Genomic DNA, 115,343 nt, shown 5'->3' with positions numbered 1-115,343 from the left:
GTAAACCCCCGCAAATACGCCGCATGCCAGTGGAATTTAATTTTTAGCGGGGACTTCGCCGGGTGCTCGGGAAATTACCGGCTAGGCTGCTACCGCGATGAAACGAGGGCGGCTGCGATGCACGTCGCCCTCCACGTGTTGCAGGCATGAGGCCCGTGCAGCACGGCACCGCCCATGGAGTTTTCTGGCAAAAGGAATTTGCGATGGCGAGACACATTGATGCCTTCTCGTAAGGGCGTATCCCCCCGGCGGACCTACATGAATCCGCGATCTCCCGATGAGTAATGGTCGGCCATGACGGCCGGCATCTGTCATTGACTCTGGTTATTGCATTGCACGCTACGCGCGTGGGCGAAGCCGTCACCTCAATTGGCGAAAACAAGGAATAGTTATGATCATTTTGGGTATTACAAACAATGATTTGGCGGGTGCTTGCCTGGTACGTGATGGTCAGATTCTTTCAGCGGTCAGTGAAGAGCGCTTCACCCGCATCAAGGACCATAAAATCTGGCCGGCCAAGTCCATCGAGTTTGTGTTGAGCCAGGCCGGCGTGTCGCTGGAAGACGTCGATCATGTCGCCTATGGATGGAACGCCGGTTTCAGTGCCGACAAACATCTGGCGTTGTACTTCGATCGCATCGTCGAGGAAGTCAGGAGCAACCCCCAGGGCCTTGCGCAGTTCCGTCAGCGTGTGACCGATGAAATCAACAACGACAAGGCAAAGCGCGGCGAATTCGACCAGTTCATCGTCGACAACAGTCTGCAAGGCAAGGCGTACTACATTGATCACCACGAGTGCCATGCGCTCGGTGCCTATGTCTGCTCGCCATTCGAGGACGCGTTGACCCTGACGTGCGACGGACGCGGCGACTTTCAGTCGCTGACCGTCACCTGGTACAGCCCGTCAGAAACCACGGTGCTGCAACGCGAAACCAGTGTCGACAGCCTCGGTTATTTCTACGGCCGGATCACCCACCTGCTCGGTTACAAACCCAACCGCCACGAAGGCAAGGTCACCGGTCTGGCCGCATTCGGCGATCCGCAGAAACTGCTGGGCGTAATGCAGCAGATGATCCGTTTCGAAGACGGCCGCATCAAGGCGCGCTGCGGCGATATGTTCCTGCCGTCCTACAACACCTACAGCGAGCCGCTGGAAACCCTGTTTGCCCGGGAAACCCCCGAGGACATCGCCGCCGCTGTACAGCGTCACAGCGAAGACCTGCTGGTGGCCACCGTCAGCCATCATCTGGCCCTGCGCGGCAGTGCCAACCTGTGCCTGGCCGGCGGCGTGTTTGGCAACGTCAAACTCAACCAGCGTCTGCGTGAGATCCCGGGCGTCAAAGACGTCTACGTGCTGCCGTGCATGGGCGATGGCGGCCTGGCACTGGCTGCTGCGGTCGGTACCGCGTACCTGGAAAACGGCACCCGTTTCAAGAATCCGTCGATGATGCTTGGCCCGGAATCGCGTAGCGTTTCGCAGAACATCAACCTGATCAATCGCGACTACCCTGAACTCGGTTATCACACGCCGTCGAACATCATCGAGGTGTTGACCGAGGCCCTGACGGAAAATCAGGTGCTGGGCATGTTCAAGGGCAAGATGGAGTTCGGCCCGCGTTCGCTGTGCAACCGCAGCATCGTCTATCACGCGCAGGATGCCGAGGTGAACGACTGGCTCAACAAGCGCATGCACCGCACCGAGTTCATGCCGTTCGGCCCGGTCACCGCCATTGAGCAAGCACCGGCCTGCTACGTCGGTTGGGACGAGGAGCAAGTGGCCGCCGATACCATGACCATGACCTACGACTGCCATCCGCAATTTCGCGAGGCAAGTCCGGCCGTGGTGCACATCGACGGCACCGCGCGCCCGCAGATCATTCGCCCGCAGAGCGACCCGTTCATGCATCGCCTGCTGACGGCCTGGCACCAGAAAACCGGTCAGGCAGCCTTGATCAACACCTCGTTCAATCGACACGAAGAACCGATCGTGTGCTCTTCCCAGGACGCACTGGATGCGTTGAAAGAAGGCATGGTCGATCTGGTGGTCATGAGTGAATCGCTGATCGTCTGGCGCAAGGGCAAAAACAGCTTCACCCAGCAACGCTTCGAATAATGGATGGTATTCAGGGCTCCCCGGGGAGCCCTGCTTCAGGAGTACCGGGCTATGGTTGACGAATGTATTTAATCTTCTTCGGTTTTTTTGCGGCGGAAGGGATCATCTATCCGTTCTGGCCGACCTGGCTGGATTCCCTGGGCTTCAGTGCCAGTGAAATCGGCTTGCTGATCGCCGCGGCGTATTGGCCGCAGGTGGTGACCGGGGTGCTGATCACCTATGTGGCCGACTGGCGCGTGGATCAGTTGCGGCTCGCCGCTGTTCTGAGCGTTACCGCCGCGTTATGTACGTTGCTGTTCTACTTCATCCCGGCGCACTTATGGATGTTCGTGTGCTTGAGTGTTCTGTTTGGCGGGCTGTGGATGGTGGTGTTGCCGCTGTCCGAGTCCTATCTGCTCAAGCGCGACAAACTGGCCCTGCAGAATTACGGTTGGGTGCGGGCGGTAGGCTCATCGGCCTTTATCCTGACCTCGACCCTCGGTGGTTTTCTGTTTGCGCAGTACAGCCAGTCGTGGGTGCCGCTGGTGATCGCAGCGAGCATGTTGATCACCGCCGTGGCCTGTCTGCGCCTGAAGCGCCAGGTGGCGCGGGCGCATCTGGCGCCGCCCGGCCCGGCGCGCAAACGGCCGGACTGGAAAGCGCTGTTGGCACACAAAAGCCTGCTGATCGCGATTGCCGCCGCCAGCTTCATTCAGTTGAGCCACACCCTGTACTTTTCCACGGCTTCGATCGGTTGGGGAGTGAAGGGCTTCTCTTCCTCAGCGATTGGCATGTTCTGGGCGGTGGCGGTGATTGCGGAAATCACCTGGTTCGCGCTCTCTAACAAGGTCCTGGCGTTTTGCGCGCCGTTGCCCCTGGTGATGTTTTCCAGTGTCTGTGCGGCACTGCGCTGGGCGCTGTTTTCCAACAGCGACGCGGTGTCGCTGATCCTGCTGGGGCAGTGTCTGCACGCGCTGAGCTTTGCCGCCTACCACGCGGCGATCATGCGCTTTATTCGCGACCAGGCACCGCAGGATATTCAGGTCTTTACTCAAGGGGTTTATTACTCCCTGGCGGTGGCGTTGCCCATGGGCCTGGCCACACCTTTCGCCGGCTACCTGTACCAGACCCGGCCGCAGTGGTCCTACTACGTGATGGCGCTGTTCGCGTTGGTCGGAACGGTGCTGGCGTTCATTGCTCATCAGAAAATGCGAAGTTCAACTCATGGCTCAACAAACGTTTACAGCCGTCTGCTTTGATATGGACGGCGTGCTCATTCAGTCGCGCGAGGTGATTGAACACGCCTGGACCACCGTGGCGCGCGAGTACGGGCTCAGCGTCGATCAGGCGTTCATTGACGAGCACATCCACGGCCGCCCCGGTGGTTACACCCTCAAGACCTTGTTTGCCGAGTTCGACGAAGCACAGCGGGTGGCGATCAAGCGTGAAGTCGACGCCATCGAGCAGGTGACGAACTGTGCGCTGGTGCCGGGCGTCGCGGCGTTGATCGCCCGACTCCGCGAGCACGCCGTGCCCTTGGCGCTGGTCACCAGCAGTTGGCGGGCGCGGGTCGGGCACGTTCTGCAGCAACACGACCTGACGTCGGCGTTCGACAGCATCATCTGCCGCGACGACGTACGCAGCGGCAAACCGGCCCCCGATCCCTATCGCCTGGCGGCGGCACAACTGGGTCGGCAAAGTGATGAATGCCTGGTGTTCGAAGACTCTGTCAGCGGCGTGCAGTCGGCGGTCAGCAGCGGTGCGCTGTGTATCGGCATTGGCGACGACCCGACGCTGACCGCGCATGGCGCCGCAGGTGTGTATGCCGATTTCACTCGGCTTGCGCTTAGGCTCGACGGCAGGGGCGCGCACGGTTATGCCGATGGAGCGCTGTTCATCAACGCGCACCCGACCCAGAGGTTTGCCCGGTCATGACATTGACGTTGCAGCACGCCAGCGTGCTCTGGAAATTCCTCGGTGCGGGGCGCCAACACAGCGCTTGTGAATTGATTGTGGTCTGCGGCTCCTACGACCTGCGGGTCTGCGATTACGCTTGCCAACTGTTGAAAGACGGCGTGGCACCCCACCTGTTGTTCACCGGCAATACCGGCAACTGGACCAGGCATTTGTGGGAACGCTCCGAAGCCGATATTTTTGCCCAACGCGCCTTGGCGCAAGGGGTGACGGCGCAGCAGTTCACCCTGGAAACCCGCGCGACCAACTTCGCCGAAAACATCGCGTTTGCCCGAGCGATGTTTCCCGACGTGCGTCGTGCGACGTTTCTAACCAAACCCAATTCGATCCGGCGCGTGGCGTTGACCCTGCCCGTGCAGTGGCCCGGACTGGAAGCCTTTGTGGATGCGCCGTCGTTCGATTTTCCTGATGACGTCAGCAACCTGATCGGGGTGCTGGGCCTGATCGACGAAATGGTCGGCGATGTGCACCGCATCATGGTTTACCCTGCGTTGGGTTTTCAGGTCGAACAGGCGATCCCCGAAGAGGTTCAGGTAGCCTGGCGGTATCTGGTGGAGCAAGGCTTCGATCACCATTTGATCAAGGGCAGGAGTTGACGCTGACTCCCGCCGGGAGACAGACATGCAGTACGACACGCTGATCCGCAACGCCACCGTCATCGATGGCAGCAACACCCCCGGCTACCGCGCTGATGTGGCGATTCTCAACGGGCGCATCGAACGTATCGGCGACCTGCATGATGCCCGCGCCACGGAGGAAATCGACGCCGCCGGCCGCGTGCTCGCCCCGGGTTTCATCGACGTGCACACCCACGACGACACCGTGGTCATCCGCCAGCCGCAGATGCTGCCCAAGCTCAGCCAGGGCGTGACCACGGTGATCGTCGGCAACTGTGGGATCAGCGCCTCGCCGGTCAGTCTCAAAGGCAATCCGCCGGACCCGATGAACCTGCTCGGCAGCTCTGCCGCATTCGTTTACCCACGCTTCAGCGATTACCGCGCCGCCGTCGAAGCGGCGAACACCACGCTGAACGTCGCCGCACTCGTCGGTCACACCGCGCTGCGCAGCAATCACCTCGACGACCTGTTTCGCACTGCAACGCCAGACGAAATCGCCGCGATGCGCGAGCAATTGCGTGAAAGCCTTGAGTCTGGCGCGCTCGGTTTATCCACAGGCCTTGCGTACGCCAGCGCCTTTAGCGCCTCCACCGATGAGGTCAAACAGCTGACCGAAGAACTGACCGCGTTCGGCGCGGTGTACACCACCCACCTGCGCAGTGAATTCGAACCGGTGCTGGAGGCGATGGACGAAGCGTTCAGCATTGGCCGTCACTCGCGGTCACCGGTGATCATCTCCCACCTCAAATGCGCCGGTGTCGGTAACTGGGGGCGCAGTCCGCAGTTGCTCGCATCGCTGGAAGCAGCAGCGAAAACCCAGCACGTAGGATGCGATTGCTATCCCTACGCGGCGAGTTCTTCGACGCTGGATCTGAAGCAAGTCACCGATGCCCATCGCATCACCATCACCTGGTCGACGCCGCACCCCGAACTCAGCGGTCGCGACCTGATCGACATCGCCGCCGAATGGAACGTGCCACTGCTCGAAGCCGCCAAGTGCCTGCAACCGGCGGGCGCGGTGTACTACGGCATGGACGAGGCCGATGTACGAAAAATCCTCGCGCATCCGCTGTCGATGGTCGGCTCTGACGGACTGCCGGAAGACCCATTCCCGCATCCACGCCTGTGGGGCGCTTTCCCACGAGTGCTCGGCCATTTCAGTCGCGATCTCGGGTTGTTTCCGCTGCACACGGCGGTACACAAGATGACCGGCCTGTCGGCGGCGCGGTTTGGCTTGAAAGAGCGCGGCGAGATTCGTGAAGGCTATTGGGCGGATCTGGTGCTGTTCGATCCTTTGACGGTGCGAGATGTGGCGGATTTCCATGATCCGCAGCGGGCGGCGCAGGGGATTGACGGGGTGTGGGTCAATGGCGTGTTGAGTTATCGCGATGGGCAGGCGAATGGTCGCTGGGAAGGGCGGTTTCTGGCGCGGGACGGGGATTTGCGTGACAACTTTCGCTGACGTTTCGCGGAGTGTGTCACAGTAGTGGCACATTGCAATTAAAGAAAGCCACCGCCAAGCCGAATTGCTGACATCCAGCCCAGCTAAACTCTTGGGCCAACCAGTCAGGGAGCACCCCATGAGCTTCGGCAAAACCACCCCGATCCTGCGGATCTTCGATGAAGCCAAGGCGTTGGAGTTTTACGTCGACTTCCTCGGTTTCAAGATCGACTGGCAGCACCGTTTCGAAGCGAACTTCCCGCTGTATCTGCAGGTGTCGCGTGGCGAGTGCGTGCTGCACCTGTCCGAGCATCATGGCGATGCGACCCCGGGCTCGGCGTTGCGCATCGAGACCGATGAGCTGGAGGCGTTCCAGCAGCAACTGGTGGCCAAGGACTACAAGTTCTCGCACCCACAGATTCAGGCGATGCCGTGGGGCAGTCAGGACATGACGATTGCTGATCCGTTTGGTAATCGGTTGGTGTTTACCAACGCGATCAGTGTTTGAGTCGAGACATACAAAAAAGCCCGCAGCCAGACCACTAATGTCTGGCTGCGGGCTTTTTCGCTATTCGGTCGGCACTAATTGATCCAGCACCCGATTGACGGCGATTTCCGCCACCATCACCACCTGCGCGATGCCTTGCAGGGTCTTGCGGTGCGAGCCTTCCAGCAGACCGGCGAAGTCGTTGAGCATCACGGTGGCCGAGCCGAGGGATTCGCAGGCATCGGCCAGCAACGGTTCGGTGCCGCTGGCCGGATTGGCCATGTAGAGACGATTGGGCTGGTATGGGGTGCCCATGATCGCGGGCCTCGGTGGGCCGAGGTAGTGGTCGAGGGCGCGCTCGGCGGCTTCGTGGAATTTCCTTGATTCGGGGGATTCGTAGGGGGAGGCCGCGTCGGTGGACGGCGGGTTGGGTGTAACTTTGAACATTTGCCAGATCCTCATTGAGGGCTGGCCGCCGTTTCCCTACTAAAAGAAATGGAGGCAGCCGTGCGCAGGTTAGTAGACCGGGGATCTGGGAAACCGGCGCGCCCGAGGGCGCCCTGCGCACAGCCACCATAACGTTCAGGCAAGACCTGACTGTCTGATGAGCGATACGCCCCAAAAACCTCGGGCTACTAAACCCGATCACTGGAAATCAGTGACGGACTCAAGTTACCGACGGCCTCCAGGGCGCACAAGCCGGCGGATTCTGGCGTAGCCGTAGGCAGTGGCGCAAGGATTTGTAGGCAGTAGGGCGTAACACTGAGTGTCTTTAAACATTTGTACTAAAAGTGTTTACTGCGTTATGGCGGCTGGCCTCATCGCGAGCAGGCTCACTCCTACAAATGATCTTCAGTGAACGCAGATTTTGTGTTCCGCACGACTCACTGTAGGAGTGAGCCTGCTCGCGATGAGGCCAGAACAATCACCCACGATGCATCTGCCGAAACTCCCCCGGCGGCATCCCGCGCCGGCTCTTGAACGTACGATGAAACGACCGCGGCTCGGTAAACCCCAGATACTGCGCAATGTCTTGAATCGGCAACGTGCTGTTGAGCAAATAATGCTCCGCCAGCTCCTGACGCAAATCATCAAGAATCTGCTGATACGACGTCCCCGCCTGATGCAACTGGCGCTGCAACGTGCGCACCGACACCGCGAGTTGCTCGGCCACCTGTTCCTTGCGCGGCAAGCCTTCCTTGAGCAACTGGCGCAGGATGCTTTTGACCCGTTGTTCCAGCGATGCATCCTCCAGCGTCGCCATCAAGCCCATCGCGTGTTCTTCCAGGGTACGCAGCAACTGCGCATCGGCCTGACGCAGGGGTAATTGCAGATACGCCAACGGCACGATCAGCGCCGAATACGCTTGCTCGAACAGCACCGGGCAATCGAAAAACGCTTCGTACTGCGCCTGCGTAGCGTCTGGCGGGCACGGGTGTTCGAGCCACACGGCGGCGGGCGACATCTGTGTGTCGGCAATCCAGCGTGCATATTGCAGCCATGAACCAAGAACGTTTTCCACCAGATGCCGGCGGATGCGCGGGCGCTCATAGCGGCAAGTCCAGATCAGGTGTACATGACCGTCCTGCACTTCGGCGCGGCTGACGCCCATGTCGCCCACCAGTTTTTCGAACGGCATGATCCGGCTCATGGCATCGCCCAGGGTCGCGCAGTTCATGGTGATGTAACCGAGCACGCTCCAGGAATTGGGCAGGACGAAGTTGGCCGCGTTGAGACCAAACAGCGGATCGCCCGAGTGCTCGCAGAAATAATCAAGCAGGCGCTCATGAGTTTCGCCCGGCAGGCGCAGGCTGTTGTCGCTCAGTTGCTGCGCCTGCAATCCGGCTGCCGACAATGCCGGCTCGATGGCCATGCCCAGCTGCTCGGCATGGCGCACGTATTTGAGCAGCGGCGGAACCGAGGTGAAGCCGAGCGATTGCATGATCCGAATCCCTTGATCAAGGCCTGCGTGAGCGAATGAATGCCTGAAAGGTAATTTGAAACCCCGACTAAAGTAAATGGCTGGCACTTGCGCGACGTTTGACTCAATTGGCTACTCGAACTGGCCGGATGCGACCGTGACACTTTGCGGCCGCTGAATAGTATGGAGGCCTGCCACATCACTGATCAGACTGCATAAGAAGGACACACGCATGCGACGCTGGAACGGCTGGGGAGATGCAACCACGGTGGTCGAACTGCCGGCGCAGGGCGCGAGTTTTCTCCATGAACGACTGGGGGCCGGGCACGTGTTGCCCGATGCCACGCTGGACGCGGCATTGGCGCGGGTGCCGGTCTCGCGGCTGGCGACGCACACCTTGTACAGCGTCGACGCCCATGACCGCCTGCTGCACGCCCGGGGCCAGAGCCTGCCGGATTGGCTGGCGCTGCGCGAAGGTGCGCTGGGCAATTATCCGGACGCGGTGGCGTTTCCCGAGACCGCCGCGCAGATCCGTCAATTGCTGGCGCTCGCCCATGAGCAGGACCTGTGCCTGATTCCCTACGGCGGCGGCACCTCGGTGGCCGGGCATATCAATCCGCCGGATTCGGCGCGGCCGGTGGTGACTGTGTCGCTGGCGCGGATGAATCGCCTGATCGACCTCGACGAGCAGAGCCAACTGGCGACGTTCGGCCCCGGCGCCAGTGGCCCGCAGGTGGAAAGTCAGCTGCGCGCTCGCGGCTACACGCTGGGGCATTTCCCGCAGTCGTGGGAGCTGTCGACGCTGGGCGGATGGGTCGCCAGTCGCTCCAGTGGTCAGCAGTCGTTGCGCTACGGGCGCATCGAGCAATTGTTCGCCGGCGGCACTCTGGAAACCTTTGCCGGGCCCTTGGAAATCCCGACCTTTCCAGCCTCGGCGGCGGGGCCCGATTTGCGCGAAGTGGTGCTCGGTTGCGAGGGTCGTTTCGGGATCATTTCCGAGGTCAAAGTGCGGGTCAGTCCGCTGCCTGCTGATGAACGTTTTTACGGAGTTTTCCTGCCCAGTTGGAGCAAGGCGCTGCAAGCAATCCGCCAATTGGCCCAGGCGCGAGTGCCGCTGTCGATGCTGCGCCTGTCGAACGCGGTGGAGACCGAAACCCAACTGGCGCTTGCCGGGCATCCGCAGCAAATCGCCTGGCTGGAAAAGTACCTGAGCCTGCGCGGTGCCAGTGAAGGCAAGTGCCTGTTGACCTTCGGCGTGACCGGCAACCGTCGGCAAAACGCGCTGTCGCTGAGCCAGGCGCGCCAGCATCTGAAAGCCTTCGGCGGTGTGTTCACCGGTACGTTGCTTGGCAAGAAGTGGGCGCAGAATCGCTTCCGTTTTCCCTACCTGCGCGAGAACCTGTGGAACGCCGGTTACGTGGTCGACACCCTGGAAACCGCCACCGACTGGAGCAACGTCGACAATCTGCTCAACCTGATCGAAAACAGCCTGCGCGATGCCTTGGCAGCGCAGGGCGAGCGGGTGCATGTGTTCACCCATCTGTCCCACGTTTACGGCGAAGGCTCGAGCATCTACACCACTTACGTGTTTCGCCCGGCGGCGGATTATCCGGCGACGCTGGCGCGCTGGCAGGCGCTCAAGCACGCGGCCAGCCAGACCATCGTCGACAACCACGGCACCATCAGCCACCAGCATGGGGTCGGCAAGGATCACGCGCCGTACCTGCCGCGCGAAAAAGGCGCGCTGGCGATGGATACCTTGCAGGCGCTGAGCAGGCACTTCGATCCGGCCGGGCGCCTCAACCCCGGCACGCTGTTGCAGGAGTGACGATCATGCCCCCGGACTGGAACGCCGCGTGGCGCCAGCAAACCTTGCCGACATTGACCGACGAAACCTGGGACCTGATCGTGATTGGCGGCGGCATCAGCGGTGCTGGAATTCTGCGCGAAGCGGCACGGCGTGGCTGGCGTTGTCTGCTGCTGGAGCAACGGGATTTCGCCTGGGGCACCTCCAGCCGATCGTCGAAAATGGTTCACGGCGGTTTGCGTTACATCGCCAAGGGCCAGTGGCGCCTGACCCGCGATTCGGTGCGTGAGCGTCAGCGCCTGCTCGACGAAGCGCCGGGACTGGTGGAACCGATGAGTTTCATGATGCCGCACTATCGCGGCGGCTTTCCCGGGCCGCGTGTGCTCGGTGGCTTGTTGTCGGTTTACGACGCGTTGGCCGGACGCCGCAGCCATCGTTTTCATGACGCGCAGCAACTGCGTTTTCTCGCGCCGGGGGTGAAGGAAAATTACCTGCTCGGCGGCACCTGTTTTGTCGATGCGCTGACCGATGACGCACGGCTGGTGATGCGCGTGTTAAGCGAAGCGCGAGCCGATGGCGCGGTAGTGCTCAACGGGGTGCGCGTCGAACATTTGCTGCGCGAAAACGGTCGGGTGTGTGGGGTGCAGATCGAGGACTGCGAAGCGGGTGGATCGCTGCAATTGCGTTGCGGCGTGTTGGCGGTGGCGACCGGAGCGTGGGCTGAGCGCCTGCGTTTGCCCGAGGCTCCGCGGCAATTGCGCCCGCTGCGTGGCAGCCATCTGCTGCTGCCGGGCTGGCGTTTGCCGGTGGCGCAGGCCTTCACTTTTTTGCATGAGCGCGACCGTCGGCCAGTGTTCGTTTTTCCCTGGGAAGGGGCGACGGTGGTTGGCACCACCGACCTCGATCATCGCGAGAATCTGGATCAGAGCGCGAGCATCAGCGCCGAAGAACTCGACTATCTGCTGGCGGCCTGCACGCAACAATTTCCAGGTGCCGAAGTGACGGCGAGCGATGTGCTGTCGACCTGGTCCGGCGTACGTCCGGTGGTGGGCAGCGCGGCGGGTGAGCAGCAAGGCAAACCGTCGAATGAAACCCGTGAACATGTGCTGTGGCAGGAGCCGGGGTGCGTCACGTTAGCTGGCGGCAAACTGACGACGTTTCGCCCGCAAGCCATCGAAGTGCTCAAGGCTTGTGCCGATATGCTCGGTCGCTCTTTCGAAGATGATGCCGCGCCAGTGTTCGCACCGGTGCCGCCGCTGCCGATCCCCGGACTCAGCCCGCAACAGTGGCGACGTCTGGCCGGACGCCACGGTCGCGACCTGCCGCGACTGGCGCAGCTGATCGCCGAGTTGGGTCACGAAACGGTCGGCAACACCGACACCTTGTGGGCAGAGCTGGCCTTTGCCTGCGAAGCGGAAATGGTGCTGCACCTCGATGATCTGTTGCTGCGCCGCACCCGTCTGGGCCTGTTGCTGGCGCGCGGTGGTGAAGAATATTTCGCTGCCATCCGCCAACTCTGCCAGCCAAGACTGGGCTGGGACGATGCACACTGGCAGCAAGAGCTGCAGCGTTACCGGGCGTTGTGGCAACGCCATCACGGTCTGCCGGATGCCACGCCTTGATGCCCCTTGAAGAGAGCGCCATGGATAACCACTCGAACAAGCGCTACCTGCTGGCGATCGACAACGGCACCCAGAGCGTGCGCGCATTGCTCTTCGATTTGCAGGGCAATCTGCTCGGCAAAGGCAAGGTCGAGTTGCAGGCGTATTACTCGACGCAACCGGGCTGGGCCGAGCAGGATCCGGACTATTACTGGGCGAAACTCGGCGAGGCTTGCCAGCAGGTATGGGCGCAAACCGGGATTGATCGCTCGCAGATTGCCGGGGTGTCGCTGACCACCCAGCGCGGCACGGTGATCAACGTCGATGCTCAGGGCAAGCCTCTGCGCCCGGCCATTCTGTGGCTCGATCAGCGCCAGAGCGAAGTCGAGGGCGGGATCAAGGGGCCGTGGGGCTGGCTGTTCAAACTGGTCGGCGCGCAGGCGACGGTGGATTATTTTCGCGCGCAGGCCGAGGCCAACTGGATCGCTAGACATCAACCGGAAATCTGGGCGGCGACCGACAAGTTTCTGCTGCTCTCGGGCTTTCTCACCCATCGCCTGTGTGGGCGCTTTGTCGACTCGGTGGGTTGCTGCGTCGGCTATCTGCCGTTCGACTTCAAGCGCCTGAAATGGGCCGCGCCCAGCGACTGGAAATGGCAGGCGCTGGCGGTGCGTCCGGAGCAATTGCCGACCTTGCACAAACCCGGCGAAACCCTTGGCTATATCAGCGCTGAAGCTAGCCGTCACACCGGAATTCCCGAGGGCTTGCCGCTGATTGCCGCGGGCGCTGACAAGGCCTGCGAAGTGGTCGGTGCCGGCGTGGTCGATGCGAGCACCGTGTGCCTGTCTTACGGCACCACCGCGACGATCACCAGCACCCGTTCGCGCTATCTGGAAATCGTCCCGCTGATCCCGCCGTACCCCTCGGCGGTGCCCGATCAGTACAACTGCGAGGTGATGATTTATCGCGGTTACTGGATGGTCAGCTGGTTCAAGAACGAGTTCGGCCTGCGCGAGATGCAGCAGGCGAAAGAGCAGGGCATTGAACCCGAGCAACTGTTCGATGCGCTGGTCAACGCGGTGCCGCCGGGGTCGATGGGGCTGATGCTGCAACCGTATTGGTCGCCGGGGATTCGTGAGCCGGGCGTCGAGGCTAAAGGCGCGATGATCGGCTTCGGCGACGTGCACACCCGCGCGCACATTTACCGGGCGATTCTGGAAGGGCTGGCGTATGCGTTGCGCCAGGGCCTGGAGAACATCGAGAGGCGTTCGAAGGTGTCGGTCAAGCGTCTGCGGGTGGCCGGTGGCGGTTCGCAGAGCGATGCGGCGATGCAGCTGACGGCGAATATTTTTGGCCTGCCGGCGGAGCGTCCGCATGTGTACGAAGCGTCCGGGCTGGGCGCGGCGATCTGTTGTGCGGTGGGGTTGGGCTTGTATGCGGATTTCCCCACGGCGATCGCTGCGATGACGCGAGTGGGCACGGTGTTCACGCCGCAGCCCGAGGCGCAGCAGGTCTATGAGCGTTTGTACAACGAGGTGTACCTGCGCATGTATCGCCAGCTCAAGCCGCTGTACCAGAGCATCCGCAAAATCACCGGTTACCCCGCTTAAAAGTACGGTGGTGATCTCCTGTGGGAGCGGGCTTGCTCGCGAAGGCGGCCTGCCCGTCACCTCATGTGCAAACTGACATACCGCCTTCGCGAGCAAGCCCGCTCCCACAGGGGAACAGTGGTGTTCTCGCTATTGTGCACATGGCGCTATCGGAGACTTTTTCTGGTGAGATCGGACAGTGTCAGCGCCGGGGGCGGTTGTTAGGCTCAACCCCCACAGCACCTCCAATAAGAATTAAAAGCAATGAAGCTGACCTTTCTCCTGTTGCTGCTTTGTGCAATGGCCCCAACGGCGTGGGGCTGGTCGAACCACACGGTGGGCAGCTATCTGGCGTTGCAGGAACTGCCGGCGCTGCGCGATGCGCCGCCGGTCGAGGTCGAGCCGCTGGAGCGTTTTCTCGCAGAGCAGTATCCAGCGGTGGTCGCGCTGCTGGAGCAACAGGAAAGCTTCGCCCGTGAACACTTCACCCAGTACCCGCCGCGCCCCGACAACCTGAAGCTGCCCGCCGTACCGGGTGACAATCTGCGCCACGATTTTCTCACCGCGTTGCGGCTCAATCCGCGCATTCATCTGGCGATGGTCATTCAGCCGCTGCCGGGTCAAGACATCCCCGAGCGCGAACATCTCAGTGCCGATCAGGTGATGGTCGAGCAGACGCTTTCGCCATGGAATCGTCAGCGTTTCATTCGCGTGGCGGACGGCGAAAAAGTTGCACCGCTGGCGGTGCTGGCAAGCGCCGCCGACGAGCCGGATTACGGTCACGACATCAACCTGTTCAGCGACAACCCCGGCGAGGTCGGCGCGCTGTATGGCTTCGGCCCGCAGCCGTTCGGCGATGCGCGTTTTCAGTACAGCTCGCAGGCGCCGTTCCACATGGGCTTCTTCCATGAAAGCCCGGTGGTGTATGCCGCTGCCGGATTTCTTCAGCGCAGTTGGCCGGACTGGCGCGCCTATCAGTACCTGGGGCTTGCGCGTTTGGCATTCGCCTCTGGCCATCCTTACTGGGGGTACCGGTTCCTTGGTTGGGGCGTGCACCACGTGCAGGACCTGACCCAGCCGTATCACGCCAAGCCGCTGCCCGGGGTCGAACTGCCGAGTCTGTTGCTGCTGGAGGGCAAGGCGCTGGCCGGTTTTGCCGATGATAAAAAAGCCTCGATCGAACGCGTTGCCACCCGCCATATGGAAATCGAGAAGTACCAGTCGACCTGGCTGCGCCGCGTGCTGCGTGCCGGTCAGGCGCACCCGATGCTCGCGGCCTACGCCGATGTCGCTCAAGACCAACACTATCCGCCGTACTCGGTGGACTACTTGCGCGACGTGGTCAGCGCCGAGTCGGTCGAGGACTCGGCAGCGTTCGATGAAGCCATCGGCCAGTGGCTGGAGACGGCTCCGGTGACCAGCGATTTCAGCAGCGGCAATCAGTTGCAGCGCGAAACGTTCGAGCATCCGGCACTCAATCAGCAGCTGTTCAAACTGCTCGGGCATTTCGGCGCGCACAGCCGGATTTATGTCCGCGCGGGGCTGGCACCGTAGTCATCGCGGCCACGCAAAAAACAATAAGAACAAGGAAGGAGGAACCCATGATCAACACTCGATTGCACCTCGCCGGCGTGGCACTTCCCGGTGTCGGCCTGGCAGGGCTGCTGCAACTCTGCGCGGTGGGCGCGGTGCAGGCTGCCGAGTTCAGCGTGCTGGACAATCAGGTCACCGGCTCGATCGACACGACGCTGTCCTATGGCCGTTTGTGGCGGGTGCAGGGCCGCGACAAGAACAACGACGACGTCAACACCAACGACGGCAATCGCAACTTCGACACCGGACTGGTTTCCGAGGTGTACAAGATTACTTCCGAGCTGGAAGCCAACTACCAGAACTACGGGATGTTCCTGCGCGGCACGGCGTTCTACGACACCCAGTTGATGGACAAACGCAACGATTACTACCGCAACAACAACCCGTCGCAGCCGAGTCAGAGCTACCCGCAGGACGACCGCTTCACCAGCCAGACCCGCGACATCGCCGGCAGCCGGATCGAGATGCTCGATGCCTATGTCTACGGCAACTGGGACGTGGCGCAGATGCCGCTCACCGCGCGGGTCGGTCGTCAGGTGTTCAACTGGGGCGAGGGGATTTTCTATCGCGGCGGGATCAACACCACCAACCCGGTGGACGCCGCCAAGTACCGCTTGCCGGGCGCCGAAGTCAAGGAAGTGCTGATGCCGGTGGAGGCGGTGAGCTTCAACGTCGGCCTGACCGATTCGCTGACCCTGGAGAGCTTCTACCAGACCAACTGGAAGGAAACCCGCATCGACCCGGTCGGGACTTTCTACTCGCAGACCGACCTGTTCGCCGATGGCGGCAACACCGGTTACAACAACTTCAGCGGCACCGCGCTGGATACCCCGGTGCCGGGCTTCGGCAACGTCATCGGTCTGTACAGCGCACTGGGCAACAACCCGTTGCTCGGCCCGGCGCTGAAAAGCACCGGCCTGTACGCCAACGGTGTGACCCCGGCCTACGGCAATACGCTGAAAGTGGCGTCGATCGGCAAGGACTACAACGCGCGCAACGATGGCCAGTTCGGCTTCGCCTTCCGCTACATCGCCGAGGAGCTCAACAGCACCGAGTTCGGCCTGTACCTGGTCAATTATCACGCCAAGGAACCGACCATCGCCGCTGACCTCGGAGGCTACAAAGGCATCGACATGAATGCCCTGACCAACATGCTCGCCGGTGTGGCCGGCAGTCAGGCCGGGGCGCTGGCCAACGGTCTGGCGACGGCCGATGTGATGGGCAACATTCAGGCGCATCGGCGTTATGCCGAAGACATCCGCATGTACGGTTTCAGCTTCAACACCACTTTGGGTCAGGCTTCAGTATTCGGCGAGATCGCTTATCGGCCGAACCTGCCGATCGGTGTGGCGGCTACCAACGATCTGATCGGCGACCTGGCCAACGGCGCCGCTGTGGCGGTGACCGGCAAGCCCGTCAACGTTGGCGGGCAGATGGTCACGCTAGACAGCGAGATCAACAACGCCGAGCGCGTCGAGGCGTTCAACACCTCGCTGGGCAGCATCTACAACTTCGGCCCGACGCTGTCGTTCGACTCGATGTTCGGCATCTTCGAACTGGCCTCCGAACACCTGCGCGGCAGCAGTCTGCAATACACCGCCTACGACGGCAGCACGCGTTATTACGCCGGTACCGGCAACACCTCTTATGTCTCCGGCGGTGATCGTGACGATCAGGTCAACCGCAACTCCTACAGCTACACGGTGATGTTCAACGGTACCTGGAACGACGTGTACGCCGGGGTCAACGTCTCGCCTTACGTCGTCTACAAGGACGACTTCAAGGGCAACAGCTATCAGGCCGGCAACACCATCGAAGGTCGCAAGGCCTACACCCTGGGGATCAAGGCCAACTACCAGAACAAGCTCGAAGCCGAGGTGCAATACACCAACTTCTGGGGCGGCGGGCAGAACAACGGGATTCGCGACCGCGACAACGTCGGGTTCAACCTCAAGTATTTCCTTTGATATCCAGAACACAGGCGCACGCCTTGTAGGAGTGAGCCTGCTCGCGATAGCGGATTTTCAGTCGCAGTAAATGTTGTCTGACACACCGCTATCGCGAGCAGGCTCACTCCTACAAGGGACTTGCGGTGATTTTCAGACCTCACTCCCATCTCGGAGATCGATCATGTTTTACGCATCACGATTCAGCAAAACCATGCTGGCGCTGGCGCTGGTTCTGGGCCTCACCGCCGGCAGCGCCCTCGCCGCCATCACCCCACAACAAGCCGAACAACTGAAAACCACCCTCACGCCTATGGGCGCCGAGCGCGCCGGCAACGCCGCCGGCACCATTCCGGCCTGGACCGGCGGCATCACCCAGGCGCCCGCCGGCTACAAACCGGGCCAACATCACCCGGATCCATATGCGGCGGACAAGCCGTTGTTCACCATTACCAAGGCCAATCTCGACCAGTACAAGGCCCACCTCAGCCCCGGTCAGATTGCGCTGTTCAACAGCTACCCCGACACGTTCCAGATGCCGGTCTATCCATCGCGTCGTTCCGGTTCGGCGCCGCAGTGGCTGTATGACAACACCCTGAAGAACGCGATCTCGGCCAAGCTGCTGGAGGGCGGCAGCGGATTCGCCGATGCCTACGGCGGCGTACCGTTCCCGGTGCCCAAGGACGGCATCGAGGTGCTGTGGAACCACATCACCCGTTATCGCGGGATCTACGTGGTGCGTCGCGCATCCGAAGCCCCGGTGCAGCGCAATGGCAGCTTTGCGCTGGTGACTTCGCAGCAGGAAGCGCTGTTCAATTTCTATCGTCCGGGCGGGCAGTATGCCGACCTGAAAAACATCCTGTTCTACTACCTCGCCTTCGTGAAAAGTCCGGCGCGGCTGGCCGGCGGTGCGGCGCTGGTGCACGAGATGCTCGATCAGCTCAAGGACCCGCGCCAGGCCTGGGTCTACGACGCCGGCCAACGCCGTGTGCGCCGCGCGCCGAACCTGGCATATGACACGCCGATCGCCTCATCCGATGGCCTGCGCACGGCGGACGATACCGACCTGTTCAACGGCTCGCCGGACCGCTACGACTGGAAGCTCAAGGGCAAGCAGGAAATCTACATTCCCTACAACAACTACAAGGTCGGCAGCCCCGACGTGAAGTACGCGCAACTGCTGACCCTCGGCCACCTCAACCCGCAATTCACGCGCTATGAGCTGCACCGCGTGTGGGTGGTCGAAGGCAACCTGAAACCGGGTGCGCGGCATGTCTATTCCAAGCGCGTGCTGTTTCTCGACGAGGACAGTTGGGGCGCGGCGCTGGTCGATCAATACGATGGGCGAGGGGAGCTGTGGCGTGTGTCGATGGCCTACCTGAAAAACTTCTACGACCTGCCGACCACCTGGAGCGCACTGGACGTGTTCCACGACCTGCAGGCCCGCCGTTACTACGTGCAGAACCTCGACAACGAAGAAGCCTCCACCGTCGACTTCTCGCAACCGGTGCCGGAAGACGCGTATTTCATGCCATCGGCGTTGCGCCAGCGCGGGACACGGTGAGGGGCTGAGGCATTGATAGCGGCTCTTTAATCGCGATCAAATCTTATGACCTGTCATCTATGACAGGTCAAAATTTTCTGCTTTTGAAGCATGCTGATTTCGCGCCAATTCCCATATGGGTATAGGGCATAGAGAGGCGAGCGATATGGAAACCGATCAGGGAATTAACAAGTCGCAGGGCGAGATGAAGGGAACGGTTCTGGTTAAATCGGGTATTGGAGACTTAGAAAAAAAAATCACTTTTAAAACGACAATTGTTCATCGATTTGACGATCAAGGCTTAGGTTTGGAGGTCGCAGGTCTAAATGAGGCCCCCTTGGCATTAATCTCCTTGAGGTTTAAAAAAGACCGTCAACACAGTGACAATTTTACTTTTCCATCTAGTGACATTCAGAGTCTGGCGTTTGTTGATGGTGAGTTTTACCCCCGCTATCCTGCGCAACAGGGTGAAGTGATGTTTGAAAACCATGATGGGGCGGGCGAATTACGTGTCAATGGCCGTTTGAATTTCGTGACCCAAAAAGGAGCCGGCGGCCGTTACTGCGAGGTCGACGTAGTATTTTCTGTTACGGGTATTACCAAGCCACTGACAACCTTGGATGGTACGGAGAAACGGTTAATAGAGAGTTTGCGCGCGGAGGCTTCACAGCCAAACAAGCTTGGCTGACCATCAGATGCACGACCTGCCCAGGCGCAGCAATCGCCACGCGAACGTGAAGGACTTTCAGTTCTCGTGAGTGGAAGTGATGAATCCGTGGGAGGTGTGAGCGTTGCGGCAGTGAGTATGGGGTGGTCGGGCTGACACCATCGCGAGCAGGCTCGCTCCTACAAGGGAATGGCGTTGTTCACATGAGTTGTGTTCAACGCCTTACCTGTGGGAGCGGGCTTGCTCGCGAATCGATCTTTCGTTCAGCGCAAAGGTGAAGATCAGACGCGGAAGTGGCTGACCATCTGTTGCAGTTGACCACCCAGGCGTGCCAGTTCAACGCTGGACGCTGCGGTTTCATCGCTGGCCGCGGCGGTCTGTTCCGACACGTCGCGCACGTTGATGATGCTGCGGCTGATTTCTTCGGCCACGGCGCTTTGCTGTTCGGCCGCGGCGGCGATCTGCTGGTTCATCGACTGGATATTCGACACCGTGCGGGTGATGTTCTCCAGGGAGTCGCCAGCCTTGCGGGTCAGGGCCACGCTGCTGTCGGTCAGGGCGCGGCTGTTGTTCATCACCGCCGCCACTTGCTGGGTGCCGTTCTGCAGACCGGCGACCAGACCTTCGATTTCTTCGGTGGATTTCTGCGTGCGCTGGGCGAGGCCACGGACTTCGTCGGCGACCACGGCAAAACCACGCCCGGCTTCACCGGCACGCGCCGCTTCGATCGCGGCGTTGAGCGCGAGCAGGTTGGTCTGTTCGGCCACGGCTTTGATCACGTCCATGACGCTGCCGATCTTGTCGCTTTCCTGTTGCAGCACGCTCATGGCTTCGGTGGAGCGCACCACTTCGCTGGCCAGACGCTCGATCTGCGCGATGGCTTCATTCACCACCTTGTCGCCTTCACGGGCTTCGCCGTCAGCGGCGGCAGCGGCTTGCGAGGCTTCTTCGGCGTTGCGCGCGACTTCCTGCACAGTGGCGGTCATCTCATGCATGGCGGTGGCAACCTGATCGGTCTCGACCTTCTGGCTGTTCACGCCGGCGCTGGTCTGCTCGGTCACGGCCGACAGTTCTTCGGCGGCGCTGGCGATCTGGGTGACGCCGTCGCGGATGCCGCTGATCAGGTCGCGCAGGGTCACGCCCATGCGCGCAATGCCTTGTTGCAGCACGCCGAGTTCGTCGCGACGGGTGACCGTGACGTTCTGGGTCAGGTCGCCGCTGGCAATGCGTTCGACCACGGCCAGGGTTTCCTGCAACGGACGGGTGATCTGACGGGTGATGATCACTGCGGCAATCACACCGACCAACAGCGCCAGCAGGGTGCTGATCAGTTGGAAGGTACGAGCCTGGGCGCTTTCGATATCACGGCGGTCGAGCTGGATCTGGTACAGCTGCTCGCTGGTGTTGACGATCGCGGTGCCCTGATCGGTCATCTCTTTACGCGCCTGCACCGCTTCGCTGTTGGCGTTCTTGTACGCCTGCAACGCGCTGCGGTAGTTGGTCAGAGCGGTTTCCAGCTGACGCAGGGCGTCTTGCTGGGTGGCGGCGAAATGCACGTTCAATTGCTTGAGGCTGGCGATCGCTGCGTCCAGTTGGCCAACGGCTTTCTGCTCGGTTTCGGCGTTGGTGGTGGCGGTGTAGCCGCGCACTTCATAGCGCGCCAGGATGAACGCTTCCTTGGCCTGGCTGATGGCCTGGAACTGCTCGAAGCGCTGCTCGCTCATGTCCATTTGCTGCACGCGCTTGCTGATCGTTTCGATCAGGTTGTAAGCGGTGTCGGCGTTGGTGCCCATCACGTCGCGGGCGCTGTTGCCGGTACGGTAGGCGTTGCGCATCTTGTTCAGCGAGGTCTGGTATTCGGCGATAGTCGCGGCCTGCTCTTTCAGCAGTTTGACGTTTTCCGGGCTCTTGAACTTGTTGATCAGCGCTTGTTGTTGCGCGGCGAAGCTTTCGAGGGTGGTTTGTACATTCTGCGCGGCGGTTTCGTCGCCGTTGGTCAGCATGTATTGCAGGCGCACCACGCGCAGCTTGGTCAGACCGGCATTGAGCTGGGTGATGTCGCTCATCCAGTTGCTGCGGTCAATCAGGCCGCCGAGGCTGGTCCAGCCCGTCAGGGCCAGCACGCAGGTCAGGGCCAGGACCAGGCCGAAGCCCAGGCCCAATTTCATGTTCACGCTGATGTTGCCGAACCAGCTATTCATCACAATTCCTCCAGGAACGTAGAGCTACTTGATCGTCGGTCAGGCTGGAAGATTGTTGTTTTTTTGAGCCAGCAAGGGTGTTAGCAGGTCTGTATCGGCCGCAAACACGAGAGCTGAAAGGTTTTTGTCCTACGGAATTTGTAACAAGGGCGCTTCAAGACTTTTTTCACATGCGTTTCACTCGTCACTTACGCCCGTCTCTCTACCCTCGCCGCATCGAATTGACTGTGATGGATGCCGACGAGGCGGCCCGATGTGGAATTGAGACTGAGTCTGTTCGGCGTCAAACGCTCGATTTCTCTGAGCGGACTGGCCCGCTATCGCAATACCTGGGTGGTGCTCGCCGCGTTGCTGCTGGTGATCCCGCTGACCCTGTGGCTGCTCGCCCCGGCGGCGGTGCCGGACCTGGCCCATGGCAATGTGTCCGGTGACCGGGCGCTGGCGGCCGGGTGGGCCAAGGGCGACATGATCGTGCTGGTGCGTCACGTCGAGCGCTGCGATCACTCGCCGGCGCCGTGCCTGAGTGGCGACGACGGCATCACCGACCGCTCGCGCAGTGTTGCGGTCGGTGTCGGTGCACAGTTTGAGCATCTGGGCCTGAATAACGCCGACATCTACAACAGCCCGATGCTGCGCACCGTGCAGACCGCCGGTTACATGTTCAACCGCGCGGCCAGCGGCGAAGATTGGCTAATCAGCTGCAAGGGCCACATCCTGCAGGAAGCGCTGGCGCACAAGCTTGCGGGGCGCAACCTGATCCTGGTGACCCACAGCGAATGCATGGCGGAGCTGGAGAAGGACTTGAATACACCGGTTTCTGACCCTGGCTACGGTTCCTCACTGTTTGTGTCTGCCGCAAACAAAGCGGACCCGCGGGTGCTTGGCTTCATCGAAGCCTCCGACTGGCACTCGGTGAGCACCCGATGAACTGACGTTTGCCAAGCGTCAGCGCAAACAAAACCCGCCAGTGACGGCGGGTTTTTTATTGTCTGGTGCGAAGGACGTCAGTAGCCGACGAAGTAATACGCCTGACGCCCGACCATCATGGTCTTGAGCACTTTGAGTGGTGCGGCGGGTTCGCTGTCTGCCGAGATCACCGCGACGTTCGAGGGGGAAGCGCTGAGGAAGTCGTGCAGTTGCGCGTCAGTATCCAGCCCCTTGAGCACGCTTTGGGTGTAGAACACGCTGGCGCCGCCGACCCGTTCATTGGCCTGGAACAGTGCGACCTGCTGACCGTTGGCCTGCAAGCTCTGAATGTGTTCGGTCAACGGCAGGAACGACAACTCCTTGTCGGCGTTGGGCAGTGCCCACTGCGCGGCGCCGAGGTAGCTGGCGATCACCACCGTGAGCAATCCTGCGGCAATCGCCTGACGATGGCGGGCGACTTTTCCGATGAAGCGGTCTGCGTTTTCACGCGCCTGCAAGCGCTCGAACAACACCCGTGCGTACTCAGCGGCGATCACCGCCGCCGCCGGGGTCATCGACATCAGGTACACCGTGCGCTTGCTCGAGGCCAGGGTCAGCATGATGAACTGCGCGACGATCCACAGGCTGAAAAACAACAGGTAACGGTTGGCCTTCAGTTCTTTGCGGAAATGCCACAGTCCCAGATACACCAGAATGTTCCACGGCAGGAACGCTTCCGGGAGTTTGGCGAGGTAGTAATAGAACGGCTCGTAATGCCCGGCCTCAACGAACGAGCCGCTGAAGCGACCGACGCTGTTGGTCAGCAGCACTTCAGCGACAGCGTGCGAACCACCGCGCTGATAGAGCACGGCGAGCCAGATCAGCAATGGGATCAGGCCCACTACCGTGAGCAGGCCGGGACGCAGCCAGGCGCCGATCTTCAAGCGGCTGTCGATCAGGTTGTCGGCCAGCAGGTAGGCGAAAATCACCACCCCCGGCATCGCCAGTCCGAGCACGCCTTTGCTCAAGGTAGCGATGGCGATCCCGACGATAAACAGCAGCGAGTTACCCGTGTTCGATGCGCGTTGCGCCTGAAAGAACGCCAGCAGCGCCGTGGTCACGCCGAGCGCCAGCAGCGCATCTTCGCCGACCCCGCGCACGTTGCTCCAGTAGCTGGCCATGGTTGCCAGCAGAATTCCCGCTGTCCAGGCGACCGCTTTTGGCCGGCCGAAGCGGCGCAGCATGCCGTACAGCAGCATCACGCTGAGCAACCCGGCCACCGCCGACGCCAGCCGCACCGCCCATGGCGAAACACCGAACACGCGCATGGCGCCGGCGTCCAGCCACAGGCTCAGCGGTGGCTTTTCCAGAAACGGTTCGCCGAACAGGCGCGGTGTCACCCAGTCATCGTCCAGATGCATCTCCATGGCGATCCCGGCGACCCGGGCCTCGGTGGAGCCTTGCAACTGGTGGTTACCCAAAGCGAAAAAAAACAGCAGGGCGGCGAGTAGAAACAGTGAAGTGGCGGCACGCGGCATGGATTTCAGGCAACCGGAAAGGGCAGGAGCCTTGAGCATACTTCGCCAATGCTTAACAAATTGTGAAACTCACGCCAGTTGCCGCGACCAACGCTTCTCCGGCGTTTCAAACAACGGATTGACCAGCGCCGTCAGCACATGGTCCTGCCAGCGCCCGGCGATGTTCAGATAAGCCTTGGCATAGCCTTCGCGCTCGAACCCCAGGCGCTCCAGCAAGCGCGCACTGCGCTCGTTACCGGGCATGTAGTTGGCCATGATCCGATGCAGGTTCTGCGTATCGAACATGTAGCCGATGCCGGCCTCCAGACCCTCCTGCATCAAACCCTGACCCTGATGCGCGTGGTCAATGTGATAACCCAGATAACACGCCTGAAACGCGCCGCGAATGATCCCGCTGAAATTGCACGCGCCGATCATCTGTTGGCCATCCGGCGTCAGCAGGGCGAAATGCATCGCCAGCCCGGCCTCGTAGGCACTGGCCTGGATCTCAAGGCGCCGGCGAATCTGCTCGCTGGAAAAGTATTCGGTGGTGCGAATCGGTGACCATGGCGCGAGGTGGCGCTGGTTGCGTGCATAAAAGTCACTTTCCAGCTCGGCCTGTTCCGGGGCGAGGATGGCGAGCGTCAGGCGTTGGCAGGGCAGGCTCAGCAGTGACATCGGGCGCTCCGGTGGGCAGGGTTGAGGGACAGGATTGATCACGGGATGGAAAAAAACAAACCGGGTGTATCGCTTCGGCAGCAAACGCCAGACAAAAAAAAGCCCGCGGGAGAGCGCGGGCGAACCGTAGTTTCTTGAATGAGCGAGCGGACTGTACCGTGTTGATCGAGCCTGAGCAGTGAAGAAAAATTCATCTCGGCAGCGACCGCTCTGCAACGCCTCAGGGCAGATGATCCGCGGCGAAATCGGCTTCCGGGTCGGCCGTAACGAGCCAGGTCATTTCAGAATTCCGTGACCTTGTCCTCGCGCAAAATCCACCCGGCTTCACCCGCCACCAACTTGTACTGAACCTGACGCATCTTCCCAGTACGCCCGGCGCCAGCGTCGGCACTGTCATACACCGGGAAACGTTGCACCAGGGTGCTTTCCACCACCGCAAACGAGTCCTCGCCCTGATAGCCCGACGCGGTCTTCGGGTTGTCGCTGACCGGAGGCAAGTAGATTGCGCTCAGGGATTTCTTGTTGTTGGCTGAATAGGCGATCAGTTCGCCCGGCATGCCGCGCCCGGGCGAGCGGGTGAAAACGTAGAGTTCGGGGGAGCCGTCGTTATTGATGTCGGCGACTTCGGCGCGTACCACATCACCCGTTAGCGCCTGGCTGATGACCGTGTTGTCGATCTCCAGCCCCTTGGGAGCGATGCGCAGCGTCGGTTTGCCATCGACCTGCTCGGTGCTGACGTGAAAAGCGATGCCGTGCAATTCCAGCGTCTGATCGAATGGCTGCTGCCGGCTGATGGCATCGCCATCGACCAGCCTCAGCGACAACTGATAGTTGGCCACTTCATTACGCCGGGCGGCGTTGCGCATGAGGTAGACCTGAACCGTGTACTCGCCATCGCCGGGCAGTGGACCGAGAAAGTGATTGCCCATGATCGAGCCGTTGAACAGCGCGTAATCGGCACCCTTGGCGAGGATGTTGAAGTAAGCGGAGGTGTTGGACGGTTTGAAATCGACGGTCAGTATCTGGCCGGCTTTGGCGTTGAATGTGTACTGCGCGGTCTGGTCACCCTTGATCGACTGTTTGCGCTGGACGCTGTCGATACTGGTTGTGAACGCGATCGGTTCGACGCGCACAGTGGGGGCGTCGGCCGCATGGACGGACAAGGAAATCAGCGCGGCCAGCGCTACGACAATCCAGCTCTTCATCTTCAACTCCATTGCATCTCGATGTTCGCAGCATAGAGCCTGCTTCGAGTGACCGCCCAGAGATTGCGCGGATTAAATGTTGCTGGATTTGAGCACGTGCCAGAGTTGATGTTCGCTGACACGAATCAGCTGTTCACATAATTCTCACCTGAGTTTTGCGATGATGGGCGTCGGTATTCCATCGGCCCCAGCGAGTGATCCCAGCATGAATGTGAGCGTTCTCCACGCATTGATTGCGGCGGCGCTGTTTGGCGCCAGTACGCCTCTCGCCAAACTGTTGGGGGTACAGGTTTCGCCGATTCTGCTGGCCGGGTTGCTCTATCTCGGTAGCGGTCTGGGCTTGACCGCCCTGCGTTTTGTCCGCGATCGTGGCTGGAAGCCTTCCGGGCTCGGCACCGGTGAATGGCCATGGCTGCTCGGTGCCATCGGCTTTGGCGGAGTACTGGCGCCGGTGGCGCTGATGTTCGGTCTGACCCGAACGTCCGGCGCGAGCGCGTCACTGATGCTCAACCTCGAATCCGTGCTCACGGCGCTGCTGGCGTGGGTGGTGTTCAAGGAAAATGCCGACCGACGAATCGTGATCGGCATGCTCGCCATCGTCGCCGGTGGCGTCGTGCTGTCCTGGCCACAAGAGGCCGTCTCGGCGCAAGACTGGACCGGCCCGTTGGCCGTCGCTTTCGCCTGCTTCTGCTGGGCCATCGACAACAACCTGACCCGTAAAGTCTCGGCCTCGGACGCACTGTTCATCGCCGGCAGCAAAGGCCTGGTGGCGGGGCTGGTCAACTGCACACTGGCCTTGTTCATCGGCACCCAACTACCCGTCGCCACCTCGCTGGTGCCGATCATGCTGGTCGGCTTTCTCGGCTACGGCGTCAGCCTGGTAATGTTCGTCCTCGCCCTGCGCGGCCTCGGCAGCGCACGCACCGGCGCCTACTTTTCCACCGCACCGTTTCTCGGCGCAGGCATCTCGATTCTGCTGCTCGGCGAGTCGATATCGCTGATGTTTCTGCTCGCAGCGGCGTTAATGGCCGTGGGGGTATGGATTCATCTGATGGAAAACCATGTTCATGAGCATCAGCACGAACCGCTTGAGCATGATCATCGGCATACACACGATGAGCATCATCAACATACGCATGGTTTTGACTGGGATGGGGCGGAGCCGCATAGCCATCCGCATGTGCATACGCCGATGCGGCACAGTCATGCGCATTTTCCGGATGTGCATCATCGGCATGGGCATTGATTGAAACTCTGAAGTCTGTCGATTGATGTCATTGTGATATCGTCGCTGTCGATTTCTTCAGTCTTTCACTCGAGTCATTCCATGAAACCAATTTTCCTGTTGTTGCCCATTGCGGCCCTTTTTTCTGCTTTCAGCGTTGCCGCTGCACCTTCGCCGGTGGCGTCGTTTGCCGCTTGTGACGATCACTCCCTGGCAGTCGTGCAATCACCTTTGTTCAAGGATCTGGTGCCGAGCACTGTCGAAAATGGCCAGATCAAATTGTCCGGCGGCACCAAGAGCGATATGGGGCAGCGCTGGATGTTCGCCAAGCCGGTCGAAATTGACGGCATGTCGTTGACCGGCTTCTACGCCGAAGATACAGACCTGATGGGCACTCGCATCATCAGTTGGGGGTTCTACGCCAAACAGACGCCGAATGAACTCCACACCCAGTTGGAAAAAGCGGGCGGGCCGCGTATGGACATGTCGCAGGGACTCTACGCACGCGCGGAAATCTGGTCCCACGGCAAATCCAACTGGCAGCCGGAAGACCCATCCGCAACGGCGGGCAAGCTGGTTGTCGACAGTGCCGAGCGCGTGTTCCTGATCGAGCCTGCTCCGCAAGAGCTGACGACTGGCAGCAAGGGGATGTTTACCTGCTCGATTCAAGGCAAGGTCAATGAGGCAATGCTCAAATCCAGCCGCCCGGATCTGATCAGCGCGGTTCATTGATTTTGATGAATGCGGGTACGAAAAAGGACGACATCGTGTCGTCCTTTTTTGTGAGTAGGCAGAGCATTGCCGGGGTTATCGAGTTCGATCGCTTGCAGGCTGTGGGCTTGTGTGGCCGGTTTGGCTGATGTCCAGATGCGACAAAGCCCGCACAAGGCGGGCTTTGTCGTCGAGAGTTGGTGGAGCCGGGGGGATTTGAACCCCCGTCCGCCAGTGCTCCGCTGTCGGTACTACATGCGTAGCCGTGTCTATTAAGTTAACCCTCAGCGACCCGACGGGCAGGGTGCTTTGGGCGAGTTGTGTAAGTTTTAGCCGCTTCGTCCACAACGTACTGCACGGCGATTCTGTTCTATATGACAATCATTTCGGGTTTACAGACATCCCCTGATGATTGCTGGGCCCGAAGGCACCAGGAGTGCATGTCAGCTGCAATTAAGCAGCGAGAGCAGCACCGTATTGGTCGTCATTGGCAACTATAAGAAGTTGCAACAGTGGATTTACGACTTCTGTTACCAAGTCGGCATGCACCTAAAGTTTCGTCACCGGCGTCGAATCCTAATCGGCCCCGAACTCATTGCCTCGTACATCAGGTGAGGCAACAAGCCTGCGCAGTGTACGCCAAACGGCCCACGAGGCCAACCCGAAGGTTGGCCGGGGCGTGAATCAGTTGTTGGTGCCGGTGGATTTACGCAGTTCCACGATGGTTTGCGAGGTTTCCGCAATGCAGTCGTCGATTTTGCCTTGGGCCTTGAGCGCCTTGGCTTTGGCAACACTGGTTTCAGCGCGCTGAGTCAGTTCTGGATTCGAAGACAGCTGCCCTTTGGCATTGTCGATGGTCTGGATATTGGCATCGCACAGGTCGGCAGGCTTGTCGGCGGCGAACGAGGTGGAGGCCATCATCGAGGCAGTAACGAACAGACCTAACAGTACAGAACGTTTCATGTGTATCTCCTTGAACTGAGGGATCCAGACTGCGCTGGCCGTCAGGACGGGCAACCGAGTGGAAGAAAAGCCCCGATTTTCGGGGTCTGTTCTGTGGACTACGGTCGCACGCAAGGGTTCTATTTTTCTTCAGCAGGCCTTGGCCCGGGTCACCCGATCCACCAGATAGACCAGTCCGTGATAGTCGATGCCGCCGTGCTGCGTCAGGCCGATCTCACAGGTGCGGCTGGTGGAAATCCCCTCGTTGCAATGTTGCACCGCGTCCTTGAGTGTGCGCAGCGAGTGGCTGTTCAGCTCCGGCGTGGTGAAACCCTTGTCACCGGCAAACCCGCAACAATGGATGCCTTCCGGGATCACCACGGTTTTGCTGCATTTGCGCGCCAGTTCGATCAGTGCCTGGCTTTCGCCCAGATGCTGGGTACTGCAGGTCACGTGAACCGCAATCGGTGCTTCTTGCGGGGTGAACTCCAGTCGATCGAGAAGATGCGTACGGATGAAGCGCACCGGGTCATACAGATCCAGGCGAACATTTCCGACGTCCTGCACCAGGCGCAAGGTGCACGGGCTGGTGTCGCAATAGATCGGATCGAGTCCACCGCGACTGGCGTGCAGCAGCGCGCTGATCAACTCCTGACGCTTGTGCTCGGCCTGTTCGGCGTAGCCTTTGGAAGCAAACGGCTGACCGCAGCAGAGGTTGTCCTGATTGTCCGGGAATACCACTTGGTAACCGGCCTTTTCCAGCAGGCCACGGGTCTTGTCGTACAGCGACATCTGCTCCTTGTCGCCCGCTGCCGGGCCCATCACCCGTGACACACAGGCGGCCAGATACACAACGCGTGGGCGTTCGTCGGACACGCTCGGGCTGAAGCGAATGGCTTTTTCCGGTTGCGGCATCGCGCTGGTCCACAGCGGCACCTGGCCTTTGGACAAACGCGTCAGGGTTGCCGACAGCTTCGCCAGACGCGGTGCGCCAAGCAGCATCCGTGCGCCGTTGGCCACGTGCAGGGTGAAGCGTGCGCCTTGCAGGGTCTTGGCGAAATTTCCTTCGATCCAGTCAGCGGTTTTCTGATGCGTGGCGTTACGGGCGCGGAGCTTTTTCACCAGTTCGCCGGTATTGATGCCTACGGGGCAACGCTGCGCGCACAAGCCTGTCGCGGCGCAGGTTTCAATGCCTTGGTACTCGTAGGCTTGTTCCAGCTCGGTGGTGTCAACGCCGGCGCGTTTCTTCGCTTGAATGTCACGCCAGATCACGATGCGCTGGCGCGGGCTGAGGGTCAGTCCTTTCGACGGGCAGACCGGCTCGCAGAAGCCGCACTCGATGCATTTATCGACAATCTCGTCAGCCGCCGGCAGCGGCTTCAGGTGCTTGAGGTGGATCTGCGGATCTTCGCTGAGCACCACGTCGGGGTTGAGGATGCCGTTGGGGTCGAGCAGACGTTTGAGCTGCCACATCAACTGATAGGCATCCCTGCCCCATTCCAGCTCAACGAACGGTGCCATGTTGCGCCCGGTGCCGTGTTCGGCCTTGAGCGAACCGCCGAACTCCACCGCCACCAGTTGCGCCACGTCGTCCATGAACGCTTGGTAGCGTGCGACTTCTTCCGGACTGTTGAAGCCTTGGGTGAAGACGAAGTGCAGATTGCCTTCCAGTGCGTGTCCGAAAAGGATCGCTTCGTCGTAGGCGTGTTTGTCGAACAGCGCGATCAGGCGATTGACGCCGATGGCCAGTTGCTCGACCGGGAAGGTCACGTCTTCGATGATCACCGTGGTGCCGGTTTTGCGCACGGCGCCGACGGCGGGGAAGGTGTCCTTGCGGATGGCCCAGAGTTTGGCGTTCTCGGCCGGGTCTTCAGTGAAATCGACCTGTTTTTCCACCGGGAAAAGGGTCAGCGAAGCCATGATCTGCGCCAGTTGTTCCTGCAGCAAAGTGGAAGAGGCGGCGCGGGATTCGATCAGCAGCGCGCAGGCATTATTCGACAGCTGCTGTACGAAATCCGGCATGCCTGGTTTGTCCTGCACCGAACGCAGACTGCGCCGATCGAGCAATTCCACCGCCGACACCGGTTGGCTTTTCAGCACGGTGACCGCGTTGCAGCAGGTTTCCACATCCGGGAACACGATCAGCGCCGACGCCTTGTTCGGATGGTCGATCACCGTGTCATAGGTCACCGCGCTGATGAAGCCAAGGGTGCCTTCGGAACCGACCAGCAAGTGGCTCAAGATATCCACAGGCTCGTCGAAATCCACCAGGGCGTTGAGTGACAGGCCGGTGGTATTTTTCAGACGATATTTGTGGCGGATTCGCGCGGCCAGTTCGGCATTGGCGCGGGTCTCGCGGCCCAATGTTGCCAGGCGCTCCAGCAGATCGCTGTGGCTGACGCGGAAAGCGGCGACGCTGGCGGCGTCTTCGGTGTCGAGACGGGTGCCGTCGGCGAGTACCAAGCGAATTCCGGCCAGGGTGTGGTAGGTATTTTGCGCGGTGCCGCAGCACATGCCGCTGGCGTTGTTGGCGACGATGCCGCCGATTTTGCAGGCATTGATCGACGCCGGGTCCGGGCCTATCTTGCGCCCGAACGGTGCCAGCCACGCGTTGGCCTGCGCGCCGATCACGCCCGGCTGCAGGCGGATTTGCAGGCCCTGATCGCGAATCTCGCGAGCGTTCCAGTTATCCCCCAGCACAATCAGCACCGAATCGCTGATCGCCTGCCCGGACAAACTGGTGCCAGCGGCGCGGAAGGTCACCGGGACTTGATCGCGCTGGGCCAGTTTCAGCAGCGCCACCACCTCGTCTTCGGATTCGACGCGGATCACCAGTTTGGGAATCAGCCGATAAAAACTGGCGTCGGTGCCGAAGGCCAAGGTCGACAGTGGATCGTCGAAACGGCGATCCGCTGGAATCAGTTGCTGCGCATCGCGCAGGAAATTCACCGGAAGCGTCATTGGTCCTCCAGGATCAGCACCACAAGGTCTTTCGGGCCGTGGGCGCCGTAGGCCAGCACTTGTTCGATGTCGGCAGTTTTCGACGGGCCGGACACCAGCAGCGCGTTGGTCGGCATGCCTTGGGCCCACTCGAATTCCTGTTGCACCTGATAGAAGTTGTCGCGGATTTCGCTGGCCTTGAGCAGGGCGAAATGCACCGGCGGCACCAGGCTCATCAATCGCGGCTCTTCACGAGTGGGCCAGAGAATCAGGCTGCCGGTCGCGGCGATGGCACCGAGAGTGCCGGTAAGGCTGGCCGGGGTGTCGTTGAACAGCTCGGCTTTCCACTCCTCCATCAGCCGGTTGTAGGACTTCAGCGTCGGCAGATCAGGATTATTCGCCCAATGTTGTGTGATGCGCTGCCCGTGCGGCGTAGTCGGTGCGATCAGCAGGCTTGGCAACTGACGGTCACGCAGCAACTGCGCGAGCAGCGCCGGCCAGTCTGCGCCGGTAGTCAGATGGATTTGGGTGTGCACCGCTTCCATCAGTTTGCGCAGTTGCGGGATACGTTGCTCGGCGCTGTAGGTGTAAGGCTGGGTCACCAGATCGACGTCGAAGTCGTCGGCAATCGGTGTGGTGCCGGTCAGACTTTTCCGTAGCTTGGCGAGGATATTTTGCTTGGCGCTCATCAGCGATCTCCCTGTTTGCCCAGATGCTCGCGGGCCATGTCGTGCAGTGAGCGGGCGGCGGGTTTTGGTGCGCTGTGGTTTTGCGTCCACGGGCCGACATTGCTCGGGGTCAGGGCACGCAGGCGTGTGGCGAAGAAACCGAACAACCGATACAACGTCGGCGAGCTGTTGAGTTTCGCCCAGGCGTTCCAGATGAAACGTTCCTTGCGCGAATACTTGCTGCCCTGACCGCGCATCACTTGATGCGGACTGTCCGGGGCTTTGACGTTTTCTTCGCGCAATCGCCGCAGCAGGGCAGGGATCGGAATTTTCACCGGGCACACTTCACCGCAGGCACCGCACAACGACGAAGCGCTCGGGTGATCCGGGACTTTCGCCAGACCGACCATGTGCGGCGTGATGATTTTGCCGATCGGTCCCGGGTACACCTCGCCATAGGTGTGACCACCGACGCGGGTGTAGACCGGGCAATGGTTCATGCAGGCACCGCAGCGGATGCAGTTGAGGGTCTGGCGCAGTTCGCTGTCGGCGAAGGCCTGGCTGCGACCGTTATCGAGCAGCACCAGATGCACTTCCAGCGGGCCGTCGAGTTCATGTTCCTTGCGCGGGCCGGAGATCATGTTGACGTAAGTGGTGATCGGAATGCCCAGCGCCGAGCGGGTCAGCAGCGACAACAGCGGCACCACGTCGCGCAGGTTTTCCACGACCTTTTCGATGCCGGTGACGGCGATGTGCACCGGCGGCACGGTGGTGGTCATGCGCCCGTTGCCTTCGTTTTCCACCAGCAGCAGGGTGCCGGTTTCGGCCACGGCGAAGTTGACGCCGGAAACGCCGATGTCCGCTTCGAAGAATTTCTGCCGCAGGACCCTGCGACCGATCTGAATGAGTTGGTCAACGTCCTTGGTGTACTCCACGCCAAGTTTGTCGTGGAACAAGGACGCGACCTGACCGGCATTCTTGTGGATCGCCGGCATAATGATGTGTGAAGGCTTCTCGTGGTCGAGCTGGACGATGTATTCCCCCATGTCGGACTCCAGGCATTCAACACCTTGAGCCTCGAGGAAATGGTTCATCTCCATCTCTTCGCTGACCATCGATTTGCCCTTGATCACTTGCCGCGCCTCGTGAGCGCGGATGATCGAAAGGACGATGCCATTGGCCTCGTCCACCGTTTCCGCCCAGTGCACTGTCACACCGTTGCGGGTCAGGTTCTGTTCCAGTTGCTCGAGCAGGTCGGGCAACTTGGAGAGCGCACGCGCCCTGATCGAGTTGCCCAGGGCGCGCAAGTGTTCTCTTTCGTGGGCATCGCTGAAAGCCGCTGCCCGCTTGGTCATCAGTGAATCCATCGCAGTGCGGAAGTTGTTCCGTAGCTGCTGATCACCCAAGGCGTTGTGTGCTCGGGTGCGGAAATCTTCTTCTACGGCAACCGTAGGAATAATCGTCGAGGTGCTCATTGCGCACCTCCGGTTCGTTGCCACAGAAAGCTGGCGAGATGTTGCCCGCGCAGCGCTTCCTTTTGTTTCTCCAACGCGCCGTTGATGTTCATCAAACAGCCACAGTCGGCGCTCAACACTTTGTGCGCGCCGGAATCCTTCAACGCCCGGGTCTTGTCCGCCACCATCGCGCCGGAAATGTCTGGCATACGGACGCTGAATGTCCCACCGAAGCCACAGCATTCGCTTTCGTGGTCGTGGTTGACCCGTTCCACGTTGCTCAACTGCGCCAACAACTCGCGGCCGTGCAGGTGGGTGTTCATTTCGCGCCGTGCCGAACACGAGGTGTGCAGCGCGACTTTGACCGGCTCGCCGCTGTCCTTGAGCTGCACCTTGCAGACGAACAGCAGGAACTCGGCCAGCTCATAGGTGCGGGCCGCGAGGGCCTGCACCTGTTTCAACGTTTGCGGCTCGTCCTTGAACAAGTCGGCGTAATGCTCGCGCAACATGCCCGCGCAGGAACCCGACGGCACCACCACCGGATAATCCCCGGCAAACAGCGCCAGTTGCGCGCGCGCCACCGTCCGCGCCTGCTCGGTATAACCCGAGGTGTAGGCCGGTTGCCCGCAGCAGCTCTGCCCTTGCGGGTACTCGACCTTGATCCCTTCACGCTCGAGCAAGTGGATCGCGTCCATCCCGGCTTCGGGGTAGAACAGGTCGACCACGCAGGTGCCGAACAGGTAGACCCGCGACGGTTTCTCGCTGGGGTACTGCCGAGGTTCGGGCAGTGGCGGTGCGACGCGGGTGGCGTTGGGCACAGCGTTGTAAAAAAGCTCGCTCATCAGGCGTGTCTCCGGGTGGGCCCGGTTATCCGTCTGTGGCGGCTGCTGAATATAAAGCGCCTTGCTTTCAGCAGCCTTACAGACCGGGGTGTGAATTGCTGACGCCGGAATCACCAGCCGGCGTCGATTATTTCCGTTTTGTTTATAGGTTTAGTGCACCAGCATGCCGGTGAACCAGTAGGCCTGGGCCAGAGTGATCAGGCCGACAATCGTCGCAAAGAATAGGCTGTGCTTGAGGGTGAAGCGGAACAGATCCGATTCCTTGCCCACCAGCCCGGTCGCGGCGCAGGCCACGGCAATCGATTGTGGCGAGATCATCTTGCCGGTCACCCCACCGCTGGTATTGGCGGCGACCAACAAGGTGTCATTGACGCCGATCTGGTGCGCGGTGGTCGCCTGCAGCGAACTGAACAGCGCGTTGGACGAGGTATCCGAGCCGGTGAGGAACACGCCCAGCCAGCCGAGGAACGGCGAGAAGAACGGGAACGCTGCGCCGGTCGCGGCCAAGACCAGCGCCATGGTCGAAGACATGCCCGAGTAGTTGGTGACGAAAGCAAACGCCAACACCATGCCGATCGACAGAATAGGCCAGCGCAGTTCGTAAAAGGTTTCTTTCAAAGTGGTCAGACCAGTTTTGAAATTGATCTTCAGTACCAGCATCGAGATCAGCGCCGAGAAGAAAATCGCGGTACCGGTCGCGGAAATCGGGTCGAGTTTGAACACGGCCGGGATGGCGGTCGGGGTGGCGACGATCGGAGCAGTCTTGATCACCAGTTGATCAAGGTGCGGGATGGCGAAGTTGAACACCCAGGCGTACATCGAACCGCCGGCGGCAAACATGGCCTTGAACGGCTTGAGGGTCCAGATGGTTACCAGCACGGTGAGGATCAGGAATGGCGACCAGGCGATGAAAATTTCCCAGAGGCTGTAAGGCGACGCCACGGTGCTGCGCTTCTGGCCGAAACCTCCTGCGCTGGCGGTCACCACCGAGGCCGAAACGGCGCCAGCGATGTGTTGGCCGGCGGCGCGTTTTGGCTGCCAGACTTTGAGGAACAGGGTCAGGGAAATCAGGCTGGCCAGGGCCGAGGTGATATCCGGCAACTCCGGGCCGATGAAGTTCGAAGTGAAGTACTGGGTCACGGCGAAGCTCAGGCCTGCAACCAGCGCTGCCGGCCAGGTTTCACGCACGCCACGCAGGCCGTCCATCATGAACACCAGCCAGAACGGCACGAACAGCGACAGCAGTGGCAGTTGGCGGCCGGTCATGGCGCCGATCTTGAACGCGTCGATGCCCGTCACCTGACCCGCAACAATGATCGGAATGCCCAGTGCGCCAAACGCTACTGGCGCGGTGTTGGCAATCAGGCACAGGCCAGCGGCGTACAGCGGGTTGAAGCCGAGGCCGACCAGCAGCGCGGCGGTAATCGCTACCGGCGCGCCGAAGCCGGCGGCACCTTCCAGAAATGCACCGAAGCAGAAACCGATCAGCAGCACCTGCAGACGCTGGTCGTCGGTAATCGACAGCACCGAACTGCGAATGACCTCGAACTGGCCACTCTTGACTGTCAGTTTGTAGAGGAACACCGCCGCGACGATGATCCAGGCAATCGGCCACAGACCGTAGGCAAAGCCGTATCCGGCCGCGGCGAAGGCCATGTCGACCGGCATGTGGAAGGCGAAAATCGCCACGGCAATCGACAGGGCCAGCGTGATGCTGCCGGCCACGTGACCCTTGAGGCGGAACACCGCCAGCGCGAGAAAGAAGAAAACGATGGGGATGACGGCCGCAAGAGCGGAGACGCCGAGACTGCCGAGCGGGGTATAGAGCTGTTGCCAGGTTTGCATATGGGGTGGCCCCTAATTGTTGTTGGTCAGGCACTGTCAGCGTTCTTGGTTAATTGGTAATACCAATTTACAATCGCTGTTGGCTAGGGTAAAAGCCTTGATGACGGTGTGTCAATTTGTCGCCCTGAAACTTTTGTCGAATAAGCGGTGCAGAGGGCATCTGATCCGGTCGGGCGAATGTGCGCTGACAGATGTCGGCGGGGCGCCGATAGGCCAGAATAGAGAGCCCGGCGAGCGGTCGGGATCGTGGAGAAATGAGTTATGGGGTTTGATCAGATTCGTCAGCGCCGTTTGTCTGACGATATTGTCGAGCGCCTCGAGGGGATGATCCTCGAGGGCACGCTGAAGTCCGGCGAACGGCTTCCGGCCGAGCGCGCCTTGGCCGAGCAGTTCGGCGTGTCGCGTCCGTCTTTGCGCGAAGCGATTCAGAAACTGGCGGCCAAGGGCTTGCTGGTCAGTCGCCAGGGCGGCGGCAATTATGTGGTGGAAACGCTCGGCTCGACCTTCAGTGATCCTCTGCTATTGCTGCTGGAGAGCAATCCCGAGGCGCAGCGCGACTTGCTGGAGTTTCGGCACACTCTGGAGGCATCGTGTGCCTATTACGCAGCATTGCGCGCTACGGGCGTGGATCGTGAGCGTCTGACTGCTGCGTTCAATGAGTTGCAGGATTGCTATACGCGGCATGACGAAGTGAGCCGGGCGGAAGAGGGCGCGGCGGATGCGAAGTTTCATCTGGCGATCGCCGAAGCCAGCCATAACGCGGTGCTGCTGCACACCATTCGCGGTCTGTTCGATCTGCTCAAGCGCAACGTGGTGACCAACATTGGCGGCATGTACAAGCAGCGCACGGAAACCCGCGACATGCTGATCTCTCAGCACCGGGAGCTTTATCTGGCGATTATCGAGGGGCGTGCGGAGCAGGCGCGCGAGGTTTCCAGTCGGCACATTCTGTATGTGCAGGAAGTGCTGGAAGAGGTGCGGCAGGAAGTTCAGCGCATGGCTCGGGCGGAGCGGCGCAAGGGGATGTAGCTTTTAGAAGCAAAAAGATCGCAGCCTTCGGCAGCTCTTACAGGGAAATTCTCATTCCTGTGTAGGAGCTGCCGCAGGCTGCGATCTTTTAAAGCAGGAAAATTATTCTTCCTTGCCCTTGTTGCGCACGGCGCGCTGCAATTCACGACCGGCGTCGCGTTCGCGCTCGGTGTCACGCTTGTCGTATTCCTTCTTGCCCTTGCCCAGAGCGATCTCGCACTTGACCATGTGCTTGCTCCAGTAGAAGGACAGGCACACGCAGGCGTAGCCTTTCTGTTGCACGGCAGCGGCGAGTTTTTCCAGCTCGCGCTTGTTCAGCAGCAGTTTGCGGGTGCGGGTCGGATCGGCGATGACGTGGGTGCTGGCGGTCATCAACGGCGTGATGTGACTGCCGAGGAGCCAGGCTTCGCCATCCTTGAGCAGCACGTAACTGTCGACCAGTTGCAGCTTGCTTGCCCGCAGACTTTTTACTTCCCAGCCGGCCAGGACCAGACCAGCCTCGAAACGATGTTCGATGAAGTAATCGTGTCGCGCCTTTTTGTTCTGCGCGATGGTCCCTGTTGGGTGTTTCTTCTGTTTAGCCATAGGGGCGGCATTATATGGAGATAAACGGTCCTCGGCTACGGTGATGCTGCGTGCTTGAGCACGTTGAGTGAATCCCGGACAATGCGGCCTCTTTTTCTAACGCTTGGGCGTGATATTCAATGTCGACAGACAAGGTTTCTGTCCACGGCAGTTGGGCTAGCCGCTGGGTTTTCATATTCGCCGCGACCGGTTCGGCCGTGGGACTGGGCAGCATCTGGAAATTCCCCTACATGGTCGGGGTCTACGGTGGCGGCGCCTTCGTGCTGATGTTTCTGGCCTGCATCGCCCTGATCGGGATCCCGGTCATGCTGGCTGAAACCCTGATCGGCCGCCGCGCGCGGCAGAGTCCGGCGAATGCCTTGAAGGTGCTGGCGCTGGAAGCCGGGCATTCGGGCAAGTGGTCGTGGGGCGCATTTGCCGGGATGATCACGGCGCTGCTGATCCTGTCTTTCTATAGTGTGGTTGGCGGCTGGTCGCTGGATTACATCATCGACATGGGGCGCGGCGACTTCCAGGGCGCCACGGCGGAGCAGGTCGGCGCTTATTTCGGCAATGTCATCTCCGATCCCTGGCGCCTGACACTTTGGCACACAGTTTTCATGCTGTTGTCGGCCGTGGTGATCGCCAAAGGCGTGGTTGCCGGGCTTGAGCGCAGTCTGCGGATCATGATGCCGCTGCTGTTCGTGATGGTGCTGGTATTGCTGGGTTACAGCATGACCACCGGGCATTTCATGGAAGGCGTGCATTTCATGTTCGATTTCCACCCGGAAAAAGTCCTCGACGGCTTGCTGCCCGCCATGGGCCATGCGTTCTTTTCCCTGAGCGTGGGCGTCGGCTCGATCATGATCTACGGCGCTTACATGACCAAGGAAGCCTCGTTGTCCGGCACCGTGGTCGGTGTGGCACTGCTCGACACCTTCGTTTCGCTGGTGGCCGGTCTGGCATTGTTTCCGATTGTGTTTGCTGGCGGTTTGAACCCTAGCGAAGGCCCGGGCCTGATGTTCGTCAGTCTGCCATTTGCCTTCGGTAACGTGGTTTTCGGCCAATTGATGGGCGTGGTGTTCTTCGTCCTGGTGGCAATTGCCGCCTGGAGCTCGGCGATTTCCCTGCTCGAGCCGATGGTTGCCTATCTGGTTGAACGCACGAAAATCAGCCGTGGCTGGGTGACTTTCTGGCTGGCATTCATTTGCTGGTTTGTCGGTCTGGGTACGGTTTTCTCCTTCAATATCTGGAAGGAAGCCAAATTTTTCGTGAACGATGGCGGGCTGTTCCACCTCTACCAATGGGGTGCGGCGGGTGGTCTGGACTTCTTCGGCGTGATCGATTTCTTCACCTCGCGGATCATGTTGCCGCTCGGTGGCCTGTGCTTCGTGCTGTTTGCCGGTTGGGTGATGGGGCGTGATGCGGTGCGTGACGAGTTGTCGATTCGTAACCCGGCGCTGTTTGCCCTGGCCCTGTTCTTGATGCGCTACGTGGCGCCCATCGGCATTCTGGTAGTGTTTGCCGCTCAGCTCTGGAAGTAACGCTTACATGACGACACATATTCAACGTTCGGCGTTGCTGCCATACCCGGCGCAATTCCTTTACGACCTGGTCAACGACGTCGCGCGTTACCCGGAATTCCTGCCGTGGTGCTCGTCCGCCGAGGTGCTGGAGAGTTCGCCCGAGCACATGCGTGCCAGCGTTGGCGTGGCCAAGGGGGGGCTCAGTCAGCACTTCGTCACGCGCAATACGCTGGTGCCGGGGCAATCGATCGAGATGAACCTGGAAGAAGGCCCGTTCAACCAACTGCATGGCGTCTGGGTCTTCAAGGCGTTGAACGAGAAGGCCTGCAAGATCAGTCTTGACCTGTCTTTCGACTACGCCGGCCCACTGGTGCGTGCGACCCTCGGGCCGCTGTTCAATCAGGCAGCGAATACGCTTGTGGATGCGTTCTGCCAGCGTGCCAAGCAGATGCATGGTTGAGCCGGTGATCGAGATTGAGGTGGTGTATGCCGCCGTGGATCGTCAGATCTTGCGCACTTTGAGCGTTCCTGAAGGGACGACAGTGCGTGAGACGGTGCTCAAGTCAGGTATTGGCGATGAATTTCCGGAGCTGGACTTGAGCGAGTGCCCGTTGGGTATCTTCGGCAAAGTGATCGCGGATCCGCAGGTTCGCCTGATTCAGGCGGGGGATCGCATCGAGATCTACCGACCATTGCTGGCTGACCCGAAAGAGGTGCGGCGTCTGCGCGCGGCCAAGGCTGCCGAGGCGAAAGCGCGAAATCAGTAGATAGGCCAAATCGCAGGCAATAAAAAACCCGGAAATTCCGGGTTTTTTATTGCCTCGCACATTACTGCGGCGAGGTGTCCAGCGGTTCAGGCGTCGGAACCGGAACGGTTTCAACACCGTCCACGTCCTTCTGGATCGAATCCAGCAAGGAACCTGGTTTGGCTGGTTGTTCCGGCTTCGGCTTCTCGGCGTTTTCAGCAGGGGCGGTCACGCTGGTGCCACTGTCCTTGCCGAGAATGGCTTCGTCACGGCTCACGCCCGGCATGAAGTCACCGGACAGGCTGACAAGCTGGTCGTTGGAGTTGAAGTTAACACTCACGCGTTCCTGTTGGCGTTCACCGCCACCAGGTTGCAGGCTGTACAGATAATCCCAGCGATCGGCATGGAACGTGTCGGTCAGCAGAGGGTTACCCATGATAAACCGTACTTGCCGACGGGTCATTCCCGGGCGTAACTGGTCTATCATGTCCTGCGTGACGACATTGCCCTGCTGGATGTCGATTTTGTAAACCCCGGGGAATGAACAACCGGCGAGTGCGAGCAGTCCCACAAAGGTGAAACTGGTTAGCAAGAGCTTGGTGTTTTGCATCGGTGGGCGACTTCCACTATCTTGGCTGGGACAACGTAAACGCCGATCATACCCGCATTAAGAGAAGCTGCGAAGCAGCATCGCGAGAAAGCTGACCATGGTTGAAAATAGCGAACTACGCAAAGCCGGCCTCAAAGTGACCCTGCCACGGGTCAAGATCCTGCAAATGCTCGATTCTACCGAGCAGCGTCACATGAGTGCCGAAGACGTCTACAAGGCGTTGATGGAAGCGGGCGAGGACGTTGGTCTGGCCACGGTTTACCGTGTTCTGACCCAGTTCGAAGCCGCTGGCCTCGTGGTCCGTCACAACTTCGACGGTGGCCACGCGGTATTCGAACTGGCCGACGGTGGCCACCACGACCACATGGTCAACGTGGAAACCGGTGAAGTCGTCGAATTCGTCAGTCCGGAAATCGAAAAGCTCCAGAAGGCAATTGCCGAGGAGCACGGTGTTGATCTGGTAGATCACAATCTGGTGCTGTACGTACGCAAGAAAAAGTAAGCATGTCGCGCGAATTCAGGTTCGCGAAACGAACGAAGGCGACCCAAGGGTCGCCTTCGTGCTTTCTGCTGTGCTTAAACTTTTGCGGTAACCACCATTTTTTTTGCGTGAGCCAAAGACTCTTTGGTCAGGTCGATGCCGCCCAGCATCCGCGCCACTTCTTCTATACGGTCGTTCTTGCTCAGCTTGGACACGGCGGTGTGAGTCGCTTGTTCGCCCCGTACCTTGTGCACGAACAAATGCTGATGACCCTGCGCCGCCACTTGCGGCAAGTGCGTCACGGTCAGCACCTGACCGCGATCGCCAAGCCGCCGCAGCAACTGGCCGACGATTTCGGCGGTCGGCCCGCCGATACCTACGTCCACTTCGTCGAATACCAGGGTTGGTACCCGTGAGGTCTGCGCGGTGATCACCTGAATCGCCAGACTGATCCGCGACAGCTCGCCGCCGGAGGCCACTTTGGCCAGCGCCTTCAGTGGCTGGCCGGGGTTGGCGCTGACCAGCAGCTCGACTTGCTCCAAGCCGTTGGGTAGCAATTCGTCGCTGCTGTTGGCGCGCAGTTCGATGGTGAAGCGCCCGCCCGGCATGCCCAGGCGCTGGATTTCCTGCTCCACGGCGCTGGCAAGGCTGCCGGCGGCCTGATGACGCAAGTCGCTCAGCTCTCGGGCCTTCTCTTGATAATGGCGCGCGTAGGACGCCAGTTCTTCACCCAGGCGCTCGATGGATTCGTCATTGGCATTGAGGGTTTCGATTTCATCCAGCAACTTCTGCTGCATCTCGGCGACTTCAGTTGGCTGGATCCGGTGCTTGCGGGCCAGGGTGTAAATTGCGTCGAGGCGTTCTTCCAGATACTGCAGGCGCGCCGGATCGGCATCGAAGTTGTCGAGGAAGCGATTGAGTTCGCCCACGGCTTCTTCGACCTGGATCTGCGCGCTGGTCAGCAGGCTGCTGGCTTCGCCCAGTGCGCCCACCGAGTTGTTCACGCTCGACAGGCGATTGAGGCTGGCGGTCAGTGCGTTCAGTACGTTGCCGGAATCGCTTTCGCTGCACTGCTCGACCACCTGTCGGCAAATGCCGAGCAGGGTTTCGGCATTGGTCAGGTTCTTGTGTTCCTGCTCCAGCTGGTCCAGCTCGTTGTCGCCGAGGCCGAGGTTTTCCAGTTCTTCAAGCTGGTAGCTGAGCAGTTGGTGGCGCGCGCGTTGTTCGTCGCCAGAATTGGAGAGGCGCTCCAGCTCCTGGCGGGTTTGACGCCAGCGCTGCGCGGCGAGTTGAACCTGGCGGGCCAGATCGGTAGCGCCGGCGTATTCGTCGAGCAGGCGGCGATGGGTATCGGTTTTCAGCAGCGATTGATGTTCGTGCTGGCTGTGGATATCGATCAGCAGCTCGCCGAGGGCCTTGAGATCGCCGAGCGGGCAGGGCGTGCCATTGATGTAGCCGCGCGAACGGCCTTCGGCAGTGATGACTCGGCGCAGGATGCACGGACCGTCGTTTTCGAGATCGCGCTCGGCCAGCCAGGCATGGGCTTCAGGGATGTCGACCAGATCGAAGGTGGCCAGGATATCGGCCTTGTCGGCGCCCGGGCGAACTACGCCGCTGTCGGCGCGATCGCCGAGGGTCAGGCCCAGGGCGTCGAGCATGATCGACTTGCCGGCGCCGGTTTCCCCTGTGATCACGCTCATCCCGCGATCGAGTTCGAGATCGAGATGTTCAACGATGGCGTAGTTATGTACGGACAGGTGCACCAGCATAAAGGCCGCTCCCAGGCTTTAGGTCTGGTTATTTATACAGTGTTTTGTTTCGGCCTGACAATGCCCTCGCTTAGCTCGATTTGCTTGATCCGATCAAATGCTTAGTCCGAGCGGGAATGACAATGCAGCACTTTTTTGTAGGGTTAATCATTGCAGGCCCTTGAAGCCTGATTTTGCGGCCCCATATATCGGGGCAGAAGCGCGAGTACAGCTCGCGGACGTAATTGAAAGGAGAATTCTATGGCTGACGAACAGACAGTAGATACGCAAAATCCAGAAGCCAATCAGGCGCCCGAAACTTCGGGTGACGACCTGGCGACCCGTGTACAAGTGCTCGAAGAGCAGTTGGCCGCCGCGCAGGATCAGTCGCTGCGCGTAGCTGCCGATCTGCAGAACGTCCGCCGTCGTGCCGAGCAGGATGTCGAGAAGGCGCACAAGTTTGCGCTGGAAAAATTCGCCGGTGACTTGCTGCCAATCGTCGACAGCCTGGAGCGCGGTCTCGAACTGTCGAGCCCGGACGACGAAAGCATCCGTCCGATGCGCGAAGGCATCGAGCTGACCCTGAAAATGTTCCACGACACCCTCAAGCGTTACCAGCTTGAAGCGATCGATCCGCATGGCGAACCGTTCAATGCCGTTCACCATCAGGCGATGGCCATGCAGGAAAGCGCCGACGTCGAACCGAACAGCGTTCTGAAGGTGTTTCAGAAGGGTTACCAGCTTAACGGTCGCCTGTTGCGTCCGGCGATGGTTGTGGTCAGCAAGGCGCCGGCGCCAATTTCGCCTTCGATTGACGAGAAGGCTTGAAATTAGCCGCAAGGCCCCCATTTAGAAGTCAAGCGTTTAAGTATTACCGCAGTTAGCCACCACTGCTGCGGCAACAAAATCCAAAGTTTCGGGAGAGTGAACATGGGCAAAATTATCGGTATCGACCTGGGGACTACCAACTCCTGCGTCTCCGTGCTGGAAAACGGCGTAGCCAAAGTTATCGAAAACGCCGAAGGCGCGCGTACCACGCCGTCGATCATCGCTTACGCCAACGATGGTGAAATCCTCGTTGGTCAGTCGGCCAAGCGTCAGGCAGTGACCAACCCGCACAACACCCTGTACGCGGTGAAGCGTCTGATCGGTCGCAAGTTCGACGAAGAAGTCGTACAGAAAGACATCAAGATGGTCCCGTACAAAATCGCCAAGGCTGACAACGGCGACGCCTGGGTTGAAGTGAACGGCCAGAAAATGGCGCCGCCACAAATCTCGGCTGAAATTCTGAAGAAGATGAAGAAGACCGCCGAAGACTACCTCGGCGAGCCTGTGACCGAAGCGGTGATCACCGTTCCGGCCTACTTCAACGACAGCCAGCGTCAGGCGACCAAAGACGCCGGCCGCATCGCCGGTCTGGACGTTAAACGTATCATCAACGAACCAACCGCAGCTGCTCTGGCTTACGGTATGGACAAGGCCAAGGGCGATCACACCGTGATCGTTTATGACCTGGGTGGTGGTACTTTCGACGTTTCCGTGATCGAGATCGCTGAAGTTGACGGCGAGCACCAGTTCGAAGTGTTGGCCACCAACGGTGACACCTTCCTCGGCGGTGAAGACTTCGACATTCGTCTGATCGACTACCTCGTTGACGAATTCAAGAAAGAAAGCGGTATGAACCTCAAAGGTGACCCGCTGGCCATGCAGCGCCTGAAAGAAGCCGCTGAGAAAGCCAAGATCGAGCTGTCGTCCGCTCAGTCGACCGACGTCAACCTGCCGTACATCACTGCAGACGCTACCGGTCCTAAGCACCTGAACGTGAAGATTTCGCGTGCCAAGCTCGAAGCACTGGTTGAAGACCTGGTTCAGCGCACCATCGAGCCTTGCCGTATCGCTATGAAAGACGCCGGTATCGACGTTGGCGCGATCAACGACGTGATTCTGGTCGGCGGTCAGACCCGTATGCCGCTGGTACAGAAGCTGGTGACCGATTTCTTCGGTAAAGAAGCTCGTAAAGACGTGAACCCGGACGAAGCGGTTGCCATGGGTGCTGCGATTCAGGGCGCCGTTCTGGCCGGTGACGTGAAAGACGTTCTGCTGCTCGACGTCAGCCCGCTGACCCTGGGTATCGAAACCATGGGTGGCGTGATGACCGCGCTGATCGAGAAAAACACCACGATTCCTACCAAGAAATCGCAAGTGTTCTCGACTGCCGACGACAACCAGGGCGCTGTGACCATTCACGTTCTACAAGGTGAGCGTAAGCAAGCCGCACAGAACAAGTCCCTGGGCAAGTTCGACCTGGCCGACATTCCACCAGCTCCACGTGGCGTGCCACAGATCGAAGTGACCTTCGACATCGACGCTAACGGCATCCTGCACGTTGGTGCGAAAGACAAGGCGACCGGTAAAGAGCAGAAGATCACCATCAAGGCCAACTCCGGTCTGTCGGATGAAGAAATTCAGAAGATGGTTCGCGATGCCGAGCTGAACGCCGAGGAAGACCGCAAGTTCGCTGAACTGGCTGAATCCCGTAACAAGGGTGATGCACTGGTTCACTCGACTCGCAAAATGGTTACCGAAGCGGGCGACAAGGTCAGCGCTGAAGAGAAAACCGCGATCGAAGCTGCCGTGGTTGCACTGGAAGCTGCTGTGAAAGGCGACGACAAGGCTGCCATCGAAGCGAAGATCGAAGAGCTGTCGAAAGTCTCGGCTCCGGTTGCTCAGAAGATGTACGCCGAACAGGCTCAGCCTGCTGAAGGCGCGGCACCGCACGACGAGAAAGCTGAAAAGGCTGACGATGTTGTCGATGCCGAGTTCGAAGAAGTCAAAGACCACAAGTAAGTTGTTGGTCGGCCGGTTGACTGCCTTGCGGCGGTGACTGGTAGGATGTCGCCGCGCGGGAGCTTGCTCCCGCGTTGGCGTATCTGGAATACACGAATTTTTACAGCATGCGACAAGGTTCGCCTGCTGCTGGTATGGCCGGGAATGCTCCTGCTTTTCGCGCCGCAAGTACCAAAAGAAACAAAGACCAGGATCGTTGAATTGACGTGAGTTGGGTCCGGGCCTGTATTGGGGCTCAACGAGTTTGGCCATCCTCAGGAGGGGTTTGCCGAACGTCCTCAAGAGTGCAAAAGACTTATGGCAAAGCGTGACTATTACGAAGTATTGGGTGTAGAGCGTGGTTCAAGCGATGCAGACCTGAAGAAGGCCTATCGTCGTCTGGCGATGAAGCATCACCCGGACCGTAATCCCGATGACAAAGCGTCGGAAGAACTGTTCAAAGAGGCCAACGAGGCCTACGAAGTATTGTCCGATTCGAGCAAGCGCGCGGCGTACGACCAGTACGGTCATGCTGGCGTCGACCCAAGCATGGGTGGCGGTGGCGCCGGTTTCGGCGGGCAGAACTTCTCCGACATCTTTGGCGATGTCTTCAGTGACTTCTTCGGTGGCGGTCGTGGCGGTTCCCGTGGCGGCGCCCAGCGTGGCAGCGATCTGCGCTACACCTTGGAGCTGAATCTGGAAGAAGCGGTGCGCGGCACTACCGTGAATATCCGCGTTCCGACGTTGGTCAATTGCAAGCCATGCGATGGTTCCGGCGCGAAGAAAGGCTCGTCGCCATCGACCTGCCCGACCTGCGGCGGCATCGGTCAGGTGCGCATGCAGCAGGGCTTCTTCTCGGTGCAGCAGACCTGCCCGCGCTGCCATGGCCAAGGCAAGATCATTTCCGATCCGTGCGATTCCTGCCACGGCGACGGTCGCGTCGAAGAGTACAAGACCCTGTCGGTGAAGGTGCCGGCTGGCGTTGATACCGGCGACCGCATTCGTCTGTCTGGCGAGGGCGAGGCGGGCACCCAGGGCGGCCCGACCGGCGACCTGTACGTGGTGATCAACGTGCGCGAGCACGACATCTTCCAGCGCGATGGCAAACATCTGTTCTGCGAAGTGCCGATCAGCTTTGTTGATGCGGCGCTCGGCGGCGAACTGGAAATCCCGACCCTCGACGGTCGCGTCAAACTGAAAATCCCTGAAGGCACCCAGACCGGCAAGCAGTTTCGTGTACGCGGCAAAGGCGTGGCGCCAGTGCGTGGCGGTGGTGCGGGCGACTTGATGTGCCGCGTAGCGGTGGAGACCCCGGTCAATCTGAATCGTCGTCAGCGCGAATTGCTCGAAGAATTCCGCAGCTCGCTGGCGGATGACAACAGCCACTCGCCAAAAACCACCGGTTGGTTCGATGGTGTGAAGCGCTTCTTCGGCGATCTGTAAGGAGTCGGCATGCGACGTATAGCTGTGATGGGCGCCGCCGGGCGCATGGGCAAGATTCTGGTCGAGGCCGTGCAACAGCGCGCGCCGCTGACCGGCCTGACCGCGGCGATCGTTCGTCCCGGCAGTACGCTGATCGGGGTGGATGCCGGTGAGCTGGCTTCGCTGGGTCGCATCGGTGTGCCGTTGTCCGGCAATCTCGAATCGGTGGCTGAAGAGTTCGATGTACTGATCGATTTCACCCTGCCGGAAGTGATGCTGAAAAACCTCGCGTTCTGTCGCAAGGCTGGCAAGGCCATGGTCATCGGCACCACCGGGCTCGATGCTGCGCAAAAGCAGCTGCTGGCCGAGGCGGGCAAGGATATTCCGATCGTATTCGCGGCCAACTTCAGCGTCGGGGTCAACCTGTCGTTGAAGCTGCTCGAGATGACCGCCCGGGTGCTGGGCGATGATGCTGACATCGAGATCATCGAGGCGCATCACCGGCACAAGATTGACGCGCCTTCGGGTACTGCCCTGCGCATGGGTGAGGTGATTGCCGATGCGCTGGATCGTGATCTGCAGAAGGTTGCGGTCTATGGCCGTGAAGGCCACACCGGCGCGCGAGAGCGGGAAACCATCGGTTTCGCTACCGTGCGTGGTGGTGATGTGGTCGGCGATCACACCGTGCTGTTCGCCTGTGAGGGCGAGCGCCTGGAGATCACGCACAAGGCTTCCAGTCGCATGACATTCGCCAAGGGTGCTGTGCGTGCGGCGTTGTGGCTGGATGGTCGCGAGCCGGGTCTGTATGACATGCAGGACGTGCTCGAACTGCATTGATTGACTGTATTACCCAGCGTAAACGCCCGGTTTGCGCTGGTTTTTCTGCACCGCGCGACGGCCTGTCGCATTCTCCGGCCTTTTAGGCTCTTTAGCGGTGGACCAAAAAAGCCTTTTTCTGTAAGCTACAGCTTTAGTGTGTCCACTAAAAGCGCGCAGAATAATTCAGTGAAGAAGCGGGGTGACGTGTCCATACGTCACTCCGCTTTTTTACAACCTGCGATTGCCCTTTCATGCGTTATTTACGGGAGGTCTTCTTGACTAAGCCAGCCATACTCGCCCTTGCTGATGGCAGCATTTTTCGCGGCGAAGCCATTGGAGCCGACGGTCAAACCGTTGGTGAGGTGGTGTTCAACACCGCAATGACCGGCTATCAGGAAATCCTTACCGATCCTTCCTACGCCCAGCAGATCGTTACCCTGACTTACCCGCACATCGGCAACACCGGCACCACGCCGGAAGATGCCGAGTCTGACCGCGTATGGTCCGCAGGCCTGGTCATCCGTGACCTTCCGCTGGTAGCGAGCAACTGGCGTAACACGATGTCCCTGTCCGACTACCTGAAAGCCAACAATGTTGTGGCAATCGCTGGTATCGATACTCGTCGCCTGACCCGCATCCTGCGTGAAAAAGGCGCACAGAACGGCTGCATCATGGCCGGCGACAACATCTCCGAAGAAGCTGCAATTGCCGCCGCGCAAGGCTTCCCTGGCCTGAAGGGCATGGATCTGGCGAAAGTCGTCAGCACCAAGGAAAAGTACGAATGGCGCTCGACTGTCTGGGAGCTGAAGACCGACAGCCACGCGACCATCGAAGCGTCCGAGCTGCCGTACCACGTGGTTGCCTACGACTACGGCGTCAAACTGAACATCCTGCGCATGCTGGTCGAGCGCGGCTGCCGCGTGACCGTGGTGCCGGCGCAAACTCCGGCTGCCGATGTGCTGGCACTCAAGCCGGACGGCGTGTTCCTGTCCAACGGCCCTGGTGACCCGGAGCCTTGCGACTACGCGATCAAGGCGATCAAGGAAGTGCTGGAAACCGAAATTCCGGTATTCGGTATCTGCCTCGGTCACCAACTGCTGGCTCTGGCCTCCGGCGCCAAGACCCTGAAAATGGGTCACGGCCACCACGGTGCCAACCACCCGGTACAGGATCTGGACACTGGCGTCGTGATGATCACCAGCCAGAACCACGGTTTCGCGGTTGACGAAGCGACCCTGCCAGCCAACGTGCGTGCGATCCATAAATCGTTGTTCGACGGCACCCTGCAAGGTATCGAACGCACCGACAAGAGCGCGTTCAGCTTCCAGGGCCACCCTGAAGCGAGCCCGGGCCCGAACGATGTGGCACCCCTGTTCGACCGCTTCATCAACGAGATGGCCAAGCGACGCTAAGCGTTCGCCTTGAGACTGTAGCGAGAAGCCCTCGAGGGCGGCCCCGACACCGGTGGCGCCCCTCAGGGCTTCAGAAATCGATCAAGACGGCTTGCCGACTGACCTGCGGATTTGAGTGACAAACCCATGCCAAAACGTACAGACATTAAAAGCATCCTGATTCTCGGCGCTGGCCCGATCGTTATCGGCCAGGCCTGCGAATTCGACTACTCCGGCGCCCAGGCCTGCAAAGCCCTGCGCGAAGAGGGTTACCGCGTCATCCTGGTGAACTCCAACCCGGCCACCATCATGACCGACCCGGACATGGCCGACGCGACCTACATCGAGCCGATCAAATGGCAGACCGTGGCCAAGATCATCGAAAAAGAGCGTCCGGATGCCGTGCTGCCAACCATGGGCGGCCAGACTGCTCTGAACTGCGCCCTGGACCTGGAGCGCGAAGGCGTTCTGGAAAAGTTCGGCGTGGAAATGATCGGCGCCAACGCCGACACCATCGACAAGGCTGAAGACCGTTCGCGTTTCGACAAGGCCATGAAGTCGATCGGCCTGGAATGCCCGCGTTCCGGTATCGCCCACAGCATGGAAGAAGCCAACGCCGTCCTCGAGCGTCTGGGTTTCCCGTGCATCATCCGTCCGTCCTTCACCATGGGCGGCACCGGTGGCGGTATCGCGTACAACCGTGAAGAGTTCGAAGAAATCTGCGCCCGCGGTCTGGACCTGTCGCCGACCAAAGAGCTGCTGATCGACGAGTCGCTGATCGGCTGGAAAGAATATGAAATGGAAGTTGTCCGCGACAAAAAGGACAACTGCATCATCGTCTGCTCGATCGAAAACTTCGACCCGATGGGCGTGCACACCGGTGACTCGATCACTGTGGCTCCGGCACAGACCCTGACCGACAAGGAATACCAGATCCTGCGTAACGCCTCGCTGGCGGTACTGCGCGAGATCGGCGTCGAGACCGGCGGTTCCAACGTGCAGTTCGGCATCTGCCCGGACACCGGCCGCATGGTCGTGATCGAGATGAACCCGCGTGTATCGCGTTCCTCGGCACTGGCTTCGAAAGCCACCGGTTTCCCGATCGCCAAAGTCGCGGCCAAGCTGGCTGTGGGCTACACCCTCGACGAACTGTCGAACGACATCACCGGCGGCAAGACCCCGGCGTCCTTCGAACCGTCGATCGACTACGTCGTCACCAAGCTGCCACGTTTCGCTTTCGAGAAATTCGCCAACGCTGACGCACGCCTGACCACTCAAATGAAGTCGGTCGGCGAAGTCATGGCCATCGGTCGCACCTTCCAGGAATCCCTGCAGAAAGCCCTGCGCGGTCTGGAAGTCGGTGTTTGCGGTCTGGACGAGAAGCTCGACCTGAGCAATCCGGAAAGCATGAGCATCCTCAAGCGCGAGCTGACCGTACCGGGCGCCGAGCGTATCTGGTACGTGGCGGACGCCTTCCGCGCCGGCATGACCGTCGAAGACATCTTCGGCATGAACATGATCGACCCGTGGTTCCTGGTGCAGATCGAAGATCTGATCAAGGACGAAGAGAAGGTCAAGACCCTCGGTCTGTCCGCCATCGACCGCGACCTGATGTTCAAGCTCAAGCGCAAAGGCTTCTCCGATCAGCGTCTGGCCAAGCTGCTGGGTGTGACCGAGAAGAATCTGCGTACTCACCGTCAAAAACTGGAAGTGTTCCCGGTCTACAAGCGCGTTGACACCTGCGCCGCCGAGTTCGCCACCGACACCGCTTACCTCTACTCGACGTACGAGGAAGAGTGCGAAGCCGCGCCTTCCGGTCGCGACAAGATCATGATTCTGGGTGGCGGTCCGAACCGTATCGGCCAGGGCATCGAGTTCGACTACTGCTGCGTACACGCTGCCCTCGCACTGCGCGAAGACGGCTACGAAACCATCATGGTCAACTGCAACCCGGAAACCGTTTCCACCGACTACGACACTTCCGACCGTCTGTACTTCGAGCCGGTAACCCTGGAAGACGTGCTGGAAATCTGCCGCGTCGAGAAGCCGAAAGGCGTAATCGTCCAGTACGGGGGCCAGACGCCGCTGAAACTGGCGCGTGCCCTCGAAGCCGCTGGCGTGCCGATCATTGGTACCAGCCCTGACGCCATCGACCGCGCCGAAGACCGCGAGCGCTTCCAGCAAATGGTTGAACGCCTGAACTTGCGTCAGCCGCCAAACGCCACCGTGCGCAGCGAAGATGAAGCCGTTCGCGCTGCCGCGAAAATCGGTTATCCGCTGGTGGTGCGCCCGTCCTACGTACTGGGCGGCCGCGCGATGGAAATCGTGTACAAGGAAGACGAGCTCAAGCGTTACCTGCGTGACGCGGTGCAAGTGTCCAACGACAGCCCGGTGCTGCTCGACCACTTCCTCAACTGCGCCATCGAGATGGACGTGGATGCGGTCTGCGACGGCAAAGACGTGGTGATCGGCGCGATCATGCAGCACATCGAACAGGCGGGCGTTCACTCCGGTGACTCCGCGTGCTCGCTGCCGCCGTACTCGCTGCCGGCACACATCCAGGACGAGATGCGCGAACAGGTCAAGAAAATGGCCCTGGAACTGGGTGTTGTCGGCCTGATGAACGTGCAACTGGCGCTGCAAGGCGAAGACATCTACGTCATCGAAGTCAACCCGCGCGCTTCGCGGACCGTGCCGTTCGTGTCCAAGTGCATCGGTGTCTCCCTGGCAATGATCGCGGCTCGCGTCATGGCCGGTAAGACTCTGAAGGAAATCGGCTTCACCAAGGAAATCATCCCGAACTTCTACAGCGTGAAAGAGGCGGTGTTCCCGTTCGCCAAATTCCCTGGTGTTGACCCGATCCTCGGCCCAGAGATGAAGTCCACCGGTGAAGTGATGGGCGTCGGCGACACTTTCGGTGAAGCATTCGCCAAGGCCCAGATGGGCGCCAGCGAAGTGCTGCCGACCGGCGGTACCGCGTTCATCAGCGTGCGTGACGATGACAAGCCGCTGGTTGCAGGCGTGGCCCGTGATCTGATCAACTTGGGCTTCGAAGTGGTCGCCACTGCCGGCACTGCCAAGCTGATCGAAGCTGCAGGCCTGAAAGTGCGCCGCGTGAACAAGGTGACCGAGGGGCGTCCGCACGTGGTCGACATGATCAAGAATGACGAAGTCACTCTGATCATCAACACCACCGAAGGCCGTCAGTCGATCGCTGATTCCTACTCCATTCGTCGTAATGCCCTGCAGCACAAGATCTACTGCACCACCACCATTGCTGCGGGCGAAGCTATCTGCGAAGCGCTGAAGTTCGGTCCCGAGAAGACCGTGCGCCGCTTGCAGGATCTACACGCAGGATTGAAGGCATGATCAAATACCCAATGACCGTCCAGGGCGCGAAAGCCCTGGAAGAAGAACACGCTCACCTGACCAAGGTCGTTCGTCCGAAGCTCAGCCAGGACATCGGTACCGCTCGCGAGTTGGGTGACCTGAAGGAAAACGCCGAGTACCATGCCGCCCGCGAACAGCAAGGCATGGTCGAGGCGCGGATCCGTGACATCGAAGGCCGGATTCAGAATCAGGTCATCATCGATGTCACGACTATCCCGCACACCGGCAAAGTGATCTTCGGTACTACCGTCGAAATCGCCAACGTCGAGACTGATGAGAGCGTCACTTACCACATCGTGGGTGAGGATGAGGCTGACTTCAAACTCGGCAAGATTTCGGTCGGCTCACCATTGGCCCGTGCCTTGATCGGCAAGGAAGAGGGTGATGTGGTTGCCGTGAAAACGCCGAGTGGCGTTATCGAGTACGAGATTGTCGAAGTCCGTCACATCTGAAGGCAGGCGCCCGCTACGTGCGGGCGCCATGCTTTGGCAGCTGACCCAGATGTTGTGGGTCGGCGGCTTCTGGTTGATACATCTCGGTTTGCGACCGGTGTTGGGCAAGATTGGCCTGGCACCGTTGCTGATCGATGAAGTTGCCGATGCATTCGAAGTGCCGGTGGCGGGTTTTGCCGCGGCATGCGTGATTTTTCAGGCTTTGGTGCTGGTACAGGCCGATGGCCTTGCCAGTCTATGGCGGGATTTTCGCGGGCAGGTGTTGCTGATGGCGTTGTATGCGTGTGCGATGTTTGTCGCCGTGCGTGTCGGCTGGCCGCAAGCGCAGCGCTGGCAGGAATTCAGTTTTCTGGTGTTGGGCTTCTCCGGTGTGGTGTTGGTGTTGCAACCGCTGCCGGGATGGAGTGGCAGGGTGCGCGAAGCACACCCTTGACCCTTGTCATCACTTGAAGCGATGAACGTTCGACAGCTGCTTGTTGACGCTGAAGTTCTTGCGATAAACCAGTGCCATCTTGCCGATGACCTGAACCAGGTCAGCCTTGCCGACCTTGCACAACTCTGCAATGTGCGCCAGGCGCGACTCGCGATCGAGGATGTTGAGCTTGATCTTGATCAACTCGTGATCCGCCAGTGCGCGTTCGAGTTCGGCTAATACACCTTCAGTCAGACCGTTGTCCGCCACCGTCAAAACCGGCTTCAGGTGGTGGCCAATGGATTTGTACTGTTTCTTCTGCTCTGGAGTGAGCGGCATAATCTGACCCTTTCGTCTGGATTCTGTAAAATGGCGGCCATTTTACCCGAGGGTTCGTGGATCCGCCCAATTAATCACGACCCTAATCATCGAGGTGCCCAATGGCGCGTTCCAAGACAAGCCTTGGTTGGCTGAAACGACATGTCAACGATCCTTATGTGAAGCAGGCGCAGAAGGATGGCTACCGTTCGCGTGCAAGTTACAAGCTTCTGGAGATCCAGGAGAAATACAAGCTGATCCGTTCCGGCATGAGCGTTGTCGACCTGGGCGCTGCGCCCGGCGGCTGGTCGCAGGTCACCAGCCGGCTGATTGGCGGTCAGGGGCGTCTGATCGCTTCGGACATTCTGGAAATGGACAGCATTCCGGACGTGACCTTCATTCAAGGGGACTTCACCGAAGACGAAGTGCTTGCGCGGATTCTTGAGGCTGTGGGTAATTCGCAGGTGGACCTTGTGATTTCCGATATGGCCCCCAATATGAGTGGTACGCCTGAAGTGGATATGCCGAAAGCCATGTTCCTTTGCGAACTGGCGCTTGATCTGGCGGAACGGATACTCAAGCCGGGTGGCAATTTCGTGATCAAGATCTTTCAGGGTGAAGGTTTCGATGTTTACCTGAAGGATGCTCGCAAGAAATTCGACAAGATCCAGATGATCAAGCCGGATTCTTCCCGAGGCAGCTCCCGCGAGCAATATATGCTGGCTTGGGGTTACCGCGGTGGTAACGAGTAAAACGAGGTTTTTTGCCGGGGCGATAGGTTTTTCGTATTTTGCCCCGCGTGCATAAGCGAATATTGTGTAGAAAGTGTTTCACAAAGGGTTACAGACGGCGCCTGCCAGAGTTGTAGGTAATGTAGTAAGTTAGGCCGGTGAATATCATGCGAAGCGCGCGCCAGTAGCGGAGCTTGCTTCAGAGGGTAGTTAATTGAACGATATGGCAAAGAATCTGATCCTGTGGTTGATCATCGCGGCAGTCCTCGTGACGGTGATGAACAACTTCTCCAGCCCTAACGAGCCGCAGACCCTCAACTATTCCGACTTCATCCAGCAGGTCAAGGATGGCAAGGTCGAGCGCGTAGCCGTTGACGGCTATGTGATTACCGGCAAGCGCAACGATGGCGACAGCTTCAAGACCATTCGTCCGGCGATCCAGGACAATGGCCTGATCGGCGACCTGGTCGACAACCACGTTGTGGTTGAGGGCAAGCAGCCTGAACAGCAAAGCATCTGGACTCAACTCCTGGTGGCGAGCTTCCCGATCCTGGTGATCATCGCGGTGTTCATGTTCTTCATGCGCCAGATGCAGGGCGGTGCTGGCGGCAAGGGCGGACCGATGAGCTTCGGCAAGAGCAAGGCACGCCTGCTTTCCGAAGACCAGGTGAAAACCACCTTGGCTGACGTTGCAGGTTGCGACGAAGCCAAGGAAGAGGTCGGCGAACTGGTTGAGTTCCTGCGTGATCCGGGCAAGTTCCAGCGCCTGGGTGGTCGTATTCCTCGCGGCGTATTGATGGTCGGCCCTCCGGGTACCGGTAAAACCTTGCTGGCCAAGGCGATTGCCGGCGAAGCGAAGGTTCCGTTCTTCACTATTTCCGGTTCCGACTTCGTTGAAATGTTCGTGGGTGTTGGTGCAAGCCGCGTTCGCGACATGTTCGAGCAGGCCAAGAAGCATGCGCCGTGCATCATCTTCATCGACGAAATCGACGCCGTCGGTCGCCACCGTGGCGCCGGCATGGGCGGCGGTCACGACGAGCGTGAGCAGACTCTCAACCAGTTGCTGGTAGAGATGGATGGCTTTGAAATGAATGACGGCATCATCGTGATCGCCGCTACCAACCGTCCTGACGTACTCGACCCTGCGCTGCTGCGTCCGGGCCGTTTCGACCGTCAGGTCGTTGTAGGTTTGCCGGATATCCGTGGTCGCGAGCAGATCCTCAAGGTTCACATGCGCAAAGTGCCAATGGGTGACGACGTTGCCCCGGCCGTTATCGCACGTGGTACCCCGGGCTTCTCTGGTGCCGATCTGGCCAACCTGGTCAACGAAGCGTCGCTGTTCGCTGCACGCAGCGGCAAGCGCATCGTCGAAATGAAAGAGTTCGAACTGGCCAAAGACAAGATCATGATGGGCGCCGAGCGCAAATCGATGGTCATGTCCGAGAAAGAGAAGCAGAACACCGCTTATCACGAAGCGGGTCACGCTATTGTCGGTCGCGTCGTACCTGAGCATGATCCGGTCTACAAGGTTTCGATCATTCCACGTGGTCGTGCGCTGGGTGTGACCATGTTCCTGCCGGAAGAAGATCGCTACAGCCTGTCCAAACGTGCGTTGATCAGTCAGATCTGCTCGCTGTACGGTGGCCGTATCGCTGAAGAAATGACCCTTGGTTTCGACGGTGTGACCACCGGCGCTTCCAACGACATCATGCGTGCCAGTCAGATTGCGCGGAACATGGTGACCAAGTGGGGTCTGTCGGAAAAGCTCGGTCCGCTGATGTACGCCGAAGAAGAGGGTGAAGTGTTCCTCGGTCGCGGTGGTGGCGGTCAGAATGCAAGTTTCTCCGGTGAGACTGCCAAGCTGATCGACTCCGAAGTGCGCAGCATCATTGACCAGTGCTACGGCACGGCCAAGCAGATCCTCACGGACAACCGTGACAAGCTGGATGCCATGGCTGATGCGCTGATGAAGTACGAAACCATCGATGCCGAGCAGATCGACGACATCATGGCGGGTCGTACGCCTCGCGAACCGCGTGACTGGACCGGTGGCACGGGTACGCCCCCGCCTCCAGTGATTCAGGATGAGCGCCCGGAAACACCGATCGGCGGTCCGGCTGCTGACGTTTAAGGTTTGAAATGACTTCTGTACAGTCCCTGACCCGGTTGCCTTGCGGCAACCGGGTTCTTGATTTGGCCCAGACGCATGTCATGGGTATTCTCAATGTCACTCCCGATTCCTTTTCCGACGGTGGCCGATACAACCAGCTCGACGTGGCCTTGCGTCACGCTGAGGCCATGGTGGCTGCTGGTGCGACGCTGATCGATGTCGGCGGCGAATCGACCCGGCCTGGCGCTCGAGCGGTTTCGCCGTTGGAAGAGTTGGAGCGCGTAGCTCCGATCGTGGAGTTGATCAATCGCGAGCTGGATGTGGTCATCTCGGTCGATACTTCGACGCCAGCGGTGATGCGTGAAACGGCGCGCCTGGGTGCCGGGTTGATCAATGATGTGCGCTCGCTGCGCCGCGATGGCGCGCTGGATGCCGCAGCCGCGACCGGGTTGCCGGTCTGCCTGATGCATATGCTCGGCGAGCCGGGTGACATGCAGGACAATCCGCACTATCAGGACGTTACCCGGGAAGTGGGTGAGTTTCTGGCAGAGCGCATGACTCAATGTGCGGCGGCGGGCATTCCTGCCGAACGGATCATTCTTGATCCCGGTTTCGGTTTCGCGAAAACCCTGCAGCACAATCTAAGCTTGTTCAAGCATATGGAAGCCCTGCATGCGCTGGGGCGTCCGCTATTGGTCGGTGTCTCACGCAAAAGCATGATCGGCCACGCATTGAACCGCCCCGTGGGTGAGCGTCTTTATGGTGGTCTGGCTCTCGCAGCACTCGCGTCGGTTAAAGGAGCGCGTATATTGCGCGTCCATGATGTGGCGGAAACGGTAGACGTGGTGCGCATGCTCGCGGCCGTGGAATCAGCCGAATAAGAATGATGGAGCACTTATGAGCAAGAAATACTTTGGTACTGACGGTATTCGTGGTCGTGTCGGTGAATATCCGATCACTCCTGACTTCATGCTTAAGCTCGGCTGGGCGGCGGGTATGGCCTTTCGCAAGATGGGCGCCTGCAAGGTGCTTGTCGGCAAGGACACGCGCATCTCTGGCTACATGTTCGAATCGGCACTTGAAGCAGGCCTGACCTCGGCTGGTGCGGACGTGATGCTGCTCGGTCCGATGCCGACGCCTGCCATTGCTTATCTGGCGCGCACGTTCCAGGCTGAAGCCGGGATCGTGATCAGTGCTTCGCACAATCCGCATGACGATAACGGCATCAAGTTTTTCTCCGGCAAGGGCACAAAGCTGCCTGATGAGCTGGAGCTGATGATCGAAGAGCTGCTCGATACCCCAATGACTGTGGTTGAGTCGAGCAAGATCGGCAAGGTGTCGCGCATCAATGACGCCTCCGGCCGCTACATCGAATTCTGCAAAAGCAGTGTGCCGACCGGTACCAGCTTTTCCGGTTTGAAGATCGTGATCGATTGTGCGCACGGTGCGACCTACAAGGTTGCTCCGAGTGTGTTCCGTGAGCTGGGTGCTGAAGTGGTCGTGCTGTCGGCGCAGCCCAACGGTCTGAACATCAATGACAATTGCGGCTCGACCCATATGGGTCAGCTGCAGGCTGCGGTTCTGGCCGAGCACGCTGATCTGGGCATCGCCTTTGATGGTGACGGTGATCGGGTGTTGATGGTTGATCACACTGGCGCCATCGTTGATGGTGATGAGTTGCTGTTCATCATTGCGCGCGATCTGCACGGGCGGGGCAAATTGCAGGGCGGCGTAGTCGGTACGCTGATGAGCAACCTGGGTCTTGAACTCGCGCTGGCAGAGCTTTCGATTCCATTCATTCGTGCCAATGTCGGTGACCGTTATGTGATCGCCGAACTGCTGGAGCGCGACTGGCTGGTAGGCGGTGAAAACTCGGGGCATATCGTCTGCTTCAATCACACCACCACCGGTGATGCGATCATTGCTGCGCTCCAGGTGCTGATGGCACTGAAGGCTCGCAATGAAGGTCTTGCGCAAACGCGTCAGGCCTTGCGCAAGTGTCCTCAGGTGCTGATCAATGTGCGTTTTGGTGGCGGTGAAAGTCCGCTTGAGCATCCGGCGGTCAAGGAAGCCAGTGCGCGTGTCACCCAGGCAATGGCGGGGCGTGGCCGGGTACTTCTGCGCAAGTCCGGTACAGAGCCTTTGGTGCGCGTGATGGTCGAAGGTGAGGATGAAACTCAGGTTCGCAGCTACGCCGAAGAACTGGCAAAACTGGTAAGTGAAGTTTCTGCCTGATTCGGCTTGCCAGCCATGATTGTGTTGGGTAACATCTGCGCCCACTTTGACCGACGAGGTACAGCATGCGTCGCCCTATGGTAGCTGGTAACTGGAAGATGCACGGTACCCGCGCCAGCGTCGCTGAGCTGATCAACGGCCTTCGTCATCTGGCCTTGCCAAGCGGTGTTGATGTCGCGGTATTCCCGCCTTGCTTGCATATCAATCAAGTGATTGATGGCTTGAAAGGCAAATCGATTTCGGTCGGTGCGCAGAATTCTGCGGTGGAATCCATGCAAGGTGCATTGACCGGTGAAATTGCACCGAGTCAGTTAGTGGATGCAGGTTGTTCCCTGGTACTTGTCGGGCACTCCGAACGCCGCCAGATAATGGGCGAGCGAGACGGGATGCTGAATCGCAAGTTCGCAGCGGCACAGGCATGTGGCTTGATTCCGGTGTTGTGTGTAGGGGAAACCCTCGAGCAGCGCGAAGCCGGAAAAACTCTTGAAGTTGTCGGGCGTCAGCTGGGCAGCATCATCGAGGAGCTGGGTGTTGGTGCCTTTGCCAAGGCAGTCATTGCTTACGAGCCTGTCTGGGCCATTGGTACCGGACTGACTGCAACGCCGCAACAGGCTCAGGATGTGCATAAAGCCATTCGCGAGCAGTTGGCGGCAGAGAATTCTGAAGTCGCACGAGGTGTGCGGCTTCTATACGGCGGCAGCGTGAAGGCGGCCAATGCGGTCGAACTGTTCGGCATGCCGGATATCGATGGGGGGCTCATTGGTGGAGCTTCCCTGAATGCAGATGAGTTCGGTGCGATTTGTCGCGCCGCGGGAAACTGAAAAAATGCTGGAAACAGTCGTAGTCGTTTTTCATCTGCTGGGTGCATTGGGCGTAGTTGCTCTGGTTTTGCTGCAGCAGGGTAAGGGTGCGGACGCTGGCGCGTCTTTCGGAGCAGGTGCTTCAAATACTGTGTTCGGAAGCCAAGGTTCCTCTACCTTTCTTAGTAAGTTTACTGCTATACTTGCCGCCGGTTTCTTCATAACCAGCTTGGGGTTAGGTTACTTTGCTAAAGAGAAGGCTCATCAGCTGACTCAAGCAGGTTTGCCAGATCCAGCAGTGTTGGAAGTACCTAAGCAACAACAACCGGCTTCTGATGATGTCCCGGTGCTTCAAGAGCAAAAGTCGGCTACTCCAGCGACTGACGTACCTCCAGCTCAAGAGCAGAAGTAAGAAGGGTTTCAAACGTAGTTTTGCCGAGGTGGTGGAATTGGTAGACACGCAACCTTGAGGTGGTTGTGCCCATAGGGTGTAGGGGTTCGAGTCCCCTTCTCGGTACCAATTAGTCAGGAGAGCCCGCTGTTGCGGGCTTTCTTGCAGGTGGAAGGTTACATTGACCCTATAAGGGATCGGTCGTATACTTCCGCCCCAGCTTTGTCGCGGGGTGGAGCAGTCTGGTAGCTCGTCGGGCTCATAACCCGAAGGTCGTCGGTTCAAATCCGGCCCCCGCAACCAGTTTAAGGAGCCCCTTTTCAGGGGCTTTTTGTTAGCTGGACACTTTCTACGCCGATGTTCGACGGCGTTTCAAGGATGGGCGTTTCGCCCATTTTTTTATTTTGCAGCGCATGCATTTACATGCACGAGGGGGTTCAGGTGTCGAGCAAGCTAGAAGAGTTGCAGGCCTTGTTGGCCCCGGTGGTCGTGGCCCTAGGCTATGAATGCTGGGGTATCGAGTTTTCGGCTCAAGGTCGTCACTCGATGTTGCGCGTTTATATCGATAAAGAGGGTGGCGTGCTGGTGGACGATTGCGCCATTGTCAGCCGTCAGATCAGCGGTGTCCTGGATGTTGAAGATCCGATCTCCGTTGAATACACCCTCGAAGTTTCCTCGCCTGGCATGGAACGCCCACTGTTCACTCTTGAGCAGTTTGCAAAATTTGCCGGTGAACAAGTGAAGATCAAGCTGCGCTCGCCTTTCGAAGGTCGACGCAACTTTCAGGGCCTTCTGCGCGGTGTAGAAGAACAGGATGTCGTGGTGCAGGTAGATGACCATGAATTCCTGTTGCCGATCGATATGATCGACAAGGCCAACATTATTCCCAGTTTTGACTGAGACGCGGATCCCGCGGATCCAATGGCTTGCGAAAGGCGAGGCGTACGATGAGCAAAGAAGTACTGCTGGTTGTTGAGTCGGTATCCAATGAAAAGGGCGTACCGGCAAGCGTGATTTTTGAAGCGCTGGAGCTGGCTCTGGCCACTGCTACCAAAAAGCGTTTTGAAGACGAAGTTGACCTGCGTGTGGAAATTAATCGCCACACCGGTTCCTACGAGACTTTCCGTCGCTGGACAGTCGTCGAAGAGAATGATCTCGACGATCCTGCGATCGAAACCTGGCCAAGCAAGGTTGCCGAAACGCATCCGGGCGCCAAGGTCGGCGACGTCGTCGAAGAAAAGATCGAATCCATCGAGTTCGGCCGCATTGCAGCACAGACCGCCAAACAGGTCATCGTGCAGAAAGTGCGTGAAGCCGAGCGCGCTCAAGTGGTCGACGCCTATCGCGAGCGCCTGGGAGAAATCATCTCCGGCACCGTGAAGAAAGTCACCCGCGACAACGTGATCGTCGATCTGGGCAACAACGCCGAAGCGTTGCTGGCCCGTGAAGACATCATTTCTCGCGAAACCTTCCGTGTCGGTGTGCGTCTGCGTGCACTGCTCAAGGAAATCCGCACCGAGAACCGCGGCCCGCAGCTGATCCTGTCGCGTACCGCGCCGGAAATGCTGATCGAGCTGTTCCGTATCGAAGTGCCGGAAATCGCTGAAGGCCTGATCGAAGTGATGGCGGCGTCCCGTGATCCGGGGTCGCGTGCCAAGATCGCTGTCCGTTCCAAGGACAAACGCATCGACCCGCAGGGCGCGTGCATCGGTATGCGCGGTTCGCGCGTCCAGGCCGTGTCGGGCGAGTTGGGTGGCGAGCGTGTCGATATCGTCCTGTGGGACGATAACCCGGCGCAGTTCGTGATCAATGCCATGTCGCCGGCAGAAGTGGCGGCCATTATCGTTGACGAAGATGCCCATGCAATGGACATCGCCGTTGGCGCAGACAATCTGGCTCAGGCCATCGGTCGAGGTGGTCAGAACGTGCGTCTGGCGAGCCAGTTGACTGGCTGGACCCTGAACGTGATGACCGAATCGGACATCCAGGCTAAGCAGCAAGCAGAAACCGGCGACATCCTGCGCAACTTCATCGACGAGCTGGAAGTCGACGAAGAACTGGCTCAGGTGCTGGTAGATGAAGGCTTCACCAGCCTGGAAGAGATTGCCTACGTACCGTTGGAAGAAATGCTCAACATCGACGGCTTTGACGAAGATATCGTCAACGAGCTTCGCGCTCGTGCCAAGGATCGTTTGTTGACCAAAGCCATCGCTACTGAGGAAAAGCTGGCAGACGCCCATCCGGCCGAAGACCTGCTCTCGCTTGAGGGTATGGACAAGGATTTGGCGATGGAACTGGCGGTGCGCGGCGTAATTACCCGCGAAGACCTGGCCGAGCAGTCTATTGACGACCTGCTCGACATCGACGGCATTGACGATGATCGTGCCGGCAAGTTGATCATGGCCGCCCGAGCCCACTGGTTCGAGTAATTAGGCGCGGCCTGAGGAGAGAAGTGCATGACGCAAGTCACGGTGAAACAACTGGCCGATGAGGTCAAAACACCGGTAGAGCGCCTGTTGCAGCAGATGCGTGAGGCAGGTCTGCCGCACACCGCCGCCGAAGAAAATGTGACTGACAGTGAGAAGCAATCCCTGCTGACTCACTTGAAGAGCAGCCACAAGGCGAAAGTGGAAGAACCACGCAAGATCACGCTGCAGCGTAAAACCACCAGCACCCTGCGTGTGGCTGGTAGCAAGAGCATCAGCGTTGAAGTTCGCAAGAAGAAAGTTTTCGTACAGCGTAGCCCGGAAGAAATCGAAGCCGAGCGCAAGCGTGAACTGGAAGAGCGTCGCGCAGTAGAAAATGCTGCTCGTCAGAAGGCTGAAGAAGAAGCCAAGCAGCGCGCTGAAGAAGAAGCGCGTCGCCAGCCTGCTGCTGCGCCGTCCGCTCCTGCCGAAGCTGTTGCAGCACCTGCGCCAGTCGCTGAACCAGTGCGCGACGCCGCGCCGGTTGCTGCTGCGCCGGCTGCCGACACTCGCAAGCGTGACGAACAGCGCCGTCCGGACAAGCCACGTGCCGACGATAACAATCGTCGCGGCGGTGGTGGCGATGGCGAGCGCAAAAACGCTCCGCATCGCGCATCGGTCAAAGAAAAAGCGCCGGCTCCACGTGTGGCGCCACGCACTACCGACGAAGAAAGCGATGGCTTCCGTCGTGGTGGTCGCGGCAAGGCCAAGCTGAAAAAACGCAACGCTCACGGTTTCCAGAACCCTACCGGTCCTGTCGTGCGTGAAGTGAAGATCGGCGAGACCATCACTGTTGGCGATCTCGCCCAGCAGATGTCGGTCAAGGCTGCTGAAATCATCAAGTTCATGTTCAAACTGGGCACTCCAGCGACCATCAACCAGGTACTCGATCAGGAAACTGCTCAACTGGTAGCTGAAGAGCTGGGCCACAAAGTGACCTTGGTCAGCGACACCGCCCTGGAAGATTCCCTGGCCGAGTCCCTGAAGTTTGAAGGTGAGGCAGTTTCCCGTGCGCCAGTCGTGACCGTAATGGGCCACGTTGACCACGGTAAGACTTCCCTGCTCGACTACATCCGTCGTGCCAAGGTAGCAGCGGGCGAAGCCGGCGGCATTACCCAGCACATCGGTGCGTACCACGTTGAAACCGACCGCGGCATGGTGACGTTCCTCGACACCCCGGGTCACGCTGCGTTTACCGCAATGCGTGCCCGTGGTGCCAAGGCGACCGACATCGTGATCCTGGTGGTTGCGGCGGACGACGGCGTGATGCCGCAAACCATCGAGGCTGTTCAGCACGCTCAGGCGGCTGGCGTTCCTCTGGTGGTTGCGGTGAACAAGATCGACAAGCCGGGTGCCGACCTCGATCGCATCCGCAGCGAACTGTCGGTTCACGGCGTGACCTCCGAAGACTGGGGTGGCGACACTCCATTCGTACCGGTCTCGGCGAAAATGGGTACCGGCGTTGACGAGCTGCTCGAAGCGGTTCTGCTGCAGGCCGAAGTACTCGAACTGACCGCCACGCCATCGGCTCCTGGCCGTGGTGTAGTCGTCGAATCGCGTCTGGACAAGGGCCGTGGCCCGGTAGCCACTGTTCTGGTTCAGGACGGTACGCTGCGTCAAGGCGACATGGTGCTGGTCGGCTCGAACTATGGCCGCGTGCGCGCCATGCTCGACGAGAACGGCAAGCCGATCAAGGAAGCAGGTCCGGCCATTCCGGTCGAGATCCTGGGTCTTGACGGTACGCCGGACGCTGGCGACGAGATGAGCGTGGTTGCCGACGAGAAGAAAGCCCGTGAAGTGGCTCTGTTCCGTCAAGGCAAGTTCCGCGAAGTCAAACTGGCTCGCGCTCACGCCGGCAAGCTGGAAAACATCTTCGAAAACATGGGCCAGGAAGAGAAGAAGACGCTCAACATCGTCCTCAAATCCGACGTCCGTGGTTCGCTGGAAGCTTTGCAGGGCGCTCTGAACGGCCTGGGCAACGACGAAGTGCAAGTGCGCGTGGTCGGTGGCGGTGTCGGTGGTATCACCGAGTCCGACGCCAACCTGGCACTGGCTTCCAACGCTGTACTGTTCGGCTTCAACGTGCGTGCCGATGCTGGCGCACGGAAGATCGTCGAACAGGAAGGTCTGGACATGCGTTACTACAACGTGATCTACGACATCATCGAAGACGTCAAGAAAGCCCTGACCGGCATGCTCGGCAGCGATGTTCGCGAGAACATCCTGGGTGTGGCCGAAGTGCGCGACGTGTTCCGTTCGCCGAAGTTTGGCGCGATCGCCGGTTGCATGGTGATCGAGGGTGTTGTGCACCGTAACCGTCCGATCCGTGTACTGCGTGAAGACATCGTTATCTTCGAAGGCGAGCTGGAATCCCTGCGCCGCTTCAAGGATGACGCTTCCGAAGTACGTGCCGGCATGGAATGCGGTATCGGCGTGAAGAGCTACAACGACGTCAAAGTCGGTGACAAGATCGAAGTCTTCGAGAAGGTTCAGGTTGCTCGCAGCCTCTGACTCGCGCACTTCAAGGGCCACGCCGAGCCGCCGCATGCAGATGCGCGCCAAGGCGTCAGGACTCTAAACGCAACGCCCGGTCTGGCTTTTGTCAGGCCGGGCGTTTGCCGCTTTCAGACCTTGCGGGTTTCACCGTGGGGCAGTAACAGGTAACAAAATCATGGCAAAAGAATACAGCCGTACCCAACGTATCGGCGATCAGATGCAGCGTGAGCTGGCCCAGCTGATCCGTCGTGAAGTCAAAGACCCGCGCGTCGGCCTGGTCACCATTACCGCTGTGGAAGTCAGCCGTGACGTCGGTCACGCGAAGATCTTCATCACCGTGATGGGGCAGGACAACGCCGAAGACATCGCGCAAAGCATCAAGGTGCTAAACGCTGCCGCAGGTTTCCTGCGCATGCAACTGGCCCGTGAAATGAAGCTGCGCAGCGTGCCGCAATTGCACTTCCACTACGACGAAAGCGTCGTGCGTGGCGCGCATCTTTCGGCCCTGATCGAGCGCGCCGTGGCTGAGGACAATCAGCACCTGGCCGCTGCACCTGAAGACACCAAGGAGTAATTCGGTGGCTCAGGTCAAACGTATCCGTCGTAACGTCAGCGGTATCATCCTGCTCGACAAGCCGCTGGGGTTCACCTCCAACGCCGCGTTGCAGAAGGTTCGCTGGTTGCTCAACGCCGAGAAGGCCGGTCACACCGGCAGTCTCGACCCGCTGGCCACCGGTGTATTGCCGCTGTGCTTTGGCGAGGCAACGAAGTTCTCGCAGTACCTGCTCGATTCCGACAAGGGTTACGAAACCCTGGCGCAACTGGGCAAGACCACCACCACGGCGGACGCCGAGGGTGAGGTTTTGCAGGAGCGCCCGGTGACCGTTGGTCGCGCCGATGTCGAAGCGGTTCTGCCGAAATTTCGTGGGCAAATCAGTCAGATACCGCCGATGTACTCGGCACTCAAGCGTGACGGTCAGCCGCTGTACAAGCTTGCCCGTGCAGGCGAAGTAGTGGAGCGCGAACCGCGTTCTGTTACTATTGCGCGCTTGGAATTGCTGGCCTTCGAAGGCGATACTGCGCGTCTTGCGGTGGATTGCAGCAAGGGCACCTATATCCGCACCCTGGTGGAGGATATCGGTGAGCAACTCGGTTGTGGTGCGTACGTCGCGGAACTGCGTCGTACCCAGGCCGGGCCTTTCACCCTGGCGCAGACCGTGACCCTCGAAGAGCTGGAAGCGGTACATGCCGAAGGCGGCAACGAAGCGGTCGACCGCTTCCTGATGCCATCGGACAGCGGCCTGCAGGATTGGCCGCTGCTGCACTTCTCCGAAGCGAGTGCGTTCTACTGGCTCAACGGCCAGCCGGTACGTGCCCCGGATGCTCCGAAGTTCGGCATGGTACGGGTACAGGATCACAATGGTCGCTTCATCGGTATCGGTGAAGTGAGCGAAGACGGGCGCATCGCGCCGCGTCGACTGATTCGGTCAGAATGACCGAACGAGTGTGGCTGTTAACAGGCACGGTCACTACTCATTTATAGATACAGGGATTTGTCCCTGGCCTGTTGAAACTGTTTTTGAAACAGTTTCCTGATAAAAGGATTGCCTCATGGCTCTCGACGTTCAAGAAAAAGCTCAAATCGTTGCCGACTACCAGCAAGCTGTTGGTGATACTGGTTCGCCAGAAGTGCAAGTTGCACTGCTGACCGCCAACATCAACAAACTGCAAGGTCACTTCAAGGCCAACGGTAAAGACCACCACTCCCGTCGTGGTCTGATCCGCATGGTAAACCAGCGTCGCAAGCTGCTGGATTACCTGAAAGGCAAAGATCTGAGCCGTTACAGCGCTCTGATCGGCCGCCTGGGTCTGCGTCGCTAATCAGCGATTGCGCTATGAGGTTGGTTGTCTGTCAGGCATCAGCGGTTTTCCGCTGGTGGCTGGCAGGCTCCCAGCCTCAAGTTTTATCTGCACTACCGTTTTACCCGGACAGTCAGCGGGCCGATTCCCGACATTGCCCAAGAATTTCGCAAGAAACCAGTTCCCCCAAGAGCCACAAAGAAGGTAGGACACCGTGAACCCGGTAATCAAAAAATTCCAGTTCGGTCAGTCGACCGTTACCCTCGAGACTGGCCGTATCGCCCGTCAGGCCTCCGGCGCAGTATTGGTCACCGTTGACGACGACGTCAGCGTATTGGTGACCGTAGTCGGTGCCAAGCAAGCCGATCCAGGCAAGGGCTTCTTCCCTCTGTCCGTTCACTACCAGGAAAAGACTTACGCTGCCGGTAAGATCCCTGGCGGTTTCTTCAAGCGTGAAGGCCGTCCTTCCGAGAAAGAAACCCTGACTTCCCGACTGATCGACCGTCCGATCCGTCCGCTGTTCCCGGAAGGCTTCATGAACGAAGTGCAGGTTGTCTGCACCGTCGTTTCCACCAGCAAGAAGACCGATCCGGACATCGCTGCGATGATCGGTACCTCGGCTGCCCTGGCCATCTCGGGCATTCCGTTCGACGGCCCGATCGGCGCCGCTCGCGTCGCTTTCCACGAAAGCACCGGCTACCTGCTGAACCCGACCTACGAGCAGCAAGCTGCTTCGAGCCTGGACATGGTCGTTGCCGGCACCTCCGACGCCGTACTGATGGTTGAATCGGAAGCCAAAGAGCTGACCGAAGACCAGATGCTGGGCGCGGTACTGTTTGCTCACGACGAGTTCCAGGTGGTGATCAACGCCGTCAAAGAACTGGCCGCTGAAGCTGCCAAGCCAACCTGGACCTGGGCTCCTGCTCCAGAAGCCACCGAACTGCTGGGCGCGATCCGTGCCGAGTTCGGCGAAGCGATCTCCCAGGCTTACACCATCACCGTCAAGGCTGACCGCTACGCACGTCTGGGCGAGCTGAAAGACCAGGTCGTTGCCAAGCTGTCCGGCGAAGAAGGCCAGCCTTCTGCTGCTGACGTCAAAGCCGCTTTCGGCGAAATCGAATACCGCACCGTTCGCGAAAACATCGTTAACGGCAAGCCACGTATCGACGGCCGCGACACCCGCACCGTACGTCCGCTGAACATCGAAGTCGGCGTTCTGCCTAAGACTCACGGTTCGGCGCTGTTCACCCGTGGCGAAACCCAGGCTCTGGTAGTCGCGACGCTGGGTACTGCCCGCGACGCACAGCTGCTGGACACCCTGGAAGGCGAGAAAAAAGACCCGTTCATGCTGCACTACAACTTCCCTCCGTTCTCGGTGGGCGAGTGTGGTCGCATGGGTGGCGCCGGTCGTCGTGAAATCGGTCACGGCCGTCTGGCCCGTCGTTCGGTTTCGGCCATGCTGCCAGCCGCTGACGTGTTCCCGTACACCATCCGTGTGGTTTCGGAAATCACCGAATCCAACGGTTCGAGCTCGATGGCTTCCGTTTGCGGCGCTTCCCTGGCCCTGATGGACGCTGGTGTTCCAATGAAGGCGCCGGTTGCCGGTATCGCCATGGGTCTGGTTAAAGAAGGCGAGAAATTCGCCGTTCTGACCGACATCCTGGGTGACGAAGACCACCTGGGCGACATGGACTTCAAAGTAGCCGGTACCGCCAAAGGCGTTACTGCGCTGCAGATGGACATCAAGATCAAGGGCATCACCGAAGAGATCATGGAAATCGCTCTGGGCCAAGCCCTGGAAGCGCGCCTGAACATCCTCGGCCAGATGAACCAGATCATCGGCCAGTCGCGTACCGAACTGTCGGCCAACGCTCCGACCATGATCGCGATGAAGATCGACACCGACAAGATTCGTGACGTTATCGGTAAAGGTGGCGCGACCATCCGTGCGATCTGCGAAGAAACCAAGGCTTCGATCGACATCGAAGACGACGGCTCGATCAAGATCTTCGGCGAAACCAAGGATGCCGCAGAAGCTGCTCGTCAGCGCGTTCTGAGCATCACTGCAGAAGCCGAGATCGGCAAGATCTACGTCGGCAAGGTTGAACGCATCGTCGACTTCGGCGCATTCGTCAACATCCTGCCGGGCAAGGACGGTCTGGTGCACATCTCGATGCTGAGCGACGCTCGCGTAGAGAAAGTCACCGACATCCTGAAAGAAGGCCAGGAAGTGGAAGTGCTGGTACTGGACGTGGACAACCGCGGTCGTATCAAGCTGTCCATCAAAGACGTGGCAGCGGCCAAGGCTTCGGGCGTTTAATCAGCCCACAGCTTTAGCGCAATGAAAATGCCCCGCCGTGAAAACGGCGGGGCATTTTTTTGTCTGCGAAATACCGGGACAGGCTTTGAAGTTGCCGGACTTCAAGACCGGTGCTAGGTTTAGCCCACCGCCCGTGTAGCTCAGCCGGTAGAGCAGCGCACTCGTAACGCGAAGGTCGCAGGTTCGATTCCTGTCTCGGGCACCATCCCCTCGCGCAATCCCGCGATTTATATCTCCCAGGTCAAAGTTTTTGTGCGAGAGATGTAAAGAGCCGTGTAATTCGTCATGCAAACGTCCTATATTCGGTGCCTGCATGAGCATCGCTTAGCAGTTTTCAGATGATCCCGAATGGTTCCGAAGGCCGGACAATCCGCGTCAGAGAGATCCTTGATGATCCAGATCCATCCTCCATTCTTACGATCAGCGAGAACGCCATGACCGAATTAACTCAAGAGCAACGTCACGCACTAGCGCTGGAAAAATACATTCAGGACGTCCCGGACCTTAAAGAAGAGATCAAGGACCTGAGTCCTGATGATCAGAAAGACCAGATCCAGTGGGCATTCGAGGACGAAGCCGAAGCCCAGGGCTTGCAGCCGTGGGAGCTGACGCTCAAGTACACCAGCACCCCTGAAGAGTTTGAGGCCAAGCGCCTGGAGCTGCACAAGGAGGCGGCCGAGGTGTTGGGCGTCGAGTGGGACGAGTACTGCGAGATGAACAATCTGGTGGTCTGAAACAAAAACGCCAGCCTCAACCGGGCTGGCGTTTTTTATTGCGTGACAGCCTCAGAGGCTCAGACGCATCGACAGGTCCACCGCCTTCACGTCCTTGGTCATCGCCCCGATCGAGATGTAATCCACGCCGGTTTCGGCGATCGGCAGCAGCGTGCTTTCGTTGATGCCGCCGCTGGCTTCCAGTTTGGCCTTGCCGCCATTCAGGCGCACGGCTTCGCGCATGTCATCCAGGCTCAGTTCGTCGAGCATGATGATGTCGGCGCCGGCAGTCAGCGCCTCCTTCAGTTCTTCCAGGCTCTCCACTTCGACTTCCACCGGTTTGCCCGGCGCGATCTTGTGCGCGGCGGCGATGGCCTGCGCGATGCCACCGCTGGCGGCGATGTGGTTTTCCTTGATCAGGAACGCGTCGTAAAGGCCGATGCGGTGGTTGTGGCAACCACCGCAGGTCACCGCGTATTTCTGCGCCAGACGCAGGCCCGGCAGGGTCTTGCGGGTATCCAGCAGCTTGACCTGGGTTTGCGCCACGAAGTCCGCCAGATATTGCGCACGCGTGGCCACGCCGGACAGCAGTTGCAGGAAGTTCAGCGCGCTGCGTTCGCCAGTCAGCAACGAACGGGCCGGGCCCTCCAGATGAAACAACGGCTGGTTGGGTTTGACCCGTTCACCGTCCCGTACCTGCCAGTGCACCGCGACGCGCGGATCGAGCTGGCGAAACACCGTGTCGACCCACGCCGTGCCGCAGATAACCGCCTCGTCGCGAGTGATGATGGTGGCTTTGGCCAGACGTTCGGCCGGGATCAGTTGTGCGGTGATGTCGCCGCTGCCGACATCTTCGAGCAACGCACGGCGCACGTTGGCTTCGATTTCGGCGGTCAGATCGGCGAGACGTAGATTCGGCATAACGGGCTCCACAAACTAAGTGCGCCGATTATAGGGGCATGGCGAGAGCCAACCCAAGGCGAGAACGCGCGTGCCTGACTGCAGCTGGTCGATTTCCTGTGAGCAAAGCGCGGTTTTTCGTGGTCACTGCAAGGTGCGACGGCATAGGGGAAACCCTGACGGCTATAGCGCCGGGGACAAGTTTTGCAAGATAATCCGCCTTGCATTTGACGTCATGGCTTTGACGCCGATGTGGGAGCGGGCTTGCTCGCGAAAGCGGTTTGTCAGTGACAGTTTTGGCGAACGACACACCGCTTTCGCGAGCAAGCCCGCTCCCACAGGGAATTGCGCGGTAACTGACCAGTGAAATCACCGTTTCAGGAGGCTTGGATGCACAACGACGGGAATGTAGTGCCTTTGCACAAGGCCGCTACCGATCAGGCGAATCATTCGCCGCTCGCCCGCCTGCCTGTGATTCTGCTTCAGGTCCGCGACAAGGCCGCCCAGCAACTGCGCCACGGCTTGCAGGAATTGTTCGATAACGCAGACGACACCCTGTTCGAAATGGCTGACCGGGCGCGTAATGACGTCGAACAGAACATCTTTTTCGAAGCCATGCGCGACCTGCGCCTCAAGCGCAAAAACATCGAACGGGGTTTTCTCGAGCAATTCTTCGAAGCCTTTGTCGCGCTGATTCAATACGAAGTCGTGCAACCCACATTGCCCGGCACGCTGATATTCGAGGATTCGGCACCGCGTACCGATGACATGGAGCGCAGCGTGGCGGTCGAGACCATGGTCGGGCGGGTGCTCAAGCGTGATGGTTTTGCCCTCGATCAACTGACCGCGCGGCTCAACGTGTTGCTGGGCAAGGATTTCGATAACCAGCACAACCCGCTCGGCCCGGCGATGCTCTGCGAGTTCTTTCTGCAGGCCGGACGTAACCTGGGCGTGGAGATCAAGGTCAAGCTGATCCTGCTCAAACTGTTCGAACGCTACGTGCTGGCCGATACCGAGCAGTTGTATGCCGAAGCCAATCAATTGCTGGTCGCCACCGGCGTGTTGCCTGAGTTGAAACCGGCCCCCGCACGCCGCGCAATCGAGCGTGCGGCAGCAAGCATCAGCAGCGAAGAGAGTGACGAACCCGCGCCCGCCGACGAAGGCGTGCAGGAAGTCTTCGCCGCGTTGCAGGAACTGCTGCTGCACGTGCGCGGCAGTGTCGCGCCGACCCTGGAGCCGAGTGCGGCGGCGCAACCGATCAGCACCCGTGATCTACTGCGCCTGCTTTCACACTTGCAGCAATACGTCCCGGCACTGGCGGCGCAGGACGATTTCGATCTGCGCAATCAGCTTGAGCAGCTGCTGACGCGGGTCAGCGTCAGGAGCGGCAAATCACGCATTGTCGACGGCGCGGATGAAGACGTGATCAACCTGATCGCCATGGTCTTCGATTGCATCCTCGAAGACCGTAACCTCCCGGATTCGCTCAAGGCGTTGATCACGCGTTTGCAGATTCCGATGCTCAAGGTGGCAGTACTCGACAAGAGTTTCTTCAGCCGCGGCAGCCACCCGGCGCGGCGCCTGCTCAATGAAATCGCCGATGCTGCCATGGGTTGGGGCGATTGCAATGGCGAGGCGCGTGACAGCCTGTATCTGCGCATCGAACAAGTGGTGCAGCGCCTGCTGAGCGACTTCGTCGACGACCCGGCGATTTTCTCCGAGTTGCTCGCCGATTTCCTGGCGTTCACCAGTGATGAGCGGCGGCGCAGCGAGTTGCTGGAGCAGCGGTTGCGCGATGCCGAGGAAGGACGGGCGAAAACCGAACTGGCTCGGCAGCGAGTCGAGCATGTGCTGAACCAGGCGTTGCTGGGTAAAGTCCTGCCGCCGTCGGTGGTGACCTTTGTGCGTGATGCGTGGAGCAAAGTGCTGCTGCTGACCTGCCTCAAACATGGCGACCACTGCGCTGAGTGGCAGGCCGATGTGCAGACCATGGAGCAATTGATCTGGAGCGTGCAGCGTCACGACGAGGCGGACGCCGGTCTGCAGTTGCTGGCGCTGGTGCCAGGGTTGCTCAAATCATTGCGTGATGGCCTGAGCAGTTCGGCGTTTGATCCGTTCGCCACCAGCGAATTTTTCAGCGAGCTGGAAGCCCTGCATGTGCGTGTGCTTGAACCGCTCACCGAGCAGCCGCCGGCCGATGCGCCGGCATTGGTGGAGGTGTCGCAGCACATCACCCTGCGCAGCGCTGATGAGGGCGCGATCGGCGTGAATGCCAGCGGCCTGGCGCATGACGACCCGGGGCTGCGTCAGTTGGAGCAACTGCGCCTGGGCAGTTGGGTGGCGTTCCAGGAAGACGATGAGCACAGCCTGCGCTGCAAGCTCGCAGCGATCATCGAAGCCACCGGCAAATACGTGTTCGTCGACCGCACCGGGATGAAGGTGCTGGAGCGCAGCCGCGTCGATCTGGCCCTCGAGTTCCGCTGTGGCGCGGTGCGGGCGCTGGATGACACCCTGCTGTTCGATCGGGCGCTGGAATCGGTGCTCGGCAATCTGCGGCGACTCAATCGCGGCAAGTGATCGCGCGCCGGGGGCCGATCACGGCATACTGGGCGCCAACACAGTCGGCGTTGAAGGAATCGGTATGCAGTTGGATCCCGCTAGCGGGTGGTGTCACGGGGTACAGGTCTGCCCATCGCCCAACTTCAATGAACGCCCTGCGGGCGAAATCTCCCTGTTGGTGATCCACAACATCAGCCTGCCGCCGGCGCAGTTCGCCACCGGCAAGGTGCAGGAATTTTTCCAGAATCGTCTGGATGTCACCGAGCATCCCTATTTTGCAGGGATTGCCGACCTGCGCGTCTCGGCGCATTTTCTGATCGAACGTGACGGCAGCGTCACCCAGTTTGTCTCCTGTCTTGAGCGGGCGTGGCATGCTGGCGTGTCGATGTTCGAAGGCCGGGAAACCTGTAACGATTTTTCCGTGGGCATCGAGCTCGAAGGCACTGATGATCTGCCCTTTACCGATGCGCAGTATCAGGCGCTGATCACGTTGACGCGTCAGCTGCAAACAGCATTTCCGGCCATCACCGGCGCCCGTATCTGCGGGCACAGCGACATCGCACCCGGGCGCAAGACCGATCCTGGCCCGGCATTCGACTGGGCGCGTTACCGCGCAGCCCTGGCACAAGAGGAAGGACAATGAGTTTTCTGGTGTTACTGCTGGCGGTCTGGATCGAGAAATTCTCGGCCCTGCGCCATCGGGTTCAACGCGATGGCGGATGGATCCGCGAACTGCACAAACTCGAAACCAGCGCGCGCCTGGCCCAGCGACCATGGCTGGTGCTGACGATTCTGGTGTTGCTGCCGGTGGCGCTGCTCGGCCTGTTGCTGTTGGTGCTGGAGCCCGTGGCGTACGGTTTGCTGGCCTTGCCGGTGCATTTGCTGGTGGTGATTTACGCGCTGGGGCGCGGTGATCTGCTCGGCGGTCTCGGGCCGTTTCGTGACGCCTGGCGCCGTGAAGACCTGCAAGCGGCCGCGCATGTGGCCAAGCGTGATCTGGATATCTGCGCCGACAGTGGTGAGCAATTGCTGGATCGGGTCCAAGGGCACCTGTTGTGGCAGGCCTATCAAAGTTTCTTCGCGGTGATCTTCTGGTACTTCGTGCTCGGTCCGGTCGCGGCGCTGGCTTATCGCTTGCTCGCATTGGCGGAAGAACACAGCCAGAACCCGGCGCTCGCCGAACGTGCCGGACAGTTACGTCACGCCTTTGACTGGTTGCCAGTGCGCTTGCTCGCCGCCAGTCTGGCTCTGGTCGGCAATTTCGTCGCGGTCAGCCGGGTGATGTTGCATGAGCTGCTGAACTGGAACATCAGCGCCGCACACCTGATCAACAAGGTCGGGCTGGCAGCGGGTGAGATCCCGCCGCCGGTAGTCGGCCCTGAAGGCATCAACACTCTCGACTGCCTGTGGGAACTGCTGCTGCGCGCGGCGGTGTTGTGGTATGCCGGGTTTGCCTTGTGGACGGTGCTGATTCACTAAGAAATCCAAGTAAACACTTTGTGGCGAGGGAGCTTGCTCCCGCTCGGCTGCGCAGCAGTCGCAAATCATACAAACACGTTGTGAGTGATGAACAGCGAGGGTGGCTTCGCCACCCAGCGGGAGCAAGCTCCCTCGCCACAGTGGTCTTTGTCTCGCCCTGAAGTCGTTAACCTTAAGTTACAAAACCTCCCCTCGATTTGAGCTATACAGAGACAGCGCCCGATAGTGGCTATCTGCTGTCGCCCCGCGCCTGCCAATAAAAACAAGAAAAGCCAAGGGAGACTTCCAGTGAAGAGCTTGCTCTATCCCGCCGTCTCGCTGATGAACCGTCTGAGCTTCGGCATGAAGTTCAGCTTGATCAGCGTGCTGTTCCTGGTGCCGATGCTGGTGACCAATTTTTATCTGGTGCGCGATTCCTATCGTGAATTCCAGGGCACCCGGGTCGAATTGCAGAGCCTCGATCTGTTGGGCAGCAGCCTGAGCCTGCGCCGGGATCTGGAAACGCTGAACAATCTGGTGCAGATCAACGTCACCCTCGGCCAGTCCGGCAAAGCCGACAACCTCGAAGCGCAGATCAGCAGCCTGGAGAAATCCGTGCTGGCGCGCCTGCAAGGTCTGCAGGCGATGACCGACGATCCCGAACAGATCAAACTGTTCGACGGCAAACGCGATGAAATGATCAGCGCGTTCAAGGCCCAACAGGCGGAAAACTCTCTGCAAAGCAAAAGCGCGATGATCGGCAAACTGCTCGGCAATGCGCAGATCTTCAGCCAGATCGTCACCAGTCAGGCCGGTCTGAGCCGCGACAACCAGAGCGACATCCGCCAGCTCAGCGAGCTGCTCACCACTATCACTCCGGCCGTGACCCAGACTCTCGGCGAAGGTCGGGCCATCGGTTCGTATTCGTTGGGGCAGGGCTTTCTCAACAGTTCGTCGAGCAGCCGTTTCGACGAGTTGCTGGCGCAGATCGAAAAGCTCCAGGCCGAATACGCGCTGAAACTGGCAGACGCCCTCGACTCCAGCCAGGCTGCGCGCGTCAGCCTCAGCGCGCCGGCCGACAGCAGCAAGGCTTCGCTCAAGCAGGCCAGCGAACTGTTTGAGGCGAAAGTCGTGGTGGCCGAGACCCTCGATACCCCGTGGCAGGCGTTCTACGATCAGGTCTCCGGGCTGATGGCTCAGACCTACCAGCTCAATGACGCGACCCTGAAATTCCTCGATACCCAACTGCAGCAGCGCCTGGCGCAAAACCGCACGCACATGGTGTTGCAGGCGGTGGCGCTGGCGGTGGTGTTCGTGCTGATTTTCTATCTCTACGGCGGGTTCTACGCCTCAACTCGCACCACGCTCAAGCGCCTGGGCGCGATGATGGACAAGGTCGCGGCCGGTGACATGACGGTCAATTTCAAGGCCAACAGTCGCGATGAACTCGGCGAACTGGGTGAGGTGTTTAACGGCACCGTGAGGAAAATCCACGACCTGATCGAACGAGTCGGGCAGACCGTGGCTGAGGTCGAGCGCCAGGCCGGGCAGGTGGAAACTGTCTCGGCGCAAAGCAATCAGGCGGTGGCCGGGCAGCGCACGCAGATCGAGCAAGTGGCGACCGCGATGAACCAGATGTCGGCGACCTCGCTGGAAGTTGCACGCAGCGCAGCGGCAGCGGTGAGCAGCGCGCACAGCGTCAACGATGAAACCGTCAGCGGTCGTACACTGGTGGAGTCGCAGCAGGGCAGCATTGCTGCGCTGGCCAGTGAGATCGATCAATCGGTGCTGGTGATCAACCAGTTGGCCAGCGACAGCCAGTCGATCAGCCGCGTGCTGGAAGTGATCAAGAGCATTGCCGAGCAGACCAACTTGCTGGCGCTCAACGCCGCCATCGAAGCCGCCCGCGCCGGAGAGCAGGGCCGGGGATTTGCGGTGGTGGCGGACGAAGTGCGTACGTTGGCCAAGCGCACCCAGCAATCGACCGAAGAAATCGAACAGATGATCGCCAAACTGCATGGCGGCGTGGGTGCGGCGGTGAAAGCCATGGGCGTCAGCCATCAGATGGCCAACGGCACGGTCGGGCAGTCGGAAAAGGTCCAGCAGGCGCTGGAAAACATCCTCGGCGCAGTCGGCATGATCGTCGACCAGAACCAGCAGATCGCTGCCGCCGTGGAGCAACAGACTGCGGTGGCCCATGACATCGACCAGAACATCGTCGAGATCAATCGCGCCGGCGAGCGCACGGCCCAGGGGGCGCACCAGACGGAGGACGCCAGCCGAGCGTTGTCAGCGCAGGTGGTGGAACTGAAACAGCTGATCAGCGCGTTCCGCGTCTGATCGAGCGCGAATGCTGTAGGAGTGAGCCTGCTCGCGATAACGGTGTGCCAGTCAACTCAATGGTTGGCTGATACACCGTTATCGCGAGCAGGCTCACTCCTACAAGGGCGGTAATGTCAGAACATTTTGTAATGCATTGATGCTTACGCTTGTAAGCCAATTCCTGTTTTCTTTCGACGGCTGGCTTTTCGTCATTAATGAGCCAGTATCCGAGTTCTGCTGATTGCGTCGAGGAGGCCGCTCATGTCCGTTGCAACCCTGGGAATCCAGGGCCGTTGTGCTCATTGCCAGACCCTACAGGTACTCAAACCCTGGCAACTCAACGCCATCGCAATCAACGAACCGTTCACTTGCGCGCACTGCCAGGAAGCTCTGGAGCTGCGCTGCCCTAAACAGATCAAACGCTTCAAGTCCCTCGACTCGCTGGGATTGCTGCGCTTCAGCGCGTCGGTCACGGTGTGCACCGCGCTGCTGGTGGCGTTGGTCATGGAATGGATCGGGCTGCTCAGCGTGACTGAACAGTTGAATGCGTCGTTGATCGTGATTTTTATCTACTTCGCACTGGCACGCTTTGTCCGTCAACGTCAGCACATGACCTTGATTCTCGAAGCGGCCAAGGCCCACGGCGACTGATTACCAACCGAATACTTCGCAGCTGTTGGCGGTGCTGGCGGCGGCCAGTCGTTCTGCACTGACATTCATCAACTCGGCCAGTGCTGCACAGATCGCCGGCAAGTGCGCAGGGGTATTGCGTACTCCGGGAAACATCGCCGGGGCCATGTCCGGAGAGTCGGTTTCCAGCACGATCGAATCGAGCGGCAGATCCGCCAATACCCGATGCATGCGCAACGCCTGCGGCCAGGTTGGCGCGCCGCCCAGACCCAGTTTGAAACCGAGCTTGATGTATTCGCGTGCTTCTTCGCGGCTGCCGGCGAACGCGTGGATGATGCCCGCGCGCTTGAGCTTAAAGCGCTTGAGCGTGGCGATCACCGCGGCGTGGCTGCGGCGCACGTGGACCAGCGCCGGCAGTTCGAAATCTGCCGCCAGTTGCAGCTGCGCGTCGAACAGCGCCTGCTGGCGTTCGCGGTCGAGGGTTTCGATGAAGTAATCCAGGCCGATCTCGCCCACCGCACACAGTTGCCGATGGCCGCGTAGCCGCGTCAGCCAGTCGCCGAGTGCGCGTAGATCTTCGGGTTGATGCTGATCGAGATACACCGGATGCAGACCGAATGCCGCGTACAGGTCGGCATCGCTCTGCACCAGCTCCCACACCCGTTGCCAATTGCCCTGATAAACCCCCAGCACCACCATCCGCCGCACCCCGAGGGCGCGGCTTTCGGCGAGCAACGCCGAGCGATCGGCGTCGAAGTCGGGGAAGTCGAGGTGGGTGTGGCTGTCGATCAGCTCCACGGTTCAGTCCCGATGAATACGCTGCTTGAAGGTACGGGCGATGGCCTGCACGCCAGGCTTGTATTGCGATTGCTCGACAGCGGCCAGCGCCAGTTCCAGTGCCTTGTCGGCGATCAACTGGTGCTGCTGGGCCATGGCGTTGACCGGCAGCGGCAGGAAGTCGAGCAACTGCGTGTCACCGAAGGTGCCCAGGCGCAGCGGACGGGATTTGAGCGGGAAGTCATGCAGCGCATCGAACACGCCCTGCAGCAGCACGTAGGAAGTCGTTACCAGTGCATCCGGCAAATGCCCCAGACGTTGCAGGAGTTCTTCCATCAGTTGCTTGCCGCATTCGCGACTGAAGGACTCGGCGTGCTCGATCAGCACTTCGCCTTTGAAGTCGACCAGTGCCTGCTTGAAGCCGGCAGCACGTTTCTGACTGATGCTCAGCTCCGGACGTGCGCCGAGCAGCACGATCTGTTTCGGCTGCGGGTTGAGCAGGCTTTGGGTCAGGTGCAGGCTGGCTTCGCGGTCGTCACTGATCACCGAGCAGAAGTGCTCGGGTTCCATGACCCGGTCGATGGCGATGATCGGCAAGCCCTTGGCCTGCAACTGGCGGTAGCTGTCGTCACCGGCCGGCAGGCAACTGGCGACGATCAGCGCATCGCAACGGCGCGCCTTGAACAGTTGCAGCAACTGGCGCTCGCTGTCCGGCGCATCGTCGGAGCTCGCAATCAGCAACTGATAGCCACGCGCCCGCGCGCCTTGCTCCAGCAGTTTGGCGATCCGCGCGTAACTGGGGTTTTCCAGGTCCGGCAGAATAAAACCCAACGTGCGGGTGTGCCGACTGCGCAAACCGGCCGCTTGCGGGTTGGGGGTGAAGCCGTGCTGTTCGACGACCGCACGCACCCGCTCGACCGTGGCGTTGCTGATGCGTTGCTGTTCGGCCTTGCCGTTGATGACGTAGCTGGCGGTGGTCACGGACACTCCGGCCAACCGCGCGATATCACTGAGTTTCAACCCGGGATTTCCTTGTTTTTTCGAGCTTGCCGCCACATTTTCGCCAATCCTACCCGATTCGGGCAGACGACTATTGTCGCAGCGCTTCCGACAAGTTGGACTTCAAGGATGAGACATTATCGAGTAACGTGCCGATCAATCTAGATTAAACGTTTCAGCAAGCGTATTTTCTACGTTTTAGACGCCTTTGGCCGGTTCTGCCGTGAAACCGCCAAAACTGCCGCTGAAAAGCAGGCTGACCAGCGCCTAAGCTGTGACCATTCAAAACAATATCCTGGCGCATCCATGTGCCAAAAAGGAGATCGCATGCTCGAGCTCACTATAGAGCAGATATCCATGGGCCAATCGGCTGTGGATAAACCCGCCGCCCTGCAATTGCTTGCCCATCATCTGGTTGCCGATGGCCTGGTCGCCGATGGCTACCTCGCTGGATTGCAGGCCCGGGAAGCCCAGGGCTCGACCTTTCTCGGCCAGGGTATCGCCATCCCCCACGGCACCCCGGAGACCCGCAATCAGGTATTCGCCACCGGCGTGCGGCTGATGCAGTTTCCCGAGGGCGTGGATTGGGGCGATGGCCAGATCGTTTACCTGGCGATCGGCATCGCCGCCAAATCCGACGAACACCTGCGTCTGCTGCAACTGCTGACCCGCGCCCTGGGCGAGACCGATCTGGGTCAGGCCCTGCGTCGCGCCAGTTCTCCCGAGGCGCTGCTGAAACTGCTGCAAGGCGCGCCACAGGAACTGGCGCTGGATGCGCAGATGATCGGCCTCGGCGTGTCGGCTGACGATTTCGAAGAACTGGTCTGGCGTGGTGCGCGTCTGTTGCGGCAGGCCGATTGTGTGAGCAACGGTTTTGCCGGTGTGTTGCAGCAGGTCGAGGCGCTGCCGCTGGGCGATGGCCTGTGGTGGCTGCACAGCGAGCAAACCGTGAAGCGCCCGGGCCTGGCGTTCGTCACCCCGGACAAGCCGATGCGTTACCTCGGGCAGCCGCTCAGCGGTCTGTTCTGTCTGGCCAGTCTGGGTGAGGCGCATCAGGCGCTGCTCGAACGTCTGTGTGCGCTGCTTATCGAAGGGCGCGGCCATGAATTGGGCCGGGCCACCAGCAGCCGCAAAGTCCTCGAAGTGCTCGGCGGCGAACTGCCCGCCGACTGGCCGAGCGCGCGTATTGCCCTGGCCAACGCCCACGGTTTGCATGCACGTCCGGCGAAGATCCTTGCGCAACTGGCGAAGAGTTTCGACGGTGAAATCCGTGTGCGCATCGTCGACAGCGCGGACAGTGCCGTGTCGGTAAAAAGCCTGAGCAAATTGCTGAGCCTCGGCGCCCGTCGTGGTCAGGTGCTGGAGTTGATCGCTGAACCGAGCATCGCTGCTGACGCCTTGCCTGCATTGCTGGCCGCTATCGAAGAAGGCCTCGGCGAAGAAGTCGAACCGCTGCCGGCCGTGAGTCAGCAACGCGAAGTCATCGCTGATATCGCCGAAGTGCTGATCGCCCCGGCGTCCGGCACGCAGTTACAGGCGATCCCTGCCGCGCCGGGCATTGCTATCGGCCCAGCGCACATTCAGGTGCAGCAGGCTATCGATTACCCGTTGCGCGGCGAGTCCGCGGCCATCGAGCGGGAACGTCTCAAACAAGCGCTGAACGACGTGCGCAGTGACATCCAGGGGCTGATCGAACGCAGCAAGGCCAAGGCGATTCGCGAGATTTTTATCACCCACCAGGAAATGCTCGACGACCCGGAACTGACCGACGAAGTCGACACCCGTCTCAAGCAAGGCGAAAGCGCCGAAGCGGCGTGGATGGCGGTGATTGAAGCAGCGGCCAAACAACAGGAATCGCTGCAGGACGCGTTGCTCGCCGAGCGGGCGGCGGACCTGCGTGACATCGGGCGCCGGGTGCTGGCGCAACTTTGCGGTGTGCAGACGCCGAACGAGCCGGAGCAGCCATACATTCTGGTGATGGACGAAGTCGGCCCATCCGACGTGGCGCGGCTCGATCCGGCCCGAGTTGCAGGGATTCTCACCGCGCGCGGCGGCGCCACCGCGCACAGTGCAATCGTCGCCCGTGCTCTCGGGATTCCTGCGCTGGTCGGAGCTGGCGCTGCGGTGTTGCTGCTGGAACCGGGCACGCCGTTGCTGCTCGACGGCCAGCGCGGTCGCCTGCACGTCGACGCCGATGCCGCGACCCTGCAACGTGCCGCCGAAGAACGCGACACCCGCGAGCAGCGTCTCAAGGCTGCCGCCGAACAACGCCATCAACCGGCGCACACCACTGACGGTCACGCCGTGGAAGTGTTCGCCAACATCGGTGAAAGCGCCGGCGTTACCGCTGCGGTCGAGCAGGGCGCCGAAGGTATTGGCCTGCTGCGCACCGAACTGATTTTCATGGCCCACCCGCAGGCGCCGGACGAAGCCACTCAGGAAGCCGAATACCGCCGCGTTCTCGACGGCCTCGCCGGGCGACCGCTGGTGGTGCGCACCCTTGATGTCGGCGGCGACAAACCGCTGCCATATTGGCCGATCGCCAAGGAGGAAAACCCGTTCCTCGGCGTGCGCGGCATTCGCCTGACCTTGCAGCGTCCGCAGGTCATGGAAGCGCAGCTACGCGCCTTGCTGCGTTCGGCGGACAACCGTCCGCTGCGGATCATGTTCCCGATGGTCGGCAGCGTTGAAGAGTGGCGTCAGGCCCGCGACATGACCGAGCGTCTGCGCCTGGAAATCCCGGTCGCGGACTTGCAACTGGGGATCATGATCGAAGTACCGTCCGCTGCATTGCTGGCGCCGGTATTGGCCAAGGAAGTCGACTTCTTCAGCGTCGGTACCAACGACCTGACGCAATACACCCTGGCCATCGACCGTGGTCACCCGACGCTTTCGGCCCAGGCTGACGGCCTGCACCCGGCGGTGCTGCAACTGATCGACATCACCGTGCGCGCCGCGCATACCCATGGCAAATGGGTCGGCGTGTGCGGCGAGCTGGCGGCAGATCCGCTGGCGGTGCCGGTGCTGGTCGGCCTCGGTGTCGATGAGCTGAGCGTGTCCGGGCGCAGCATCGCCGAGGTCAAGGCGCGCATCCGCGAACTCAGCCTGACCCAGGCGCAAACCCTTGCTCAACAAGCCCTCACCGTGGGCAGCGCGAACGAAGTGCGTGCATTAGTGGAGGCCCTGTAATGGCCAAGATTCTCACCCTGACCCTCAACCCGGCGCTGGACCTCACGGTCGAGCTGCCACGCCTGGAGGCCGGTCAGGTCAACCGCAGCGACGAGATGCACACCCACGCCGCCGGCAAAGGCGTGAACGTCGCCCAGGTACTCGCAGACCTCGGGCATCAACTGACGGTCAGCGGCTTTCTCGGCGAAGACAATCTGCAAGCCTTCGAGACTTTGTTCGCCAAGCGCGGCTTTGTCGATGCGTTCATTCGCGTGCCGGGGGAGACGCGCAGCAACATCAAGGTCGCCGAGCACGACGGGCGCATCACCGACATCAACGGCCCGGGGCCGGTGGTCGACGCGACGGCGCAGCAGACGTTGCTTGAGCGTCTGCTGCAGATCGCTCCGGGGCATGACGCGGTGGTGGTCGCCGGCAGTTTGCCGCGCGGCGTCAGCGCGCAGTGGTTGCGCGAGTTGATCGAACGCCTGAACGGTCTCGGCCTGAAAGTCGCCCTCGACAGCAGTGGTGACGCCTTGCGCGCGGCCATTGAAGGGCGTCCGTGGCTGATCAAGCCGAACACCGAAGAACTCGCCGATGCGCTCGATTGCGATGTGGTTTCGCACGCCGCCGAAGCTCAGGCTGCGGCGTGCCTGCACGCCAAGGGTATCGAGCACGTGGTGATCTCCCATGGCGCCGACGGTGTGAACTGGTTCAGCGTCGGCTCGGCGCTGCATGCCACGCCGCCGAAGGTGACTGTTGCCAGCACGGTAGGGGCCGGTGACTCGTTGCTGGCCGGCATGCTCCACGGTCTGCTCAGTGCCGATACGCCCGAGCAGACCCTGCGCACGGCCACGGCGATTGCCGCGATGGCGGTGACGCAGATCGGTTTCGGCATCAACGATGCGGCGCAACTGGCGCAGCTCGAACAGGGCGTACGCGTGCGTCCCCTGACAGAACAATAAGAGGGTTTGTCATGAAATTAGCCATTGTCACGGCCTGCCCGAACGGCATGGTCACCAGTGTGCTGTGCGCCCGCCTGCTCGATGCGGCGGCCCAGCGTCAGGGCTGGAGCACCAGCGTTGAAGTGGTCGATGCGGCGCACCCGGAACGTGAATTGTCGGCCGCCACCATTGAGGCGGCGGAGTGGGTGTTGCTGGTCGCCACCGGTGATGTCGACATGCGCCGTTTCGTCGGCAAGCGCGTGTTCCGCATTGCCCCGGCGCAAGCGCTGCAGGATGTCGAAGCGGTGCTGCGCCGTGGTGCGCAAGAGGCCGAAGTTTACCTCGCCAGCGAAGCCGTCCCGGTTGCCGCTGCGCAACGTGCCCCGCGCATCGTCGCCATCACTGCGTGCCCGACGGGTGTTGCCCACACCTTCATGGCGGCCGAGGCGTTGCAGCAGACGGCCAAGCGTCTGGGCTATGAACTGCACGTCGAAACCCAAGGCTCGGTCGGCGCGAAAACCCCGCTCAGCGCAACGGCGATTGCCGAGGCTGACGTGGTGTTGCTGGCGGCCGACATCGAAGTCGCCACCGAGCGTTTCGCCGGCAAGAAAATCTACCGTTGCGGCACCGGCATTGCCCTCAAGCAATCCGAAGCGACGCTGAAAAAAGCCCTCGCCGAAGCTCAGGTGGAGAGCGCTGCGAGCGACGGCAAGGCGCCGGCCAAGCAAGAGAAAACCGGCGTTTACAAACACCTGCTGACCGGTGTTTCGTTCATGCTGCCGATGGTGGTGGCCGGGGGGCTGATGATCGCCTTGTCGTTCGTCTTCGGCATCACCGCGTTCAAGGAAGAGGGCACGCTGGCGGCGGCGCTGATGCAGATCGGCGGCGAGACCGCGTTCAAGCTGATGGTGCCGCTGCTCGCCGGGTACATCGCCTACTCGATCGCCGACCGTCCGGGCCTGGCGCCGGGGATGATTGGTGGCTTGCTCGCCAGCACGCTGGGGGCAGGGTTTATCGGCGGGATCGTCGCCGGTTTCATCGCCGGTTATGCGGCCAAGTTGATCAGTCGTTACGTGGCATTGCCGCAGAGCCTCGAAGCGCTGAAACCGATTCTGATCATTCCGTTGTTCGCCAGCCTGTTCACCGGGCTGGTGATGATCTACGTGGTCGGTAAACCGGTTGCCGGGATGCTCGCGGCGCTGACGCATTTTCTCGACAGCATGGGCACCACCAACGCGATTCTGCTCGGCGTGTTGCTCGGCGGCATGATGTGCGTCGACCTCGGCGGGCCGATCAACAAAGCCGCGTATGCCTTCTCGGTGGGGCTGCTGGCTTCGCAGAGTTATGCACCGATGGCCGCGACCATGGCCGCCGGCATGGTCCCGCCAATCGGGCTGGGCATTGCCACGTTCATAGCCCGCCGCAAGTTCGCCCAGACCGAGCGCGAGGCCGGTAAAGCGGCGCTGGTGCTGGGGCTGTGTTTCATCTCCGAAGGGGCGATTCCGTTTGCCGCGAAAGACCCGCTGCGGGTGATTCCGGCGAGCATCGCCGGTGGTGCATTGACCGGTGCCTTGTCGATGTACTTCGGCTGCAAACTGATGGCACCGCACGGTGGCTTGTTTGTGCTGGCGATCCCGAATGCGATCAATCATGCGTTGTTGTATCTGCTGGCGATTGTCGCGGGGAGTCTGTTGACTGCCGTTGTCTATGCGACGGTCAAGCGCCCTGAAGCCGTTGAGTTGGCGCTGGAACCCGCCAAAGCCTGACACTGCAACACCCCTGTGGGAGCGGGCTTGCTCGCGAAGGCGTCGTGTCAGTCGATATCTTTTTAACTGATACACCGCTTTCGCGAGCAAGCCCGCTCCCACAGGGGGGATGTGCTGTCATGCCGGATTCATCATCCCGTGCTTAAGTTTTCCTTTTTTCAGGGAGAACACGCATGAGCGATTTCAATCCGGGGCGTCGGCGGGTCATGCAGGTGGTCGGTGCCGGGCTGCTGATGCCGGGGCTGGCGCCGGCGGTGATCGCGTCGGTCAAGGATCGGCCGCAACTCACCGACGGCGTGCAGTCTGGCGACCTGCAAGGCGACCGCGCGATGATCTGGAGCCGCAGCGACCGTCCGGCGCGGATGGTGGTCGAGTGGGACACCCGTAGCCAGTTTCGCCACCCGCGCCGAGTAGTCTCGGCACTGGCCGATGCGCGCACCGACTTCACCGCCCGCGTCGAACTCACCGGGCTGCCCGCTGATCAGGCGATTTTCTACCGGGTGTATTTCAAGGACGTACAATCCGGCGTCGCCAGCGAGCCGTGGCTCGGCCATTTGCGCAGCGCTCCGAAGGCGCGGCGCAATATCCGTTTCGTCTGGAGTGGCGACACCGTCGGCCAGGGCTTCGGCATCAACCCGGACATCGGCGGCATGCGCATCTACGAATCCATGCGCCTGCGCCTGCCGGACTTCTTTATCCACAGCGGCGACACCATCTACGCCGACGGCCCGGTGCCGGCGCAACTGACCACCGAAGGTGGACGTATCTGGCGCAACCTCACCACCGAGGCCAAGAGCAAAGTCGCGCAGACCCTTGACGATTATCGCGGCAATTATCGCTACAACCTGATGGACGAAAACATCCGCCGTTTCAACGCCGAAGTCCCGCAGATCTGGCAGTGGGACGACCACGAAGTGGTCAACAACTGGTCGCCGGGCAAGCAGCTCGACGAGCGTTATCAGGAAAAAGATATCCACACCCTGGTCGGCCGCGCGCGCAAGGCCTGGCTGGAATATTCGCCGATGCGTTTGCAGGCGGCCGACGGCGGCGGGCGAATTTATCGCAAGCTCAGCTACGGGCCGATGCTCGATGTGTTTGTGCTCGACATGCGCAGTTATCGCGGGGCCAACGACGACAACCTCGGCGCGGCGAAACCGTTTTTGGGGCGCGAGCAACTGGACTGGCTCAAGCGTGGCTTGAAGCACTCCAAGGCGCAGTGGAAGGTGATCGCCGCCGACATGCCGATCGGCCTCGGTGTGCCCGACGGTGAAGTCAGCCCGGGTGTGGCGCGCTGGGAGGCGGTGGCCAACGGTGATCCCGGCCCGGCTCAGGGACGAGAGCTGGAAGTCGCCGAGTTGCTCGGTTTTCTGCGGGCGCAGCAGGTGCGCAATTTCGTGTTCCTGACTGCCGACGTGCATTACTGCGCGGCGCATCACTACCACCCGGAGCGCGCGGCGTTTCAGGATTTTGAACCGTTCTGGGAATTTGTCGCCGGGCCGCTGAATGCCGGGAGTTTCGGTCCTAATCCGCTGGACAAGACCTTCGGCCCGGAAGTGGTGTTCCAGAAGGCCCCACCCACGCAGAACGCTTCGCCGTTTGCCGGCTTTCAGTTCTTTGGCGAGGTGAACATCGAAGGGCAGAGCGGGGAGATGAGTGTGGTGTTGCGGGATTTGAATGGGGTAGCGGTCTTCGAGCAGAAGTTGCAACCCGTCTGATCGTCAGGCCCTGCAGTCGAGCTATTATTGTTCTTAATTAATAGCTCGGACTTGAAGTTTTTGTCTATGCAGAGATGTTGACTTAAGTTGCAGTTTTAGTTTTTATTTGTTCAGTTTTTCTTGTCGCTAAGAATAAAAAGAGGTTGGTGTTTGTAGGGGCTCATAGTTGAGAGTTTTTGGTTGTATGGATGGTTTTTTAAAATGTGCTGATGAGTTTTTTGCGGGCGGAAAGATAGAGAGTGTAAACCCGCAAAAATAATGCATATTTTTTGCGGGGTTATGGTTTACTCTCGAAGCGCTACGGAGACTTTTGAAACTTGACGTGTACTAATATGTTTAATAGTTGCGACGTCTGGGGAGAAAAGGGCTAGGTTCACCCCGTCGCCTACGGAGCTTCTATACATTACACCGTCATAACCACATACTTTGACAAATTCGCATAGAAATTGGCTGGGGATATAGTCAAACGCAGCAGCTCTCGGCAGAACTGGGCGCGTCAGTTCTTTTCCTAGTTGCTCAAGAAATTCAAGGTCACTACGCAGCATAGACACTTCTACTTCATCAGGAAGTAGAAAGGGTGAAATTGTGCTTCTCGGATGTCTGAGATCTACAATTTTTAGATTTTGGGGGATTTCAATCTCGGCGATACAGGCTTCCTCACCTGTATGGGGTCTGATTTCGGATACTGCTGTGATTGATGTAGAAGCTAAGTATAAGTAAGGGATGCCCGCGGGGTTGGCCCTTCCATGTGATGCCAGATGCTTAGGTGGGGACATCATCTCTTTTGGGGGGAACGGGTTCGAATCACTTTGTATTCTTGCTCGAAACCATGGTGATTGAAGGTCAGAGTTTGGAAGTATCAAGAAGCCAAAAAGTCTTTTGAGGCGTTCGAGATTGATTTCGGTTTCTGGGAAATATCGATTTTGATGCATTAGCTCTTGTCGAAGGTCCGCCCAGCGCTGTAGAGCATCGTCTGATACCGCAGCCTCTGAGGGACGATACTTATACCTAACAAATTCTCCATCATCTAATATGTCGCTTAGAAGCTCTTTGGTGTGAGCGTTGTCCATTTGTTCATGGCTGAACATGCCCCAGTCATTTTTTAATAATTCTACTATCCCTCTGCCGTTGGTGTCCTTTACGTAGATTCCAGTAAGCAGTTCAAAATGCTCTCGCAATTCTTTTGGTGGTAGAAGTGGTTGATCTTGGGAGAAGCAATAATTGCATGTTCCTTTTTTATCGGAATGTAGAAGAAATACATTGTTTTGTAGATGCAAATCTCCGATGCATCTGGGGCAGCAATAAGTATCCATAATCACTGTCCTCGAAAATAATTGGCCATAACCTCAAGGTGATGCTGCATTGAAAGCTTTTTAACATATCCCAATCCAGGGAAGTGACCGCGTCGGTGTAAGTCTATAAACTCATCAATAGCTCGAGATCTGAAAATTTTTGTCCCGCGTCGAGACGCTTCATCTGTAAGCTTCTGTAAAGCTTCAGAAAATTTACCTGCTGGATCCGTGGGGGTTTCAAATCGATCTGATTTGAAATGATGAATATACATGCCGTTATCTTGATCGTCATCAATGAAAGTCAAGTGAATGGCCACAGCATAAGCCGGGCCGCCACTATCGGAATATTCATCACCTACGATGAGAAAGTCACCGAATCCATTGCCACCTTCATCCTCGTAAGTAATATGTAAGTCAGAGAAGAACTCTATAGGCGGATGTAAACGATTGGCACGTTTCTCAAATCCATCTCTTATTAATATTTTTTCGGAATCATTGAAGTGGCGTTGATAAAGCTTTCCATTATGTCTTTCAATAAATGCATGTGCGCAGTCTATATTTCTGCTCAGCTCCGCTATACGGCGACCATCGTTAAATCCGGCATGAATAAATAAAATTCTGCGCTCATTGAGCCGTTCGATGAGAGTTTCTATTTCTTCTGGATCTGAATTTTCGGTTAGTAAGATGCCTGCGAAGACACTGGCGTCGTGCTCATATTTTGTATTCAGGAATTCTAAGATGGTGACCGGGCTGTTTGATAGATCTCCATATTCCGGATTGACAATCAGTGCTACTTCACCGTTTGATTCGAGCACTGAATCAATGGACCTTGCAAGGCCGTTCAATGACTCTTTTACAGGTTCGATGATTGGTAAAAAACCTGCCTCTGCCATCAAATTGGCACATTCGCGTATCACAATAAGGTCATACTGTTTTCCACGAAAATACGGGTAGTACATATCCTTTTATCCCCAGTTTAAAGCTTCCGTTATAGGTGTTTTTATTGCGTTCATTAGATTTTTTTGGCCGTGCTCTTTATAAGGAGTTGTTAAGCCAAAAAAACGGAGCGAAGCAGGAATCGTTTTGATGGAGTCGGCTTGTGATGCTAGATTTCTAGTCGACTTCAAAACTTTAAGCATTTCATCGTGAACAGATGTAGACGGAATATTCTTGAACTTCTCGACTAGGGCCGAATAAATCATAGTATTAGGGAGCTTTGGAACCTCGATTTCCATCCGTGTCAAAATTTCTATGGCTTCCTTTTGTGTAATAGAATTCAAAATAGATACGGATTTTGTTCGCTCTGGATCATTAATCCCTTTTCGGATTTTAGATATTTGATATCTTTCTGTAAGTACTGATATTCCTACGAAATCAGGAATGCAAGAGTTGACAGTTTTTAAGTGTTTTTCTGCACAAAGCACTGTAACTTCTGCAAAAACTTCGCCGTATGAAGCTACTTGAATGGGTAGCCTGTCAAGTCGATCGCGTTCGGATTTTATTTCATATGCTATGGATGTACCGTTCAGCATTACTAAGTCAGCTTTGTTGTTTCCAATTCTGAATTCGTGTAGTAATGCTGCAGTTTTCAATGAGTGTGCTCCCAAAAGAACTTTTTGAGTTACTGCAGCTTTGTAAATGTACTCATTTCTGAAGGCGGTTTTCTTTAATAAGGAGAATGCTTTGTCTAAGAATTCTCCAACACTCAGGTTGCAATGCTTAGTATCTAAGTTTAGTTCTTTTATTAAACGAGCCATCATTGGGGAGTGGCCAGTTTTTACTAGTTGATGAAAAACAGCTGCCGAAAAAATCCGTGCGATAGCCGCCTGCTCATGGCTCTCAATTTGCTTCACAGATTTCCACATAAGCCCTTCTTCAAAGTCATTAACCCCAAACACCTTTGCTCTCATTCGCATCCGATCAGGTCGGAGCGTTACCTGGGGCGCAGTATAAAGCTTCTTTTTGATCCAAGCTCACATACCGATTTCTACGATGACGGATTCGTCAACTTCCCAAGAAATCTACGGTTTCAATGCTGTCGCGGCCACTAAATCTGCTGATTTGCTGCAGAAAATGCAGATTGGAAAAAACGCCACGGGAATGCGCGGCGATTTTTTTAGAGCTAGACGCGACCCTAATCAGTTCTGACTCTACGCATTTCTGGCAGAAGAGTAGTAAGAGGACGCTTGAGACGTCAATAAACATCCCGGCGATAGCGGCCCTGTTCGATCAGACGTTCGACTTCGGCGGTACCGAGGATGTCGTTGAGTACCTGATCGACGCCAGAAGCCATGCCCTGCAGGCTGCCGCAGATGTAGATCACCGCACCGTCAGCCAGCCATTTCTTCAGTTCGTCAGCGGATTCGCGCAGACGATCCTGCACGTAAATCTTTTGCGCCTGATCCCGCGAAAACGCCAGGTCCAGCCGCGCCAGATCACCATTGATCAACCACTCTTCCAGCTCCGCCCGGCAGAGGAAATCGTACTGACGATTGCGCTCGCCGAACAGCAGCCAGTGACGCTGCTGACCGTCGGCGATGCGTGCTTTGAGCAGGCTGCGCAATCCGGCGAGGCCGGTGCCGTTGCCCAGCAGAATCATCGGCACCGGTTCGTTTGGCAAGTGGAAGCCACTGTTGCGCCGCACGCGCAGGCTGATGCTGCCGCCCACGGGCGCATGTTCGGTCAGCCAGCCGGAGCCGATGCCGAGGCTGCCGTCGCTGTGTTGTTCCTGACGCACGATCAGTTCCAGCACGCCGTCGGCGGCAATCGAGGCAATCGAGTATTCGCGCATGGCCAGCGGCACCATCGCATCCACCAGCGCTTGTGCATGCAGGCCGACCAGATGCGCGCGATGCTCGGGCAACTGGCGGCTGGCGAGGGCGACTTCCAGTGGCTCTTCGAGGCCGTTGATCTTCACCGTGGTTTCGCCACGAATGCCGAGGCCGTCGAGGAAGTGTTCGATGGCCCACGGGCAGTTGCGCGGCAGCACTTCCACCAGGTCGCCGGCCAGCCAGCTGCTGGTGCTCGGCGCCTTCAGGCCCAGCAGGTACACCGGCGCGCCGCTGCTGTCGGGGTTCATCAGTTCGCGGCTGACCAGCGTCCAGTTGTCGTAGCTCGGCGCTTGCCAGGTGTCGACCGGCGCTTGCCCGGTCAGCTGTCCGAGCTGGGTTTGCCAATGACGCAGGGCGTAGGGGTCGCCGCTGTCGACTTCGACCGGGGCAAACAGGGTCTTGCCGCCGTGCTCGCCCAACCACTGATGCAGGCGTCGGGCGAAGCCGCAGAAATTCTGGTACTGGCGGTCGCCGAGGCCCAACACCGCATAGTTCAGGCCGTCGAAGCTTGCAGCGTTGCTCAGCACTTTGCGCTCGAAACCGCGGGCGCTGTCCGGTGCTTCGCCGTCGCCGAAGGTGCTGACCACGAACAGCGCGTTATTCGACTCACGCAGATCCTGTGCGCTGACATTCGCCAGCGGCTGGACCTTCACCGGCAACCCGGCGGCCTGCAATTGCCCGGCAGTCTGCCACGCCAGTTGCTCGGCAAAACCGCTCTGGCTGGCGAAACCCACCAGCCATGCCGGTGCATCAGCGGCCGGTGCCTGAAGACCTTTGCGCGTGTCCTGAATCTGCTTTTTCTTGCGTCGGCGATCCAGATACAGCAGCCACCCGGTGATGAAAAACAGCGGCATGCACACGGCGGCGAGGGTGACGATGATCCGTCCGACGAGGCCGAAATAGCTGCCGACGTGCAGCGCGTAAATGCTGGTCAACAGCTGCGCCTTGAAGCTCTTGTCAGCGTAGCGGTCGACACGTTTGACCACGCCGGTGGCCGGGTCGAGGGTGATCTGGTTCAGCGCGCGATCATGCGGCGAGCTGTCGAGCAGGTAGAACACGGTCGCCGGTTGCCCGGCCACTGGCGGCATGCGGATGTTGTAGGCCGACAGGCCCGGGCCGGCCGCGCTGTAGATGCTGCTCCACATCGCCGCATAGTCGGCGGTCGGTGCCGGACCTTCTGGCGCGGGGCCGCGACCGCCGCGCACACGCTCGTTTTGCGGCGCGTCGGAAAGCAGTTTGGTCAGGCCTTTGTTGTACCACTCGTACGACCAGGACAACCCGGTCAACGCCAGCAGCAGATACACCAGCAGGCACCAGGTGCCGGCCACCGAGTGCAGATCCCAGTTGAAGCTGCGGCCCTTTTTCTTCCAGTCGAGGGTCAGCCACACGCGCCAGCTGTTCCACTGGCGTGGCCAGCGCAGATACAGCCCGGAGAGGCAGAAGAACAGCAGGATCAGGGTGCAGGCGCCGGTGATGTTGCGCCCGGTATCGCCCATGGCGAGAAAGCGGTGCAGTTGCAGCATCAGGCCGAAGAAGTCCTGGCCCACGGCATCGCCCATGAACTCGCCGGTGTACGGGTCGAAGTAGCGCATCTCGCCACGGCGTTCGCCTTTGGGCGGGGTGAAGTAGACGCGCGCGGCGTTGCCACTGTCGGTTTCGACCCAGAGCATCCCGACTGTCTTGCCGGAGTTCGCTTCGATGTGTTCCACCAGTTCGACTGGAGGCAGGACGCCAGCGACCTGTTTTTCCACCTGCAACACCGACGGGTTCAGCGCCCGCAGGATTTCGTCCTGGAACGAATAGGCGGCACCGGTAATGCCCATCAGGGCTAGCACCAGCCCGGCAGTGATGCCGAAAAACCAGTGCAACTGGAACAGGGTTTTCTTCAACACGTCGCTCGCCTTGTCCGTTCGAAAATTGTCATCACGGCGCGCATTATGCCGTGGGTTGTCGAGAGCTTCTTTGATTACGCACAAAGGCCCCGTTCAATCTAATGAACGGGGCCGGATCTGCTGATTGCATTAACTGTAGGAGGGGGCTTGCTCCCGAATGCGTCGTGTCAGTCGATATCTATTTCACTGACACATCGCCTTCGCGAGCAAGCCCGCTCCCACATTTACCGCATCAATCAGAAGTGGAAGTTGGTGCTCAACAGCGCCGTACGGCCCGCGGCCTGGTTGGCGAAGTGGGTCGAGAAGGCTTTGTCGTAGTAGGTTTCATTGGTCAGGTTTTGCACGTTGAGTTGCAGGTCGACGTTTTTGCTCAGCTTGTAGGCGGCCATCGCGTCGTAACGTACATAGGAATCGACCATCGTGGTGTTGGCCACGCTGCCGTAGACGTCGTCGACGTAGAACGCGCCGCCACCGAGGGTCAGCTTCGGCGTGACCTGATAAGTGGTCCACAGGCTGGCGCTGTTTTTCGGCGTGTTGGGCAACTCGTTACCGTTGTTGATTTTGTTGGCTGGCAGGTCACCGCCGTCCACCTGTTCGCTGTCCATGTAGGCGTAGCCGGCGAACACTTGCCACTTGTCAGTGATCTTGCCGCTGGCCGACAACTCGATACCTTGCACGCGGGTCTTGCCGGCGTTCTCGTAGGAGGTGGTGTCGACTTGTACGCGAGCGTTTTCTTTCTCGGTGCGGAAGATGTCAGCGGTCAGCGACAGGCGATCGTTCAGCAGATCCCACTTGGTGCCGATTTCGTAGTTCTTGGTGGTTTCCGGCTCCATGTCGCTCTTGAGCAGGTTGCCGTTGCGATCCGGGGTGCCACCCAGCGGGTTGCCTTCCTGGCCTTCGCCGAGGGTGTTGCCCGGTGGCGTCGCGGAGGTCGCGTAGGAGGCGTAGATGCTGCCGTTCGGTGCCGGTTTGTAGACCACGCCGAACTGACCGGTGACGAATTCGCTGGTGTCATCACCTTTGGAGGTGGTGGTGCCGGCGTTGTTGTAGGTCTTGTAGTCGGTGTCGAAGTGGTCGTAACGCAGGCCCATGTTCACCAGCCACTGCTCGGACAACTCCAGGGTGTCGAACGCATACAGCGCGTAAGTGTTGGCCTTGGTGTCGGTGCCGGCGTAGTTGCGCGAGATCGCGCCGTTCCACGGATCGTTCGGGTTCGGGTTCGACAGCGAGGTGCAGTTGTAGCCGCTCGATGCACCAATCATCGACGGGGTGCAATTGGTGGTCGCAGCGCTGGTGCGCGGCGTGGTGTCGGTGTTGACGTTGTACGAGGACTTCTGGCCTTCCTCGCGGGTGTATTCGACACCGGTGGAGAAGCTGTTCTTGAAACCGGCGACGTAGAAATTGCCGAACAGATCAGTCTGGTTGGTGGTGGTCTCGGTGTTGCTGACCCGCGTGTTGGCACGGCGCCAGACGCTACCATTGTTGACGTTGCCCTTGCTGTCGTCCGGCTGGGTCAGGATGTAATCCTGCATGCTGGTGCCGTGGCGCAGGGTGTTCTTGATGGTCAGCGAGTCGCTCAGGTCATGCTCGATGGCGAAGGTCGCGGTGTCGGTGCGGCCCTTGCGGAAGTCGCGATCCAGACCGTAGAAGTTGCTGTGATCACCACCGGCGTACGGCTTGTCCGGGTTGGACTTGGTGCGAGCTGCCGAACCGCCGGCCGGGATGGTGTAGGGAATGCCCGAGTCCGGGGTGTCGTTGCTTTCCAGATGGTAGTAGTCGAGGTTGACGCGGGTGTCGGTACCCAGGCCAAACGCCAGGGACGGCGCGATACCCCAGCGATCGTAGTCGACCTTGTCGCGACCGGCGACATTGCTCTCGTGGCTCATCAGGTTCAGGCGGCCGGCAGCGGTGTCGCTGAACTGGTAGTTGCCGTCCAGGGTGTAACGCTGGGTCTGGTCGGAACCCCAGGTGAAGCCGCCGTCGAACGAGTTGCCCAGGTGCGCTTTCTTGCTCACCAGGTTGATGCTGCCGCCGGCTGCGCCACGACCGCCGATGGCGGAGTTCGGGCCCTTGCTGACTTCGATGTTTTCTACGGCGAAGATTTCGCGACTCTGCGAACCGGTGTCGCGCACGCCGTCGAGGTAGGTGTCGCCCTGGGCGTCGAAACCACGAATGAACGGACGATCGCCCTGCGGGTTGCCGCCTTCACCGGCACCGAAGGTGATGCCCGGCACGGTGCGCAGCGCGTCCTGCATGTTCAGGGCGCCGGTGTCTTTGAGGACTTGTTGCGGAATGACGGTGACCGAGCGCGGCGTGTCGACCAGCGGCGCGGTGTACTTGGGCGAGGAGGCTTTTTCGACCTGGTAGGACGTCGAGTCCTGCGCTTCGCCGGTGATGGCGGTAGCGTCCAGAGCGATGGCATTGCCGGACGCTTTGCTGTCGGTCTTTTCCGCGGCGAAGACCATGTGGCCAGCAGAGCCGGCGGTGATGGCGACACCAATGGCCGAAGCAAGCAAACGTGGTGAACTGACCGGCAATTGAACCTGTTGACGTGACATTTTTATTCCCCTCCCCAAGGATTTGAGGTCGCGGAATATAGGGTAAACAGGTATTCGTATCAATTGCGAAACATTGTTATTCGCGACGAATTTACATTCTTTACAATTTAACCTTACGGTTTTTGCCGATTCATCCGTCGTGCGGGTTTTACACAGCCAATAAGAATCAATACCATTGGCACCCCTTTACCATCAGGTACGATCGCCATGCTGCTGCACATCCCCGGCCTGTTCGCCAAAGCAGAAGTGCAGCGCATTCGCGAGGCGCTGGAGCAGGCGGATTGGGCCGATGGCAAGATCACCGCCGGCTATCAGTCGGCCAAGGCCAAGCACAATCTGCAACTGCCGGAAGGCCACCCACTGGCCAAAGAAATCGGCGCAGCGATGCTCGAACGCTTGTGGAAAAACCCGCTGTTCATGTCCGCCGCGCTGCCGCACAAAGTATTCCCGCCGTTACTCAACTGCTACACGGCGGGCGGCAGTTTCGACTTTCACATCGACAACGCCGTGCGCCAGCCCAAAGGCAGCATCGAGCGGGTGCGCACCGATCTGTCGGCCACACTGTTTTTCAGCGAACCCGAGGATTACGACGGCGGCGAGCTGGAGATCCAGGACACTTTCGGCACGCAACGGGTGAAACTGCCCGCCGGCGACATGGTGCTGTACCCCGGCACCAGCCTGCACAAGGTCAATGCCGTCAGCCGCGGCGCGCGTTATGCGTCGTTCTTCTGGACACAAAGTCTGGTGCGCGAAGACAGCCAGCGCGCCTTGCTGTTCGAGATGGATGGGGCGATCCAGCAGCTCACTCAAGACATGCCCGATCATCCGTCGCTGGTCCGCCTCACCGGCACCTATCACAATCTGTTGCGGCGCTGGGTCGAGGTATGAGTTTTCAACTGCGACGCGAAGAAGTACTCGACGGCGCCCAGCTCAACGCCATGCTTGAAGAAAGCCCGGCGCGTGCGGCGCAGGCGATTCTGCTCGCGGCCGGCCAGGGCATTGTTGAAGCGCAGGCGCTGCTCGGGCAGATCCTGCTCGATGGCCGTGGCATCGCCCAGGATCAACCCTTGGCACTGCGCTGGTTTGGTATCGCTGCCGGGCAAGGGCACTTGATGGCGCGCAACATGCTGGGGCGTTGTCATGAACATGGCTGGGGGTGTGTGGCGAATGCCGCGATTGCCGCGCAGCATTATCGAATCGCCGCTGACGCGGGGCTGGATTGGGCGATGTACAACCTGGCCAACCTGCTGGGTACCGGGCGCGGAGTGACGTTGGATCATGCTCAGGCCCTGGGGCTGTATCAGCGCGCCGCTGAAGCCGGCCACGCCAAGTCGATGAACCTGCTGGGGCGTTATCTGGAAGAAGGGCTGGTCTGTCGGGCCGACCCGGTCGCCGCGCGCGACTGGTACCGACGCTCGGCCGAGGGCGGAGATTTTCGTGGGCAGTTCAGTTATGCCGCAATGCTGGCTGAGGCTGGATTGATCGAGGACGCACTGGGCTGGTTGCGCAAGGCACTGGCTACAGGGAACGTGAATTTTCTGCGGGTGAGCATGGGTTCATTATCGAGCGCTCGTCATCCGTCGATTCGCCAGATGGCCGATGATTATCGGCAGCGGCTTGGGGAATTGCTCGTCGCTTGAGTCATTAAAAAGTCTTTCAGTTGGCCATTGGTTAGTTGGCTTTTCTGGTTCTTGTATTTAATTTTAATAGTTAATAACTTGGCGAATTAGTTGTATCTGCCTACTGTCGGGTTCGATGTTGTTCAAGTGATTGGAAGTTTCTTGTCGGCATCGAAAATAAATTAGCCGTTATTAATATCCACGGAAGACAAGGAGTCTTTGATGGAACTCAAGTTAAATGACAAGGTGGTCGAGGCCGCCGCGAAAGCGCCTCTGGCATTTGTAAATGCCTCGCTGGGCGTGGGTGAGGAATATAACCGGGGTACCGGTATACAACTGACCAAAGAGCAAATTATCAGTCTCAGGAAGTATGAAGTTCTCGGCCTCTCGCTGCCCGTCCGGTTGCAAGATGTTATTGCCTATCTGAACTATGGTGCGGGTGATGAAGGCGGCGTGGGCCTGAAAGCGGGAGATTTCCTGCGCACCTTCAGCATGACCTATGATCACGCCAAACGCTGGTCACCATTGCGCGAAAAGATCATGTTGACCGGTACCGATCTGAAAATCTTTGCCGGCAGTATTATCCGCACGGGTAACGCCATTGTTGAAGTGTATGAGGATCTCAAGGCCTCGAGGTATCTCGAAGAGCACAACATCAATACGCCTGAGGAATACCTGAATCTGCAACGGCAGATTCCGGGTCTGCCTGATCTCGACCTGTCTTCGGAAGATATCCTGGATATCAAGGCGTATCTCAATGACCTGTTGGCTAAAGTTGCGCATTGTCATCAGGAAGCCGAGCGCGTTCGGGCCCTGCTGGACAGTTTTGGCGCCGATATGCGTGAAAAGGTGCTGCCGGAAATTGCCTTGCGACTGCAGTTCGTCTCCAGGAACACTTATCAGAACGATATCAAGGCGCTGCAGGAGGTCATTGATCAGCGCGCAAAAGAAATTGATGAACTGAACAAACAATACGATCAACTGGTGCAGGAAGCGATCAAGTCGGCGGCCACCCTGAATATTGGCGGATTGATTCTTGGCATTTACCAAGGCGTCAAGGCCGAGAAAATCCGCTCTGAACGTAATCGCTTGAAGCAACTGCAGCAAGTTGATAACCAGAGTATGGCAAGCAAGAACCAGACGCTGAGTTCGTTGAACAAGGTTCGAGATGATTTGCAGAATTTGAGTTACGTGGCGATTGAAGCCGAGGTCGCGACTCAGAACCTGATGCTGGTATGGAATGCCCTCAGTGATTACGTCGAGGCGTCGTTCAAGGAAGTTGACGGTATTTTCGAAGCGACTTCGCTACGCCGTTTCAAGATTCAATTACTGAGTATCATCGATCCCTGGGAGCAGATAAAAGTCAGCTCTGATCAGTTGCTGAAAGTATTTGAAGAGGCTGACAGGGAATATGAAAGAAGTGGGCTGGTTGTTCGGAGTGGGTCAATGATGTCTTTGCTATCGGTTAGTTCGGCTGTACCTGCATTTAACATGGCGCGCCTGCGTGAGCATAATGCTGGCGTGCAGGCGCTTAATACCACGGCTCAGATGCTCTTCGAGCAATTCGATTACATGCCTGGAACTGTCGGAGCCATGAACAATCTGGCGCTCGCCATCAACAAAGCCACCTACGATCTGCGGAGTCAGGCACAGGCCACCGGCATTTATCTGGAACGCGCCGAGAAAAAACTGCGCAGCTATCAGGCTGAGCTGGAGTATCCAGACGACGCGGACGAAGTTCGCGAGGATATGGAGGTCGAGCTGAAGAATATCTTCAACAAGGTGGCGGTACAGACCGAAGATCTGAAAGCCGTGCACAAGAGCATCAGCGCTTATTACGATCGCAGCGCCTCGGCCGAGTGGATCGTGACGCTCAAGGCCGAACGTGTCACCACGATCGAGCTCAAGGGCAGATCCGACAAAAAGCTCGCAGACCTGACGACCGAAATGAAGTCTGTTTCCGACGGTATTGATCTGATCGCCAAGGCTGGCATCGAGAAAATTGGCGAACAAGCGCAGTTGTCTCTGGAAAATCTCAAGGCATTGGGACTGGCGCCACCTCAGGTGCAAGTTGCCCTGCTGGCTATCGAGACGCTGAAGAAACTGATTTCCGGCATTGGCGAGGCCGTTTCTTTTCTCAATATGCTGGCAGCGTACAACCGGCTGAATGAACAGGCAGGTGATCTGCGCACACAGATCAACAAATACAGCAAAGACCTCGCGCGCATTGAAGGCCGGATTGAGCTGGTCGAAACCCTGGATCAACTGGACGACGGCCGTGCGGCTTACGCTGGAGAGTTCAGCGTTCTGATCGATGACTTTACCCGCTTCGCCAATGATTTCAGACAGAACACTGCGCTTCCCGTTGAAACCCGGGCGCAAGCAGCGATTGATCGAGTCGCTGAAGTCGTCAGGCATCTACAGAGCATTCATCAATAACAAGGAGCTGGAAAGGTGGGCGACTAGCCTGCCTTTCCTGAAACGGCATGAATGCTTTGGCTTATGAATTTTCAGCGATGCAACGGCGTGTACTGGATCGCTACGGGCGATTTCTCGGCACCTTGCCGACGACATTCAATGCGATACCGCTGGTCTTCGAGCGCCGGAGAAAGGCAGGGCATCAATTGGCCGTCCTGGCCAAAGACTCGCGTCTGGAGAACGCCCGGTTCAATCAGCGCTATCTGCAGGATTTCTGGGCGCGTACCGAAGCGTCGAGGCGTCTTGGCGCAGGGTATCTAGGGGATCTGCAAGTGTTTACCCGCGAAGCACTGGATATCACAGGCAACACCTCCAGACACGAGCCTGTCAGCCAGGTGGACTTTCGGTTGTTCAGCCTTTCGCGGTCGACCAGCTGGCAGTTGTTCCCAGCAGAGGATGTGCCAGACCTGATCCACGAACTGGCACTGCGTTTCTATGCGCTGCAGGTCGAGATACGGCAGCTGAAATACACGGTCGTGGAAGTGTACGACGAGTCATTTGGCTTGAAGTCAGTGTTTCTCGGCGCTATGGATCACCGCTCCTGCCTGTGTCATGCGACGCCAACCGTTGCCGAAGGGTTGTTTGGCGATTCATTGACGACGCCTGTCTGGGATCTGGCTTATGCATCGACCGATCCGGCCATCAGGGCGGCTGAATACCAGGCTGATATCGCGGCGTTATTCAATGGATTCGTGTCGGTGAATACGCAGATGGGGCTATTCATCGAAGCGCTTTATCAGCGCCTCGACAACGTGTGCAATCAACTCTTGCAGGCGAAGTCTGCGGTGAAACTGAGTGAGCTGAATTTCAAACTCGCCGCGATGACCGAGAGCGCCAATGAGTGCATGGCAATGCTCGATCATCTTGAGGCGTGGCTGCGCCCATAAAAAAAGGCCCATGATTGCTCATGGGCCTTTTTCTCAATCGCTACGTATTACACGTAGAACGATTTCAGCGGCGGGAAGCCATTGAATTCGACGGCGCTGTAGCTGGTGGTGTAAGCACCGGTCGACAGCCAGTACAGACGATCACCGATGGCCAGGTTCAGCGGCAGACCGTACTTGTAGTTCTCGTACATGATGTCGGCGCTGTCGCAGGTCGGGCCGGCGATGACCACTTCTTCCATCTCGCCTTTCTTCTCGGTCCAGATCGGGAACTTGATCGCCTCGTCCATGGTTTCGATCAGGCCGGAGAATTTGCCCACATCGGTATACACCCAACGCTCGACGGCGGTGCGGGATTTACGCGCGACCAGCACGACTTCGCTGACCAGAATGCCGGCGTTGGCGATCAACGAACGGCCCGGCTCCAGAATGATTTCCGGCAGGTCATCGCCGAAGTCTTCTTTCAGGAAGCGGATGATCTCTTCGGCGTAGGTTTCCAGGCTGTTGGTACGGGTGATGTAGTTGGCCGGGAAGCCGCCACCCATGTTGATCAGCTTCAAGTGGATGCCGTCTTCTTCTTTCAGGCGCTCGAAGATCACTTTGACCTTGGCGATCGCCGCGTCCCAGACACTGATGTCGCGCTGTTGCGAACCGACGTGGAACGAGATGCCGTACGGCACCAGGCCCAGGTCGCGGGCGAGGATCAGCAGGTCCATGGCCATGTCGGTCTGGCAGCCGAACTTGCGCGACAGTGGCCAGTCAGCGGTGGTCGAGCCTTCGGTCAGAATGCGCACATAGACTTTCGAACCCGGCGCGGCTTTGGCGATGTTGCGCAGGTCGGCTTCGGAGTCGGTGGCGAACAGGCGCACACCCTTCTCGTAGAAGTAGCGGATGTCCTTGGACTTCTTGATGGTGTTGCCGTAGCTGATCTGGTCCGGGCTGACGCCACGGCCCATGACTTTGTCCAGCTCATAGATGGAGGCGATGTCGAAGCTCGAACCTTTCTCTTTGAGCAGATCGATGATCTCGACAGCCGGGTTGGCCTTGACCGCGTAGTAGACCTTGGCGAATTCGAAACCGGCGCGCAGGTCATCGTAGGCCTGGCTGATCATCGCGGTGTCGATCACCACGAACGGGGTTTCCTGTTTGTCGGCGAACGCCTTCATTTTCTGAAAGGTTTCGCGCGCGAAATAGTCTTCGACCTGGATCGACATGCTGGAGTGCTCCTATGGGCAAACGGGTAAAAACATGGGTGTAAATGAACGTCCTCCGTATCCCCACTTTGGTTCGCCTACTTCCCAAGGCATGTCGCCGAAAGCAAAAAGGCCACGGGCGTATCTGCCCTTGGCCTTGCTGTCTCGTCGTCAGTACTTGAGCCGGATGGATCGTTTCCAGCATGGACGTTCGGCGCGAACTTTAGGGCGTGAGGGGCTTGAGATCAACTAAAAATGTCGCGTTTTTGCACGCTTCTGACGTACGTCGCGGATATCACTCTTTGTAGCCGACCGAGATGACGGACAGATGTTCCCCGGGAATTTTCATGTGTTAAAAATACCTGCACGTTCGCGGCTTTTGTCGGCTAATTAGCGGGGAAGTGTGATCGGCGCAACATCGGCGACGTTGGCGGCGAGAGGTGGATGTGAGGGGGATTTTGGCTGTTTGGGAGCGGGAGTTTGCAGAGGTTCTGTGAACGCAGCTGTTGAGATTCTTTTCCGCCCTGCGAATCATCAGGATTGCACGAATCCTGTGGGAGCGGGCTTGCTCGCGAAGACATTTTCACAGCCAACATCATTGTTGCCTGTTATTGCGCATTCGCGAGCAGGCTCGCTCCCACAGGTCAGGTGTTTTTACACGACCACAGCCTCAGCCGGCGAGACGATATTGGTCTTCATCCCGCGCGAACGCCCCGAGCTCAGATAGGCTGCGATCGACTCCTGCGTCACCTCACCGAGGAACACCCGCTCGGCATCCATCACCGGCAACCACGAACGATTGAACTCGTACATGCGCGACAGCAGGATGCGCAGGTGTTCGTCGTACGCCGCGGTGGCGTTGAACTCACGCAGATACTGCGCGCAGGTGCCGGTCTGGCGGTGCAGGTCGCGACGACGCACATAGCCCAGCGCCTTGTTCTCGGCACAGGTGACCACCACATAGCGTCGGTCATGCTCGTCCATCAACTCCAGCGCATCGGCCACCGGGGTTTCCGGGCTGACCGACGGTGCATTGTCGGCGGCGTCTTCGGCCTTCACCAGCAGCAGGCGTTTGAGGGTGCTGTCCTGGCCGACAAAGTTGCTGACAAAGTCGTCTGCCGGATGCGCGAGCAGGGTGTCCGGGTGATCGATCTGCAGCAGTTTGCCGGCGCGGAAGATCGCTATCTTGTCACCAAGCTTGATCGCTTCGTCGATGTCGTGGCTGACCATGATCACGGTCTTGTTCAGCGCCCGCTGCATCTCGAAGAACTCGTTCTGGATCATCTCGCGGTTGATCGGATCGACCGCACCAAACGGCTCGTCCATCAGCAACAACGGCGCATCCGCCGCCAGTGCGCGGATCACGCCGATCCGCTGTTGCTGGCCGCCGGACAGTTCGCGCGGATAGCGATGCAGATACTGCTTGGGTTCCAGTTTGATCATGCTCATCAGTTCGCGAGCGCGGTCGTGGCATTTCTGTTTGTCCCAGCCGAGCAGTTTCGGCACCACGACGATGTTCTCTTCGATGGTCATGTTGGGGAACAGGCCGATCTGCTGGATCACGTAGCCGATGTTGCGGCGCAGGGTCACTTCGTCGAGGTCGGTGGTGTCTTCGCCGTTGATCAGGATCTTGCCCGAGGTCGGCTTGATCAGGCGGTTGATCATTTTCAGCGTGGTGCTTTTGCCGCAACCCGATGGCCCGAGGAACACACAGATTTCGCCTTCATTGACGGTCAGGCTCACCGAGTCCACGGCTTTGACATCTTTGCCGTTGCTCTGGAAGGTCTTGCTGAGGTTTTGAAGTTCGATCATTTGAGGAGTCCTTTTGGAGTCAGCGTACGTTGGAGCCACTGCAGGAGAAGGTCGGCGAAGATCGCCAGAAGACTGACCAGCAGCGCGCCGACGATCAGCATCGACATGTCGCTGCGGCTGATGGAGGCGAGGATCAGCACGCCAAGGCCACCGGCGCCGATGGTCGCGGCGATGGTCATCACGCCGATGTTCATCACCACCGCGGTGCGCACCCCGGCGAGGATCACTGGCACTGCAATTGGCAACTCAACCATGCGCAGGCGCTGGCCGAAGGTCATGCCGATGCCGCGTGCGGCTTCACGAATGCCCGGTTCGACGCCCGTCAGGGCGAGGTAGGTGTTGCGCATGATCGGTAGCAGTGAGTAAAGGAACACTGCGGTAATCGCCGGCATCGGCCCCAGGCCCTGGCCGAACTTGGAGTAGAACGGCAGCAGCAGGCCGAACAGAGCAATCGACGGCACGGTCAGCAGCACCGTGGCGCTGGCCTGCAAGGGACCGGCGAGGCTCGGGAAGCGCGTCATCAGAATGCCCAGCGGCACACCGATGAGAATCGCCAGCGTTACCGCGATGCCGACCAGGGTGATGTGCTGCCAGGTCAGGTGCATCACCTGCTGCCAGTCGAGGTGGGAAAAGGCGTTGAGAAATTCCATGACTTTTCCTCCTTAGTTGAGTGGGTGCTGGCGCAGGAAATCCGCGGCCACTTTCGATGGGCTTTCGTGATCGACATCGACCCGCGCGTTGAGCTGGCGCATGGTTTCGTCGTCGAACAGTTGCGCCAGCGGCTTGAGTTGCTCGGCCAGTTGCGGGTGCGCATCGAGGTAGGCCTGACGCACCACCGGCGCGGCGGTGTAGTCGGGGAAGTAGTGCTTGTCGTCTTCCAGCAGCTTCAAGCCGAAGGCGTTGAGGCGACCGTCGGTGGTGTAGACCAGACCGGCAAACACCTGGCCGTTGCGCAGCGCGGTGTAGACCAGCCCGGCGTCCATCTGCCGGATGTTCTTGCGGGTCAGGTTCATGTCGTAGAGCTTGACCATGCCGTCCAGACCGTCGGAGCGGTTGGCGAACTCGGTGTCCAGCGCCACCAGGTGATTGGTCTTGGCTTCATCGCGCAGCACCTTGTTCAGGTCGCTGATGGTGTTGATCTGCGGGTACTCCTCGGCGACTTTTTTCGGCAGGGCGAGGGCGTAGGTGTTGCTGAATTTCGACGGGGTCAGCCAGACCAGGCCTTTTTTCGCGTCGAGTTCTTTGACCCGGGCGTAGGACTGTTCGCTGTCGAGTTTTTCGGTGACATGGTTGTAGGCCACCAGCGACACGCCGGTGTATTCCCAGAGCATGTCCAGTTGTCCGCTTTCGTGGGCGCTGCGGGCGAGGTTGCTGCCCAGACCGCCGGTGATCTGCGCGTCGTAGCCTTTGCTGCGCAGGTATTGCGCGGTGATTTCCGCGAGCAGGGTCTGCTCGGTGAACACCCGGGCGCCGAGGCGAATGAGCGGTTTTTCCGCCGCCTGGGCAAATCCTGCGAACAGCATGATGCAGCCTAAGATCAAGCTAAATCTTTTCATAAGTATTCCTTCGCAAAAGCCTTAAGACGGGCGCAAACCGCGTTCCAGCCAGAGACGGCTGGCGAGGGTGACCACGCCATCGAGCAGCAGGGCCAGCAGCGCGGTGCACGCGGCACCGAGCAGCAGTTGCGGCTGATTGTTCAGGGCGATGCCAGGGAAGATCAGGCTGCCGAGGCTGTTGGCGCCGATCAGGAATGCCAGCGGCGCGGTGCCGACGTTGATCGCCAGTGCCACGCGCACGCCACCGATGATGATCGGCACCGCATTGGGCAATTCGACTTTCCACAACACCTGGCGCGGGGTCATGCCGATGCCGACGGCGGCTTCTTTCAGCGAACCCTGGACGTTTTTCAGACCTTCGTAGGTGTTGCGCACAATTGGCAACAGAGAAGCGAGGAACAAAGCGAAGATCGCCGGACCACTGCCGATGCCGAGAATCCCCAGGGCAATCGCCAGTACAGCCAGCGGTGGCACGGTGTTGCCGATATTGAAGATCTGCATGAAGCGTTCAGCGCGGCCGACCATGGTCGGGCGACTGAGGAAGATACCGGCGGGGATGCCCACGACCAGGGCGGCCAGCATTGAAGCGAGGACGAGAATCAGATGAGCTTGCAGGTAAAACAACAAATCGTCGCGGTAGTGTTCGATCGTGTTGATGCCGATCCAGTGGATCAGCAGGGCCAGGAGCGCGATAACCACCGCACCTCCCATCAGCCCTTTGCCATAGCGGATAGCCACAGGCGGACTCCTTTTTTATAGTCGGCGAACGCTCTCCCGTGTGGCATGCCAAGCCTTGGCTGCCGGGAATAAACGTTCGCGAGAAGCAGCTCCTTCAGCACCGGCAACAAGCGGTCTGAAAGCGAGCCATGAGCGCAGCCTCGTCAGGCTAACTTGCTGATTTTTCAGCCCCTGACGAAATGTCGTAACAGGGGATGGACGTCTCCATGCTTTAAAAGGTTCCCATCTGGGGCAGCATTTGGCCACCCTTAATGTGCTCAACGGTTCGGTTATTGCATCGAGTTGGGCTATAATCGCGGCCCTTTTTTGAATCACCGCCAGGCGATTTCCCATGACCAACCAGGCCGCCGAAGTCGCGAAACGCCGCACTTTCGCCATTATTTCCCACCCCGATGCCGGTAAAACCACGATCACCGAGAAGCTCCTGTTGATGGGCAAGGCGATTGCAGTGGCCGGTACGGTGAAATCCCGTAAATCCGACCGCCATGCGACATCCGACTGGATGGAGATGGAGAAGCAGCGGGGTATTTCCATTACCACGTCGGTCATGCAGTTCCCGTATCGCGAACACATGATCAACCTGCTCGACACCCCGGGCCACGAAGACTTCTCCGAAGACACCTACCGCACCCTGACGGCGGTCGACTCGGCGCTGATGGTGCTCGACGGCGGTAAAGGCGTTGAGCCACGGACCATCGCCCTGATGGACGTCTGCCGTCTGCGTGACACGCCGATCGTCAGCTTCATCAACAAACTCGACCGCGACATCCGCGACCCGATCGAACTGCTCGACGAAATCGAAGCCGTTCTGAAGATCAAGGCAGCGCCGATCACCTGGCCGATCGGTTGCTACCGCGACTTCAAGGGCGTGTACCACCTGGCCGACGACTACATCATTGTCTACACCGCCGGTCACGGTCACGAACGCACCGAAACCAAGATCATCGAGAAGCTCGACTCCGACGAGGCGCGCGCGCACTTGGGCGACGAGTACGATCGCTTCCTCGAACAGCTGGAACTGGTGCAGGGCGCCTGCCACGAGTTCAACCAGCAGGAGTTCCTCGACGGTCAACTGACTCCGGTGTTCTTCGGTACTGCATTGGGCAACTTCGGTGTCGATCACGTGCTCGACGCCGTAGTTGACTGGGCCCCGCGTCCGCTGGCCCGTGTCGCCAACGAGCGTACCGTGGAGCCGGTGGAAGAGAAGTTCTCGGGCTTCATCTTCAAGATCCAGGCGAACATGGACCCGAAACACCGCGACCGCATCGCTTTCATGCGTATTTGCTCCGGCAAGTACGAGAAAGGCATGAAGATGCACCACGTGCGTACCGGCAAGGACGTGCGCATCGGCGACGCCCTGACGTTCTTCTCCTCCGAGCGTGAACAGCTGGAAGAGGCGTACGCCGGCGACATCATCGGTCTGCATAACCACGGCACGATCCAGATCGGCGACACCTTCAGCGAAGGTGAAGTCCTCGGTTTCACCGGTATCCCGCACTTCGCCCCGGAGCTGTTCCGTCGTGTGCGTCTGCGTGATCCGCTGAAGTCCAAGCAGTTGCGTCAGGGTCTGCAGCAGTTGGCCGAAGAAGGCGCGACCCAGGTGTTCTTCCCGGAGCGCAGCAACGACATCATTCTTGGCGCCGTGGGTGTGCTGCAGTTTGATGTGGTCGCTAGCCGTCTGAAGGAGGAATACAAGGTTGAGTGCTCTTACGAGCCGATCACTGTGTATTCCGCGCGCTGGATTGAATGCAGCGACAAGAAGAAGCTTGAGGAGTTTTCCAACAAGGCTGTGGAGAACCTGGCACTGGATGGCGGTGGGCACCTGACCTATCTCGCGCCGACGCGGGTTAACCTGGCGTTGATGGAAGAGCGGTGGCCGGATGTGAAATTCCGTGCGACGCGTGAGCATCACTAAGCGCTGAGCTGGTTTGTTCGAAAGCCCCTGAGGTGTAGGCCTTGGGGGCTTTTTTTTGGGGCTTTGGTCTTGGCGGCCTTTGGGCCGACCAGGTTCTTGGTTTTTTTGTGTACATATCCGTTTTTTTGGTAACGGCTACTTAGGGTTTCGCCCTTACGGCGAGTCACCTTTTCCAAACGCCGAAAAGGTAACCCAAAAGGCTTGCTCCTGCGTTCGGCCCGCTCGCTGGGGCTCGGGGTCCCTTCGCTGCGGGATTGATCCGGGCGCAGCGCCTACGGTTTGCTTCGCTGCACCTCCTCTCGCTGTGTTTGGCTGCGCCAAACGGTCGCTGCGCTCCCACCCCCGGATCAATCCCTCCACTCAGCCTTCCGACGTCGCCCGAGGATCAAGATCAAAAGCTTTCGGCGAGCTGACACTCGGCCATTTGAGTGGTGAAAAGCATGCGCCTGGCTTTAGCTTTTTCTGTGGGAGCTGGCTTGCCAGCGATGGCGGCCTGATAGCCCACCAATTTCTACCTGAATACACCGGGTTCAACCTGTGGGAGCGGGCTTGCTCGCGAAGGCGGCCTGACAGCCGACCAATCTCTACCTGAATACACCGGGTTCAACCTGTGGGAGCGGGCTTGCTCGCGAAGGCGGCCTGACAGCCGACCAATTTCTACCTGAATACACCGGGTTCAACCTGTGGGAGCGGGCTTGCTCGCGAAGGCGGCCTGACAGCCGACCAGTCTCTACCTGAATACACCGGGTTCAACCTGTGGGAGCCAGCCTGCTGGCGATGGCGGCCTGACAGCCGACCAATTTCTACCTGAATACACCGGGTTCAACCTGTGGGAGCGGGCTTGCTCGCGAAGGCGGCCTGACAGCCGACCATTTTTTCTAATCCAATTGAGCGACTGAAGGAAGCTCCTGCAGGGACTGTAGGGCGAATCCGTATTTTGAGATATCGATGTTCTTGATCGCGACAACCGGCGCGCTGGACGTTAGTGTTCAAGGTCATGCCGGTCGCTTTGAGAGGTCAATGGAATGACGCGCAACCTCATCCATCTGCTGCGCCCCAATGGCTATTTCAGTCTGATGGCCTGGGTGCTTGCGGCGTTGCTGTTCATCAATCGTCTGAGCAGCATGGTCAAGTTGTTCATGGCGCTGTATCTGCGCCAGGAGCTGGGGCTGGCGATTGAAACCGTCGGCTGGTTGCTGTCGGCCTATGGTGCCGGGTTGTTGGTCGGTTCGATGCTCGGTGGGCTGCTCAGTGACCATGTGCGCACGGCGCGGCTGACGGCGACGCTGTTCTTTGTTTCGGTGTGGGTGTTGATCCTGCTGGGGCTGGTCTCGCAAGTGCCGTTGCTGGCGGCATTGCTGTTGCTCAGCGGGACGATCGATGGGGCCATTCGCACCCTGCACCAACGCCTGATCATGGAGTACTGCGAAGTCGCTCAACGCTCGCGCGCGCAGGCCTTGAGCCGGGTGGCGCGCAACCTTGGCATGGCCGCCGCAGGTGTGGCGGGCGGGGTGTTGGCGCAGACGGATTTTCGCTGGGTGTTTTTCGGCAGCGCGGCGATGACGCTGTTGGCCTTGCTGTGGTTTGTTCGCACTACGTGGCGTCGGCCGGTACTGATCAATGACGCCCCCTCTACAAACGGCGCCGGTGGATCCGTTGCGCCGTTTTACGATAACGCGTTCCTGTGGTTGCTCGCGGCGACCGCCGTGCTTGGCATTGCATTCGACACGGTCTACAGCACGCTGGGCAATTATCTGCGTGATTACTACCACTTGAGCACCGAGGCGATCGGCTGGCAGTTCGGGCTCAATGCGTTGCTGGTGATCGCCTTGCAGATTCCCTTGTCACACTGCGGCGAGCGTTGGGGCACGCGGCGGCAAATGCTCGCAGGGAGTTTGTTGCTGGCCGGCGGATTGGGCATGTTGCCATTCGGATCCGGGCTGGCGTTCGTCTGCCTGTCGACGGTGATCTGGACCTTGGGCGAGGCGTTGTTCATGCCGCCGCTGAATGTGCTGGCGATGCAATTTGCCCAGCGCGGCAAAAGCGGCCAGTACTTTGGTCTGTTCTTTATGAGCTGGAGCGCCAGTGCGCTGTTGTCGCCGGTGCTCAGCGGTCAGTTGTACGGCAATTTCGGTGGCCATAGCGTCTGGCTGGGTAGCGCCGTACTGGTGTTGATGTCGATTCCCTTGACGTGGCAAGCGACCCGTCCGCTTAGCTGATTCCGCGATAGGTGTTATTCGAAACCTGTCTGTCTGTGGAGGGCATTTCTGTCTGCTCGTTAGCGTCCTATCTGGTGAACCCGACGGATCGGAACTAGATTTCACACAGCGCCAGTCAGGCACCCATGTCTCACCTGAAAGTGGATGGAGTCAGCTATGAAAAGCAGGTTGCTACGGTTTTTATTGCTATTGAAAGTGATGGTCATGCTGTCCCTCGGCACCGCGACGGCCTGGGCGGAGTGCGAGGATCACGATTCCCAGGCCTTTAACGGCCAGGTCGGACACAGCGGCCTGATGCTCGCCAAGTCCGAATCAGAGCCAGGTGATCAGGGGCAGGGTGGCAGCGCCGATGACGACGACTCGACTACTAATGAACCGGACTCTGATGATCCGGACGACGAAGGCGACAGCCAGACGTAAATCGCAAATAAAAGAAAACCCCTTCTTCCCCGACTGATGCGCAATCGGGGGAGAAGGGGTTTGGTTAACGCTTTAGCGACAACTCAAGTTCCCTGTGGGAGGGGGCTTGCTCCCGAAAGCGGTGAGTCAGTCACCATTATCAGTGACTGTCACACCGCATTCGCGAGCAAGCCCGCTCCCACAATTTCGTCCGCCGTTAATCAGGCGGCGCCGTCGAGGAATTGCTCGGCGTAGTGGCAGGCCACCTGGCGATTATCCAATTCACGCAACAACGGCTCTTCAGTGCTGCAACGCTCGGTCGCGTACGGGCAGCGCTTGTGGAACGCGCAGCCCGGTGGCGGGTTCAGCGGGTTGGGCAATTCGCCGACGATCTTGATTTTCGGCTTGTTCGGGTCCGGGTGAATGGTCGGGGTCGCCGACAGCAACGCCTGGGTGTACGGGTGCAGCGGACGTTCGTAAATAGCGTCTTTCGGGCCCATTTCCACCGGGCGACCGAGGTACATCACCATCACGTCATCGGCCACATGTTGCACCACCGCCAGGTTGTGCGAGATGAACACGTACGCGGTGTTGAACTCTTGCTGCAGATCCATGAACAGGTTCAGCACCTGTGCCTGAATCGACACGTCCAGTGCCGAGGTAGGCTCATCCGCGACCAGCACTTTCGGTTGCAGCATCATCGCCCGGGCGAGAGCGATCCGCTGGCGCTGACCGCCGGAGAACATGTGCGGATAGCGCTGGTAGTGCTCGGGACGCAAGCCGACCTGCTTCATCATCGCCTGGACTTTTTCGCGGCGTTCAGCGGCGGACAGGTTGGTGTTGATCAGCAGCGGCTCGCCGAGTTGGTCACCGACTTTCTGCCGTGGGTTCAACGACGCGTACGGGCTCTGGAACACCATCTGCACGTCTTTGCGCAGTTGTTTGCGCTGGGCCTTGTCGGCGCCAGCCACTTCCTGGCCGGCGATTTTCAGCGAGCCGGATGACGGCTCTTCAATCAGGGTCAGGGCGCGGGCGAGGGTGGATTTGCCGCAGCCCGATTCGCCGACCACGGCGAGGGTCTTGCCGGCTTCCAGTTCGAACGACACACCGTTGAGGGCGCGCACGGTCGCGTGGCCCTTGAACAGGCCACGGGACACTTCGTAGTGACGGGTCAGGTCGCGGGCGGTAAGTACGACGGCCATTACGCCACCTCCTGGTTCAGCGGGAAGAAGCAGCGGGCGAGGCTGTTGCTTTTCGGATCAAGGGCCGGACGCTGCGCGCGGCAGGTGTCCTGCACGTACGGGCAGCGCGGCGACAGCAGGCAACCCTGCGGACGGTCATAACGGCCCGGGACGATGCCCGGCAGTGTCGCCAGACGCTCGGCGCCCTGGCTGTGTTCCGGAATCGCCTTGAGCAGCGCTTCGCTGTAAGGGTGCGCCGGGATGTCGAACAGTTGCGGCACCTGACCGACTTCAACAGCCTGGCCGGCGTACATCACACAGACGCGCTGGGCGGTTTCGGCCACGACCGCGAGGTCGTGAGTGATCAGCACCAGGCCCATGTTCTGTTCTTTCTGCAACGCAAGCAGCAGATCCATGATCTGTGCCTGAATGGTTACGTCGAGTGCCGTGGTCGGTTCGTCGGCGATCAGCAGTTTCGGTTCGCCGGCAATCGCCATGGCAATCGCGACACGCTGGCTCATACCGCCAGACAGTTGGTGCGGGTAGGCGTCCATACGGCTGGCGGCGCCCGGGATCTCCACTTTTTCCAGCAGTTCGATGGCGCGTTTGCGCGCTTGCTTGCCGGACATTTTCAGGTGCAGACGCAGCACTTCTTCGATCTGGAAACCGACGGTGTAGCTCGGATTCAGCGCGGTCATCGGGTCCTGGAACACCATCGACAGGTCTTTGCCGACGATTTGCCGACGCTGACGATTGCTCAGCTTGAGCATGTCTTTGCCGTCAAAACTGAGCGAGTCGGCGGTGACGATGCCGGGATGCTCGATCAGGCCCATCAGCGCCATCATGGTCACGGATTTACCCGAACCCGATTCGCCAACGATTGCCAGGACTTCGCCTTTGTCGACTTTCAGGTCGAGGCCATCGACAACGGGTGTCGCGGTTTTGTCGCCGAAGCGAACGTTGAGATTCTTGATTTCTAACAGTGACATGGGAATCTCCTCAGGCGGCGTTCTTGAGTTTCGGGTCCAGCGCATCGCGCAGACCGTCGCCCATCAAGTTGATTGCCAGCACGCTGAGCAAAATGGTCAAACCAGGCAGACTCACGACCCACCAGGCGCGTTCGATGTAGTCGCGGGCCGAGGCCAGCATGGTGCCCCACTCAGGGGTTGGCGGTTGTACGCCAAGGCCGAGGAAGCCCAGGGCGGCGGCATCGAGAATCGCCGAGGAGAAACTCAGGGTCGCCTGCACGATCAGCGGCGCCATGCAGTTCGGCAGCACGGTGATGAACATCAGACGTGGCAGACCGGCACCGGCCAGGCGCGCGGCGGTCACGTAGTCGCGGTTCAGTTCGCCCATCACCGCAGCACGGGTCAGACGCACGTAGGACGGCAGCGATACCACAGCAATGGCGATCACGGTGTTGATCAGGCCAGGGCCGAGGATGGCGACGATCGCCACAGCCAGCAGCAGGGACGGCAGGGCCAGCATGATGTCCATCAGACGCATGATGGTCGGGCCGATCATTTTCGGGAAGAAACCGGCGAACAGACCCAGCAGGATCCCCGGGATCAGCGACATCACCACCGACGACAGACCGATCAGCAGCGACAGGCGCGAACCCTGAATCAGCCGTGACAGCAGGTCACGCCCCAGTTCATCGGTGCCGAGCAGGAATTGCATCTGCCCGCCTTCGAGCCACGCCGGTGGCGTCAGCAGGAAGTCACGGTATTGCTCGCTCGGGTTATGCGGTGCGACCCACGGCGCGAAAATCGCGCAGAAGATGATCAGCAGCATGAACAGCAGGCCGGCAACTGCGCCCTTGTTCTTGGAGAAGGCTTGCCAGAATTCTTTGTACGGTGACGGGTACAGCAGGCTTTGATCCGCGCTTGGGGCGGAAGTGGCTACTGAGGATGTTGGAGTGCTCATGGTATGGACCTCAGCGCTGATGACGGATGCGTGGGTTGGCAAAGCCGTAGAGGATGTCCACTACGAAGTTGACCAGAATCACCAGGCAGGCGATTAACAGGATGCCGTTTTGCACAACCGGGTAGTCCCGGGCGCCGATGGCTTCGATCAGCCATTTACCGATGCCGGGCCAGGAGAAGATGGTTTCGGTCAGGACTGCACCGGCCAGCAGGGTGCCGACTTGCAGGCCGACCACGGTCAGCACCGGAATCAGCGCGTTGCGCAGGCCGTGCACGAACACCACGCGCGAGGGCGACAGGCCTTTGGCCTTGGCGGTGCGGATGTAGTCTTCACGCAGCACTTCGAGCATCGACGAACGGGTCATCCGCGCGATCACCGCCAGCGGAATGGTGCCGAGCACGATGGCCGGCAGGATCAGGTGATGCAGCGCATCGAGGAACGCGCCCATGTCATCGGCCAGCAGCGTGTCGATCAGCATGAAACCGGTGCGCGGCTCGATGTCGTAAAGCAGGTCAATCCGCCCGGAAACCGGGGTCCAGCCCAGGCTCACCGAGAAGAACATGATCAGGATCAGGCCCCACCAGAAGATCGGCATCGAATACCCCGCCAGGGAGATGCCCATCACCCCATGGTCGAACAGGGATCCTCGCTTGAGCGCCGCAATCACCCCGGCCAGAAGACCGAGGATGCCGGCAAACAGCAGGGCGGCCATGGACAGTTCCAGGGTCGCCGGGAAGAGGGAGGTGAACTCGGTCCATACGCTCTCACGCGTACGCAGGGATTCGCCGAGATCGCCGTGGGCCAGTTTGCCGATGTAGTCCAGGTACTGGGCATACAGCGGTTTGTTCAGACCTAGGCGTTCCATTGCCTGAGCGTGCATTTCGGGGTCGACCCGACGTTCGCCCATCATCACTTCCACGGGGTCGCCCGGAATCATGCGAATCAACGCGAAAGTCAGCAAGGTGATGCCGAAAAACGTGGGGATCAACAACCCCAGTCGGCGGGCAATAAAACTAAACATCTTGTGTGGTACCTCATCAGCCGGTTAGGCGTGCCCGGCGACCCTGGGGTCAGGGAGGCCGGGAGTTTCTTATCTACTTCACCTGGGTAGTGGCGAAGTTATTGGTTGTGAGAGGGCTGATGTGATAACCCTCTACGTTGTTGCGCATTGCGGTAAACATCCGGGTGTGGGCCATGCTGATCCACGGTTGGTCCTGATTAAACAGCACCTGGGCCTGTTCGTAGAGTTTGGCGCGTTCGGCCGGATCTACTTTAGCCCGTGCTTCGTCGAGCAGGGTCTGGAATTTCTCGTTGCACCAGCGCGCGTAGTTTTCGCCGTTCTTGGCTG

Annotated in this window: 92 protein-coding genes, 3 tRNA genes, 1 other RNA gene and 3 pseudogenes (1 of these 99 only partly in view); 63 read left to right on the top strand and 36 right to left on the bottom strand. The window is 59.4% G+C overall.

Going from position 1 to position 115,343, the window contains the following annotated elements; all coding sequences use genetic code 11:
* Nucleotides 1-391: 391 nt before the first annotated feature.
* The 6 genes from VLA07_RS04635 to VLA07_RS04610 all read left to right on the top strand — a co-directional run bounded on the left by VLA07_RS04635 (nt 392) and on the right by VLA07_RS04610 (nt 6,632).
* Nucleotides 392-2,113 (top strand): carbamoyltransferase family protein, encoded by a 1,722-nt coding sequence (locus tag VLA07_RS04635; RefSeq protein WP_333988494.1) that lies wholly within the window; start codon nt 392-394, stop codon nt 2,111-2,113.
* Nucleotides 2,114-2,175: 62 nt separating this feature from the next.
* Nucleotides 2,176-3,351, top strand: a complete 1,176-nt coding sequence (locus VLA07_RS04630; RefSeq protein ID WP_333988493.1) for an MFS transporter — start codon at nt 2,176-2,178, stop codon at nt 3,349-3,351.
* A 1-nt stretch (nt 3,352) separates the two neighbouring features.
* Nucleotides 3,353-4,027, top strand: coding sequence for an HAD family hydrolase (locus tag VLA07_RS04625; protein ID WP_333988491.1), 675 nt, complete (start codon nt 3,353-3,355; stop codon nt 4,025-4,027).
* A complete protein-coding gene (locus VLA07_RS04620) occupies nt 4,024-4,662 on the top strand; it encodes a YdcF family protein (RefSeq protein WP_027614137.1) in 639 nt (212 codons plus the stop codon). The genes VLA07_RS04625 and VLA07_RS04620 overlap by 4 nt, the downstream gene beginning before the upstream one ends.
* Nucleotides 4,663-4,687: 25 nt before the next feature.
* On the top strand, nt 4,688-6,145 hold the full coding sequence (locus tag VLA07_RS04615; protein ID WP_333988489.1) for an N-acyl-D-amino-acid deacylase family protein: 1,458 nt from the start codon (nt 4,688-4,690) through the stop codon (nt 6,143-6,145).
* 118 nt (nt 6,146-6,263) lie between these two features.
* Entirely contained in the window at nt 6,264-6,632 is a 369-nt protein-coding gene (locus VLA07_RS04610) for a glyoxalase superfamily protein (RefSeq protein ID WP_007962133.1), read from the top strand.
* 60 nt (nt 6,633-6,692) lie between these two features.
* Here VLA07_RS04610 and VLA07_RS04605 read toward each other — a convergent pair whose 3' ends face one another.
* A complete protein-coding gene (locus tag VLA07_RS04605; RefSeq protein ID WP_247267961.1) occupies nt 6,693-7,058 on the bottom strand; it encodes a DUF6124 family protein in 366 nt (121 codons plus the stop codon).
* Between the two features lie 478 nt (nt 7,059-7,536).
* Nucleotides 7,537-8,553, bottom strand: coding sequence for an AraC family transcriptional regulator GliR (gene gliR, locus VLA07_RS04600; protein WP_333988488.1), 1,017 nt, complete (start codon nt 8,551-8,553; stop codon nt 7,537-7,539).
* A gap of 211 nt (nt 8,554-8,764) precedes the next feature.
* On the opposite strand from gliR, the gene VLA07_RS04595 reads away from it, so the two are divergent.
* The 7 genes from VLA07_RS04595 to VLA07_RS04565 all read left to right on the top strand — a co-directional run bounded on the left by VLA07_RS04595 (nt 8,765) and on the right by VLA07_RS04565 (nt 19,299).
* Entirely contained in the window at nt 8,765-10,360 is a 1,596-nt protein-coding gene (locus VLA07_RS04595; RefSeq protein ID WP_333988487.1) for an FAD-binding oxidoreductase, read from the top strand.
* Between the two features lie 5 nt (nt 10,361-10,365).
* Nucleotides 10,366-11,961 carry a glycerol-3-phosphate dehydrogenase/oxidase gene (locus tag VLA07_RS04590; RefSeq protein WP_333988486.1) on the top strand — a complete coding sequence of 532 codons (1,596 nt, stop codon included), beginning with the start codon at nt 10,366-10,368 and terminating at the stop codon, nt 11,959-11,961.
* Nucleotides 11,962-11,981: 20 nt separating this feature from the next.
* Nucleotides 11,982-13,550 (top strand): FGGY-family carbohydrate kinase, encoded by a 1,569-nt coding sequence (locus VLA07_RS04585; protein ID WP_333988485.1) that lies wholly within the window; start codon nt 11,982-11,984, stop codon nt 13,548-13,550.
* A gap of 243 nt (nt 13,551-13,793) precedes the next feature.
* Nucleotides 13,794-15,083, top strand: a complete 1,290-nt coding sequence (locus VLA07_RS04580; RefSeq protein WP_333988484.1) for a phospholipase — start codon at nt 13,794-13,796, stop codon at nt 15,081-15,083.
* 47 nt (nt 15,084-15,130) lie between these two features.
* Nucleotides 15,131-17,089 (top strand): DUF1302 domain-containing protein, encoded by a 1,959-nt coding sequence (locus VLA07_RS04575; protein ID WP_333988483.1) that lies wholly within the window; start codon nt 15,131-15,133, stop codon nt 17,087-17,089.
* A 163-nt stretch (nt 17,090-17,252) separates the two neighbouring features.
* The gene (locus VLA07_RS04570) at nt 17,253-18,632 is read left to right on the top strand and encodes a DUF1329 domain-containing protein (RefSeq protein WP_333988481.1); all 1,380 of its coding nucleotides are present in this window, start codon (nt 17,253-17,255) and stop codon (nt 18,630-18,632) included.
* 145 nt (nt 18,633-18,777) lie between these two features.
* Nucleotides 18,778-19,299, top strand: coding sequence for a hypothetical protein (locus VLA07_RS04565; RefSeq protein ID WP_247267953.1), 522 nt, complete (start codon nt 18,778-18,780; stop codon nt 19,297-19,299).
* A 260-nt stretch (nt 19,300-19,559) separates the two neighbouring features.
* Here VLA07_RS04565 and VLA07_RS27110 read toward each other — a convergent pair.
* Together VLA07_RS27110 and VLA07_RS27105 are read right to left on the bottom strand one after the other, a co-directional pair.
* A pseudogene (locus VLA07_RS27110) lies at nt 19,560-20,156 on the bottom strand (methyl-accepting chemotaxis protein); the annotation flags it as partial.
* A gap of 309 nt (nt 20,157-20,465) precedes the next feature.
* Nucleotides 20,466-21,446: pseudogene (locus VLA07_RS27105) on the bottom strand (methyl-accepting chemotaxis protein); the annotation flags it as partial.
* 288 nt (nt 21,447-21,734) lie between these two features.
* On the opposite strand from VLA07_RS27105, the gene VLA07_RS04555 reads away from it, so the two are divergent.
* Nucleotides 21,735-22,406 (top strand): histidine phosphatase family protein, encoded by a 672-nt coding sequence (locus VLA07_RS04555; RefSeq protein WP_333988478.1) that lies wholly within the window; start codon nt 21,735-21,737, stop codon nt 22,404-22,406.
* 77 nt (nt 22,407-22,483) lie between these two features.
* Here VLA07_RS04555 and VLA07_RS04550 read toward each other — a convergent pair whose 3' ends face one another.
* From VLA07_RS04550 to VLA07_RS04540, 3 genes are all read right to left on the bottom strand, one after another.
* Complete coding sequence (locus VLA07_RS04550; RefSeq protein ID WP_333988477.1) at nt 22,484-23,962, bottom strand: ArnT family glycosyltransferase; 1,479 nt, start codon at nt 23,960-23,962, stop codon at nt 22,484-22,486.
* 30 nt (nt 23,963-23,992) lie between these two features.
* Nucleotides 23,993-24,580: a ribosomal protein S5-alanine N-acetyltransferase gene (rimJ, locus tag VLA07_RS04545; RefSeq protein WP_225137474.1), complete on the bottom strand. Its 588-nt coding sequence runs from the start codon at nt 24,578-24,580 to the stop codon at nt 23,993-23,995.
* A 281-nt stretch (nt 24,581-24,861) separates the two neighbouring features.
* Nucleotides 24,862-25,785 (bottom strand): hypothetical protein, encoded by a 924-nt coding sequence (locus tag VLA07_RS04540; RefSeq protein ID WP_115988246.1) that lies wholly within the window; start codon nt 25,783-25,785, stop codon nt 24,862-24,864.
* A 205-nt stretch (nt 25,786-25,990) separates the two neighbouring features.
* Here VLA07_RS04540 and VLA07_RS04535 point away from each other — a divergent pair, with 205 nt between their 5' ends.
* Complete coding sequence (locus VLA07_RS04535; protein WP_150370248.1) at nt 25,991-27,031, top strand: DMT family transporter; 1,041 nt, start codon at nt 25,991-25,993, stop codon at nt 27,029-27,031.
* A gap of 33 nt (nt 27,032-27,064) precedes the next feature.
* A complete protein-coding gene (locus VLA07_RS04530) occupies nt 27,065-27,742 on the top strand; it encodes a hypothetical protein (RefSeq protein ID WP_245223421.1) in 678 nt (225 codons plus the stop codon).
* Nucleotides 27,743-27,919: 177 nt separating this feature from the next.
* Here VLA07_RS04530 and ssrA read toward each other — a convergent pair.
* The 7 genes from ssrA to VLA07_RS04495 all read right to left on the bottom strand — a co-directional run bounded on the left by ssrA (nt 27,920) and on the right by VLA07_RS04495 (nt 36,412).
* Nucleotides 27,920-28,309: a transfer-messenger RNA gene (ssrA, locus tag VLA07_RS04525) on the bottom strand.
* Nucleotides 28,310-28,405: 96 nt separating this feature from the next.
* On the bottom strand, nt 28,406-28,684 hold the full coding sequence (locus tag VLA07_RS04520) for a hypothetical protein (RefSeq protein WP_123587312.1): 279 nt from the start codon (nt 28,682-28,684) through the stop codon (nt 28,406-28,408).
* Nucleotides 28,685-28,813: 129 nt separating this feature from the next.
* Nucleotides 28,814-31,624: an FAD-binding and (Fe-S)-binding domain-containing protein gene (locus VLA07_RS04515; protein ID WP_333988476.1), complete on the bottom strand. Its 2,811-nt coding sequence runs from the start codon at nt 31,622-31,624 to the stop codon at nt 28,814-28,816.
* Complete coding sequence (locus VLA07_RS04510; protein WP_333988475.1) at nt 31,621-32,292, bottom strand: LutC/YkgG family protein; 672 nt, start codon at nt 32,290-32,292, stop codon at nt 31,621-31,623. Before VLA07_RS04510 ends, VLA07_RS04515 begins: the two co-directional genes overlap by 4 nt.
* Nucleotides 32,292-33,746 (bottom strand): LutB/LldF family L-lactate oxidation iron-sulfur protein, encoded by a 1,455-nt coding sequence (locus tag VLA07_RS04505; RefSeq protein WP_333988474.1) that lies wholly within the window; start codon nt 33,744-33,746, stop codon nt 32,292-32,294. Before VLA07_RS04505 ends, VLA07_RS04510 begins: the two co-directional genes overlap by 1 nt.
* Nucleotides 33,743-34,567, bottom strand: coding sequence for a (Fe-S)-binding protein (locus tag VLA07_RS04500; protein ID WP_027610770.1), 825 nt, complete (start codon nt 34,565-34,567; stop codon nt 33,743-33,745). The genes VLA07_RS04505 and VLA07_RS04500 overlap by 4 nt, the downstream gene beginning before the upstream one ends.
* Before the next feature lie 150 nt (nt 34,568-34,717).
* The gene (locus VLA07_RS04495; RefSeq protein ID WP_027610771.1) at nt 34,718-36,412 is read right to left on the bottom strand and encodes a lactate permease LctP family transporter; all 1,695 of its coding nucleotides are present in this window, start codon (nt 36,410-36,412) and stop codon (nt 34,718-34,720) included.
* Nucleotides 36,413-36,673: 261 nt separating this feature from the next.
* Here VLA07_RS04495 and VLA07_RS04490 point away from each other — a divergent pair, with 261 nt between their 5' ends.
* Entirely contained in the window at nt 36,674-37,441 is a 768-nt protein-coding gene (locus VLA07_RS04490) for a GntR family transcriptional regulator (RefSeq protein ID WP_333988473.1), read from the top strand.
* Between the two features lie 102 nt (nt 37,442-37,543).
* Here the strand turns inward: VLA07_RS04490 and smpB are convergent, their stop codons facing one another.
* Nucleotides 37,544-38,026 (bottom strand): SsrA-binding protein SmpB, encoded by a 483-nt coding sequence (gene smpB, locus VLA07_RS04485; RefSeq protein ID WP_003221505.1) that lies wholly within the window; start codon nt 38,024-38,026, stop codon nt 37,544-37,546.
* 119 nt (nt 38,027-38,145) lie between these two features.
* Here smpB and VLA07_RS04480 point away from each other — a divergent pair, with 119 nt between their 5' ends.
* Genes VLA07_RS04480 through VLA07_RS04470 form a run of 3 tightly spaced genes read left to right on the top strand, consistent with a single transcriptional unit; the run spans nt 38,146 to nt 40,298 of the window.
* Entirely contained in the window at nt 38,146-39,549 is a 1,404-nt protein-coding gene (locus VLA07_RS04480) for a sodium-dependent transporter (RefSeq protein ID WP_333988472.1), read from the top strand.
* 7 nt (nt 39,550-39,556) lie between these two features.
* On the top strand, nt 39,557-39,991 hold the full coding sequence (locus VLA07_RS04475; protein WP_003221509.1) for a type II toxin-antitoxin system RatA family toxin: 435 nt from the start codon (nt 39,557-39,559) through the stop codon (nt 39,989-39,991).
* Entirely contained in the window at nt 39,984-40,298 is a 315-nt protein-coding gene (locus tag VLA07_RS04470; RefSeq protein ID WP_027610773.1) for an RnfH family protein, read from the top strand. The genes VLA07_RS04475 and VLA07_RS04470 overlap by 8 nt, the downstream gene beginning before the upstream one ends.
* A gap of 61 nt (nt 40,299-40,359) precedes the next feature.
* Here the strand turns inward: VLA07_RS04470 and VLA07_RS04465 are convergent, their stop codons facing one another.
* Nucleotides 40,360-40,887, bottom strand: a complete 528-nt coding sequence (locus VLA07_RS04465) for an outer membrane protein assembly factor BamE (RefSeq protein ID WP_027610774.1) — start codon at nt 40,885-40,887, stop codon at nt 40,360-40,362.
* A 97-nt stretch (nt 40,888-40,984) separates the two neighbouring features.
* Between VLA07_RS04465 and fur the strand changes: the two genes are divergently transcribed.
* Nucleotides 40,985-41,389, top strand: a complete 405-nt coding sequence (gene fur, locus VLA07_RS04460; protein ID WP_003221515.1) for a ferric iron uptake transcriptional regulator — start codon at nt 40,985-40,987, stop codon at nt 41,387-41,389.
* Nucleotides 41,390-41,463: 74 nt separating this feature from the next.
* Here fur and recN read toward each other — a convergent pair whose 3' ends face one another.
* Entirely contained in the window at nt 41,464-43,137 is a 1,674-nt protein-coding gene (gene recN, locus VLA07_RS04455) for a DNA repair protein RecN (RefSeq protein ID WP_096795313.1), read from the bottom strand.
* Nucleotides 43,138-43,377: 240 nt separating this feature from the next.
* Here recN and grpE point away from each other — a divergent pair, with 240 nt between their 5' ends.
* The 8 genes from grpE (at nt 43,378) to VLA07_RS04415 (ending at nt 53,849) form a co-directional block, all read left to right on the top strand.
* Nucleotides 43,378-43,944 (top strand): nucleotide exchange factor GrpE, encoded by a 567-nt coding sequence (gene grpE, locus VLA07_RS04450; RefSeq protein WP_007961425.1) that lies wholly within the window; start codon nt 43,378-43,380, stop codon nt 43,942-43,944.
* Nucleotides 43,945-44,046: 102 nt separating this feature from the next.
* Nucleotides 44,047-45,963, top strand: coding sequence for a molecular chaperone DnaK (dnaK, locus tag VLA07_RS04445; protein WP_003221521.1), 1,917 nt, complete (start codon nt 44,047-44,049; stop codon nt 45,961-45,963).
* 297 nt (nt 45,964-46,260) lie between these two features.
* A complete protein-coding gene (dnaJ, locus tag VLA07_RS04440; protein ID WP_003221522.1) occupies nt 46,261-47,385 on the top strand; it encodes a molecular chaperone DnaJ in 1,125 nt (374 codons plus the stop codon).
* 9 nt (nt 47,386-47,394) lie between these two features.
* Nucleotides 47,395-48,201 carry a 4-hydroxy-tetrahydrodipicolinate reductase gene (gene dapB, locus VLA07_RS04435; protein ID WP_247267939.1) on the top strand — a complete coding sequence of 269 codons (807 nt, stop codon included), beginning with the start codon at nt 47,395-47,397 and terminating at the stop codon, nt 48,199-48,201.
* 257 nt (nt 48,202-48,458) lie between these two features.
* The gene (carA, locus tag VLA07_RS04430) at nt 48,459-49,595 is read left to right on the top strand and encodes a glutamine-hydrolyzing carbamoyl-phosphate synthase small subunit (RefSeq protein WP_123587303.1); all 1,137 of its coding nucleotides are present in this window, start codon (nt 48,459-48,461) and stop codon (nt 49,593-49,595) included.
* Nucleotides 49,596-49,721: 126 nt separating this feature from the next.
* On the top strand, nt 49,722-52,943 hold the full coding sequence (gene carB, locus VLA07_RS04425) for a carbamoyl-phosphate synthase large subunit (RefSeq protein WP_007961429.1): 3,222 nt from the start codon (nt 49,722-49,724) through the stop codon (nt 52,941-52,943).
* Nucleotides 52,940-53,416 (top strand): transcription elongation factor GreA, encoded by a 477-nt coding sequence (gene greA / locus VLA07_RS04420; protein WP_003221530.1) that lies wholly within the window; start codon nt 52,940-52,942, stop codon nt 53,414-53,416. The genes carB and greA overlap by 4 nt, the downstream gene beginning before the upstream one ends.
* Before the next feature lie 28 nt (nt 53,417-53,444).
* Nucleotides 53,445-53,849, top strand: coding sequence for an MFS transporter (locus tag VLA07_RS04415; RefSeq protein WP_333988471.1), 405 nt, complete (start codon nt 53,445-53,447; stop codon nt 53,847-53,849).
* A 9-nt stretch (nt 53,850-53,858) separates the two neighbouring features.
* On the opposite strand, the gene VLA07_RS04410 is transcribed toward VLA07_RS04415, so the two are convergent.
* Nucleotides 53,859-54,167: a YhbY family RNA-binding protein gene (locus VLA07_RS04410; RefSeq protein ID WP_003221534.1), complete on the bottom strand. Its 309-nt coding sequence runs from the start codon at nt 54,165-54,167 to the stop codon at nt 53,859-53,861.
* A 101-nt stretch (nt 54,168-54,268) separates the two neighbouring features.
* Here VLA07_RS04410 and rlmE point away from each other — a divergent pair, with 101 nt between their 5' ends.
* The 17 genes from rlmE to VLA07_RS04325 all read left to right on the top strand — a co-directional run bounded on the left by rlmE (nt 54,269) and on the right by VLA07_RS04325 (nt 70,288).
* Nucleotides 54,269-54,898: a 23S rRNA (uridine(2552)-2'-O)-methyltransferase RlmE gene (rlmE, locus tag VLA07_RS04405; protein ID WP_003221536.1), complete on the top strand. Its 630-nt coding sequence runs from the start codon at nt 54,269-54,271 to the stop codon at nt 54,896-54,898.
* Nucleotides 54,899-55,100: 202 nt separating this feature from the next.
* Nucleotides 55,101-57,008 carry an ATP-dependent zinc metalloprotease FtsH gene (ftsH, locus tag VLA07_RS04400; protein WP_027610779.1) on the top strand — a complete coding sequence of 636 codons (1,908 nt, stop codon included), beginning with the start codon at nt 55,101-55,103 and terminating at the stop codon, nt 57,006-57,008.
* An 8-nt stretch (nt 57,009-57,016) separates the two neighbouring features.
* Entirely contained in the window at nt 57,017-57,868 is an 852-nt protein-coding gene (gene folP / locus VLA07_RS04395) for a dihydropteroate synthase (protein ID WP_027610780.1), read from the top strand.
* Nucleotides 57,869-57,884: 16 nt separating this feature from the next.
* A complete protein-coding gene (gene glmM / locus VLA07_RS04390) occupies nt 57,885-59,222 on the top strand; it encodes a phosphoglucosamine mutase (RefSeq protein WP_027610781.1) in 1,338 nt (445 codons plus the stop codon).
* A gap of 65 nt (nt 59,223-59,287) precedes the next feature.
* Nucleotides 59,288-60,043 (top strand): triose-phosphate isomerase, encoded by a 756-nt coding sequence (tpiA, locus tag VLA07_RS04385; RefSeq protein WP_008088336.1) that lies wholly within the window; start codon nt 59,288-59,290, stop codon nt 60,041-60,043.
* Between the two features lie 4 nt (nt 60,044-60,047).
* Entirely contained in the window at nt 60,048-60,434 is a 387-nt protein-coding gene (gene secG, locus VLA07_RS04380; protein WP_027610782.1) for a preprotein translocase subunit SecG, read from the top strand.
* 22 nt (nt 60,435-60,456) lie between these two features.
* Nucleotides 60,457-60,542: transfer RNA gene (locus VLA07_RS04375), tRNA-Leu, on the top strand.
* A 97-nt stretch (nt 60,543-60,639) separates the two neighbouring features.
* Nucleotides 60,640-60,716, top strand: a tRNA-Met gene (locus VLA07_RS04370).
* Nucleotides 60,717-60,854: 138 nt separating this feature from the next.
* Nucleotides 60,855-61,313, top strand: a complete 459-nt coding sequence (rimP, locus tag VLA07_RS04365) for a ribosome maturation factor RimP (RefSeq protein WP_007915250.1) — start codon at nt 60,855-60,857, stop codon at nt 61,311-61,313.
* Nucleotides 61,314-61,360: 47 nt separating this feature from the next.
* On the top strand, nt 61,361-62,842 hold the full coding sequence (nusA, locus tag VLA07_RS04360) for a transcription termination factor NusA (protein ID WP_003221546.1): 1,482 nt from the start codon (nt 61,361-61,363) through the stop codon (nt 62,840-62,842).
* 27 nt (nt 62,843-62,869) lie between these two features.
* Nucleotides 62,870-65,389, top strand: coding sequence for a translation initiation factor IF-2 (gene infB, locus VLA07_RS04355; protein WP_027610783.1), 2,520 nt, complete (start codon nt 62,870-62,872; stop codon nt 65,387-65,389).
* 160 nt (nt 65,390-65,549) lie between these two features.
* A complete protein-coding gene (gene rbfA / locus VLA07_RS04350) occupies nt 65,550-65,948 on the top strand; it encodes a 30S ribosome-binding factor RbfA (RefSeq protein WP_003221549.1) in 399 nt (132 codons plus the stop codon).
* A gap of 4 nt (nt 65,949-65,952) precedes the next feature.
* Entirely contained in the window at nt 65,953-66,870 is a 918-nt protein-coding gene (truB, locus tag VLA07_RS04345; RefSeq protein WP_024011571.1) for a tRNA pseudouridine(55) synthase TruB, read from the top strand.
* 115 nt (nt 66,871-66,985) lie between these two features.
* A complete protein-coding gene (gene rpsO, locus VLA07_RS04340; RefSeq protein ID WP_003221553.1) occupies nt 66,986-67,255 on the top strand; it encodes a 30S ribosomal protein S15 in 270 nt (89 codons plus the stop codon).
* Between the two features lie 193 nt (nt 67,256-67,448).
* Nucleotides 67,449-69,554, top strand: a complete 2,106-nt coding sequence (gene pnp / locus VLA07_RS04335) for a polyribonucleotide nucleotidyltransferase (RefSeq protein WP_007961443.1) — start codon at nt 67,449-67,451, stop codon at nt 69,552-69,554.
* A gap of 129 nt (nt 69,555-69,683) precedes the next feature.
* Nucleotides 69,684-69,759: transfer RNA gene (locus VLA07_RS04330), tRNA-Thr, on the top strand.
* Nucleotides 69,760-69,988: 229 nt separating this feature from the next.
* Nucleotides 69,989-70,288 (top strand): DUF6388 family protein, encoded by a 300-nt coding sequence (locus tag VLA07_RS04325; RefSeq protein ID WP_027610784.1) that lies wholly within the window; start codon nt 69,989-69,991, stop codon nt 70,286-70,288.
* Nucleotides 70,289-70,339: 51 nt separating this feature from the next.
* Here the strand turns inward: VLA07_RS04325 and nadC are convergent, their stop codons facing one another.
* Complete coding sequence (gene nadC / locus VLA07_RS04320; protein WP_027610785.1) at nt 70,340-71,188, bottom strand: carboxylating nicotinate-nucleotide diphosphorylase; 849 nt, start codon at nt 71,186-71,188, stop codon at nt 70,340-70,342.
* Between the two features lie 369 nt (nt 71,189-71,557).
* On the opposite strand from nadC, the gene VLA07_RS04315 reads away from it, so the two are divergent.
* From VLA07_RS04315 to VLA07_RS04295, 6 genes and pseudogenes are all read left to right on the top strand, one after another.
* Nucleotides 71,558-73,744, top strand: coding sequence for a DUF1631 domain-containing protein (locus VLA07_RS04315; RefSeq protein ID WP_333988469.1), 2,187 nt, complete (start codon nt 71,558-71,560; stop codon nt 73,742-73,744).
* Nucleotides 73,745-73,808: 64 nt separating this feature from the next.
* Nucleotides 73,809-74,369, top strand: coding sequence for a 1,6-anhydro-N-acetylmuramyl-L-alanine amidase AmpD (gene ampD, locus VLA07_RS04310; RefSeq protein ID WP_003221563.1), 561 nt, complete (start codon nt 73,809-73,811; stop codon nt 74,367-74,369).
* A complete protein-coding gene (gene ampE, locus VLA07_RS04305) occupies nt 74,366-75,205 on the top strand; it encodes a regulatory signaling modulator protein AmpE (protein ID WP_333988468.1) in 840 nt (279 codons plus the stop codon). Before ampD ends, ampE begins: the two co-directional genes overlap by 4 nt.
* A gap of 321 nt (nt 75,206-75,526) precedes the next feature.
* Nucleotides 75,527-76,618 (top strand): annotated as a pseudogene (locus tag VLA07_RS27100) (methyl-accepting chemotaxis protein); the annotation flags it as partial.
* A complete protein-coding gene (locus VLA07_RS27095) occupies nt 76,595-77,524 on the top strand; it encodes a methyl-accepting chemotaxis protein (protein ID WP_442962675.1) in 930 nt (309 codons plus the stop codon). The pseudogene VLA07_RS27100 and the gene VLA07_RS27095, both read left to right, overlap by 24 nt.
* A gap of 243 nt (nt 77,525-77,767) precedes the next feature.
* A complete protein-coding gene (locus tag VLA07_RS04295; protein WP_097090476.1) occupies nt 77,768-78,157 on the top strand; it encodes a hypothetical protein in 390 nt (129 codons plus the stop codon).
* Here the strand turns inward: VLA07_RS04295 and VLA07_RS04290 are convergent, their stop codons facing one another.
* Together VLA07_RS04290 and cra are read right to left on the bottom strand one after the other, a co-directional pair.
* Nucleotides 78,158-78,934: a TatD family hydrolase gene (locus VLA07_RS04290; protein WP_333988467.1), complete on the bottom strand. Its 777-nt coding sequence runs from the start codon at nt 78,932-78,934 to the stop codon at nt 78,158-78,160.
* 3 nt (nt 78,935-78,937) lie between these two features.
* Nucleotides 78,938-79,933 (bottom strand): catabolite repressor/activator, encoded by a 996-nt coding sequence (gene cra, locus VLA07_RS04285; protein WP_333988465.1) that lies wholly within the window; start codon nt 79,931-79,933, stop codon nt 78,938-78,940.
* A gap of 306 nt (nt 79,934-80,239) precedes the next feature.
* Here cra and ptsP point away from each other — a divergent pair, with 306 nt between their 5' ends.
* From ptsP to VLA07_RS04265, 4 genes are all read left to right on the top strand, one after another.
* Nucleotides 80,240-83,101 carry a phosphoenolpyruvate--protein phosphotransferase gene (gene ptsP, locus VLA07_RS04280; protein WP_333988463.1) on the top strand — a complete coding sequence of 954 codons (2,862 nt, stop codon included), beginning with the start codon at nt 80,240-80,242 and terminating at the stop codon, nt 83,099-83,101.
* The gene (pfkB, locus tag VLA07_RS04275; protein WP_247267930.1) at nt 83,101-84,042 is read left to right on the top strand and encodes a 1-phosphofructokinase; all 942 of its coding nucleotides are present in this window, start codon (nt 83,101-83,103) and stop codon (nt 84,040-84,042) included. The genes ptsP and pfkB overlap by 1 nt, the downstream gene beginning before the upstream one ends.
* Nucleotides 84,043-84,053: 11 nt before the next feature.
* Complete coding sequence (locus tag VLA07_RS04270; RefSeq protein WP_247267929.1) at nt 84,054-85,787, top strand: PTS fructose-like transporter subunit IIB; 1,734 nt, start codon at nt 84,054-84,056, stop codon at nt 85,785-85,787.
* A 173-nt stretch (nt 85,788-85,960) separates the two neighbouring features.
* On the top strand, nt 85,961-87,502 hold the full coding sequence (locus VLA07_RS04265) for an alkaline phosphatase D family protein (RefSeq protein ID WP_333988462.1): 1,542 nt from the start codon (nt 85,961-85,963) through the stop codon (nt 87,500-87,502).
* Nucleotides 87,503-87,786: 284 nt separating this feature from the next.
* Here VLA07_RS04265 and VLA07_RS04260 read toward each other — a convergent pair whose 3' ends face one another.
* From VLA07_RS04260 to VLA07_RS04240, 5 genes are all read right to left on the bottom strand, one after another.
* On the bottom strand, nt 87,787-88,815 hold the full coding sequence (locus VLA07_RS04260; RefSeq protein WP_330207665.1) for an RES domain-containing protein: 1,029 nt from the start codon (nt 88,813-88,815) through the stop codon (nt 87,787-87,789).
* 2 nt (nt 88,816-88,817) lie between these two features.
* Complete coding sequence (locus VLA07_RS04255; RefSeq protein WP_330207664.1) at nt 88,818-89,753, bottom strand: sce7725 family protein; 936 nt, start codon at nt 89,751-89,753, stop codon at nt 88,818-88,820.
* A gap of 6 nt (nt 89,754-89,759) precedes the next feature.
* A complete protein-coding gene (locus tag VLA07_RS04250; protein ID WP_330207663.1) occupies nt 89,760-90,704 on the bottom strand; it encodes a sce7726 family protein in 945 nt (314 codons plus the stop codon).
* Nucleotides 90,705-90,988: 284 nt separating this feature from the next.
* Entirely contained in the window at nt 90,989-93,517 is a 2,529-nt protein-coding gene (locus tag VLA07_RS04245) for a sulfite reductase flavoprotein subunit alpha (protein WP_333988461.1), read from the bottom strand.
* A gap of 236 nt (nt 93,518-93,753) precedes the next feature.
* On the bottom strand, nt 93,754-96,075 hold the full coding sequence (locus VLA07_RS04240; protein WP_096795326.1) for a TonB-dependent receptor: 2,322 nt from the start codon (nt 96,073-96,075) through the stop codon (nt 93,754-93,756).
* A 207-nt stretch (nt 96,076-96,282) separates the two neighbouring features.
* Here VLA07_RS04240 and VLA07_RS04235 point away from each other — a divergent pair, with 207 nt between their 5' ends.
* The 4 genes from VLA07_RS04235 (at nt 96,283) to VLA07_RS04220 (ending at nt 101,059) form a co-directional block, all read left to right on the top strand.
* Nucleotides 96,283-96,963 carry a Fe2+-dependent dioxygenase gene (locus VLA07_RS04235; RefSeq protein ID WP_333988460.1) on the top strand — a complete coding sequence of 227 codons (681 nt, stop codon included), beginning with the start codon at nt 96,283-96,285 and terminating at the stop codon, nt 96,961-96,963.
* Nucleotides 96,960-97,715, top strand: a complete 756-nt coding sequence (locus VLA07_RS04230) for a tetratricopeptide repeat protein (protein ID WP_330207660.1) — start codon at nt 96,960-96,962, stop codon at nt 97,713-97,715. The genes VLA07_RS04235 and VLA07_RS04230 overlap by 4 nt, the downstream gene beginning before the upstream one ends.
* Nucleotides 97,716-97,916: 201 nt before the next feature.
* Nucleotides 97,917-100,133: an alpha-xenorhabdolysin family binary toxin subunit A gene (locus VLA07_RS04225; protein WP_333988459.1), complete on the top strand. Its 2,217-nt coding sequence runs from the start codon at nt 97,917-97,919 to the stop codon at nt 100,131-100,133.
* A 47-nt stretch (nt 100,134-100,180) separates the two neighbouring features.
* The gene (locus VLA07_RS04220; RefSeq protein WP_333988457.1) at nt 100,181-101,059 is read left to right on the top strand and encodes a hypothetical protein; all 879 of its coding nucleotides are present in this window, start codon (nt 100,181-100,183) and stop codon (nt 101,057-101,059) included.
* Nucleotides 101,060-101,106: 47 nt separating this feature from the next.
* Here the strand turns inward: VLA07_RS04220 and VLA07_RS04215 are convergent, their stop codons facing one another.
* The 5 genes from VLA07_RS04215 to VLA07_RS04195 all read right to left on the bottom strand — a co-directional run bounded on the left by VLA07_RS04215 (nt 101,107) and on the right by VLA07_RS04195 (nt 106,328).
* Nucleotides 101,107-102,270: a type III PLP-dependent enzyme gene (locus tag VLA07_RS04215; protein WP_064585938.1), complete on the bottom strand. Its 1,164-nt coding sequence runs from the start codon at nt 102,268-102,270 to the stop codon at nt 101,107-101,109.
* A gap of 633 nt (nt 102,271-102,903) precedes the next feature.
* Nucleotides 102,904-104,061, bottom strand: a complete 1,158-nt coding sequence (locus VLA07_RS04210; protein WP_333988456.1) for an osmoprotectant ABC transporter ATP-binding protein OsmV — start codon at nt 104,059-104,061, stop codon at nt 102,904-102,906.
* Nucleotides 104,058-104,711, bottom strand: coding sequence for an ABC transporter permease (locus VLA07_RS04205; RefSeq protein WP_007965673.1), 654 nt, complete (start codon nt 104,709-104,711; stop codon nt 104,058-104,060). Before VLA07_RS04205 ends, VLA07_RS04210 begins: the two co-directional genes overlap by 4 nt.
* Before the next feature lie 12 nt (nt 104,712-104,723).
* Entirely contained in the window at nt 104,724-105,617 is an 894-nt protein-coding gene (locus VLA07_RS04200) for a glycine betaine ABC transporter substrate-binding protein (RefSeq protein ID WP_095139800.1), read from the bottom strand.
* A 21-nt stretch (nt 105,618-105,638) separates the two neighbouring features.
* Nucleotides 105,639-106,328, bottom strand: coding sequence for an ABC transporter permease (locus tag VLA07_RS04195; protein WP_177409065.1), 690 nt, complete (start codon nt 106,326-106,328; stop codon nt 105,639-105,641).
* Nucleotides 106,329-106,686: 358 nt separating this feature from the next.
* Here VLA07_RS04195 and VLA07_RS04190 point away from each other — a divergent pair, with 358 nt between their 5' ends.
* The 3 genes from VLA07_RS04190 (at nt 106,687) to VLA07_RS04180 (ending at nt 110,909) form a co-directional block, all read left to right on the top strand.
* Nucleotides 106,687-108,270 (top strand): peptide chain release factor 3, encoded by a 1,584-nt coding sequence (locus VLA07_RS04190; protein ID WP_333988454.1) that lies wholly within the window; start codon nt 106,687-106,689, stop codon nt 108,268-108,270.
* A 1,025-nt stretch (nt 108,271-109,295) separates the two neighbouring features.
* The gene (locus tag VLA07_RS04185) at nt 109,296-110,489 is read left to right on the top strand and encodes an MFS transporter (protein WP_333988453.1); all 1,194 of its coding nucleotides are present in this window, start codon (nt 109,296-109,298) and stop codon (nt 110,487-110,489) included.
* Nucleotides 110,490-110,645: 156 nt separating this feature from the next.
* A complete protein-coding gene (locus VLA07_RS04180) occupies nt 110,646-110,909 on the top strand; it encodes a hypothetical protein (RefSeq protein WP_333988452.1) in 264 nt (87 codons plus the stop codon).
* 200 nt (nt 110,910-111,109) lie between these two features.
* Here VLA07_RS04180 and VLA07_RS04175 read toward each other — a convergent pair whose 3' ends face one another.
* The 5 genes from VLA07_RS04175 to VLA07_RS04155 all read right to left on the bottom strand — a co-directional run.
* Complete coding sequence (locus VLA07_RS04175; RefSeq protein ID WP_027610810.1) at nt 111,110-112,090, bottom strand: peptide ABC transporter ATP-binding protein; 981 nt, start codon at nt 112,088-112,090, stop codon at nt 111,110-111,112.
* Complete coding sequence (locus VLA07_RS04170; RefSeq protein WP_134785427.1) at nt 112,090-113,058, bottom strand: ABC transporter ATP-binding protein; 969 nt, start codon at nt 113,056-113,058, stop codon at nt 112,090-112,092. The genes VLA07_RS04175 and VLA07_RS04170 overlap by 1 nt, the downstream gene beginning before the upstream one ends.
* A gap of 10 nt (nt 113,059-113,068) precedes the next feature.
* Entirely contained in the window at nt 113,069-113,995 is a 927-nt protein-coding gene (locus VLA07_RS04165; RefSeq protein WP_027610812.1) for an ABC transporter permease subunit, read from the bottom strand.
* Between the two features lie 10 nt (nt 113,996-114,005).
* Nucleotides 114,006-115,016, bottom strand: coding sequence for an ABC transporter permease subunit (locus tag VLA07_RS04160; protein WP_007953665.1), 1,011 nt, complete (start codon nt 115,014-115,016; stop codon nt 114,006-114,008).
* Between the two features lie 73 nt (nt 115,017-115,089).
* On the bottom strand, nt 115,090-115,343 hold the end of the coding sequence (locus VLA07_RS04155; protein ID WP_150370269.1) for an ABC transporter substrate-binding protein. It continues 1,342 nt past the right edge of the window; 254 of the gene's 1,596 nt are visible here — the last part of the coding sequence; its start codon lies off the right edge, out of view; the stop codon is at nt 115,090-115,092.

The organism is Pseudomonas sp. S3(2024) (assembly GCF_036861315.1).
Taxonomy (GTDB): domain Bacteria; phylum Pseudomonadota; class Gammaproteobacteria; order Pseudomonadales; family Pseudomonadaceae; genus Aquipseudomonas; species Aquipseudomonas putida_A.
The sequence above is the reverse complement of the archived record's forward strand: the minus strand, read 5'-3'. Positions and strand labels throughout refer to the sequence as shown.

What these genes read in the sequence shown, in the direction of transcription:
- VLA07_RS04500 (WP_027610770.1), bottom strand. Translation starts at nt 34,567, where the DNA reads ATGAGCGAGCTTTTTTACAACGCTGTGCCCAACGCCACCCGCGTCGCA.
- rimJ (WP_225137474.1), bottom strand. Translation starts at nt 24,580, where the DNA reads ATGTCACTGCTGAGCCTGCCCTGCCAACGCCTGACGCTCGCCATCCTC.
- VLA07_RS04210 (WP_333988456.1), bottom strand. Translation starts at nt 104,061, where the DNA reads ATGATCGAACTTCAAAACCTCAGCAAGACCTTCCAGAGCAACGGCAAA.
- nusA (WP_003221546.1), top strand. Translation starts at nt 61,361, where the DNA reads ATGAGCAAAGAAGTACTGCTGGTTGTTGAGTCGGTATCCAATGAAAAG.
- VLA07_RS04175 (WP_027610810.1), bottom strand. Translation starts at nt 112,090, where the DNA reads ATGGCCGTCGTACTTACCGCCCGCGACCTGACCCGTCACTACGAAGTG.
- VLA07_RS04540 (WP_115988246.1), bottom strand. Translation starts at nt 25,785, where the DNA reads ATGAAGAGCTGGATTGTCGTAGCGCTGGCCGCGCTGATTTCCTTGTCC.
- VLA07_RS04605 (WP_247267961.1), bottom strand. Translation starts at nt 7,058, where the DNA reads ATGTTCAAAGTTACACCCAACCCGCCGTCCACCGACGCGGCCTCCCCC.
- VLA07_RS04255 (WP_330207664.1), bottom strand. Translation starts at nt 89,753, where the DNA reads ATGTACTACCCGTATTTTCGTGGAAAACAGTATGACCTTATTGTGATA.
- VLA07_RS04295 (WP_097090476.1), top strand. Translation starts at nt 77,768, where the DNA reads ATGTCCGTTGCAACCCTGGGAATCCAGGGCCGTTGTGCTCATTGCCAG.
- VLA07_RS04315 (WP_333988469.1), top strand. Translation starts at nt 71,558, where the DNA reads ATGCACAACGACGGGAATGTAGTGCCTTTGCACAAGGCCGCTACCGAT.
- VLA07_RS04465 (WP_027610774.1), bottom strand. Translation starts at nt 40,887, where the DNA reads ATGCAAAACACCAAGCTCTTGCTAACCAGTTTCACCTTTGTGGGACTG.
- secG (WP_027610782.1), top strand. Translation starts at nt 60,048, where the DNA reads ATGCTGGAAACAGTCGTAGTCGTTTTTCATCTGCTGGGTGCATTGGGC.
- ptsP (WP_333988463.1), top strand. Translation starts at nt 80,240, where the DNA reads ATGCTCGAGCTCACTATAGAGCAGATATCCATGGGCCAATCGGCTGTG.
- VLA07_RS04630 (WP_333988493.1), top strand. Translation starts at nt 2,176, where the DNA reads ATGTATTTAATCTTCTTCGGTTTTTTTGCGGCGGAAGGGATCATCTAT.
- VLA07_RS04575 (WP_333988483.1), top strand. Translation starts at nt 15,131, where the DNA reads ATGATCAACACTCGATTGCACCTCGCCGGCGTGGCACTTCCCGGTGTC.
- VLA07_RS04480 (WP_333988472.1), top strand. Translation starts at nt 38,146, where the DNA reads ATGTCGACAGACAAGGTTTCTGTCCACGGCAGTTGGGCTAGCCGCTGG.
- VLA07_RS04230 (WP_330207660.1), top strand. Translation starts at nt 96,960, where the DNA reads ATGAGTTTTCAACTGCGACGCGAAGAAGTACTCGACGGCGCCCAGCTC.
- VLA07_RS04615 (WP_333988489.1), top strand. Translation starts at nt 4,688, where the DNA reads ATGCAGTACGACACGCTGATCCGCAACGCCACCGTCATCGATGGCAGC.
- VLA07_RS04325 (WP_027610784.1), top strand. Translation starts at nt 69,989, where the DNA reads ATGACCGAATTAACTCAAGAGCAACGTCACGCACTAGCGCTGGAAAAA.
- VLA07_RS04410 (WP_003221534.1), bottom strand. Translation starts at nt 54,167, where the DNA reads ATGCCGCTCACTCCAGAGCAGAAGAAACAGTACAAATCCATTGGCCAC.
- VLA07_RS04495 (WP_027610771.1), bottom strand. Translation starts at nt 36,412, where the DNA reads ATGCAAACCTGGCAACAGCTCTATACCCCGCTCGGCAGTCTCGGCGTC.
- dnaK (WP_003221521.1), top strand. Translation starts at nt 44,047, where the DNA reads ATGGGCAAAATTATCGGTATCGACCTGGGGACTACCAACTCCTGCGTC.
- VLA07_RS04625 (WP_333988491.1), top strand. Translation starts at nt 3,353, where the DNA reads ATGGACGGCGTGCTCATTCAGTCGCGCGAGGTGATTGAACACGCCTGG.
- folP (WP_027610780.1), top strand. Translation starts at nt 57,017, where the DNA reads ATGACTTCTGTACAGTCCCTGACCCGGTTGCCTTGCGGCAACCGGGTT.
- VLA07_RS04610 (WP_007962133.1), top strand. Translation starts at nt 6,264, where the DNA reads ATGAGCTTCGGCAAAACCACCCCGATCCTGCGGATCTTCGATGAAGCC.
- greA (WP_003221530.1), top strand. Translation starts at nt 52,940, where the DNA reads ATGATCAAATACCCAATGACCGTCCAGGGCGCGAAAGCCCTGGAAGAA.
- VLA07_RS04490 (WP_333988473.1), top strand. Translation starts at nt 36,674, where the DNA reads ATGGGGTTTGATCAGATTCGTCAGCGCCGTTTGTCTGACGATATTGTC.
- VLA07_RS04260 (WP_330207665.1), bottom strand. Translation starts at nt 88,815, where the DNA reads ATGGATACTTATTGCTGCCCCAGATGCATCGGAGATTTGCATCTACAA.
- VLA07_RS04190 (WP_333988454.1), top strand. Translation starts at nt 106,687, where the DNA reads ATGACCAACCAGGCCGCCGAAGTCGCGAAACGCCGCACTTTCGCCATT.
- VLA07_RS04250 (WP_330207663.1), bottom strand. Translation starts at nt 90,704, where the DNA reads ATGAGAGCAAAGGTGTTTGGGGTTAATGACTTTGAAGAAGGGCTTATG.
- VLA07_RS04220 (WP_333988457.1), top strand. Translation starts at nt 100,181, where the DNA reads ATGAATGCTTTGGCTTATGAATTTTCAGCGATGCAACGGCGTGTACTG.
- VLA07_RS04415 (WP_333988471.1), top strand. Translation starts at nt 53,445, where the DNA reads ATGCTTTGGCAGCTGACCCAGATGTTGTGGGTCGGCGGCTTCTGGTTG.
- fur (WP_003221515.1), top strand. Translation starts at nt 40,985, where the DNA reads ATGGTTGAAAATAGCGAACTACGCAAAGCCGGCCTCAAAGTGACCCTG.
- infB (WP_027610783.1), top strand. Translation starts at nt 62,870, where the DNA reads ATGACGCAAGTCACGGTGAAACAACTGGCCGATGAGGTCAAAACACCG.
- VLA07_RS04205 (WP_007965673.1), bottom strand. Translation starts at nt 104,711, where the DNA reads ATGGAATTTCTCAACGCCTTTTCCCACCTCGACTGGCAGCAGGTGATG.
- VLA07_RS27095 (WP_442962675.1), top strand. Translation starts at nt 76,595, where the DNA reads ATGACGGTCAATTTCAAGGCCAACAGTCGCGATGAACTCGGCGAACTG.
- rbfA (WP_003221549.1), top strand. Translation starts at nt 65,550, where the DNA reads ATGGCAAAAGAATACAGCCGTACCCAACGTATCGGCGATCAGATGCAG.
- rlmE (WP_003221536.1), top strand. Translation starts at nt 54,269, where the DNA reads ATGGCGCGTTCCAAGACAAGCCTTGGTTGGCTGAAACGACATGTCAAC.
- VLA07_RS04570 (WP_333988481.1), top strand. Translation starts at nt 17,253, where the DNA reads ATGTTTTACGCATCACGATTCAGCAAAACCATGCTGGCGCTGGCGCTG.
- VLA07_RS04215 (WP_064585938.1), bottom strand. Translation starts at nt 102,270, where the DNA reads ATGTCGATCCAGGTCGAAGACTATTTCGCGCGCGAAACCTTTCAGAAA.
- VLA07_RS04520 (WP_123587312.1), bottom strand. Translation starts at nt 28,684, where the DNA reads ATGAAACGTTCTGTACTGTTAGGTCTGTTCGTTACTGCCTCGATGATG.
- VLA07_RS04265 (WP_333988462.1), top strand. Translation starts at nt 85,961, where the DNA reads ATGAGCGATTTCAATCCGGGGCGTCGGCGGGTCATGCAGGTGGTCGGT.
- tpiA (WP_008088336.1), top strand. Translation starts at nt 59,288, where the DNA reads ATGCGTCGCCCTATGGTAGCTGGTAACTGGAAGATGCACGGTACCCGC.
- VLA07_RS04240 (WP_096795326.1), bottom strand. Translation starts at nt 96,075, where the DNA reads ATGTCACGTCAACAGGTTCAATTGCCGGTCAGTTCACCACGTTTGCTT.
- VLA07_RS04160 (WP_007953665.1), bottom strand. Translation starts at nt 115,016, where the DNA reads ATGTTTAGTTTTATTGCCCGCCGACTGGGGTTGTTGATCCCCACGTTT.
- VLA07_RS04505 (WP_333988474.1), bottom strand. Translation starts at nt 33,746, where the DNA reads ATGAGCACCTCGACGATTATTCCTACGGTTGCCGTAGAAGAAGATTTC.
- VLA07_RS04235 (WP_333988460.1), top strand. Translation starts at nt 96,283, where the DNA reads ATGCTGCTGCACATCCCCGGCCTGTTCGCCAAAGCAGAAGTGCAGCGC.
- VLA07_RS04565 (WP_247267953.1), top strand. Translation starts at nt 18,778, where the DNA reads ATGGAAACCGATCAGGGAATTAACAAGTCGCAGGGCGAGATGAAGGGA.
- VLA07_RS04270 (WP_247267929.1), top strand. Translation starts at nt 84,054, where the DNA reads ATGAAATTAGCCATTGTCACGGCCTGCCCGAACGGCATGGTCACCAGT.
- dnaJ (WP_003221522.1), top strand. Translation starts at nt 46,261, where the DNA reads ATGGCAAAGCGTGACTATTACGAAGTATTGGGTGTAGAGCGTGGTTCA.
- VLA07_RS04195 (WP_177409065.1), bottom strand. Translation starts at nt 106,328, where the DNA reads ATGGGAGGTGCGGTGGTTATCGCGCTCCTGGCCCTGCTGATCCACTGG.
- grpE (WP_007961425.1), top strand. Translation starts at nt 43,378, where the DNA reads ATGGCTGACGAACAGACAGTAGATACGCAAAATCCAGAAGCCAATCAG.
- glmM (WP_027610781.1), top strand. Translation starts at nt 57,885, where the DNA reads ATGAGCAAGAAATACTTTGGTACTGACGGTATTCGTGGTCGTGTCGGT.
- VLA07_RS04225 (WP_333988459.1), top strand. Translation starts at nt 97,917, where the DNA reads ATGGAACTCAAGTTAAATGACAAGGTGGTCGAGGCCGCCGCGAAAGCG.
- VLA07_RS04535 (WP_150370248.1), top strand. Translation starts at nt 25,991, where the DNA reads ATGAATGTGAGCGTTCTCCACGCATTGATTGCGGCGGCGCTGTTTGGC.
- VLA07_RS04585 (WP_333988485.1), top strand. Translation starts at nt 11,982, where the DNA reads ATGGATAACCACTCGAACAAGCGCTACCTGCTGGCGATCGACAACGGC.
- gliR (WP_333988488.1), bottom strand. Translation starts at nt 8,553, where the DNA reads ATGCAATCGCTCGGCTTCACCTCGGTTCCGCCGCTGCTCAAATACGTG.
- VLA07_RS04620 (WP_027614137.1), top strand. Translation starts at nt 4,024, where the DNA reads ATGACATTGACGTTGCAGCACGCCAGCGTGCTCTGGAAATTCCTCGGT.
- ftsH (WP_027610779.1), top strand. Translation starts at nt 55,101, where the DNA reads ATGGCAAAGAATCTGATCCTGTGGTTGATCATCGCGGCAGTCCTCGTG.
- VLA07_RS04200 (WP_095139800.1), bottom strand. Translation starts at nt 105,617, where the DNA reads ATGAAAAGATTTAGCTTGATCTTAGGCTGCATCATGCTGTTCGCAGGA.
- VLA07_RS04180 (WP_333988452.1), top strand. Translation starts at nt 110,646, where the DNA reads ATGAAAAGCAGGTTGCTACGGTTTTTATTGCTATTGAAAGTGATGGTC.
- VLA07_RS04550 (WP_333988477.1), bottom strand. Translation starts at nt 23,962, where the DNA reads ATGCTCAAGGCTCCTGCCCTTTCCGGTTGCCTGAAATCCATGCCGCGT.
- pfkB (WP_247267930.1), top strand. Translation starts at nt 83,101, where the DNA reads ATGGCCAAGATTCTCACCCTGACCCTCAACCCGGCGCTGGACCTCACG.
- smpB (WP_003221505.1), bottom strand. Translation starts at nt 38,026, where the DNA reads ATGGCTAAACAGAAGAAACACCCAACAGGGACCATCGCGCAGAACAAA.
- VLA07_RS04580 (WP_333988484.1), top strand. Translation starts at nt 13,794, where the DNA reads ATGAAGCTGACCTTTCTCCTGTTGCTGCTTTGTGCAATGGCCCCAACG.
- VLA07_RS04165 (WP_027610812.1), bottom strand. Translation starts at nt 113,995, where the DNA reads ATGAGCACTCCAACATCCTCAGTAGCCACTTCCGCCCCAAGCGCGGAT.
- VLA07_RS04635 (WP_333988494.1), top strand. Translation starts at nt 392, where the DNA reads ATGATCATTTTGGGTATTACAAACAATGATTTGGCGGGTGCTTGCCTG.
- VLA07_RS04590 (WP_333988486.1), top strand. Translation starts at nt 10,366, where the DNA reads ATGCCCCCGGACTGGAACGCCGCGTGGCGCCAGCAAACCTTGCCGACA.
- ampE (WP_333988468.1), top strand. Translation starts at nt 74,366, where the DNA reads ATGAGTTTTCTGGTGTTACTGCTGGCGGTCTGGATCGAGAAATTCTCG.
- dapB (WP_247267939.1), top strand. Translation starts at nt 47,395, where the DNA reads ATGCGACGTATAGCTGTGATGGGCGCCGCCGGGCGCATGGGCAAGATT.
- VLA07_RS04515 (WP_333988476.1), bottom strand. Translation starts at nt 31,624, where the DNA reads ATGACGCTTCCGGTGAATTTCCTGCGCGATGCGCAGCAACTGATTCCA.
- nadC (WP_027610785.1), bottom strand. Translation starts at nt 71,188, where the DNA reads ATGCCGAATCTACGTCTCGCCGATCTGACCGCCGAAATCGAAGCCAAC.
- VLA07_RS04470 (WP_027610773.1), top strand. Translation starts at nt 39,984, where the DNA reads ATGGTTGAGCCGGTGATCGAGATTGAGGTGGTGTATGCCGCCGTGGAT.
- ampD (WP_003221563.1), top strand. Translation starts at nt 73,809, where the DNA reads ATGCAGTTGGATCCCGCTAGCGGGTGGTGTCACGGGGTACAGGTCTGC.
- carB (WP_007961429.1), top strand. Translation starts at nt 49,722, where the DNA reads ATGCCAAAACGTACAGACATTAAAAGCATCCTGATTCTCGGCGCTGGC.
- VLA07_RS04170 (WP_134785427.1), bottom strand. Translation starts at nt 113,058, where the DNA reads ATGTCACTGTTAGAAATCAAGAATCTCAACGTTCGCTTCGGCGACAAA.
- VLA07_RS04185 (WP_333988453.1), top strand. Translation starts at nt 109,296, where the DNA reads ATGACGCGCAACCTCATCCATCTGCTGCGCCCCAATGGCTATTTCAGT.
- VLA07_RS04475 (WP_003221509.1), top strand. Translation starts at nt 39,557, where the DNA reads ATGACGACACATATTCAACGTTCGGCGTTGCTGCCATACCCGGCGCAA.
- rpsO (WP_003221553.1), top strand. Translation starts at nt 66,986, where the DNA reads ATGGCTCTCGACGTTCAAGAAAAAGCTCAAATCGTTGCCGACTACCAG.
- VLA07_RS04510 (WP_333988475.1), bottom strand. Translation starts at nt 32,292, where the DNA reads ATGAGCGCCAAGCAAAATATCCTCGCCAAGCTACGGAAAAGTCTGACC.
- VLA07_RS04595 (WP_333988487.1), top strand. Translation starts at nt 8,765, where the DNA reads ATGCGACGCTGGAACGGCTGGGGAGATGCAACCACGGTGGTCGAACTG.
- recN (WP_096795313.1), bottom strand. Translation starts at nt 43,137, where the DNA reads ATGCTGGTGCACCTGTCCGTACATAACTACGCCATCGTTGAACATCTC.